The organism is Caballeronia eucalypticola (assembly GCF_047608185.1).
In the GTDB taxonomy this organism is placed as follows: Bacteria; Pseudomonadota; Gammaproteobacteria; order Burkholderiales; family Burkholderiaceae; genus Caballeronia.
Genome location: NZ_JBLKRU010000018.1, coordinates 1 through 115,343 on the forward strand (window position 1 = coordinate 1; position 115,343 = coordinate 115,343).

At 61.0% G+C, this 115,343-nt stretch carries 97 protein-coding genes (1 of these 97 running past the window's edge); 31 read left to right on the plus strand and 66 right to left on the minus strand.

Translation table 11 applies throughout. The features are described 5' to 3' along the window. The 5 genes from ACMX25_RS20845 to ACMX25_RS20865 all read right to left on the minus strand — a co-directional run. The coding region (locus ACMX25_RS20845) for a YceI family protein (RefSeq protein ID WP_414949397.1) at window positions 1-572 on the minus strand (572 nt) is incomplete at its 3' end. Window positions 573-624: 52 nt separating this feature from the next. Beyond that, entirely contained in the window at window positions 625-1,185 is a 561-nt protein-coding gene (locus ACMX25_RS20850) for a YceI family protein (RefSeq protein ID WP_414951974.1), read from the minus strand. Between the two features lie 246 nt (window positions 1,186-1,431). Further along, complete coding sequence (locus ACMX25_RS20855) at window positions 1,432-2,376, minus strand: ABC transporter substrate-binding protein (protein ID WP_414951975.1); 945 nt, start codon at window positions 2,374-2,376, stop codon at window positions 1,432-1,434. 87 nt (window positions 2,377-2,463) lie between these two features. Further along, on the minus strand, window positions 2,464-3,492 hold the full coding sequence (locus ACMX25_RS20860; protein WP_031361871.1) for an ABC transporter permease: 1,029 nt from the start codon (window positions 3,490-3,492) through the stop codon (window positions 2,464-2,466). Then, window positions 3,485-5,041 carry a sugar ABC transporter ATP-binding protein gene (locus ACMX25_RS20865; RefSeq protein ID WP_414951976.1) on the minus strand — a complete coding sequence of 519 codons (1,557 nt, stop codon included), beginning with the start codon at window positions 5,039-5,041 and terminating at the stop codon, window positions 3,485-3,487. The genes ACMX25_RS20860 and ACMX25_RS20865 overlap by 8 nt, the downstream gene beginning before the upstream one ends. Before the next feature lie 276 nt (window positions 5,042-5,317). Between ACMX25_RS20865 and ACMX25_RS20870 the strand changes: the two genes are divergently transcribed. Together ACMX25_RS20870 and ACMX25_RS20875 are read left to right on the plus strand one after the other, a co-directional pair. Further along, window positions 5,318-6,010: a FadR/GntR family transcriptional regulator gene (locus tag ACMX25_RS20870; RefSeq protein ID WP_414951977.1), complete on the plus strand. Its 693-nt coding sequence runs from the start codon at window positions 5,318-5,320 to the stop codon at window positions 6,008-6,010. Window positions 6,011-6,327: 317 nt separating this feature from the next. Continuing rightward, a complete protein-coding gene (locus ACMX25_RS20875) occupies window positions 6,328-8,529 on the plus strand; it encodes a TonB-dependent receptor (protein ID WP_414951978.1) in 2,202 nt (733 codons plus the stop codon). Window positions 8,530-8,693: 164 nt separating this feature from the next. Here ACMX25_RS20875 and ACMX25_RS20880 read toward each other — a convergent pair whose 3' ends face one another. From ACMX25_RS20880 to ACMX25_RS20905, 6 genes are all read right to left on the minus strand, one after another. Then, window positions 8,694-10,277, minus strand: coding sequence for a PepSY-associated TM helix domain-containing protein (locus ACMX25_RS20880; RefSeq protein WP_414951979.1), 1,584 nt, complete (start codon window positions 10,275-10,277; stop codon window positions 8,694-8,696). A 4-nt stretch (window positions 10,278-10,281) separates the two neighbouring features. Further along, a complete protein-coding gene (locus ACMX25_RS20885; RefSeq protein WP_414951980.1) occupies window positions 10,282-10,590 on the minus strand; it encodes a hypothetical protein in 309 nt (102 codons plus the stop codon). Then, window positions 10,587-10,874: a hypothetical protein gene (locus ACMX25_RS20890; RefSeq protein WP_414951981.1), complete on the minus strand. Its 288-nt coding sequence runs from the start codon at window positions 10,872-10,874 to the stop codon at window positions 10,587-10,589. The genes ACMX25_RS20885 and ACMX25_RS20890 overlap by 4 nt, the downstream gene beginning before the upstream one ends. A gap of 611 nt (window positions 10,875-11,485) precedes the next feature. Beyond that, the gene (locus tag ACMX25_RS20895) at window positions 11,486-11,749 is read right to left on the minus strand and encodes a hypothetical protein (RefSeq protein ID WP_414951982.1); all 264 of its coding nucleotides are present in this window, start codon (window positions 11,747-11,749) and stop codon (window positions 11,486-11,488) included. A 97-nt stretch (window positions 11,750-11,846) separates the two neighbouring features. Next, window positions 11,847-12,986, minus strand: a complete 1,140-nt coding sequence (locus ACMX25_RS20900) for a Rieske 2Fe-2S domain-containing protein (RefSeq protein ID WP_414951983.1) — start codon at window positions 12,984-12,986, stop codon at window positions 11,847-11,849. Window positions 12,987-13,323: 337 nt separating this feature from the next. Continuing rightward, window positions 13,324-13,959, minus strand: a complete 636-nt coding sequence (locus tag ACMX25_RS20905; protein ID WP_414951984.1) for a DUF938 domain-containing protein — start codon at window positions 13,957-13,959, stop codon at window positions 13,324-13,326. 569 nt (window positions 13,960-14,528) lie between these two features. Here ACMX25_RS20905 and ACMX25_RS20910 point away from each other — a divergent pair. The 4 genes from ACMX25_RS20910 (at window position 14,529) to ACMX25_RS20925 (ending at window position 18,464) form a co-directional block, all read left to right on the plus strand. After that, complete coding sequence (locus ACMX25_RS20910) at window positions 14,529-15,095, plus strand: ankyrin repeat domain-containing protein (RefSeq protein WP_414951985.1); 567 nt, start codon at window positions 14,529-14,531, stop codon at window positions 15,093-15,095. A 154-nt stretch (window positions 15,096-15,249) separates the two neighbouring features. Continuing rightward, on the plus strand, window positions 15,250-16,374 hold the full coding sequence (locus ACMX25_RS20915) for a hypothetical protein (RefSeq protein ID WP_414951986.1): 1,125 nt from the start codon (window positions 15,250-15,252) through the stop codon (window positions 16,372-16,374). 14 nt (window positions 16,375-16,388) lie between these two features. After that, entirely contained in the window at window positions 16,389-17,681 is a 1,293-nt protein-coding gene (locus ACMX25_RS20920) for an MFS transporter (protein ID WP_414951987.1), read from the plus strand. Between the two features lie 39 nt (window positions 17,682-17,720). Continuing rightward, the gene (locus tag ACMX25_RS20925; RefSeq protein ID WP_414951988.1) at window positions 17,721-18,464 is read left to right on the plus strand and encodes an enoyl-CoA hydratase/isomerase family protein; all 744 of its coding nucleotides are present in this window, start codon (window positions 17,721-17,723) and stop codon (window positions 18,462-18,464) included. 1 nt (window position 18,465) lies between these two features. On the opposite strand, the gene ACMX25_RS20930 is transcribed toward ACMX25_RS20925, so the two are convergent. Beyond that, window positions 18,466-19,863 carry an FAD-containing oxidoreductase gene (locus ACMX25_RS20930; RefSeq protein WP_414951989.1) on the minus strand — a complete coding sequence of 466 codons (1,398 nt, stop codon included), beginning with the start codon at window positions 19,861-19,863 and terminating at the stop codon, window positions 18,466-18,468. Between the two features lie 227 nt (window positions 19,864-20,090). On the opposite strand from ACMX25_RS20930, the gene aldA reads away from it, so the two are divergent. From aldA to ACMX25_RS20950, 4 genes are all read left to right on the plus strand, one after another. Continuing rightward, window positions 20,091-21,515: an aldehyde dehydrogenase gene (gene aldA, locus ACMX25_RS20935; protein ID WP_414952090.1), complete on the plus strand. Its 1,425-nt coding sequence runs from the start codon at window positions 20,091-20,093 to the stop codon at window positions 21,513-21,515. Window positions 21,516-21,601: 86 nt separating this feature from the next. Then, the gene (locus ACMX25_RS20940) at window positions 21,602-22,933 is read left to right on the plus strand and encodes an MFS transporter (RefSeq protein ID WP_414951990.1); all 1,332 of its coding nucleotides are present in this window, start codon (window positions 21,602-21,604) and stop codon (window positions 22,931-22,933) included. Beyond that, complete coding sequence (locus ACMX25_RS20945; protein WP_414951991.1) at window positions 22,930-24,147, plus strand: mandelate racemase/muconate lactonizing enzyme family protein; 1,218 nt, start codon at window positions 22,930-22,932, stop codon at window positions 24,145-24,147. Before ACMX25_RS20940 ends, ACMX25_RS20945 begins: the two co-directional genes overlap by 4 nt. Window positions 24,148-24,162: 15 nt before the next feature. Next, entirely contained in the window at window positions 24,163-25,830 is a 1,668-nt protein-coding gene (locus ACMX25_RS20950) for a GMC family oxidoreductase (RefSeq protein WP_414951992.1), read from the plus strand. On the opposite strand, the gene ACMX25_RS20955 is transcribed toward ACMX25_RS20950, so the two are convergent. Beyond that, window positions 25,797-26,693, minus strand: a complete 897-nt coding sequence (locus tag ACMX25_RS20955; protein WP_414952091.1) for a LysR substrate-binding domain-containing protein — start codon at window positions 26,691-26,693, stop codon at window positions 25,797-25,799. The genes ACMX25_RS20950 and ACMX25_RS20955 overlap by 34 nt on opposite strands. Before the next feature lie 334 nt (window positions 26,694-27,027). On the opposite strand from ACMX25_RS20955, the gene ACMX25_RS20960 reads away from it, so the two are divergent. Then, window positions 27,028-28,329: a cation:proton antiporter gene (locus ACMX25_RS20960; protein ID WP_414951993.1), complete on the plus strand. Its 1,302-nt coding sequence runs from the start codon at window positions 27,028-27,030 to the stop codon at window positions 28,327-28,329. Between the two features lie 61 nt (window positions 28,330-28,390). Here the strand turns inward: ACMX25_RS20960 and ACMX25_RS20965 are convergent, their stop codons facing one another. Beyond that, the gene (locus ACMX25_RS20965) at window positions 28,391-29,500 is read right to left on the minus strand and encodes a saccharopine dehydrogenase family protein (protein ID WP_414951994.1); all 1,110 of its coding nucleotides are present in this window, start codon (window positions 29,498-29,500) and stop codon (window positions 28,391-28,393) included. A gap of 150 nt (window positions 29,501-29,650) precedes the next feature. Beyond that, the gene (locus ACMX25_RS20970) at window positions 29,651-30,112 is read right to left on the minus strand and encodes an Lrp/AsnC family transcriptional regulator (protein ID WP_031356349.1); all 462 of its coding nucleotides are present in this window, start codon (window positions 30,110-30,112) and stop codon (window positions 29,651-29,653) included. 339 nt (window positions 30,113-30,451) lie between these two features. On the opposite strand from ACMX25_RS20970, the gene ACMX25_RS20975 reads away from it, so the two are divergent. Continuing rightward, entirely contained in the window at window positions 30,452-30,970 is a 519-nt protein-coding gene (locus ACMX25_RS20975; RefSeq protein WP_414951995.1) for a Spy/CpxP family protein refolding chaperone, read from the plus strand. Between the two features lie 179 nt (window positions 30,971-31,149). Continuing rightward, on the plus strand, window positions 31,150-31,587 hold the full coding sequence (locus ACMX25_RS20980) for a PGDYG domain-containing protein (RefSeq protein WP_414951996.1): 438 nt from the start codon (window positions 31,150-31,152) through the stop codon (window positions 31,585-31,587). 30 nt (window positions 31,588-31,617) lie between these two features. Here the strand turns inward: ACMX25_RS20980 and ACMX25_RS20985 are convergent, their stop codons facing one another. The 8 genes from ACMX25_RS20985 to ACMX25_RS21020 all read right to left on the minus strand — a co-directional run bounded on the left by ACMX25_RS20985 (window position 31,618) and on the right by ACMX25_RS21020 (window position 39,399). Next, entirely contained in the window at window positions 31,618-31,986 is a 369-nt protein-coding gene (locus ACMX25_RS20985) for a DUF3022 domain-containing protein (RefSeq protein ID WP_414951997.1), read from the minus strand. Window position 31,987: 1 nt separating this feature from the next. Further along, window positions 31,988-32,815, minus strand: a complete 828-nt coding sequence (locus ACMX25_RS20990) for a YhfC family intramembrane metalloprotease (RefSeq protein ID WP_414951998.1) — start codon at window positions 32,813-32,815, stop codon at window positions 31,988-31,990. A 13-nt stretch (window positions 32,816-32,828) separates the two neighbouring features. Next, window positions 32,829-33,908 (minus strand): LacI family DNA-binding transcriptional regulator, encoded by a 1,080-nt coding sequence (locus ACMX25_RS20995; RefSeq protein ID WP_414951999.1) that lies wholly within the window; start codon window positions 33,906-33,908, stop codon window positions 32,829-32,831. A 79-nt stretch (window positions 33,909-33,987) separates the two neighbouring features. Beyond that, on the minus strand, window positions 33,988-34,956 hold the full coding sequence (locus ACMX25_RS21000) for an NAD(P)-dependent oxidoreductase (RefSeq protein ID WP_414952000.1): 969 nt from the start codon (window positions 34,954-34,956) through the stop codon (window positions 33,988-33,990). Between the two features lie 49 nt (window positions 34,957-35,005). Further along, window positions 35,006-36,304, minus strand: coding sequence for an MFS transporter (locus ACMX25_RS21005; protein WP_414952001.1), 1,299 nt, complete (start codon window positions 36,302-36,304; stop codon window positions 35,006-35,008). Between the two features lie 38 nt (window positions 36,305-36,342). Then, window positions 36,343-37,341, minus strand: a complete 999-nt coding sequence (locus ACMX25_RS21010) for a sugar kinase (RefSeq protein ID WP_414952002.1) — start codon at window positions 37,339-37,341, stop codon at window positions 36,343-36,345. Between the two features lie 57 nt (window positions 37,342-37,398). Continuing rightward, window positions 37,399-38,157: a sugar phosphate isomerase/epimerase family protein gene (locus ACMX25_RS21015; protein WP_414952003.1), complete on the minus strand. Its 759-nt coding sequence runs from the start codon at window positions 38,155-38,157 to the stop codon at window positions 37,399-37,401. 351 nt (window positions 38,158-38,508) lie between these two features. Next, window positions 38,509-39,399: a LysR family transcriptional regulator gene (locus tag ACMX25_RS21020; protein WP_414952004.1), complete on the minus strand. Its 891-nt coding sequence runs from the start codon at window positions 39,397-39,399 to the stop codon at window positions 38,509-38,511. 115 nt (window positions 39,400-39,514) lie between these two features. On the opposite strand from ACMX25_RS21020, the gene ACMX25_RS21025 reads away from it, so the two are divergent. From ACMX25_RS21025 to ACMX25_RS21035, 3 genes are all read left to right on the plus strand, one after another. Further along, window positions 39,515-40,600, plus strand: coding sequence for a YeiH family protein (locus ACMX25_RS21025; protein ID WP_414952005.1), 1,086 nt, complete (start codon window positions 39,515-39,517; stop codon window positions 40,598-40,600). Between the two features lie 174 nt (window positions 40,601-40,774). After that, a complete protein-coding gene (locus ACMX25_RS21030) occupies window positions 40,775-41,509 on the plus strand; it encodes a glutathione S-transferase (RefSeq protein WP_414952006.1) in 735 nt (244 codons plus the stop codon). 44 nt (window positions 41,510-41,553) lie between these two features. Further along, on the plus strand, window positions 41,554-42,357 hold the full coding sequence (locus tag ACMX25_RS21035) for an aldo/keto reductase (RefSeq protein WP_414952007.1): 804 nt from the start codon (window positions 41,554-41,556) through the stop codon (window positions 42,355-42,357). 98 nt (window positions 42,358-42,455) lie between these two features. Here the strand turns inward: ACMX25_RS21035 and cadR are convergent, their stop codons facing one another. After that, window positions 42,456-42,887, minus strand: a complete 432-nt coding sequence (gene cadR / locus ACMX25_RS21040; protein ID WP_414952008.1) for a Cd(II)/Pb(II)-responsive transcriptional regulator — start codon at window positions 42,885-42,887, stop codon at window positions 42,456-42,458. Window positions 42,888-42,967: 80 nt separating this feature from the next. On the opposite strand from cadR, the gene ACMX25_RS21045 reads away from it, so the two are divergent. The 4 genes from ACMX25_RS21045 to ACMX25_RS21060 all read left to right on the plus strand — a co-directional run bounded on the left by ACMX25_RS21045 (window position 42,968) and on the right by ACMX25_RS21060 (window position 48,068). Continuing rightward, on the plus strand, window positions 42,968-45,277 hold the full coding sequence (locus ACMX25_RS21045; protein ID WP_414952009.1) for a heavy metal translocating P-type ATPase: 2,310 nt from the start codon (window positions 42,968-42,970) through the stop codon (window positions 45,275-45,277). 97 nt (window positions 45,278-45,374) lie between these two features. Further along, a complete protein-coding gene (locus ACMX25_RS21050; protein WP_414952010.1) occupies window positions 45,375-47,111 on the plus strand; it encodes a ClcB-like voltage-gated chloride channel protein in 1,737 nt (578 codons plus the stop codon). 300 nt (window positions 47,112-47,411) lie between these two features. Beyond that, window positions 47,412-47,687, plus strand: coding sequence for a hypothetical protein (locus ACMX25_RS21055; protein ID WP_414952011.1), 276 nt, complete (start codon window positions 47,412-47,414; stop codon window positions 47,685-47,687). 138 nt (window positions 47,688-47,825) lie between these two features. After that, complete coding sequence (locus ACMX25_RS21060; protein ID WP_414952012.1) at window positions 47,826-48,068, plus strand: DUF2795 domain-containing protein; 243 nt, start codon at window positions 47,826-47,828, stop codon at window positions 48,066-48,068. Window positions 48,069-48,092: 24 nt separating this feature from the next. Here the strand turns inward: ACMX25_RS21060 and ACMX25_RS21065 are convergent, their stop codons facing one another. Continuing rightward, the gene (locus tag ACMX25_RS21065; RefSeq protein WP_414952013.1) at window positions 48,093-48,713 is read right to left on the minus strand and encodes a TetR/AcrR family transcriptional regulator; all 621 of its coding nucleotides are present in this window, start codon (window positions 48,711-48,713) and stop codon (window positions 48,093-48,095) included. Window positions 48,714-49,117: 404 nt separating this feature from the next. On the opposite strand from ACMX25_RS21065, the gene ACMX25_RS21070 reads away from it, so the two are divergent. Genes ACMX25_RS21070 through ACMX25_RS21080 form a run of 3 tightly spaced genes read left to right on the plus strand, consistent with a single transcriptional unit; the run spans window position 49,118 to window position 54,869 of the window. Then, window positions 49,118-50,206, plus strand: a complete 1,089-nt coding sequence (locus ACMX25_RS21070; RefSeq protein ID WP_414952092.1) for an efflux RND transporter periplasmic adaptor subunit — start codon at window positions 49,118-49,120, stop codon at window positions 50,204-50,206. Continuing rightward, window positions 50,203-53,397: an efflux RND transporter permease subunit gene (locus tag ACMX25_RS21075; RefSeq protein WP_414952014.1), complete on the plus strand. Its 3,195-nt coding sequence runs from the start codon at window positions 50,203-50,205 to the stop codon at window positions 53,395-53,397. The genes ACMX25_RS21070 and ACMX25_RS21075 overlap by 4 nt, the downstream gene beginning before the upstream one ends. Further along, complete coding sequence (locus tag ACMX25_RS21080) at window positions 53,394-54,869, plus strand: efflux transporter outer membrane subunit (protein WP_414952015.1); 1,476 nt, start codon at window positions 53,394-53,396, stop codon at window positions 54,867-54,869. The genes ACMX25_RS21075 and ACMX25_RS21080 overlap by 4 nt, the downstream gene beginning before the upstream one ends. 1,136 nt (window positions 54,870-56,005) lie before the next feature. On the opposite strand, the gene ACMX25_RS21085 is transcribed toward ACMX25_RS21080, so the two are convergent. The 11 genes from ACMX25_RS21085 to ACMX25_RS21135 form a co-directional block, all read right to left on the minus strand. Beyond that, the gene (locus ACMX25_RS21085) at window positions 56,006-56,137 is read right to left on the minus strand and encodes a hypothetical protein (protein WP_414952016.1); all 132 of its coding nucleotides are present in this window, start codon (window positions 56,135-56,137) and stop codon (window positions 56,006-56,008) included. 4 nt (window positions 56,138-56,141) lie between these two features. Then, window positions 56,142-57,278: a diguanylate cyclase gene (locus tag ACMX25_RS21090; protein WP_414952017.1), complete on the minus strand. Its 1,137-nt coding sequence runs from the start codon at window positions 57,276-57,278 to the stop codon at window positions 56,142-56,144. 34 nt (window positions 57,279-57,312) lie between these two features. Then, window positions 57,313-58,329, minus strand: a complete 1,017-nt coding sequence (gene cheB, locus ACMX25_RS21095) for a chemotaxis response regulator protein-glutamate methylesterase (RefSeq protein WP_414952018.1) — start codon at window positions 58,327-58,329, stop codon at window positions 57,313-57,315. 25 nt (window positions 58,330-58,354) lie between these two features. After that, window positions 58,355-60,721, minus strand: coding sequence for a hybrid sensor histidine kinase/response regulator (locus tag ACMX25_RS21100; RefSeq protein WP_414952019.1), 2,367 nt, complete (start codon window positions 60,719-60,721; stop codon window positions 58,355-58,357). After that, window positions 60,718-61,482, minus strand: a complete 765-nt coding sequence (locus tag ACMX25_RS21105; RefSeq protein ID WP_414952020.1) for a chemotaxis protein CheW — start codon at window positions 61,480-61,482, stop codon at window positions 60,718-60,720. Before ACMX25_RS21105 ends, ACMX25_RS21100 begins: the two co-directional genes overlap by 4 nt. Continuing rightward, a complete protein-coding gene (locus tag ACMX25_RS21110) occupies window positions 61,475-62,992 on the minus strand; it encodes a CheR family methyltransferase (RefSeq protein ID WP_414952021.1) in 1,518 nt (505 codons plus the stop codon). Before ACMX25_RS21110 ends, ACMX25_RS21105 begins: the two co-directional genes overlap by 8 nt. Continuing rightward, window positions 62,989-63,456, minus strand: coding sequence for a chemotaxis protein CheW (locus ACMX25_RS21115; RefSeq protein ID WP_414952022.1), 468 nt, complete (start codon window positions 63,454-63,456; stop codon window positions 62,989-62,991). Before ACMX25_RS21115 ends, ACMX25_RS21110 begins: the two co-directional genes overlap by 4 nt. Before the next feature lie 42 nt (window positions 63,457-63,498). After that, entirely contained in the window at window positions 63,499-65,124 is a 1,626-nt protein-coding gene (locus ACMX25_RS21120) for a methyl-accepting chemotaxis protein (RefSeq protein ID WP_414952023.1), read from the minus strand. A 598-nt stretch (window positions 65,125-65,722) separates the two neighbouring features. Beyond that, window positions 65,723-67,000 carry a type II toxin-antitoxin system HipA family toxin gene (locus tag ACMX25_RS21125; protein ID WP_414952024.1) on the minus strand — a complete coding sequence of 426 codons (1,278 nt, stop codon included), beginning with the start codon at window positions 66,998-67,000 and terminating at the stop codon, window positions 65,723-65,725. After that, window positions 66,997-67,269 (minus strand): helix-turn-helix domain-containing protein, encoded by a 273-nt coding sequence (locus ACMX25_RS21130; RefSeq protein WP_414952025.1) that lies wholly within the window; start codon window positions 67,267-67,269, stop codon window positions 66,997-66,999. The genes ACMX25_RS21125 and ACMX25_RS21130 overlap by 4 nt, the downstream gene beginning before the upstream one ends. Window positions 67,270-67,483: 214 nt before the next feature. Beyond that, the gene (locus ACMX25_RS21135; protein WP_414952026.1) at window positions 67,484-69,889 is read right to left on the minus strand and encodes an AsmA family protein; all 2,406 of its coding nucleotides are present in this window, start codon (window positions 69,887-69,889) and stop codon (window positions 67,484-67,486) included. Between the two features lie 214 nt (window positions 69,890-70,103). Here ACMX25_RS21135 and ACMX25_RS21140 point away from each other — a divergent pair, with 214 nt between their 5' ends. After that, window positions 70,104-70,784, plus strand: a complete 681-nt coding sequence (locus ACMX25_RS21140; RefSeq protein WP_414952027.1) for an ABC transporter ATP-binding protein — start codon at window positions 70,104-70,106, stop codon at window positions 70,782-70,784. Then, a complete protein-coding gene (locus ACMX25_RS21145; protein WP_414952028.1) occupies window positions 70,781-71,593 on the plus strand; it encodes an ABC transporter permease in 813 nt (270 codons plus the stop codon). Before ACMX25_RS21140 ends, ACMX25_RS21145 begins: the two co-directional genes overlap by 4 nt. 39 nt (window positions 71,594-71,632) lie before the next feature. Here the strand turns inward: ACMX25_RS21145 and ACMX25_RS21150 are convergent, their stop codons facing one another. From ACMX25_RS21150 to ACMX25_RS21190, 9 genes are all read right to left on the minus strand, one after another. Beyond that, window positions 71,633-73,573: a hybrid sensor histidine kinase/response regulator gene (locus ACMX25_RS21150; protein WP_414952029.1), complete on the minus strand. Its 1,941-nt coding sequence runs from the start codon at window positions 73,571-73,573 to the stop codon at window positions 71,633-71,635. A 136-nt stretch (window positions 73,574-73,709) separates the two neighbouring features. Beyond that, window positions 73,710-74,174: a response regulator gene (locus ACMX25_RS21155; protein ID WP_414952030.1), complete on the minus strand. Its 465-nt coding sequence runs from the start codon at window positions 74,172-74,174 to the stop codon at window positions 73,710-73,712. Window positions 74,175-74,249: 75 nt separating this feature from the next. Beyond that, entirely contained in the window at window positions 74,250-76,706 is a 2,457-nt protein-coding gene (locus ACMX25_RS21160) for an ATP-binding protein (RefSeq protein WP_414952031.1), read from the minus strand. Continuing rightward, the gene (locus ACMX25_RS21165) at window positions 76,703-77,302 is read right to left on the minus strand and encodes a biliverdin-producing heme oxygenase (RefSeq protein ID WP_414952032.1); all 600 of its coding nucleotides are present in this window, start codon (window positions 77,300-77,302) and stop codon (window positions 76,703-76,705) included. The genes ACMX25_RS21160 and ACMX25_RS21165 overlap by 4 nt, the downstream gene beginning before the upstream one ends. Window positions 77,303-77,683: 381 nt before the next feature. After that, window positions 77,684-78,010, minus strand: coding sequence for a hypothetical protein (locus ACMX25_RS21170; RefSeq protein ID WP_414952033.1), 327 nt, complete (start codon window positions 78,008-78,010; stop codon window positions 77,684-77,686). A gap of 46 nt (window positions 78,011-78,056) precedes the next feature. Then, window positions 78,057-80,966, minus strand: coding sequence for a DNA ligase D (gene ligD / locus ACMX25_RS21175; RefSeq protein ID WP_414952034.1), 2,910 nt, complete (start codon window positions 80,964-80,966; stop codon window positions 78,057-78,059). A gap of 67 nt (window positions 80,967-81,033) precedes the next feature. Next, window positions 81,034-81,957: a non-homologous end joining protein Ku gene (ku, locus tag ACMX25_RS21180; protein WP_414952035.1), complete on the minus strand. Its 924-nt coding sequence runs from the start codon at window positions 81,955-81,957 to the stop codon at window positions 81,034-81,036. A gap of 232 nt (window positions 81,958-82,189) precedes the next feature. Continuing rightward, window positions 82,190-82,774 carry a DUF6013 family protein gene (locus ACMX25_RS21185; RefSeq protein ID WP_414952036.1) on the minus strand — a complete coding sequence of 195 codons (585 nt, stop codon included), beginning with the start codon at window positions 82,772-82,774 and terminating at the stop codon, window positions 82,190-82,192. A gap of 183 nt (window positions 82,775-82,957) precedes the next feature. Continuing rightward, entirely contained in the window at window positions 82,958-83,974 is a 1,017-nt protein-coding gene (locus tag ACMX25_RS21190) for a zinc-binding alcohol dehydrogenase family protein (RefSeq protein WP_414952037.1), read from the minus strand. A gap of 135 nt (window positions 83,975-84,109) precedes the next feature. On the opposite strand from ACMX25_RS21190, the gene ACMX25_RS21195 reads away from it, so the two are divergent. Continuing rightward, window positions 84,110-85,060: a LysR family transcriptional regulator gene (locus ACMX25_RS21195; protein WP_414952038.1), complete on the plus strand. Its 951-nt coding sequence runs from the start codon at window positions 84,110-84,112 to the stop codon at window positions 85,058-85,060. 478 nt (window positions 85,061-85,538) lie between these two features. Continuing rightward, window positions 85,539-85,832, plus strand: coding sequence for a BrnA antitoxin family protein (locus ACMX25_RS21200; protein WP_414952039.1), 294 nt, complete (start codon window positions 85,539-85,541; stop codon window positions 85,830-85,832). 32 nt (window positions 85,833-85,864) lie between these two features. On the opposite strand, the gene ACMX25_RS21205 is transcribed toward ACMX25_RS21200, so the two are convergent. Then, entirely contained in the window at window positions 85,865-87,103 is a 1,239-nt protein-coding gene (locus tag ACMX25_RS21205; RefSeq protein WP_414952040.1) for a cytochrome P450, read from the minus strand. A 129-nt stretch (window positions 87,104-87,232) separates the two neighbouring features. Here ACMX25_RS21205 and serB point away from each other — a divergent pair, with 129 nt between their 5' ends. Then, window positions 87,233-88,081, plus strand: a complete 849-nt coding sequence (serB, locus tag ACMX25_RS21210) for a phosphoserine phosphatase SerB (RefSeq protein ID WP_414952041.1) — start codon at window positions 87,233-87,235, stop codon at window positions 88,079-88,081. Between the two features lie 21 nt (window positions 88,082-88,102). On the opposite strand, the gene ACMX25_RS21215 is transcribed toward serB, so the two are convergent. The 14 genes from ACMX25_RS21215 to ACMX25_RS21280 form a co-directional block, all read right to left on the minus strand. After that, window positions 88,103-88,594: a GNAT family N-acetyltransferase gene (locus tag ACMX25_RS21215; protein ID WP_414952042.1), complete on the minus strand. Its 492-nt coding sequence runs from the start codon at window positions 88,592-88,594 to the stop codon at window positions 88,103-88,105. Then, on the minus strand, window positions 88,591-88,905 hold the full coding sequence (locus ACMX25_RS21220) for a type II toxin-antitoxin system TacA family antitoxin (protein WP_414952043.1): 315 nt from the start codon (window positions 88,903-88,905) through the stop codon (window positions 88,591-88,593). Before ACMX25_RS21220 ends, ACMX25_RS21215 begins: the two co-directional genes overlap by 4 nt. 113 nt (window positions 88,906-89,018) lie before the next feature. Then, a complete protein-coding gene (locus ACMX25_RS21225) occupies window positions 89,019-90,215 on the minus strand; it encodes a cystathionine beta-lyase (RefSeq protein WP_414952044.1) in 1,197 nt (398 codons plus the stop codon). Window positions 90,216-90,304: 89 nt separating this feature from the next. Further along, complete coding sequence (locus ACMX25_RS21230) at window positions 90,305-90,976, minus strand: hypothetical protein (RefSeq protein WP_414952045.1); 672 nt, start codon at window positions 90,974-90,976, stop codon at window positions 90,305-90,307. 26 nt (window positions 90,977-91,002) lie between these two features. Further along, window positions 91,003-92,190 carry a beta-ketothiolase BktB gene (bktB, locus tag ACMX25_RS21235; RefSeq protein ID WP_414952046.1) on the minus strand — a complete coding sequence of 396 codons (1,188 nt, stop codon included), beginning with the start codon at window positions 92,188-92,190 and terminating at the stop codon, window positions 91,003-91,005. 47 nt (window positions 92,191-92,237) lie between these two features. Continuing rightward, window positions 92,238-93,629: a 30S ribosomal protein S12 methylthiotransferase RimO gene (gene rimO / locus ACMX25_RS21240; RefSeq protein WP_414952047.1), complete on the minus strand. Its 1,392-nt coding sequence runs from the start codon at window positions 93,627-93,629 to the stop codon at window positions 92,238-92,240. Between the two features lie 116 nt (window positions 93,630-93,745). Continuing rightward, window positions 93,746-94,810 (minus strand): tRNA dihydrouridine synthase, encoded by a 1,065-nt coding sequence (locus tag ACMX25_RS21245; RefSeq protein WP_414952048.1) that lies wholly within the window; start codon window positions 94,808-94,810, stop codon window positions 93,746-93,748. A gap of 397 nt (window positions 94,811-95,207) precedes the next feature. Further along, window positions 95,208-95,825: a polyhydroxyalkanoate synthesis repressor PhaR gene (gene phaR / locus ACMX25_RS21250; RefSeq protein ID WP_414952049.1), complete on the minus strand. Its 618-nt coding sequence runs from the start codon at window positions 95,823-95,825 to the stop codon at window positions 95,208-95,210. Window positions 95,826-95,999: 174 nt separating this feature from the next. Beyond that, a complete protein-coding gene (locus ACMX25_RS21255) occupies window positions 96,000-96,740 on the minus strand; it encodes a 3-ketoacyl-ACP reductase (protein WP_414952050.1) in 741 nt (246 codons plus the stop codon). A gap of 88 nt (window positions 96,741-96,828) precedes the next feature. After that, a complete protein-coding gene (locus ACMX25_RS21260) occupies window positions 96,829-98,010 on the minus strand; it encodes an acetyl-CoA C-acetyltransferase (RefSeq protein WP_414952051.1) in 1,182 nt (393 codons plus the stop codon). A gap of 305 nt (window positions 98,011-98,315) precedes the next feature. Further along, entirely contained in the window at window positions 98,316-100,295 is a 1,980-nt protein-coding gene (gene phaC, locus ACMX25_RS21265; protein WP_414952052.1) for a class I poly(R)-hydroxyalkanoic acid synthase, read from the minus strand. Window positions 100,296-100,308: 13 nt separating this feature from the next. Beyond that, complete coding sequence (locus ACMX25_RS21270) at window positions 100,309-100,557, minus strand: hypothetical protein (RefSeq protein ID WP_414952053.1); 249 nt, start codon at window positions 100,555-100,557, stop codon at window positions 100,309-100,311. A 164-nt stretch (window positions 100,558-100,721) separates the two neighbouring features. Beyond that, window positions 100,722-101,615, minus strand: a complete 894-nt coding sequence (pgeF, locus tag ACMX25_RS21275) for a peptidoglycan editing factor PgeF (protein ID WP_414952054.1) — start codon at window positions 101,613-101,615, stop codon at window positions 100,722-100,724. A gap of 5 nt (window positions 101,616-101,620) precedes the next feature. Further along, window positions 101,621-102,871, minus strand: coding sequence for an RluA family pseudouridine synthase (locus ACMX25_RS21280; protein WP_414952055.1), 1,251 nt, complete (start codon window positions 102,869-102,871; stop codon window positions 101,621-101,623). Window positions 102,872-103,015: 144 nt separating this feature from the next. Here ACMX25_RS21280 and ACMX25_RS21285 point away from each other — a divergent pair, with 144 nt between their 5' ends. Both ACMX25_RS21285 and ACMX25_RS21290 read left to right on the plus strand, forming a co-directional pair. After that, on the plus strand, window positions 103,016-103,801 hold the full coding sequence (locus ACMX25_RS21285) for an outer membrane protein assembly factor BamD (protein WP_414952093.1): 786 nt from the start codon (window positions 103,016-103,018) through the stop codon (window positions 103,799-103,801). 320 nt (window positions 103,802-104,121) lie between these two features. After that, complete coding sequence (locus ACMX25_RS21290) at window positions 104,122-104,583, plus strand: hypothetical protein (protein WP_414952056.1); 462 nt, start codon at window positions 104,122-104,124, stop codon at window positions 104,581-104,583. A 140-nt stretch (window positions 104,584-104,723) separates the two neighbouring features. Here ACMX25_RS21290 and ACMX25_RS21295 read toward each other — a convergent pair whose 3' ends face one another. The 3 genes from ACMX25_RS21295 to ACMX25_RS21305 form a co-directional block, all read right to left on the minus strand. Continuing rightward, window positions 104,724-106,946, minus strand: coding sequence for an ATP-dependent DNA helicase (locus tag ACMX25_RS21295; RefSeq protein ID WP_414952094.1), 2,223 nt, complete (start codon window positions 106,944-106,946; stop codon window positions 104,724-104,726). A 212-nt stretch (window positions 106,947-107,158) separates the two neighbouring features. Then, window positions 107,159-107,380 (minus strand): DUF465 domain-containing protein, encoded by a 222-nt coding sequence (locus ACMX25_RS21300; RefSeq protein ID WP_414952057.1) that lies wholly within the window; start codon window positions 107,378-107,380, stop codon window positions 107,159-107,161. A gap of 74 nt (window positions 107,381-107,454) precedes the next feature. Then, complete coding sequence (locus ACMX25_RS21305; RefSeq protein WP_414952058.1) at window positions 107,455-108,456, minus strand: colicin transporter; 1,002 nt, start codon at window positions 108,454-108,456, stop codon at window positions 107,455-107,457. Between the two features lie 216 nt (window positions 108,457-108,672). Here ACMX25_RS21305 and ACMX25_RS21310 point away from each other — a divergent pair, with 216 nt between their 5' ends. Beyond that, entirely contained in the window at window positions 108,673-111,042 is a 2,370-nt protein-coding gene (locus ACMX25_RS21310; protein WP_414952059.1) for a Tex family protein, read from the plus strand. Between the two features lie 127 nt (window positions 111,043-111,169). Here ACMX25_RS21310 and ACMX25_RS21315 read toward each other — a convergent pair whose 3' ends face one another. From ACMX25_RS21315 to ACMX25_RS21325, 3 genes are all read right to left on the minus strand, one after another. Further along, window positions 111,170-113,062 carry a potassium transporter Kup gene (locus ACMX25_RS21315; RefSeq protein WP_414952060.1) on the minus strand — a complete coding sequence of 631 codons (1,893 nt, stop codon included), beginning with the start codon at window positions 113,060-113,062 and terminating at the stop codon, window positions 111,170-111,172. A gap of 271 nt (window positions 113,063-113,333) precedes the next feature. Continuing rightward, the gene (locus ACMX25_RS21320) at window positions 113,334-113,894 is read right to left on the minus strand and encodes a phosphoribosyltransferase (RefSeq protein ID WP_299706698.1); all 561 of its coding nucleotides are present in this window, start codon (window positions 113,892-113,894) and stop codon (window positions 113,334-113,336) included. Between the two features lie 103 nt (window positions 113,895-113,997). Beyond that, on the minus strand, window positions 113,998-115,343 hold the 3' portion of the coding sequence (locus tag ACMX25_RS21325) for an adenylosuccinate synthase (RefSeq protein ID WP_414952061.1). It continues 1 nt past the right edge of the window; the window shows 1,346 of its 1,347 coding nt (coding positions 2-1,347); the start codon is cut by the window's right edge — 2 of its three bases fall inside, at window positions 115,342-115,343; the stop codon is at window positions 113,998-114,000.

Consider the following 115,343-nt stretch of genomic DNA (forward strand, 5'->3'; position numbering starts at 1 on the left):
CCTTCGGCTTGAATATGCAGCGTCGTCTTCATCTTGAAGCCGTATGTCTTGCCATAATCCACGCCGAAGTCGCCGCGATCAAACGTGGCCGTCGATTCCGTGCCGCACACTTCTTTCTTCAGCATCGGGTTCGTGAAGCACTTGAACGATTCGATCTTCAGGTTCAGCGGCTTCGTCACGCCGTGCAGCGTCAGTTCGCCGATCACTTCAACCGGCACATCGCCCTTGTACTTCATCGACGTGCCCTTGTAGGTCGCTGTCGGGAACTTGTCGGCATCGAAGAATTGCGCGCTCTTCAGTTCACCGTTCAGCTTGTCATTGCCGATATCAATCGACGTCATGTCGATAGTCGCGTCCAGCGTGCCCTTCTGTTTTGCGCGATCGAGCGTCACGGTGCCGCTGCTCTTCGTGAACTTGCCGCGCCAGATCGAGATGCCGCCAAAGTGATCGGTTTCAAAGCTCGGGTACGTGTGGTTCGGGTCGAGTTGATACGTGACTTCTTCAGCCATCGCGTTGAACGAAACGGCCGCGAAAAGCGCGCCGGCGGCTGCAATCAGAAGGTTCTTTTTCATGAGTTTTCCAGAATGAATTTGTGAAGACCTAGGATCAAGGTTCGGTGAGCGCTTATTTCTTCGTTGCGACGAGGTGGAACTTGATGACGACTTCGTCGGCGACGACCGAGGTGTCTTTCCATTCGCCCGAGCCGACATCGAACTGCGTGCGTTTGATGGGCAATGATCCGTCGAAGGTTTGCGTCGCGCCCTGGCTCGTCACGGTGACCGGTACGGTGACGTTTTGCGACTTGCCCTTGATCGTGAGCTTGCCGCTGACGTTGAACTTCGTGCCGCCTGCCGGCGCGATGCCCGTCGAAACGAAAGTCGCCGTCGGGAAATGGGCTGTGTCGAACCAGTCCTTGTCAGTGGCCTGCTTGTTGTAGCTCTCGTCGCCGAGATCGTAGCTGCTCGTGTCGATGCTGAGATTCGCACTGCCGGCCGCTGGCTTGGCCGGATCGAAGTCGAGTTGCGCGGTGAACTTCTTGAACTTGCCTTCGACCGGCACGTTCATTTGCTTCGATGTCGCCGTCACCATGCTTTTGGTCGTATCGACCTGGGCTTGAGCGGCGCTTGTGAATAAAGCGGTGGCGGCGGAAGCCGCTAATAACCATCGGTACAAGGGCGTTTGCATGTCAGGTTAGGGTCGTAATCGATACGGCATGGTATGCGAGCCAATGTGCGGCGGATAGCCACACGGCAAGAACAGATTGTTCTACGGGTAAAGGTAATAGCGGAAGGTAATGGATAAGTTGCAACAATAAATCCGGGCATAAAAAAACGCAGTGCAAAAGGATCAATCTGCAATCCCTTCGCACTGCGCGTCACCTGCCCTGCCCTGCCTGCATCCGGAAACCAAAAACCAAAAACCAATCCTCAATCAATACAACACGTTCTTCGCCACTGGCAGATCGATATTCCCCTTATCGACCATGACGACACCTGTATCGACAAACTTCGGCGGCGCTTTCTTCTCGATCACGCCAATCACCGTCTGAATGCCCTTATATCCCATCTGATACGACCCTTGCACAGCGATCGCCTGGATCGTTCCGTCCTTCACGAAGTTCTGCAGATCCGAATTGCCGTCGAAGCCAACCGCAATCACCTTGCCGGCCTTACCCGACTGAGCCAGCGCGCGACCCATACCAACCGCCGTCGGTTCATTCGCCCCGAAAATACCCTTCAGGTCTGGGTTCGCTGCAAGCACGTCGGTCGTCTGATTCAACGCGTTCGCCATCTGCGACTGCGAGTAATACGGGCCCACAACCTGCAACTTCGAATGCGCCGCCAGATACTTGCGGAACCCGCCCACGCGCCCTACTTCGGAGCCCGCACCGGCCACATACGACATCAACGCAATCTTGCCCGTCTGCCCCACCCGCGAGATCAGCGCCTGGGCGCACATCTCGCCGGCCTTTTCGTTATCGGTGGAGAGGAAAGCCTGGTAATACGGCTTGCCCGAATCGGACAGGGCCGAATCAATGATCACCACCGGAATATGCGCTTCCCACGCCTTCTTCACGGCCGGCACCAGCGCGTCCGGGTCCGATGCCGCCAGTACGATTCCCGCGACTTTCCGGTTCACCGCGTTCTCGACCATGTTCACTTCGGCGGCTATATCGGATTCGGCGGCCGGGCCCTGGAAGGTCATCGTGTAACCCTTCTCGGATGCCAACGCAGCAGTTGCGCCCTTGTTCACGTTCTGCCAGTAGTTCGAATCGGCACTCTTCACGATCACGGCAATCTCGCCGCCCGCCGCAAACGCGCTGCTCGCGGCAACGGCCAGCACGGCTGCAAACATCGCTTTAGTAGTCAGTTTCATGTCTCGCTCCTGTTCATTTTGTAAGACCCCGTGGGACCCTTGCTTTCTTTCAACTAACGCGAACGCACGAGGCGCGTTCGATGAAACTCATCTCCGGTTCCGGATCTGGTCAATCCACACCGTCCCCAAGATCACCAGCCCGATGATGATCTGCTGGATGAAACTCGATACTCCGTTCATGTTCAGCCCGTTGCGCAAGATGCCGATCACGAACGCGCCAATCGCCGTGCCGGAAATCGTGCCGACGCCGCCCATCAGCGACGTGCCGCCAATCACCGCGCTCGCGATGGCATCGAGTTCATACATCACGCCTTCGTTCGGCTGCGCCGTCACCAGCCGCGACATCAGCACGCATCCGGTCAGCCCCGCGAGCGCACCGGACAGCACATAGGTGAACAGCTTCACGCGATTCACGTTCACGCCAGACAAGCGCGCCGCTTCCGCATTCGATCCAACCGCGTAGATGTGCCGCCCAAGCGATGTGCGGCTGAGCATGATGGCGACCAGCACCGCCAGCACGACCATGATGATCACGGGATACGGAATACCCGGAAACACGATGTCAGGGAACCCGTCCGACCCCATGCGAACCACTCTGAAGAGTGAGCCATTACCCAGTTCTGCGAACGAATCGCCGAGTCCCGAGACCGGCCGTGCGCCGGTAATCTGCAACGCCACGCCGCGCGCGACCAGCATCATTCCCAATGTTGCGATGAACGGCGGCAGACCCATGCGCGTGACGAACAAGCCGTTGAACGCGCCGCAAATTGCGCCGACGACCACGCCGCCGAGCATGCCTATCGGCACGGGCACGCCTGCCTTCACGAGCATCGCGGCAACCACGCCTGAGAGCGCGAGCACCGATCCGACCGACAAGTCGATGCCCCCCGTAATGATCACGCACGTCGCGCCGAGTCCAAGATAAGCGATGGACGTCACCTGCAACGCCACGGTCATGCCATTGCCCAGCGACATGAACGCGTTGCTCGTCGCCGAGAACACGACGACCAGCATCACCAGGCTTCCCAGCGCCGCGAACTTCTGGATCAGGTCCTTGCGGCGTTCACGGGCGCGGGCACGGTCGGCGTGCGCCGGATCGGTAGTCATCTCAAGCATGGGTAATCCGTCCTGATGCGTAGTGCATGATTTCTTCCTGATTGGTCTTGCGGGTCTCGAGCACGCCCGCTATCTGGCCTTCATGAAACACGGCCACGCGATCCGTCATGCCCATGATTTCGGGCAACTCCGAACTGATCAGCACAACGCCAATGCCCTGCGCCGCAAGCCGGTCCATGAGTTCGTAGATCGCGTATTTCGCACCGACGTCGATGCCGCGCGTGGGTTCATCGAAGAACAGGATCTTCGATTCGCGAAACAGCCATTTGCTGATCACGACTTTTTGCTGATTGCCACCCGAAAGATTGCGCGTGATCTGGTTCACGCCCGGGGTACGAATGCCCAGTGCATCGATATATTTGCGCGCGACCTTCGCCTCCTCGTCGAAACGGATAAACCCGCCCGCGCCCGAGACGGCCTCCACATTGGCGAGCGTGATGTTCTTCGCGACCGTCATCTGCAGCGCGAGACCATTGCCCTTGCGATCTTCAGAGAGATACGCAATGCCGTTGCGGATTGCATCGATAGGTGAATGGATCGAAAGCCGCTTGCCTTGCAACTGGACTTCACCCGCCTCGACGGGATCGGCGCCGAACACCGCGCGCGCCACTTCAGTGCGACCCGAGCCCATCAAGCCCGCGAAGCCGAGGATCTCTCCGCGGCGCAATTCAAAGCTCACTGGCCCGAACGCATCGCGACGCTTCAGGCCGCTGACGCTTAGCAATACTTCATTCGTCGGCTGCGATTTGCGTTCGGGAAAGACATCGTCCAGATCCCGGCCGACCATATGCGAAACAACTTGCTCGATGGTGGTCGCGGCGAAGTCATCAGTGGAAATAGTGCGGCCGTCGCGCAGCACGGTGACGCGATCGGCGATCTCGGCCAACTCGTCCAGCCGATGCGAAATGTAGACAATGCCCACGCCCGTCTGCCGCAACTCCTTGATGATCCGGAACAAATGCACGGTCTCGGATTCGGTCAGCGACGACGTAGGTTCATCCATGATCAGGAGGCGCGCGTTGAGCGACAGCGCTTTGGCGATCTCGATCATTTGCTGCTGCGCGACCGACAGCGATCCAACCAGCGTGCGCGGCAAGAGCTGCAGGCCGATGCGATCGAGCGCTGCCTGGGAATCGGTAGCGAGCCGCGCCCGGTCTATGAAAATCCCGCGCTTCGGCTCGCGCGCCAGGAAGATATTCTCCGCGATGGACAAATGCGGGATCAGGTTCAATTCCTGATGAATGATCGCGATGCCCGCAGCCTGCGCCTCGAGCGTGGAGGCGAAATGATGCTCGCGGCCGTCGATAAATATCTCGCCTTCGTCCGGCCGATATTGGCCGCTGACGATCTTCATGAGCGTCGACTTGCCCGCGCCGTTTTCACCGCAAATGGCGTGCACTTCGCCCGCGCGGACGTCAAAGCTGACGTTCTGCAGCGCGATCACGCCAGGGAACCGCTTGCCGACGCTATTCAGGCGCAGCAAGGGACCAGTTGTCACAGCGGGCGAGCGGGCGCCAGGCGGCGAGCCCTGTTCGGCTGCCACGTTCATTGCTTGGCCTCGTCGACTCGTATGAGCATTTGCACCGGCGTTGTCTCCTCGGCGGGGTCGCGGATTTCGTGGGTGGCGCCGATCATCGTTCTGGCACCAAAGTGGTCAAGCCAATTTTTTCGTCTCGTCATGTGGCCTTACCTGTTGCGAATGATAATGGCGATAGGCCCACTCTGGAATCGCGGTATTTACCCTTATATTCATCGGCATGCCGATCAAGCGATGCTGAAAGGAATTGGTCAAGCCACCTTACACTTCGATTCCCGCCCGACATCCATGACAACACCTGTTAAACCGGTTGAAACGCGGCGGCTGTATCAGACCATCGCCGATCAGATCAACTCGCTGATCCGCCTCGGCAGTTTCCAGGCGGGAACGCGCCTACCGCCGGAGCGCGAGCTCGCGCAGCAGCTGGGCGTGTCGCGGCCGTCGTTGCGGGAGGCGTTGATTGCATTGGAAATTCGCGGTCAGGTCGAAATCCGGATGGGCTCGGGCGTGTATGTCTGCGAAGGCAGCACGGAAGAACCGCCGCTGACCTCCATGGGTGAGAGCCCTACCGAGCTGATGCAGGCGCGTGCGGCTATTGAAGGAAGCGTGATCGTGCTGGCTTGCACGCGGCTCACGCCGGACGGAATGGCACGCCTGCGCAAGAGCGTGGAGTCGATGCGCGAATTGATCGCGGAAGGACGCTCGCCGCTGGAACCGGACCGGCAGTTTCATATCGCCCTGGCTGAAATTGCGGGGAATTCCGTGCTGACCCGGCTGGTCGGCGAGTTATTCGATGGCCGTAACGACCCGATCGCCGCCAAGGTGAGCGGACTGGCGGAAAACATCACGACATGGGGTGTCGCGCTGTCCGAGCACGAACGGATCTTGAGGACGCTGGAAGCGCGGGACCCGATCGCCGCCCAAGCTGCTATCCGGTCGCACTTGAAGGCGTCGGAAGAACGGTGGGTGGGCGGGGTTTAAAGGGCACGCCCTGCCATTCAAGTAAATCCTATCGCTCGCCTTCCCCGGCAAGACTTCCCCGCGGTCCCGCATCGTTAACATTAGTGTAATTACAAATGATAACGATTCGCATTCGTGTATAATTTGTCAGCCGGTCTGTAGCTCCCTGTAATTTTTTACCAACCACAAGACCTGAACGACCCAAACATCGTTCGTGGCGCCATCGCTTGCCTGATGGCGCCACGAACGTGCGATCAAGATCGTCCGCTGCTTATAAGCCGCTACCTGCCTGCTCGCACTCACCCGCAACCGCTTCGCGTGCCAACTATCCAATCGCCATGTCTATTTTTACCGGTTCATCGTCCGTCCGACCGCTGTCCAACGCCGTTCGCCTCGCGTTCCTTTACGCGGCGCTGCCTCTGTCCATCGGCGTAACGTCCACCGCCCGGGCGCAGACCGCTTCACCGGAGGCGACGGAAAACGTCTTGCCCGCCGTGAAGGTCCAGGCGGCCAAAGAACCCCTGCCAGGCGACTTCGCGCCCGCCTACGATGGCGGCCAGATTGCTCGTGGTGCAAAGTTCGGAGTGCTCGGCAATCAGGAAATGATCAATGTGCCATTCAGCATGACGAGCTACACGTCGAAGGCGATCGAAGATCAGCAGGCGCATTCGATCGGCGACTTGCTGTCCCACGATCCCGGCGTTCGTCCGGCTTTCGGCTTCGGCAACTTCTCGGAAGTTTTCGTCATTCGCGGCTTTCAACTGACCGGGGACGACGTCTCGTTGAACGGCTTGTACGGAATTACGCCGCGCCAGCTGGTGGCCACCGAAGTGCTGGAACGGGTGGATGTATTCAAAGGTGCCAACGCGTTCCTGAACGGCGCGTCGCCGACAGGCTCCGCGGTGGGCGGCGGCATCAACCTGGAACTGAAACGCGCGGACGACAAGCCGCTTACGCGCGTCACCGTCGAAGGCAGCGGTTCGGGTCAACTAGGTACGCACGTCGATGTCGGCCGGCGCTTCGGCAGCGACGGGCAGTTCGGCATCCGTGTGAACAGCTCGATCCTCGGCGGCGAAACGAGCATCGACGATGAGTTCCGCCACAACACTTCAACCGCAGTCTCGATTGACTATCGCGGCGATAAAGTGCGTTTGTATGGCGATTTCCTTTATCAGCGCAAGAATATCGATCAAGGGCGCTCGACCGTTTCCGTGACCGGCGATACGGTCCCGACCGTTCCGTCCGCCGCTAACAATTTTGCCCAGCCCTGGACACAAAGCACGCTCGAAGACACGGTTGGTATCGCGCGAGCCGAATACGACTTCGCGCCCGCGTGGACGGCATATGTGAGCGGCGGTATCCATCGATCGCATGAGGACGGCACGTACTCGTCGCCCACCTTCAACGCCGATACCGGCACGACCGCGACGCGCGGCGATATCTTGCGCACCACCGACGCGCTGTCTGCCGAAGCCGGCGTACGCGGGCACTTCACAACGGGACCCGTCAGCCATTTGGTCAGCGCGGGGTTCGCGATCACGACGCTCGAGGATCGTGAAGCGTTCGCGTTCAGCGGCTCGTTCCCGACAAGCCTGTACGGTGGCGGCATCGTGCCCGAACCTGCGGCAAATGGGTTTGTCGCGGGAAGTTTCGCCGATCCGGGTCTGGCCGATCAGATCCTGACGCGCAGCGTAGCCGTGTCCGACACGCTCGGTTTCCTGAACGACCGCGTCCTGTTCACGATCGGCGCGCGTCATCAGCAACTGCACCAGAACAACTTCACCGTCGGCACCGACACCATCTCTTCTTCGTACGACCAGTCGATCACGACCCCGATCTTCGGCCTCGTCGTGAAGCCGACGAACAATATCGCGCTGTTTGCGAACCGCAGCGAGTCGCTGGCCGCCGGACAGAGCGCGCCTTCAACCGCTGCGAACGTCGGCCAGACGCTTGCACCGAACCGCACGAAGCAATACGAAGTGGGCGCGAAATACGATTCGAATCACTTCGGTGCGACGTTGTCGGCATTCCAGATCGAGCAGCCGTCGGCCTACACCGACAGCACGACCAACGTGTTCGGCACTAATGGCACGCAGCGTCACCGCGGTCTGGAGTTGTCGGTGTATGGCGAACCGTTGCACGGCGTGCGTGTGCTCGCGGGCGCGACGATGATCAACGCCAAGCAACTCGATACGAACGAAGGCGCCACCGACGGCTATCGTCCTATCGGCGTGCCGAGCTACCTGTTCAACGTCGGCGCGGAATACGATCTGCCGATGCTGCCGGGCGTCACGGTCAATGCTGCGTGGATCCACACGAGCAACCAGTATCTCGACGCGCAGAACAAGTTGTCGATCCCGGCGTGGGACCGTTTCGATCTCGGCGCGCGCTATACAACGAGCGTGCTGAAACACGTCACCACCTTCCGCGCGACCGTGGAGAACATCACGAACAAGGCGTACTGGGCGTCGACGACCGGTGCGTACCTGACGCAGGGAAGACCGCGTACGCTGCTGCTCTCGATGACCGCGGACTTCTGATAACGGGTTTGACTGCGAACCGGTCTTTGTGGAGGTGAATGGCCGGTCATAGCGCATCTGTTCGTTATACGAAGGACTTGCCGGCTGCGATGTAAGTTGAAGATAAAACGCGGGGCATCGCGACCAAGGTTACGGTGTCCCGCGTTTTTTTATGCGCCAACCCCTCACCGCGCGCGAGCGGAATATCCCCATACGCTGTCCTGCCGCCCGGTCGCAACCCGCTTCGCGGTCGCCCACAACATCCACGCAAAACATCCTGCGCCGATCAGTGCACATACATCCACCCCGGCGGCCGCAGGCTCGAACCACAATCCCGTGGAAGGGAAAATCCATCCGATGGCCGACGCCAGCGGCACCAGCAAAGTCGCCGCCGTTGTCAGCGCCAAAAGCTCCACCGATCCGCGCGCTCCGCCTCGCACAAACGCCCACGCAATGCTCGCCAGGAACACCGAGTAATAAATCCGGGCATGCCACGCCGGCAAATCCGCCACGCTGCCATTCAGCAACTTCCCCGCTGCGAGCGTCGCGGAAATCCCCGCCACGCAACCCAGCGTCACGCCAACAGTCAGCGCCGCCATGAAGTAGGTCGCGGGCCGTTGCTTCAGCGGATCGGTACCTCGTTCGAGCTTCCGTCGGCTCTCGATCCAAAGCAGGTTGCCCGAATAAAACAAGAACGCGCCCGCCAGGCCAAGAAAGAAATATCCCCATTGAATCGGCTCGCCGCCATAACTGCCGAAGTGCAACGCGAAGAACGCGCTGGTGGCTGCGGACCACGCGTTTCCATCGGCGCCGCCGGGCAGGAATTGAGCGTTCAGAAAGCGCCCGGTCACCGGATCCAGCAGCGCAAATCCTCCACTACGCGCCAGATATCGCGGATCGTCGCCACTCACCAATACCGTCGCGCCCGGTTCGCCCGCTCCCCGATAACTCAACTCCGCCGGCTCGAATTCCGGTGCGTGCTGCTTCACGGCGGCCACAATTTGCAGCGGTGAGACAAGCGTCGTTTTGCCATCCGGCACAACGGGCGCCTTCGCGTAATACGGGTTCTGCGCCGTCACGGTGGCGCTGAGCGTACCGCCATAAATCACAAGATCCTGCACGGCGAAAATGGTGTCGCTCAAGCCGAATGCGACAACCGATAACGCCATCACGACATGGAACGGCAAGCTCAGGATGCCCACGACGTTGTGCGCATCGAGCCACATCCGCTTGAGGTTCTTGCCCACGCGCAACGCAAACAGATCCTTGATCAGGCTTGGCAGCAGCACGATCACACCGGATACCAGCGCAAGCCCGTAAAGCAGCGACACCACGGCCATCACGCCCATGCCGACATCGAAACCGCCTGGAATGCCGGCCGTCATATGCAGGACATCGATGAAACTCGCTGCGTTCGACGCGCCGCGCGCATGCGTTTCGAGCTTGCCTCCAGCATCGAGCGTGGCGCTGAAACGTTGCGGCTTGCCGCGCTCGCGCCACGACAGACTAGCCGCGCCGGCAGGTTCGATCCGCAAGGTGAACTGGCGCCGCGCAGCCGGATGCGCAGCCAGCGTCTGCTCGATAACGGCAGGCGCCTGAGCCAGCGGGAAAACCTCGGCATGGACGGCCGGCGGCGTAACCCACTCGTTCAGTGTGTCCTTGAACATCGTCACCGCACCGGCATAGAACGCGATAAAAAGCGCAAGGCCGGCAACAATGCCCGTCCAGGTGTGAACCGTCTTGTAGACGCGGATGACGTCGCTGCGCATGGGGTTATCGGATGAAAAAGTGGCGGGCGAGCGCGAGCATCGCGAAGCCGAGCGCGTTCGCGCCGCCAAGCCAGGTCCAGGCGCGCAGGCCGCTTCGAAACACGAAACTGACGCTCATCACGCCGATCCAAACCGGCGGCACGAGCCACATGGCAACCTGGAATTTGTTCTGTACATCGAGTGGGCCGGGTGTCAGGCAGGCGAGCAGTCCACTCGCCACAATCGCAAGGCCGAAACCGCCGGTCACTCCCGCCAGCGTCTTGGACAACCAGTCCCGCGATAACGTCTCGCGCCGCGCCGTCTTCAACGTCACCTCGAAGCACCGCGAAACCGTGTCCGCTGCACGAGGACGCCGATAAACGGGCACGCAGTCAGGCACGCCATGGCCGCCGTGAACACGATGGCAAGCGAGGTAGCGGGATGCAGTTCATTTGCGCCGATCACCACCGCCAGGATGCTTGATGTTGCCGCGATCGTTCTAAAAAGCCGCGGCGCCAACGGGGCACGCAGCCAACGCTGTCCGGGCGCGGCGAGGTAAAACGCGAGAGCGCCGGCGATCGCGAGCAATACGGATCCCGACGTGAACAAATCTGACATGGAGAGCGTGCGGAAGTATTGCCTCAATCCACAAAACCGATTGAAACAAGTTATTGAGAATCATTATCATACAGAAGATTTACGTTTCGCAGGATAGCGGCGTCCACTGCAAGCGGAGAACACCTTGAACGATGACCACGTAAAAAGGCGCCCAGAGGTCCGGAACGCCCTCAACTCGCGCATGAACCGCCAATGCAAACGGCCCGCTAAAAGCGGGCCGTGAATGACCAAACATGCTGCAGGAAGTCGAGGATCTGGAAGAGAAAACCGAAGCCGGATAAAGATCAAACGAGCGGACGTTTGAACGCGCCCGTTTGCAGCTTTTGCATCGATTGAATCACTCCCAAACCACCCCTTCCGTTACTGCCGCTTGGACGCCTCCTTTTTCACTTTCTTGGCTTCCTTCTTTTCTTTCGGCGATTTGACAGCGACCTTCTTTTCGGTTTTCTTCGCGTCCTGGCTCTTGCTCATGATGTGCTCCGTGGTTGACCTTGCATTATTGCCCGAGCCACTGCAGTTTGGGAACATAGACGACGTAAAAATGCGTCGCCCGGACTCGCTGCAGGACCCGAGGTTGAAACGAAAACAAAGCGAAATCAAAGCTCAAACGCTTAGTCGATCTTCGAACGCAGTTCTTGCGCGCTCACTCGTAACGCCTCATAGCCGGAGCGTGCATGTTCCGGCAAATCCGGGTCGCCGATAAGCGTGCCCAGCGTCTCGATCACGCTGTAGAGAATGCCCTTGGCGGCGCCTGCCGCCATGACACCCGAGGCATAGGATTGATCGACGTGGCTGATCGCGGCATCGAAGTGGTCCTGTTCAGGAGGCGCTTCCGGCGCCGGTTTGACCGGGTTCTCTGTCGAGTTGGGTTCCATGATGGTCGACCTCTTCTGGTTAATACTTCATGACTGCGACGTCTTGATCAAGACGTTGGTGCTACGGCATTTTGTCGAGTGCACGAGTCCTCGGCGATCAATCACTAATCGGCTGGATCATATGCACACGACGTTCCGTCGCGGGTTCCCGAGCCGGCGCGCCGCATTCAGTCAGCAGCGAACGCAGTTCGAGGATGACCGGGAAAACCTCATGGTTATGATCGGCGCCCTGCCGGTCATGCGCTTCCTGCTCGCGCTCCACAATCCACCGGTCTTCCTTGAAGATACGCTCCGTGAACCACACCAGCAATGGCCACGCGGCATCGAGAATGCCCGGGATTTTCGGCCGGCGGATGGACAGCAGGCCAAACGTGCGGTTGGTGCGCTGCTCGGTGTCGAGCGGCACGTACGCGATCCACAGGTCCATCACCATCGTCTGATCCTTGGTGCGGATCCTGAGCGTCTGGTACGGATACTCCGTGCGGATCGTCATGACGTCTTTGTTGTTGTCGTCAGGCTTCGTGCCGCGTTTCTGGCTGAACACCAGCGCCTCGCCGATCGGCTGCTTGCCCTCCTCGCGCGCGAACGTGTAGTTCACTTCCACCCAGTCCTCGCCACGGCTGCGCCCGACTGAACGCGCCTTCATCTGGCCCATTTGCTTGCGATGCAGGAACTGATGGTTCATGTCCATCAGGTTCTCGTGCATGAAGCTGTAGTGGCACTTCACTTCGCGGCCGAAGCGGCGGGTTTTGTAGGCTTTATCGCCGACAGAACCGAGCGCGGGAAACGGCGTGGTCTCGGCGAGCAGCGGGTCGCCGGGGAAAATAAAGATCAGCCCGGCTTCTTCGCGGCACGGATACGAGCGCACGCCGTTCGGCAGGCGCTCGCGCCCGAGATACGGGACGTCGATACAACGGCCGGTGCAGTCGTAGGTCCAGCCGTGATAACAGCATCGAATGGATTCGCCGTCGACCACGCCGGCGTGCAGCGGTACCTGTCGATGCGCGCAGCGGTCTTCCAGCGCGAACACTTTGTCGCTTTCGGTGCGGACGAGCACGACGGGGTCGCCGGCGAAACGGACGCCATGCGCCTTGCCGCGTTTTACTTCCCGCGACCAGGCGACGGGATACCAGTGATCCGGGTGAATATCGACACGACGCAGATCGCGTGGCGCGGGTTGAGACTGTTGGGACGGAAGTTCGCTCGGGGCGACGTCCTGTTGCAGCGCTACATGCATGTACGATGCCTCCGCTTGAGGGAATCGGCAAGAAAACAGACGAAAAAAGTGCTTTGAGGAGACAGTGCAACCAAAGGCCTACCGCAGTCTACACGCCAGACGGCAATTGAGGCGCGACACGGGGTGGCGGGCGACGCCAGAAGCGGGCTGGACGGGCGTGCGCAGGCGGTGCGCCCGCGTTTTTGCGGCACTTCGCCACTAGGCCGGACAATATTCCTACGAGGATTTTGCGCCCTGCTTGCAGTGACCGCTGCGCTTTCCGTCCAGCCGATACGAAACCAAAAGGCCCGGTCTTGAACGAGCGCGCGCTGCGCCGGATCTGCCCGCCTCACTCCCGTCAAATTCCAGTGCGCCGGAATATGAGGCAAAAATTGTTCGCGGGCATGGGCACGGCTTCTTCCATCCACAGGTCTGCCTTGCGCCCGAGCGCCGCCACGTCTTCCATGTTTCGAATTCCCCATGCGGGATTGGTGCCGCGAAGCTGGTTGTCGAAGGCTTCGTTGCTCGGGGCAGTATGCGCCCCGTCGCGCTTGTAAGGTCCGTACAAGAAGAGCACGCCGGCGCTTCCCAGGTGCTCGCCGGCTCCCAGGAACAGCGCTTCGGCGGCCTCCCACGGCGCGATATGAATCATGTTGATGCACACGATAGCCGCAAGGGAATCCTGCAGGGGCCACTGGGTCGAGCGGACGTCCAGGGCGATCGGCGCGTTGAGGTTGGAGAGTGAAACGTGCTGGCGCCATGCGTCGATGGAGGCGCGCGAAGCCGCGTCAGGATCGCTCGGTTGCCACGTGACACCCGGCAGCGCAGCAGCAAAGTGGACGGCATGCTGCCCCGTGCCGCTCGCAATTTCGAGGACGACGCCGGTCTTGGGCAGGACACGGCTCAGGACATCGAGGATGGGTCCGCGATTGCGTTCGGCGGCGGGTGCGATTCGACGCAGCGTGTCGGGGTGATCGGCGTTATTGGGGTTCACGGTGCGTTTCCAGTTGAAGTGCTGGCGAGCGTAAGCGCGCGATAGACACAGGTCAAGCGAAGCGCCTCCGATCGCGTTCTTGACTGATCACGAGGAAAACACCAATGCCGGGAGCCCGGACGAACCGCCGGAGAAGCGGTGGAAAAAGGCCGCAATGAGGAACAAGCAACGCCGCCGTGAACGCCGACAATCCCCTCACTGACCATCAACGTCGCTCAAGAACGCAGGCCAATGAACACGCACCCTTTAGAATGACGCTCCGAACGCATTATCAGGGCGCGTTGAAAGGACGGTAAGGCAAGTCGGCCGGACCAAGGCGCGATTCCTGCTATCCCGGTGCGGCCTGCTGCCAAACCTGTGTATCCTGACGCACTGATAGAAACTGCTGAAACCATGAACGACGCCAGGACCGCTGCCCGACCCGGTTAAACGATACCGCCGGACGTCGAAAGCTGACCGGATGATGGTCGAACGTTAAAGGCAGTATCAACGATCATCGCCCGCCTGCTGCCCCGGTATCGAAAAGCGGCCGCGCCGCATCCGTCCATGCAATCCCAATGGAGCCCCCCATGCAACCCGATTCACCCGCAGGCATTCCCGGTCAAGGCCCGCAACCCTTGAGCGACGAACTCATCGATTTCGCGAGCGAAGTCTTCGACGTAGCCCGCCGCGGCGACGCCGCCATGCTCGACACCTTGTTGCATAAAGGCCTGCCGCCGAACCTGCGCAACGACAAGGGCGACACGCTTGTCATGCTCGCGAGCTACCACGGTCACGCTGATGCAGTGCGCGTGCTGCTCGAACACAAGGCAGACCCGAACCTGCGTAACGACAACGGCCAGACGCCTATCGCGGGCGCGGCGTTCAAGGGCTACAAACCGGTTATTGAGGCATTGCTGGAACACGGCGCGGACGTGGAAGGCTCATCGCCGGATGGACGCACCGCGTTGATGATCGCGGCCATGTTCAATCGGATGGAGATGGTGGAGTACCTGATCGAGAAAGGCGCGAACCCCGACGCGAAGGACGCGAACGGTTTCACCGCGCGCGACGCCGCCGCGAAGATGGGCGCTCCCGACACCGCCGCGCGGCTCGCGCAGGCGACCGAGGCGAAGTCGCGTCCACCGGGCGTTTGAGCGAAGCCGGACCCATGAGACGAAACGGAACGAACCACGCGCAGCCGCTTGGCCGGCCCGTATCGCATCTCACCCTCAATCCACGCGCCGTCGATACCCCACGCGACGGCGCACGAATCTCGTGAAGGCGATCCTGCAAGATGGAGCTCTTGTGATGAGTGGCGGTTTCCCGCTTCGAGCGTACGAATGGCACTGGCGAACAGTGGCCCGGGCGCTTGCGATCCTCCTCGTCGTGGCGGTCATGTCGGGATGCAGCCTGTTCCCGCATCAGGCGCCCGCGCCGATCGTCGACTTGTCGACGCCGCAACCGCCCGCCGAGCCGGAAGTCGTGGAGCCGGAGGAGCCGGCATCGACGCCGGTCGTCACGCAGCCTCCCGTCGAACCGAAAGCGCCGCGCCCCGCGCCCAAACGGCGAGTGGTCGTGCCGAAAAAACCGCCGCCGCCCCCGCCGCCGCCCGTCGAAGAAAAAGCGCCGCCTGTGCCGCCGCCATTGCTCACCACGCGCATCATGCAACACGAGCAGATCCGCGGTTTGCTCGACAGCGAGATCCAGCGCCCGGACGGCAAGGTGATCGGCCGCGCGGTCGACATGTTTGTCGATGCCAGCGGCAAACCGAAGATCATGATCGTGAACCTGGCGGGTTTTCTGGGTATCGGGGACCGCAAGGTGACGTTCCCGTGGACCGCGTTCAGGTTCAATCCGGCCACGAAAAAAGCGCCCATCACATTCGCGGTTCCGATTCCGGCGCCTGGCAGCAATCCAGCGTCGAACGCGGCGAAAGCGAAGGCCCAGGAAGCATCGGCGAGACCCGGTTCGGTTAATGACATTGCGCCGACGCTCGCTCAGCTCATCGACTCCAATGTGTCGCAGAAAAGCGGCGCGCGGATGGGCCGCGTCGTCGACGTGCTGGTCGATTCGCAGGCGCAGCCTCAGGCACTCGTGATCGATCTCTCCGATTCCCTCGCCGCCGACAAACGTCAAGTCGCCGCCAACTGGCCCGACCTGCACGTGGTCTCGCGCAACAAGGTAATGCAATTGCAACTGGATTTCACCGACGCACAGATCAAAGCCGCTCCAACTTACTCGCCCGATCAGCCGATCAAGATCATTTCGCCCGTCGTCCCGCCACAGGAACCCGCCGAATCGCCGGAGCCCGCTTCGGCTTCAGCTTCAACGGCTCCGGCTTCGGCTACGCCTCCGGTTGCGGCTGCTGCCTCTGGCCCGGCGTCAGGCGTGAAAGCCGGTGCGGCGGCCGTTGCGCGCCCCTCGAAACAATGAGGACGATCTGAGCTATGGGAATTGCACGAAGTCTGCGCGCGCTCGATTGGCTGAACTTCTTTGTCGCGAATGTGCAGACTGGCTTTGGGCCGTTTATCGCCTCTTATCTCGCTGCGAACAAATGGACGCAAGGCGAGATCGGGCTGATGCTGAGCGTCGGCACGATCAGCGCGATGGCGAGCCAGTTGCCCGCCGGCGCGCTCGTCGATGCGTTGCGCAACAAGAAAGGCGCGGCCGCCGCGGCCATCATCGCGATCATCGTGAGTGCGTTGCTGCTCGGCGCGAGCCCCACGTTTACGGTCGTGTTCGCGGCCGAAGTGCTGCACGGGTTTGCGAGCTGCATGCTCGTGCCGGCCATGGCCGCGATCTCGCTCGCGCTGGTTTCGCGCGCCGATCTCGGCAACCGGCTTGGGCGCAACGCGCGCTGGGCGTCGATCGGCAGTGCGCTCACGGCGGCAGCGATGGGTTTGTTCGGCGAATATCTCTCCCTGCGATCGGTGTTCTTCTTGACGGCGGCGCTGGCATTGCCGGCGCTGATTGCGTTGAACATGATTCATCACGAGATGGCGCCGGTTGTACCGCGCATCAAAAAGGCCGCGGCGAAAGCGGGCGCGAGTATCGCGGGAGCGGTGAGCGCGGCCGGTGCCGACCGGCCCGAAAGCCTGCGGGATCTGTTGCGCGATCCGCGGCTCCTGACCTTTGCGGCGTGCGTGGTGCTGTTCCACTTGTCGAACGCCGCCATGCTGAATCTCGCTGCCGGCGAAGTCACGGCGCACATGGGCGACAACGTCCAGCTCGTGATCGCGGCGTGCATTATCGTGCCGCAGTTCATCGTGGCGGGGTTGTCGCCGTGGGTCGGGCGGCAGGCGCAAAGCTGGGGGCGCCGGCCGGTGCTGATCATCGGTTTCTCGGCGCTGCCGTTACGAGCGCTGCTGTTCGCGGCTGCGAGCAGCGCGAGCAGCCCTTACCTGCTGGTGCCGGTGCAGATGCTCGACGGTATCAGCGCGGCCGTGTTCGGTGTGATGCTGCCGCTGATTGCAGCCGACGTAGCCGGCGGCAAGGGCCGATACAACTTGTGTATTGGATTCTTCGGGCTGGCGGCGGGCGTGGGTGCAACATTGAGCACGGCGATAGCGGGTTTCGTCGCAGACAAGTTCGGCGTAAACACAAGCTTCTTTGGGCTGGCTGCAGCCGGCGCGCTGGCCGTGGCGCTGGTATGGCTGGCAATGCCGGAAACCAAGGATGCCGCCGCCAACGACGAAGCCGCCAAGGGCAAGGAACGCGAGGAACCTACTCCGGCGGCTTGAGTGGATCGCAGCGGATCTCAGTGGATCGAGCGAAGGAAAATGACGAATACCAGCACGGCCCCAGGTTTTTCCTGCTCGCGACACGAGGGCGTTGTCACTATCCAGCTCACGCGCGTGGAGCAACATAATCGTATTGATCCCGCTGATCTGCCCGGGCTCAGGGAAACGATTGCATCGGCGGCGAACGATGAAACAACCATAGCGTTGGTCGTCACAGGAACCGGCACGGCTACGTTCAGCTCGGGTTATACGTTGTCCGAGCTGGCTGCGGGCAATATCGACGATTCGTTTGAAAGCTTCCTGAACGAGCTCGAAGCCTGCCCGCTGCCCACAATCTGCGCGCTCAACGGCAGCGTCTATGGCGGGGCAACGGATCTTGCGCTCTGCTGCGATGTGCGCATAGGCGTAGAGCGCACGCGCATGTTCATGCCGGCTGCGCGAATCGGCTTGCACTATTACCCCGACGGCATGCGTCGATACGTTCGTGAGTTAGGTGTCGCTCAAGCGAAGCGGCTCTTTCTTACGGGCATGACATTGGATGCTGCTGAGATGCTGCGCATCGGCTTCCTGACCGAGCTTGTGCAACCCGCGCAGTTGAGTTCGCGCACGGCGGAATACATCGATGCGCTTCGCGCTTGCGTACCGAATGCCGTGCGTTCAATGAAGCGTCAACTGAACGCTATTGCCAATAACGATCCCACGCTCAGGGCCGACAGAAGCGCTTACGAGCAATCACTTCAGAGTCCGGTCATCGCTGAACGCATCAGGCAGCGCCGCGGCTGATTTACTTCAACGGCTCAAGCATGCCGAGCAGCGTAGGAATCAGCTCGCTGACGGTCGGATGAATATGCATCGCGCGTTGCAACGTGATGTACGGCGCGTCGGCATTCATGATGTCGATGAACGTATGGATAGCTTCGTCGGCCTCAATCCCCAACATGGCCGCGCCGAGGATCTTCTTCGTTTCGGCATCGACCAGTACTTTCATGAAGCCATCTGTCTCGCCGCGTTCGCGAGCCCGGCCGACGCGTGACATCGGCATGGTGGCGATCAATGCAGGCCGGCCGTCCTTGCGTACTTCCGTTTCGCTCATGCCCACGCGCGCAAACGGCGGATCAACGAAAACGGCGTAGCACATGATGCGCGAATCGACGCTGCGCGCCTCGCCGTCCACCACGTTCGACGCAACGATTTCATAATCGTTGTACGACGTATGGGTGAACGCGCCGCGACCGTTGACGTCACCCAGCGCCCAGACGCCCTTCGTCTGAGTGCGAAGCTGGCCATCCACATCGATCAGACCGTGCTTGTTCAACGCGATGCCAGCCTGCTCCAGCCCGAGGTCATCCGTGTTCGGCGTGCGTCCGGTCGCAAACAGCAAATGCGACGCTTCGATGCTTATCTGATCCTGCGCCAGGTCCTTCAGCGTGATCCGAATCCCCTTGCCTGCCGGCTCGAGTTTCGACGCCTCGGTGTTGAACAAGAATTCCACGCCTTCCCGCAACATGACCTTCTGGATCTGAACCGCGAAGTCCTTGTCCTCACGTGCCAGCACGCGGTCGCCCCTAACGAGCACCGTCACGCGGCTGCCGAATCGACGGAACATCTGCGCGAATTCCAGCGCAATATAACTTCCGCCGACTATTGCCAGATGCTCCGGCAACTCGGTCAATTCGAAGATGGTCGAATTCGTAAGATGTGAAACACTGGCCAGCCCTTCGATCTCCGGCACGGTTGCACGCGTGCCGGTATTGATGAAGATAGCGTCCGCGTCGAGTTCCTGTTGCTCGCCGCCGGGCCCCGTCACGCTGATCGAATGCGCGCCTGTAAAACGGCCGTGGCCATTGAAGACCACCACGTTCGGCGTGCTGCGCAACCACTTCTCCACGCCGTTGCGCGACTCTGCAATCACCCCATCCTTGCGCGCCTTCACTCGCGCCAGGTCGACCCGCACCTCGCCTTCCACGATCACCCCGTAGTCGCCGGCATGACGCACGACATGCGCCGCACGCGCGCTCGCCACGTAGGTCTTGGTCGGCGTGCAGCCCACGTTCACGCACGTGCCGCCGAACAAATGCCGTTCGATCACGGCGGTCCGCCGGCCGCTCTCGGCGAGCTTGACGGCGAGCGGGCCGCCGCCTTGTCCTGTGCCAATCACGATAGCGTCGAAGTGCTGTGCCATGCGAACCTCCCAATGAATAATCTTGCCGGATCAATGGACGAATGCCGCGTCTTCGCATGGTAGCTCGTCATAGTCGATCGCGCTGCATGAAAGCACCCGCCTCTCAGTGCGTTTTCCGCATGGGCGGGTCGAGTTTTAATCGCTTGTGGCCGAGTGTCACGCCCGATAAAACTACCGCCACTCACGTCGCGGATCACTGCGGCGCTTCACCTTTCCTGGCAATCACGATGCGCACCTACCTTAATTTCATTGATGGCCGTTTCGTCGAGTCGCAATCCGATTCTTTCTCCGACGTCAACAATCCCGCTACCTCGGCCAATATCGCACGCGTCACGCTCGCTTCGCACGACGACGCGCTGCGTGCGGTCGAAGCTGCGTCGCGTGCGCAGAAAAAGTGGCGCGCCCTGACAGCGATTGAGCGCGGAGAACATCTGCGCCGTTTCGCCGACGCCCTCGTCGAGCGCGCTCCGCAGATTGGTGCAGCGCTTGCGCTGGAGTCGGGCAAGAGCGTGGCCGATTCGGAGAACGAAGCCCGCTATGCCGCCGACATCACGCGATATCACGCGGAATGGGCGCGCCGGATTGAAGGCGAAGTCATTCCCAGCGATACGCCGAACGAAAACCTTGTTCTGCATCGCGAACCGATCGGCGTAGTGGCCTGCCTGATCCCGTTCAACTACCCGGTGTATACCCTGCTGCGCAAGATCGCGCCCGCGCTGATCACCGGGAACACCGTCGTCGTGCGGCCGAGCAATAACACGCCGGCGTCGGCATTCGAGATCGCCGAAGCGGCGCTTCAAGCCGGCCTGCCTGCGGGCGTCTTCAACGTGCTCGCGATGGACCACGCTACCGCCGGTGTCGTCTGCACGCATCCCTCAGTCGGCATGATTACGCTCACCGGCAGCGTGGGCGCCGGGCGCATCGTGCTCGATTATTGCAAGGCGAATATCGCCAAGCCTTCGCTCGAACTCGGCGGCAAGGCGCCGGCGATCATCGAGCCCGACGCCGATCTTGAAGCGGCAGCGAGCGCTATCGTGGCATCGAAGACCACGCATTGCGGGCAATTGTGTACGGCAATGGAGCGCGTCTATGTGCACGCCAGCGTGCACGACCATTTCGTCGAATTGCTGCGCACGAAGATGCATGCGGTCAGCTTCGGCAACCGCTCACAGGATGCATCGAAGATGGGTCCGCTCGTCAGCCGCTCGGCGCAGCGCAACATTCATGCGATGGTCGAACGTGCTGTCGCCGAAGGCGCGACGATCGCGACGGGCGGCGTGTTGCCCGAAGGTCCCGGCTATTTCTATCCGGCAACGCTGCTGATCAATTGCCGCCACGACATGGAAATTGTCCGCGAAGAAATCTTTGGGCCCGTGCTGCCGGTGATCTCGTACAACACGCTCGACGACGCCCTCGCGATGGCGAACGACCATCAGTACGGCTTGTCGTCGGTTCTGTACACCGAGAACTATCGCACCGCGATGCGCGTCGCCAACGAAATTGAAGCCGGCGAACTGTACGTGAACCGCACGCCCGCTGATCCATACCAGGGCTTTCACGCCGGCTGGAAACGCTCGGGCCTCGGCGGCGATGACGGCAAGCACGGCATGCTCGAATTCACGCAGACGCGTCTTGTCGTCATGAAGTATTGAGCCTCATTGCGCCTTTAATCGATCAACATTTATTCGAGCATTTATAAAAACGGCGTTCAGATTTGAACAGCCGAAGGAGACTTATTGTGGAAAAAACCTTGACCGGCATTACACCGCCAATAGCCGATACAACCCGCGCGCAGCGATACATCCAGCTCATGCTGCTGGTGATTGCCGCGGGCGCGATCTATCCGCTGCTGTATTTGCGTCAGGTCTACCAGACGCCAATGCTCGAGTTTTTTCATATCGACAATAGCCAGCTTGGTTATTTGTATTCGATACTCGGCACCGTCTTCCTGATCAGCTATTTGCCGAGCGGCTGGCTTGCCGACCGCATCGCACCGCGTTTCCTGATCTGCTTTTCGTTGATCGCGACCGGCGGGCTTGGGCTCGTGTATTCGACCGCGGCCAGTTTCCCCGTTTTGCTCGCCGTGTTCTGTTGCTGGGGACTGACGACGGGCCTGACCTTATGGGCTTCCATCCTGAAGCGCGTAAAGACCATCGCCGCGCACGACGAACAAGGCCGCTTCTTCGGCTTGCTCGACGGCGGACGCGGCTTGATCGAAGCGCTGCTTGCAACCATCGCGCTGGTGATCTTCGCGACCGCGACGGAGAAGCACGGCCTGCCGATCAACGTAGGCTTCAAATATGTCGTCTACCTGTATTCGGCCGTCTGTATCGGGCTCGGCTTGTTGATGGCGCTGGTCAAGGACCCGCCCGCCACGGCTCAGGAAAAACAGCAGGCAGCAGACGATCTCAAACACACGCATTCGCTGTGGAACGATCTGCTCACGCTGATGCGCATTCCACAGCTTTGGCTGATGGCGGCCATTGTGTTCTGCGGTTATCAGATCTTCTGGGCTACTTACAGCTTCTCCGCTTACCTGCAAGTCGGCGACCTCAAGATGACCGTGGTCATGGCCGGCACGCTCACCACGCTCAAGCTGTGGATGCGCCCGATTGGCGGCATTGGCGGCGGTTATCTCGGCGATCGTTTCTCCACGCTCGGCGTGTTGACCAGCGCGCTGTTTCTTGCGGCGCTCGGCCTGGTTGCGCTGGTCGTGCTGCCTACGCTCGGTCATATCGATCCGCGTGCCGGCGTTGCGATGATCGCTATCGTGGTGCTGGTGCTCGGCATCCTTACATACGCCATTCGTGGGCTCTACTGGTCGCTGCTTGATCAATGCGGCATTCCGCTTCGTATAACGGGCTTGGCCATTGGCCTCGTTTCGCTGATCGGTTATTCGCCCGACGTGTTCTTGCCGCTCGTGAACGGCTGGACTACTGAGCATTTCCCCGGCCTCCTCGGCTACCAGTTTTACTTCTCCTACATTGCTGCGATCAGCGTGATTGGCGGCATCGCCGCACTCGCGCTCAAGCGTATGCGCACGACCGTTGCAAAGGACGCCCTCCAATGAAAATCGTCTCTCTCGAAACGCATTTCGTCGCCGTACCGCCGCCACACCTGGGCGGCATGTACTGGATCTTCGTGAAGCTGAAAACCGCTTGCGGGATTGAAGGTGTAGGCGAAATTTATTCGGCGACGTTCCATCCGAAAGCGATGGCGCACATTATCGACGACGTGTTCGGGCGGTATCTGCAAGACCACGATCCGCATCACGTAGAGCGCTTTTTCCGCGAAGCGTATTCGAGCGGTTTCACGCAACGCCCCGATCTCACGATGATGGGCGTAGTCAGCGGCCTGGAAATGGCGTGCTGGGACATTATCGGCAAGGCAGCGGACAAGCCGGTGTATGAACTGTTGGGCGGACTCGTCAACGAACGGCTGCGCTCGTACACGTATCTCTACCCGAAGAACGCCGCAGGCGAATACGACTACGACGACGTCGACCTCGCCGCTGAATGTGCCGTACGCAATGCGGACCTCGGCTTCACCGCAGTCAAGTTCGATCCGGCCGGTCCGTACACCGCGTACTCGGGCCATCAGATTTCGCTCGAGGTTCTGGAGCGTTGCGAGACCTTCTGCAAGCGCATCCGCGAAGCTGTTGGCAACCGATGCGACCTGCTGTTCGGCACGCACGGGCAGATGGTTCCCTCGTCTGCTATCCGTCTTGCGCAACGTCTCGAGAAGTACGACCCGCTGTGGTTCGAAGAGCCCGTCCCGCCCGGTCAGGAAGACGCCATGGCGCAGGTCTCCCGGCACACCAGCATCCCTATTGCTGCCGGTGAGCGGCTCACGACCAAGTATGAATTTTTCAAGCTGCTGCAAGCGGGCGCGGCGTCCATTTTGCAATTGAACGTGGCGCGCTGCGGCGGCTTGCTCGAAGGCAAGAAAATCGCGGCCCTCGCCGAAGTTTATTACGCGCAGATCGCCCCGCATTTGTACAACGGTCCCATCGGCGCGGCCGCCAGCATCCAGCTCGCCGCCTGCACGCCCAACTTCCTGATCCAGGAAAGCATCGGCACCTGGGACGGCTTTCATGCCGAGATACTCAAGACGCCGATTCAATGGGAAGACGGTTATATCGTGCCGTCGAAGGCGCCGGGACTCGGCGTGGAATTGAACATGGATGTGGTACGTGCCCATTCTCCCTACACCGGCGATTGTCTGCACCTGCAGATGGCGTCAAAGCCTGCCGATGTCCGGGATTCCTCTCCGGCCAAAGGCTGAGGCCGAGTACACAACATGAATTACGACTACATCATCGTCGGCGCGGGATCGGCCGGCTGCATTCTCGCCGAGCGGCTGTCAGCGTCGGGACAATACTTCGTGCTCGTGCTCGAAGCAGGCGGCAAGGCCGACTCGTTCTGGTTCAAGATTCCGGTCGGGTTTGCCAAGACCTACTACGATCCGGGCTGCAACTGGATGTATTACACCGAGCCGGAAGCAGAGTTGGCGGACCGGAAAATCTATGCGCCGCGCGGCAAGGTGCAAGGCGGCTCCGGCTCCATCAACGCGATGATCTACGTGCGTGGCGCGCCCCGCGATTTCGACGACTGGGCGGCTGCAGGCAATGCGGGCTGGTCGTATAAAGACGTGCTGCCGTATTTCCGCAAGCTTGAAACTCATGAGGCCGGGAACACCGAAGTGCATGGGGCGAGCGGCCGGATCCACGTGACGTCGATGAAACGCGGCATTCACGCGATCACGCGTCACTTCCTCGATGCCTGCGATCAACTGAATATTCCGCGCAACGACGACTTCAACGGCGCGAAGATCGAAGGCGTTGGCGTCTACGATGTGAACACCCACAAGGGACAACGTGCGTCGAGCAATGTGGCGTATCTGGAGCCGGCGCTGAAGCGCTCGAACGTGCATATCGAACATCACGCGCTGACTTCGCGTGTGCTGTTCGATGGACTGCGCGCAACAGGGGTTGAGGTATCGCAGAACGGTGTCAAGAAGACTTTCCACGCTGGACGAGAAGTGATTTTGTGCGCGGGCGCAGTCGATACACCCAAGCTGCTACAACTCTCCGGCATCGGACCGAAGGAACTGCTTGCACGCCACGGGATTCCTCTTGTGCATGCGTTGCCGGCCGTCGGCCAGAACCTGCAGGATCACCTTTGCGCGAGCTATTACTATCGCGCGAACATGCCTACCCTGAACGGCGATTTTGGTTCGTTGTTAGGCAAGCTGAAGCTCGGCCTGCAGTACTTGCTGACGCGCAAGGGACCGCTCGCAATGAGCGTGAATCAGGCCGGCGGCTTTTTCAGCACGGACCCGGCCAGCCCGCTTGCAAACCTCCAGCTTTACTTCAATCCGTTGTCGTACCGGATTCCGAAATCGAACCGCTCGCAGCTCACGCCCGAGCCGTATCCGGGCTTCCTGCTCGCGTTCAATCCGTGCCGGCCGACAAGCCGCGGATCGATCGAGATCGCATCGCCGAACGTCAGCGACGCTGCGTTGATCCACGCGAACTATCTGACGACGCAAAAGGATATCGATGAAGTGATCCAGGGCAGCCGGCTGATCCGCTCGATCATGCAGGCCCCGGCGTTGCGCGCGGTGACGGTGGAAGAAACGCTGCCGGGTGCATCGGTCGTACCCGATGGCGACGAAGCCGCCATGCTGCACTATTTCCGCGAGAACAGCGGCTCGATTTATCACCTGTGCGGATCGTGCGCAATGGGCCCGGACCCGCAGACCTCCGTGGTCGATGACCGCCTACGCGTGCATGGTATCGAGGCGTTGCGCATTGTCGATGCCTCCATTTTCCCGAACGTCACGTCCGGCAACATCAATGCACCCGTGATGATGGTGGCGGAGAAAGGCGCACAAATGATTCTCGACGATGCCACCGCGCCCACCACCTTCGTTCAACGCGAAGCGCTGGCCGCCGCTTCAGTCTGAAGCCACTGCTGGAAAAGCCGATGCGTCCCGCTTGCACGTTGCTCGGGACGCACCACTAGCCAGTACGATTGCCGCCCTTCTATCTCCACATCCAGCACCTGCCGCAATTGCCCGGACGCCAGTTCGGCCGCGATCATGTGACGATCGGCAATGGTGATGCCCATGCCGTCAATGGCCGCTTGTATCGATAAATCGAGCAGGTCGAATTCGTGGCCGTTGTCCGTGTGCACGCCTTCAATACGCGCAGCGCCCAGCCAGTGTTGCCAGGTCAGATACCGCTGATCTTCGCCCGACAAAACATGCAGCAAGGTGAAGCGGTTCAGGTCCACCGGCGTATCCGCGCCCGCGCGATCCAGCAACGCGGGCGACGCCACCGCGATATGCCGCTCGTGCATCAGCAAGGTACTTTCGAGGTTGCTCCATTCGCCATCGCCGAAACGCACCGCGCAATCCAGCCGGTTCGAATCCGCGATGCCATCGTCCACGCGCGTCGTGATGCTCAGGTCGAGTTGCGGAAATGCTTCACGCAGACGCCCGAGGCGCGGCACCAGCCAGCGCGCGGCAAAGGTCGGCGGGACGTTGATGCGCAAGCGGTTGACATCGTTTTTTTGACTGATCGCGCGAACCGTCAGTTCGATCTTGTCGAAGGACTGCTGCAACGCACGCAATAACACGCGACCGCTCGGCGTGAGGACGAGGTGCTGATGACGGCGGGAAAACAGCGTCTCGCCGAGCTGCTCCTCGAGCTGACGGACCTGCCGGCTGACCGCGCTTTGCGTGACGTTCAGCAACTCGGCTGCGCGAGTGAAGCTGCCGGTGGTACCGGCCGCTTCGAAGGCTTTGAGCGCATTCAGCGCGGGCATTTTACGTTTCACGATGCTCTGGACAGTTCGTTTGGCGCGCGGAGTACCGGCGAGCCGGCGTGTGGGCAAGCGGATGCGCGCGACTTATTTACCCATTTACCCAGCCGGCCGTTTGCACCGTGTCGACGATAGCTTTATCCATCAAGCGGGCGCTCCGCAGGCGCATCATTGTGCCCGAGCCCCGGGCTTGCGCGGCGTGCTGGTGCAAAAGCTCCGTGCGTTTCAAGCGGCGAAACGTATTCATCTAGTACGTATTGCATGCGGCACATCGCGACGGCGCAGGTGGCACGCCCGTTGCTCTTATCCGCGTACGCTGCATTCTACTCAGGCTCTCATGACCGAAACGATATGGTTTCTCGTCGTTGGCGGTGTTCTCATTTTCATGGGGCTTGCCAGTTCGACGTTCAAACAACTGCCGATCAGCAGCGCCATGGTGTATCTCGCCATCGGTTTTGGGCTGGGTCCGTTTGGCATCGGATTGCTCAAGATCGACCTTCTGGGCGACGCCACCCTGCTGCGCCGGATTACCGAAGTCGCCATGCTCGTGTCGCTGTTCGCGATCGGCTTGCGCCTGCGCGTGCCGCCCACCGACCGCATCTGGCTCTTGCCCGTGCGCCTCGGCTTGTTCGCGATGGTCGCAACCGTCGCCATCATGACGCTGGCATGCGTCTATCTGCTGCACATGAATTGGGGACCCGCGCTGCTCATTGCCGCGATGCTCGCCCCGACCGACCCCGTGCTCGCCCATGACGTTCAAGTGCAGGTTCCCGGCGATATCGACCTGTTGCGCTTTTCGCTCACCGGCGAAGGAGGTTTGAACGACGGCATCGCTCTGCCGTTTGCGTTGCTGGGCATTGCGGTCTGTAACTATGAGGCGTCTCCCCAGCAAGCGCTCAGTTGGCATTTTGCCGGCGATGCCCTCTGGGGTGTCGCGGGTGCGTTGGCCGTTGGCTGGCTGCTTGGAGACCTCGCGGTGAGGCTGATTGCGTGGCTGCGCAGCCGCCATGGGCTGGCGCTCGGACCTGAGGGGTTTTATGCGCTGGGCTTGATCGCGCTTTCGTACGGCGTCGCCGAATTGATCCACACGTATGCGTTCCTTGCCGTATTCGCGGCGGGCTTGGCGATGCGGCGCGTCGAACAGAAGGCCAGCGGCGACAAGTCGGCGCATGAGGCGCTTGGCATTATCGATGCAGAAGATGTTGGTGCTACCGCCTCCGATCCGGATCGCGCGCATGCGTTTGTCGCGGAACGCGTACTCGGCTTCACGATAGAACTCGAACGGATCGCGGAAGTCGCGGTCATGCTGATGGTGGGCAGCGTGCTCGCCAATGTCTGGGACAAGCTGTTTACATGGCAAGGCGCCGCGGTCGTCGGCCTGCTGTTTTTGGTGGCGCGGCCGGTGTCGGTGCAGGCTTCGTTGCTGGGGTCATCGGCGACGGGCTCGCAGCGCTTGCTCACCAGCTGGTTCGGGATTCGCGGCGTTGGTTCGTTTTATTACTTGCTGTACGCACTGGAGCATGCGCCTCACAGCGTGGCTGAACCGCTCGCTCCGCTGGTGCTGGGCGTGATCGCGGCGTCGGTAATCCTGCATGGCATTACGTCGACGCCGCTGATGAATCGATACGGAAGAAGTTGATCTGCCGGCCTGCGCGCCCCGCTTGAAACCATCCGCGCGGGGCGTCAGTGCGAGCGAAACCTCAGGCAGCCTGCAATTGCCGGACAACGCTGAGCGAACTCGCGCCTTCATACAACTGCCCGAACCGGTTCGCCAGGAACGCTTCGAGGGGCACCTGCTCCTGACGGATAAAGCCGCTTTGCGGCAACACGCCTTCGCGGAACAGATCGAGTTCCGCGCAGATCGCGCCAGCGGTCGTGATCTGAATCGCGCTCATTGGCACATCACACACGTTCTTTGCGAAGATCTTGCGCGTGAATACATCCTGCACGAGACGGCCATCGCGCATCCCGGTCGCTGTGACGAATACCAGCACGACGTCCTGCGCCGTAGCCGGAATGGCGCGCCGGAACATTGCCTTCAATCCATCACGGTCACTCGACATGCGCAGGTCGTCGAGCAGGAACTTCATCAGTTCGCGATGCCCGGGATAACGCACCGACTTGTAATCCAGCGTTTCCACCTTGCCGGCCAGCGTTTCGCATAACGTACCGAGTCCGCCCGATGTATTGAACGCTTCGTACTCGGTGCCATCGAGCGAAAAATGTTCCAGTCCTTCCAGCGGCTGCACCCATTGCGTACTGCCATCGCGGATAGCCTCGCACGGTTGGCAATACTCGTTGATCAGGCCATCGATGCTCCAGGTCAGGTTGTATTTCAACGCGTTGGTCGGAAACTCAGGCAACGCGCCCACCCGCATCTTGACCTCGCGAACTTCGGCAAAACGCTTCGCCAGGTCGTGCGCCACGATACCGATAAACCCCGGCGCCAAACCGCATTGCGGCATGAAGGCGTGGCTGGAATGATTGGCGATCTCGCGGATCGCGTGCGTTGCCCGCACGTCTTCGGTCAGGTCGAAGTAATGGACGCCGGCTGCTTTCGCCGCTGTTGCGACGGTCACGGCGAGGTAATACGGCATTGCGTTAAGGAGTGCGTCGAAGCCAAGCAGCGCGAGACGCAATGCGTTTGCATCGGCGGAATCAACACGGCGGGTAGGGATACCCTGTGCTTCAAGCAAGTCGAGCGCGTGAGCATCGCGGTCGAAAACGACGACCTCGTAGTCGCCGGTTTCACGCATCAATTGAGCGATGCTCTGGCCAATCAGGCCGGCGCCGATGAGGGCTATTTTCATGTTTATCTCCTTGGTGGGCGGTCGAGAGGCAAATCTCCGACCTCCAGTTTAGGAGCGCATGAATATTGATAAAAGACACAAAATGATGCGAATCGACTAGCAATTTCGACGTTTTGACGAACCCATAAGATAAATTGTCGCAAATCGCGCTTAACCCAGGCCGCCGCGATCCACTTTGCGGGCAAGAATGATCGATGTCGTCGTGCGTTCAACACCTTCCAGGCCGCCGATTTCATCGAGAAGATCGTTCAGCCGGTCGGGGGAATCCGCCCGCAGCCACGCAACATAATCGAATTCCCCGCTCACTGCGCAGAGCAGTTGCATCTCGGGCATCCTGGCGAAGCGCTTTTGCACATCGCGGCCATATTTCGGCGCCAGTTTGATGCCTACATAAGCCTGGATGCTGGCGTCGAGCACGTCTTGTCCCAGCCGTACGCCGTATCCCGCTATCACGCCAGTCTTCTCAAGCCGCGCGAGCCGGGCGATCACTGTCGTGCGCGCAATGCCGAGTTGACGCGCAAGTTCGGACACGCTTTCACGGGCGTTCACCTGCAAAGACGCAACGAGGTTCCGGTCGATGTCGTCGAGCTGATCAAGGCGCGGCGGTCGCATAAGGCGTGGTCCTTTAGTTAATTTTATTTACAGCGAGAGTACGGCACGAAGTCATGCAAAACTTCACGCTCGTGACAAAAGCATGAAGCAACGCAGCCATTAAAACACGGGCGCATCAATCTACGGCTGCCCGTGCTCGTTGGTTAAACTCCTACCCTTGGCGAACCCGGCTTGCCCGGTCATTGCGTTTTTTTCGCAGACGTATCGGTTGTAAGCAGTTGTGGCAACGCAAGCAATGCCGCGCGCTAACGTGATATTAATAGCGGCGTCGGCCAAACATCACACGTTACCTTTAGCATGTGTTGCTTGCCCCTTCTCAATGGACCCAAGGTGTCACCCATGAAAAAAACATTCGTTGCACTGGCTGCCTCGCTGGCCCTTTCCACGGCTTTCGCCCAATCGTCCGCTCCGACTGCGCCCGCAGGTGCATCGGCACCGGATACGGCACGCGGCCAAGCGCGTGAAGCACGCGTCGAGCAACGCATTGCAGAACTGCATGCCAAGCTCAAGATCACCGCTGCCCAGGACGAGCAATGGAACAAGTTCGCCGACGTGATGCGCGACAATGGCCACACGATGGGTGATCTGTACCGTCAACGCATGGCGCTGGGCGACAACACGACCGCGCTCGACGACATGAAGCAGTACGAGCAGATCACGCAAGCGCACGCGGACGGCACGAAGCATCTGGTCGACGCCTTCGAGCCGCTGTACGCAAGCATGTCACCTGAGCAGAAGAAACTCGCCGACGCAAGCTTCCACCAGTCGGGCAAGCCGGGTACGCATAAAGGCCGCGCGCCGCATCGCAAGGCGCCGGCGGCGGCTGCGGCAGACGGTGCTTCGACCACCAAGCCCTAAGCTTCGCGCATCGGCCTGATCTGAAGGCTGAACTTCCCGGGGATTCTGCCCGTGAGCCGTGAAAAAAGCGCTCGCATCGTGGTTTCGATGCGAGCGCTTTCGCATTTGGCGTTACATTTGGCGTTACGATTGCGGATTATTATCGTTTCGGCGTTTTCATTATTTCCCATTACATCCGTATGACGGCCATCACACTGACCCAACTCGACCTCACCACCGACCTCGCTGCGCATCGCGTGGTGAAGGACGAAACCGTCGCGGTCCAGTTTGCAGAGGAACCGGGCTCGCTGATGAGCCTGGAAGGTCCGAACCGCTATGCGCCCGGCGACGCGTTGATCACGGGCGCTACCGGCGAACGCTGGGTCGTATCGCGGAATCGCTTCGATGCAAAGTATGTCGCGCACGACGGGCTCACGCATGGCCATGCCGGGGCGTACCGGAACGTGCCGGTTGCGGTTCTCGCGAAGCAGATGCACGAAGCGTTTTCAATCGCGCGGTCTGAAGCCGGCGATGTGCTTCACGGCGAAGCTGGCGACTGGGTCACGCAATACGCGCCGGGCGACTACGGCGTAGTCAAGGCGGCGCGTTTCGCGAAGGTTTATAAGCGCGCTACGTAGAAACTGAAACAGCGCGCAGCAAACTCGTATTCAAGCAAAATCCTCGCCGATATCGATCTCCACCGTGCGCGGCACGGTCTCCCCTGCTGCGTACATCTCCTCGAGCGAACCGAGCGTGGCTTCCACGTAAGCACGCAGCACTGCGTAACTGCGCGCGTGCAGGCGTGGCGGCATCGCCCGGTAACGCGCGAGTGCAGCGGGATCGAAGCGGATATCGATGGCAATGCGGCGTGCCGCTGCACCAAAGCGCATTGCCACGTAATGAATCACGAGCGAAAGCTGGCCATCGTCGCCCGGACGCTCGGCAAATTGCGTCTGCTCAGGGAACAGGTCGCTGACCACACGGGCCAGCAATTCGATATCGGCGCTCGGGCACTCGTATTGATATTCGTCGTCCATCTCAGTCTCCGGCCTTTTCACGTGCCACGCGCGTTGCCCTACTCGCATCTGCCGCCACGCCCAGGAAATAACGCCGCAGCGCACGCATCACGATCAACCCGAACACGAGATACACGGCATCGGCGGCGAGCAGCGGAATCAAGCGCGCCTGATACAGCGCCACCGGCAACGCGATCAGCGCGTGCGCAATGATCATGAACGGCAACGTGAAACGGAAACGCTCGCGCAGCATGTGCCACATTGCCACCGACAATCCCACCTGGAACACAAACGCAGCCGCGCGCTCGACCAGGAACATCGCGGCAGTTTCCGGCGCGAGACTGCCGAGCACCGCGTGCAGCCGCAGCAGCGACTCAGCCGGGACGCTCGTAAAATATTGATCGAGCATGCCGCGGTCAGCGAGCAGCGCGTAAAGGATCCACTGCAGTTGGACCAGCACGCCAACGAGCCACGCCTCCGCGCCGCCGTGGCCAATTCCGTAACCCAGCGCCGTGCCCGGCCGTTGCAATGAAGCGGGATTGCGCTTGATCAGCCATTTCATGCCGGCGTAGCGCCCGACTTCCTCGCAGATACCCGTCGCAAGCGCGCCGTAGATCACGAAAATGGCCGGATTCAGCAGCAGGCCGACCGTGGTCGCGTTGCTCAGCACGAGCCCGTGGAGGCCGCGTTCGATCACCATCGAAAACAGTGCGAAGACTGCGATCCCGACAATCACGTCACGCCGCTCGAAACCAAACCGAGTTTTCGTCTTCCGATACAGCCAGATAGGCAACGCGGCAATCAGCAGCGTCGCGATAGTGATACAGACCAGCGTCAAGGCACTTACCATTAATTAAATTTCCTCAAAACTCTATGCCGCGATGGTTCGTTGATGTTGATTTCAATGCCGATGCCGATGCCGACGTCGATGCCCGCACGATCAGCTCGCCCGGCAGCAGGCATTCCCGCGCCGCCACAACCGCGCCTTCAATGCGTTCATGCAGGAATTCGACGGCGCGCTCGCCTATGGTATAGGTCGGCTGCCGCACGGTCGTCATGCCGGCTAGCTCGGCCCACTCGGAGTCATCGATACTCATCAGCGCCGCCCGCTGCTGCCACTCGGCGCCATGAAGCTCCTTCAGATGCAGCGCGACCCGCAACGCAACCGGCGCGTTCGCCGCGAACAGCGCTATGCGGCGATTCAGCCGTTGCGCAGCGTCGATGCGTGCATCGATTTCAGCAAGGGTTTCGTCATTATCCAGATCGAGCACGATCGTAGCGCCCGACACCCCGAGCGCGCCGATAGTGTCACGAAATGCCGCTTCGCGCACGCGTCGCGAGCTGACCTGCGCGTACGGCTGGACGATAAACAGCAGTTCATCGAAACCCTGGTTCGCCAGATGATGGATCGCCATCCGCACCGCTTCGGTGTTGTCGAGCCCGACCATATCGGTGACGAGGCCCTCGACCGAGCGGTCCACCAGCACCACCGGCACGCCGCCGCGAGTGAGCGTTTCCAGCGTTTCTTCCTTCACGCCGAGCGCATTCACAATCACGCCTTCCACGCGATACGTGCTCAACAATTGCAGGTATCGCCGCTCCAGATCGACCTCGTTCGCGGCGTGGCAGATCAGCGGCATGTAACCATACGCGTGACAGGCTGCTTCCACGCCCTGCAGCACTTCGACGGTGTAAGGATTCGTCAGGTCGGCGACCAACATCCCTACCAGACGGTTGCGACCTCGTTTCAACCCGCGCGCCATCTGGTTCGGACGGTAATCGAGCTTCGCGATCGCCTCTTCTATGCGCTCGCGCAATTCCGTCGACAACACGCCCGTCTCGCCGTTCAAGTACCGCGAGATGCTGGTCTTGCCGGTGCCGGCTTCGCGCGCGACGTCGGTGATGGTCGCGCGCCGGTCATTCGAAAAATTGTCTCTTGCCATGTTCTCGTTCGACATCCGATAAAAACAAAGCGCGCCAGGGCGCGCTTAGTCCTTTGCAGCAAGCTTCTCGTCAAGCCGCTCAGCGCTTCAATGCTTCTGGATTCACCATGTTGTTCGTCAGCGTGCCGTTCAACGCGCCGATCAGGTTCTCGGCAGCATTCTTGTTCATCGCGTGGCGGGTTTCGTGCGTGGCCGAGCCAATATGCGGCAGCGCCACCACGCTCTTCATCTTGAGCAACGGCGAATCCGCGGGCAGCGGTTCTTTCACGAAAACGTCGAGGCCCGCGCCGAGGATCGTGCCGTCCTGCAAGGCTTGAATCAACGCTTCTTCATCGACGGTCGGTCCGCGCGATGCGTTGATCAGGATCGCGCTGCGCTTCATCTTCTTCAACTGCTCGGCACCGATCAGGTTGCGTGTTTCAGCGGTCAGCGGCACTTGCAGCAGCACGAAATCGGAAGTCTTCAGCAACTCGTCGAGATCAACCTTCTTCGCGCCGTAGTCACGTTCAGCTTGCGCGTTAGAACTGCGGTTCGTGTACAGCACGTTCATGCGGAAACCAAGTGACGCGCGTCGTGCCACCGCACCGCCAATGCGCCCCAGCCCGATGATACCGAGCGTTTTGCCCTGCACATCGACACCAAAACAATCTTCGCCGATGCTCTTTGTCCACTTGCCCGCCTTCACCCATTCCGCCAGTTCCACCACGCGGCGCGCGCTTGCGAGGATCAGCGCGAAGACGGTATCCGCTGTCGATTCGGTCAGCACGTCCGGCGTATTCGTGAGCACGATGCCGCGGCGGTTGAGGTCGGCGATATCGAAGGCATCGAAACCTACCGACACCGTTGCCAGCGCCTTCAGCTTCGTTGCGCCTTCGAGCATGGCCGGCGTGATCTGCGTGCTCGCGCCGATAGCACCATCGGCATCTTTCAACGCCGCTACGAACGCGTCGTGCTGCTTCGGGTCGACGGTCGTGACATCCGCGTGTTCCTGCAAATACGCAAGCACGTCCGCGGGCAACGGCTTATAGGCGACGATCTTCTTTTTCATCGAAACAGGTCCTGTGGAGTCTGGAAGGAGGTTGGGTATCTCTGATGTCTCAAGCACGTGTGGCCAGTTTAGCGGCGGGCGCGACCGGCTGCGGTTTCACGACCAGCGTCAATATCACGGCTGCCACCAGCGCAGCGCTCATGAATACATACGACGCTGCAGGAGACCCCGTCGCGCCATTCAAGTAGCCGACCACATAGGATCCGACAAACGATCCAAGCGCACCCATGCTGTTGATCAGCGCCATTGCACCGCCCGCCACATTTTTCGGCAACAACTCGGGCACGATCGCGAAAAATGGGCCATAAGGCGCGTACATGGCCGCTCCGGCGATCACGAGCAACGCATAGGAGCCCCAGAAACTCGTCGATCCAAGCAAGTACGATCCCGCGAAAGCGAACGCGCCGATCAGCAGGAACGGCCATACAAACAACTTACGCCGTTCGAGCTTGTCCGACGCCCAGGATGCCGCGATCATCGCAATGGTTGCCGCGAGATACGGCACGGCCGACAGCCAGCCGGTCTCGACCATGCCAAACGTGGACGCGTTCTTGAGGATCGACGGCAGCCACAACACGAAGCCGTACACGCCGATGCTCCAGCAGAAATATTGCGCGGACAGCTTGATCACCGCAGGCGACTTGAACGCCTCGCCATAGTTCTTGACCGGTTTGATCGCCGCTTGTTCCGCGCGCATCGTGTTGTCCAGATCGCGTTTTTCCTGGTCCGACAGCCATTTGACCTGAGCCGGCTTGTCCTGCACGATGAACCACCAGATCACTGCCCAGATGATCGCCGGCGCACCCTCAACCACGAACATGTGGCGCCAGCCGAACGAGTTGATCAGGTAACCCGATACCACCGACATCCACAGCACCGTCACCGGATTGCCCAAAATCAGGAAGGTGTTGGCGCGCGAACGCTCGGATTTCGTGAACCAGTTGGAGATGAAGATCAGCATCGCGGGCATCACGGCCGCTTCCACGACACCAAGCATGAAACGCAGCACCATCAGCGAAGGGATGTTGGTGACCACGCCGGTCAGCGCCGCGCACCCGCCCCACAGGATCAGGCTCACGAACACGAGCTTCTTTACGCTGCGACGTTCGGCGTAGATCGCGCCGGGAATCTGGAAGAAGAAATAGCCCAGAAAGAACAATGCACCGATCAACGATGCCAGCCCCTTGCTGATGCCCAGATCGTGATTGATACCTGCCGCCGATGCGAAGCCGAAGTTCGCGCGGTCGAGATACGCGAGGCTGTACGTGATGAACATGATCGGCATGATCGTCCACCAGCGGCGTACCGCGAGCTTGGGCTGAATGGTGTTGGCGCTGGCTGGCTGCATGGTTGCCTCCTTGGTTCGTTGGCTCTGTGAGAGCGGCTTTATAAGGCGACGTTGACCGCCTCGCCGTTGGCTTGTGTTCCGTTTCCGCCCGCTTGTTCCAGCGCATCGAGTTCGGCTCGGGTCGGAAGACCTTCGCTGTCGCCGATCACCTGGATCGCCAAGGCGCCGATGCGATTTCCCCGTGTCAGCGCATGACGCACGTCGTGCCCTTCCAGCATGGCGCTCACCACGCCGACCGCGAAACCATCGCCTGCGCCGACTGTGTCGACGACATTTTTCACGGGAATCGCCGGCACCGTGCCTGCGTCGTTATCCGCGGTCCGGAAGTACGCGCCGTGTGCGCCAAGCTTGACCACCACGCCCTTCGCGCCCTGGTCCAGATAGAACTTTGCGATGTCCCCGGGCTCAGTGAAACCCGTCAGGATCTTGCCCTCGCTGACGCCCGGCATCACCCAGTCGGCGTGTGCGGCGAGCGCATTCAGAGCCTCCGCCATGGCTTCACGCGATGGCCAGAGCGTCGGGCGCAAGTTCGGATCGAAGGAGATGGTCTTGCCTGCCTTGCGCATTTCCTTCGCCATGTGAAAGGCAAGCTCACGGGAGGTCGCCGAAATGGCCGGTGCGACGCCCGTCAGATGCAAATGGCGCGCGCCCAGCACGTAGTCCGCCACGTAGTCATCGAGCGATAAATGGCTCGCCGCCGATCCCCGGCGGAAGTATTCGATCGCCGGATCGCTGCCGTCGTCATTCTTCGATTTGAGCTGGAAAGCAGTCGGATAACGTTCGTCGATGGTGACGCAACCCGCGTCGATACCTTCCTGCGCGAGCACGTCGAGCACGAATCGGCCGAACGAATCGTGGCCGACGCGACTCATCCAGCCGACCCGAAAACCGAGCCGCGACAAACCGATCGCGACGTTCAGGTCCGCGCCGGCCACGCGCTTGGTGAACTGGCCGACCTTCGCAAGATCGCCGGTCTCGGCGGCGACGAACATCGTCATGGCTTCGCCGTAGGTCACGACATCGAGAGAGGGTGTCATAAGCGGTCCTTCGTCATTCATTGATGGATGGTGTTCAAGCTGGTTTCAAGCCAATTTTCAAGCCGATGCCAGTTGTTTGACGTAGCGGGCAGCATCGGCGGCAAGACTATCTTGATCGAATGGAAACTCGATACCGCGCGCAACGCCGGCCGGCAGATACGCCAGCAACTCTGCGAAGTGCGCGTCGTCGTTGGCGGGCGCCGTCGCGAAGCGGCGCGCCCCTTCGCCCTGCACGGCCTTGCAATGCACGTAACCCACGTACCGGGTCAGGCGCCTTGCCGCTTCGAGCGGATCTTGCTGCGCCCATTGCCAGTTGCCGGTATCGAAAGTCATGGCGAGCGTGTGCGGGCGGGTGTCCAGCGCCTCGAAAAGCGTGGAGAACGCATCGATTGTGCCGCCGGCTTTCATCTGGCCGTTTTCGACCACAACCTGCGCTTTGGAATTTCGGATGCCCGCAATCAGGCGATCGAGCGTCGCGGAATCCGTCGCTGTACCAACGCTTTCTGAGCCGCCGAGCTGGAATTTGACGATACGCGCATCGAGCGCCGCGGCTTCGTCCAGCGTCTGCTCCATTGCGGATTCATCGAGGGCGCCGGTATCGTCGAAAAGGGTCGCGGGGGTCGAATAGACCGACCAGATACCGGCCGCCCGGATTTGCTGACCGAGTTCGTACAGCGACGCGGGCTGCGATTGGGCCTGATAGGAGAACAATTCGCGGCGGACTTCGAAACCGGCGGCGCCCGCTTTTGCCGCGACTTGCGCCCACGCTGCGTGGCCGTCGCGGCGGATCGCGTCCGGACCGAATGCACTTGCCACGATCACTATCGAGACAGATGCGGGAACAGCCGCGCCAGCCCGGGTATTTTTGATCAGATTTCCAGAATTACGGTGTTCCACAGCAGAATTTGCCTTTAATCGGTTATTGGAACCGGTTCCAATAACAAATTTCAAAAAAGACGCGCGTCGCGTCTGAATGATTCCGCATCATGCTCCTGGGGCTCAAGGGGCGCTATTCTGGAATTCCCTAGTGACCGATAGTTACCCGTGCTAGAGGACGATCGGGACGTCGGATGGCTGCTTTCGAACAAACCCAGTTGCCCGTGATTTCGGATGGTCTGCATTTCACCGAAATTCGCATGCGCAGGCCAAGCTGATCGGCGGCAATCATCACTTATCAGCCCCATCCTCCACGCACAGCGCATAAAACCGCGCCGCCGCCCGCGACGCCGCCGCCCCATGCGGCATCAGAATCGAAAACCTTCTCGTCAACGGCTCCGGCACAATCCGCAAGCGCAGCAGCGCGCCGTCCTCATGGCGCATGGACATCGCGGACACAAAACCAATCCCCATTCCCGCCCGCACCGCTTCTTTCACGCCTTCCACGCCCGCGATTTCCAACGCGACTCGCATCTGCACACCAGACCGCGCGCATGCGCGCTCGACCAGCTGACGCACGCCCGACCCGCCCTCGCGCAAAACCAGCGAATGAGCGCATATCGCTTTCAGCGTTACGCCGGCGGCTGCGCCGGCCAGCGGATGACCACTCGGCGCAATCGCCACGATCTCGTCCTCGCGCCACGCCGTGACTTCGGTTCCCGGCGGCAGATCGGCACCGGCCGGCCCTTCGATCATCGCGATATCCAGCGAACCCAGCGCCGCGATGATCTCCGTTGTATTGCCGCCGATCGTGTGAACCGTCACGTCCGGATGCTGCCGATGAAACTCCGCGATCAAATAGGGCAACAAGTAACTCGCCGGCGTCGTGCTCGCCCCGATCCGCAGCGTGCCGCGCTCGAGCCCCCGCAGCGCATTCCGGTACGCGTGGGCCTGCCCGACTGTCTCCCGGATTCGCGTGGCGTAGACGGCGAGCTGCTCGCCGGCGGCGGTCAAGCGGATGCCACGACCGGCGCGCTGATACAAAGGCTCGCCAAATTCATCCTGCAACTGGCGCAATTGCCCTGAAACAGCCGGCTGCGACAAATGCAGCGCGACGGCGGCACGGCTGATGTTGGCATGTTCGGCGACGGTGGCGAAGGTTATAAGCTGGTCTGGCGTCATTGGTGCGTAACTATCGGCTGGATGGATAGCTTACATCCTAAATGACGATTTTTCATATCGATATATCAAGAATAGGATTAGCGCATCGAACACGTCGACCAAAACGGAAAAGACCGTGAATTCCCTCGCCACTCCTGTCGCATCTCGTCCCGCTCCGTCCGCCCCCACCGGTCAAACGCGCGGTCAACTGAACGGCATCCTGTTCGTCGCACTGTTCGCCGCCGCGGTCACTCAATTAGCCGCGCTGCCATTCATCTCCAATCTGGGACTCAGTCCACTGATCGTCGGCATTGTTGCCGGCGCGATCTACGGCAATGCGCTGCGCGACGGCATGCCGGAAAGCTGGGCGTCGGGCGTGAACTTCTCCGCTCGCAAGCTGCTGCGCATCGCGGTCGGCTTCTTCGGGATGCGTGTAAGCCTGCAAGAAATCGCGCAAGTCGGGCTGCCGGGGTTGACGGTGTCGGTACTGGTGGTGGTGAGCACGCTCGTCATTGGCACATGGGCGGGCATGAAGCTGATGAAACTTGACCGCGATACAGCATTGCTGACCGCGGCCGGTAGCGCGATTTGTGGCGCCGCAGCGGTGCTCGCGTTTGAATCGACGTTGCAGTCCGAGCCGCATAAAAGCGCGATGGCGGTCGGCAGCGTCGTATTGTTCGGCACGCTTTCCATGTTCCTCTACCCGCTTGCGCTGCACCTCGGCTGGCTGCATCTGGACACGCTGGGCGTCGGCCTGTTTTTCGGCGGCACGATCCACGAAGTGGCGCAGGTGGTGGGGGCGGCCAGCAACGTGAGCCCGGAAGCGACGCACATTGCGACTATCGTGAAAATGACCCGCGTGATGCTGCTCGTGCCCGTGCTGCTCGTGATCGGCATGTGGGTGAACCGCTCGCGTAACAACGATCAAACAGATGGCAGCGGCACGAAGCGCAAGCTGGCGATTCCCTGGTTCGCGCTCGGCTTCCTCGCGCTCGTCATCGTGAATTCGTTGCACGTTTTGCCCGATACCGCCACGCACACGCTGAACACGCTCGATACCTTCGCGTTGACCATGGCGATGACCGCACTGGGCATCGAAACGCGGATCTCGCAGATTCGGCAGGCGGGACCCCGCGCGCTGGTAACCGGCGCGATTGTGTATGCCTGGCTGATCGGGGGAGGACTCGCGATAACCCTGGGCGTCGAGCGCCTGCTCGGGTAATGTTCGTAGAGGTGCCGCTTGCAGAGATAAACAAACCCCGCCGCCCGTGCGGGGTTTGTGCTTTTCAGCGGCATGACAAAGACGATGCAAGCAGACGATGCAAGCGCAACGGCACGCGTGTTGCTACCCTCTTGGCTTTGGGTTTCCAGCAATCACACCGCGAGGAGTTTGCCGATGGCCTACGAACTGTATTACTGGGATGGTCTTCAAGGCCGCGGAGAATATGTCCGGCTCGCGCTTGAGGACGCCGGCGCTGACTACGTTGACGTTGCACGCGGCGCGAAGAAGGATGGACAAGGCACCGGCGCCATGATGAAGATCATCAACAGCAAGACCGAGCCGCATATTCCGTTCGCGCCGCCATTCCTGAAGGATGGTGAGCTGATCATTCCCCACGTCGCAAACATTCTGCAATATCTCGGGCCGAAGCTTGGTCTTGCGCCGAAAGACGAAGGCCTGCGTTATGTCGCGCATGGCTTGCAGTTGACGATCGCGGACATGGTGACCGAGGTGCACGATACCCATCATCCGCTCGCAAGCGATCTGTATTACGAAGACCAGAAAGATGCCGCAAAGCAGCGCTCGAAGGATTTCATCGAGAACCGGGTGCCGAAGTTCATCGGCTATTTCGAGCGCGTACTCGCGCAAAATCCTCACGGCGATACGCAAATAATCGGCAACACGACAACGTATGTGGACCTGTCGATATTTCAACTTGTCGACGGCCTGCATTACGCCTTTCCGCGCGCGATGAAAAAATTCGGCAGCTTGTATCCGCGCGTGGCGGCATTGCACGACGCCGTGCTGGAACGACCGAATATCGCGGCTTATGTGGATTCGGAACGCCGGATTCCCTTCAACGAATCCGGCATTTTCCGTCATTACCCGGAACTGGATCAGGATGCCTGACCGGCCGGCCTGTATCGGATAAACGTATTCATTAGGAGTATCAGATGATCGACACAATTCCGTCCTTCGGACTGGGCACCTTTCGCGTGGACGCGGAGAAAACTTCCAGGTCCGTGACAAGCGCGCTGCAAATCGGGTATCGGCATATTGATACTGCGGTTCTATACAAGAACGAAGAAGCCGTCGGCAAAGGCGTGCGCGACTCGCTCGTGCCACGTGAGGATATCTGGGTCACCACCAAGGTCTGGCACGACCGGCTGCGTAGAGACGACGTGGTGAAAAGCCTTGAGGAAAGTCACAAGAAGCTGAATATCGGGACGATCGATCTCGCGCTGGTTCATTGGCCGTCGCCGGATAGCGTGGTGCCGATCGCCGAATCAATCGCGGGCTTTCAGGACGCGCAAAAGCAGCAGTTGATCCGGCATTTCGGCGTGTCGAACTTCACCGCGCCGTTGCTCGAGGAAGCGTTGAACGCGCCCGGCGGCGAGGGCATCGTGACGAACCAGTTTGAAATCAGCCCGTTCCTCGCGAACCGCAAGCTGGTCGAGGCAACGCAGAAGCTAGGCGTGAAGGTGACCGCGTATATGCCGCTCGGTGAAGGCCGCGCGCACAAGGATCCCACCCTGGTTGCCATCGCGAAGAAGCATGGCGTGACGGCTGCGCAAGTGACGTTTGCGTGGCTGCTGTCGCGCGATATCGTGGTGCTGTCTGCATCGACGAATCCGGAACACCAGGAAGTGAACTGGGACTCACAAAAGGTAAGACTGGACGCCGACGATATCGCGAAGATCGACGCGCTCGACGAAGGCCAGCGAAATGCGAAGCCGCCGTTCGCGCCGAAGTGGTGACCAGATAGTTTGACGTAGAACGCAACCCGGCTTCAATGCGACGAAGCCGGGTTTTCAACCGATCCCCGCTGCTTCACTCCGCCCAACTCAGTCCGCACTCAGCCCAAATGAGTCCGCTTCTCGCGTGCAGGCGCAACGTTGCTCGTAGAAAGCGCGTGCACGATGCCGCAGTCCGTCGCTGACTCTTCTGTCGTGCATTGCCCCCTCAACGCAACCAGTTGCGACTTGAGTTGCTTCAACTCCTCTATCCGCCTGTCCACATGAACAATGTGGTCGTCGACGAGCGAATTGATCGAGCCGCAGGGTTCGCCGGGTGCATCGGTTGCGCTGAGCAGACCGCGGATCTCATCATGCGTCATATCCAGCGAGCGGCAATTGCGGATGAACCGCAGCCGTTCCGCGTGCGTTTCCGTGTAATTCCGGTAATTGGAATCCGTACGGCTCGCCTGCGGCATTAAGCCCTCCTTCTCGTAAAAGCGAATAGTTTCAGTCGTGCACTGAGCCATTTTCGCCAATTCACCGATTTTCATTGCTTGCGCTCCTGGTCAATGCTTGACCTTGAAGTGGCTTCAGGACGTCTACTCAACCATATATTGCCTCTGGAGGCCAAATGGTTGATCGATCCACTGTTATTAAAACTACGCCGCAGGACCACGGCGCGGCGTGTTGCGCGCATAACCATGTTGAAGTTGCCGGCAATGCGAAGCGCTCGCCGGCCGAGCCGTCGGGCGACAAATTATTACGCTCTGTTCCCGCCGAGGAGACGCAAAGCGTCTTCTTCGTTGAAGAAATGGATTGCGCCGCAGAAATCGCTTTGATCGAGAACAAGCTTTCCGCGCTGCCCGCCGTTAGCGACATGAACTTCGACGTCATGCAGCGCCGGGTAACAGTCAGGCACGCGACCGGGCAGCAAGAAACCATCATGCAGGCGATTCACTCGGTGGGCATGTCCGCGACGATTATCGACCCTGATAGCATGAGCAAGGATGACGCTTCTCGTAAGCGCCGCCGCGCATGGCCGCTCGCGCTGGCGGGTGCTGCGGCAGTGGGCTCCGAGATCCTCAGCTTCGCCGCACTTGGCGCGCCCCCGTCGAACTGGCTTCCCGCGTGGCTGCCGTCATGGGGCGTGCCGACCTCGCTACCGAACGCGATCGCGGCGGCGCTTGCGCTGGTCGCCGTCATCGTAGGCGGTCTTGGCACCTACAGGAAAGGCTGGATCGCGCTGCGCCACGGCAACCTCAACATCAACGCACTGATGAGCATCGCCGTCACGGGCGCGCTGATGCTCGGCCAGTGGCCGGAAGCGGCGATGGTCATGGTGCTGTTCAGCGTCGCCGAACTGATTGAATCAAAATCGCTCGACCGGGCACGCAATGCTGTCGGCAAGCTGCTGCAACTCTCGCCGGATCGCGTGACCCTGCAGCAGGCCGATGGCACCTGGAGTGACGTCGATGCCCATCACGTCGGTATCGGCGCCGTTGTGCGCGTGAAGCCCGGTGAGCGGATAGGACTTGACGGCGTCGTCACGGCAGGCCGTTCGGCGGTCAATCAGGCGGCGATCAGCGGCGAAAGCCTTCCCGTCGATAAATCCCCCGGCGATGCCGTCTTTGCCGGCACGCTGAACGCGTCGGGATCGCTTGACTATCGGGTCACGGCTCGTGCCGATGGCACCCTGCTCGCGCGGATTATTCACGCGGTATCGGCGGCGCAAGCGTCGAAGGCACCCACGCAGCGTTTCGTCGATCGATTCGCGCGAATTTACACGCCCGTGATCTTTGCGCTCGCCCTGCTCGTGGCCATCGTGCCACCGCTTTTATTCAGCGGCATATGGCAGACCTGGATCTACAAGGCGCTCGTGCTGCTCGTCATCGCGTGTCCGTGCGCGCTGGTCATCTCCACGCCGGTAACGATCGCAAGTGGCCTCGCCGCTGCCGCCCGCAAGGGGATTCTCGTCAAGGGCGGCGTCTATCTCGAGATGGGGCGCGCACTCACCGCCCTCGCCTTCGACAAGACCGGCACCATCACGCGCGGCGTTCCTGTTCAGACCGACGTCCATATCATGGCCGGCGCCGACGCGCAGCTTTGCGGCCTGCTCGCTGCCAGTCTCGCGGGGCGCTCGGATCACCCGGTATCCAGAGCCGTGGCGCAAGCGGCGAACATCGGGGAATTGAACCGATTCAAGGTCGAAGAGTTTGAAGCACTGCCCGGCCGCGGCGTGCAAGGCATGCTGGACGGACGCAGCTATGCGCTTGGCAACCGGCGTCTGGTCACGGAGCGCGGCTTCCTGAGCGCGGACACGTCCAAGCGTCTGGATGCACTGGAAAGCGAGGGCAAGACCGCCGTCGTGCTGATCGATGACAAGGGCGTGCTCGCGCTATTCGCGGTCGCTGATGAAATCCGCGATGGCAGCCGCGATGCAATCGCCGCGCTTCGCAGGCTGAACGTGCGCACCGTGATGCTAAGCGGCGACAACGAGCGCGCCGTTACGGCCATTGCACGCGAAGCCGGTATCGATGAAGCGCACGGAAACCAGTTGCCTGAAGACAAACTCAGCGCGATAGCGACCCTGGCGTCGAACGGCGCGCGGGTCGGCATGGTCGGCGACGGTATCAACGACGCGCCCGCACTCGCGCGCGCGGATATCGGCTTTGCGATGGGTGTCATGGGCTCGGACGCCGCCATTGAAACGGCCGATGTGGCGCTGATGGACGACGACCTGCGCAAGGTAGCCGCGTTCATCGGTTTATCGAAGGCGACGCATTCCATTCTGGTCCAGAACATCGCGCTGGCGCTGGGTATCAAGGCCGCGTTCCTGGTCATGGCGCTGACCGGTTCCTCAACGCTCTGGATGGCCGTGATCGCCGACGTAGGCGCAAGTCTGCTCGTGATCGGCAACGGCCTCAGGCTGCTGCGCAAATAGCGGCAAGGCGCTCTCGAGCGTGTCGGGTGTGCGACGTTTTTCCACCGCATGGATGATATCCTTGCCCGCACATTCCGCCGCCCCGTCCAGAGCTTACGTGCTTTCATTTCTTCTTAAACTTCGCACCCGGGCACAGATCCGGTTTCGCTTCTCCGAGTCCCACTCCATGCTCGTGTGGGCCGTGATTGTCGGCGTGGCGGGCGCGTTCGCGACCTCGGCGTTTCGGCTTGGTATCGACGAAATGCAGCGGCTTTTTGGCGGCGATCACGGTAACTTCGTCGAGATGGCCACGCGGCTGCCGTGGCCCGTGCGGGTCGCGTTGCCAACGGCGGGCGGATTGATCGCGGGCCTGTGCCTGCTGATCGCCCGGCGTCGCTCCACCGGTCAGGCGAATGCCGACTACATGGAAGCCGTGACCATAGGCGATGGCGTCGTGCCGGTCTGGCAAAGCCTGTGGCGCAGCATCTCGTCGCTGTTCACCATCGCGAGCGGCGGGTCCATCGGTCGTGAAGGGTCGATGGTGCAGCTCGCCGCATTGTGCGCGTCGCTGATCGGACGCTGGGTTCACTTCGATCCGCCGCGCCTGCGCTTGCTCGTCGCCTGCGGCGCGGCGGCCGGGATCACCTCGGCGTACAACGCGCCTATCGCCGGCGCGTTCTTCGTGACCGAGCTCGTACTCGGCTCCATGGCCATGGAAAGCTTCGGGCCGATCGTGGTGTCGTCTGTGGTGGCGAACATCACCATGCGCGAGTTCGCCGGCTATCGGCCGCCTTACGAAATGCCCGTGTTTCCAACGGTCACCGGCGTCGAAGTGCTGCTGTTTGTCCTGCTTGGATTGCTATGCGGCGTGCTCGCACCGTATTTCCTGCGCCTCTTGGCGGCATCGAAACAACGCTTCGCCAAGCTGCCCCTGCCCTTGCCGATCCGCCTCGGATTCGGCGGCTTGATTGTCGGCGTGATCTCGATCTGGTACCCGGAGGTCTGGGGCAACGGCTATGAAGTCGTCAACTCGATCCTGCATCATTCGTGGACCTGGGAAGCGCTGGCCGCGGTGCTGTTCTTCAAGATCATCGCGACCGCGGCAACAGCGGGTTCCGGCGCGGTCGGCGGGATTTTCACGCCGACGCTCTTCGTCGGCGCGGTGGTCGGCTGCTTGTTCGGACTGGCGGCGCATACCATCTGGCCGGACTCCACGTCCGCGCCGTTTGCCTACGCGATGGTCGGCATGGGCGCGTTCCTCGCTGCAGCCACGCATGCGCCGTTGATGGCAATTCTGATGATCTTCGAAATGACGTTGAGCTATCAGGTCATGCTGCCGCTGATGCTCTCTTGCGTGGTGGCGTTTTTCATCGCGCGGGCGTCGGCGCAGACGTCGATGTACGAAGTCACGCTGCGTCGAGACCGTGACGAAAAAGAGCGCACGCGGCTTGCTGCCACGCAGATGCGCGAACTCGTGAAACCGGCCGATACCGTTGTCCCGCTCGATGCAGACGTAAAGGCGATGACTCGCGTGTTCCTCGAATATCCGGTGAAGTACCTTTACGTCGTTGATGTGGACGGCCAGTTTCGCGGCGTGGTGGCGCTGAAGGACATTACGTCCGATCTGCTAGATGAACGCGATACCGCCATCAAAACTGCTGAAGATTATCTGCAGCCTCATTTCGATGTCCTTACACCGAATATGTCGCTGGGTGAAGCATTGCAGCATTTTCTCGCGTTCCAGGGCGAACGGTTGCCGGTCATCGATTGCGCGACTCGACCGGTGTTACTCGGCGTTGTCTATAAAACATCGCTTCTCGATGCTTACTTCCGATTAAACCCCGCATCGCGCTGAGTGCCCGATATTGCTCTGATTGTGCAAAATTGCGGCAGTGCCGGAGCATCAATAACGCTTCCGGTTACGACCTTATTCTAGAATTTGCTCGAAGAACGGCCGCAGACGCCGCTAGAAACGAGGCTCGGCCGGCACGCACCATTCGTCAGCTAAAGCCCTGTCATACCGCGCTTATTGATTGGCATAGCGTTTGCTCGATTCCTCGCTACTATTCTCCGTATAGCCTCGTGTTTGTGCTGCCTGTACGTCGCTTGTGCAAGCTCGCATGAGTTTGTGTACTAGTGTCTGGAGGGTTGAGCGATGAAAACCTCAACGGCTTTATTAATGGTTCTGGTGTCCGTGTCGTGTTACGCCGCGCCAATTCACACCGACGACGCAGCCATCTATGCTGCGCGCCAGGCTGAAACCATGCGCGCAGCGCTTGCCATTCGCGCCAATGCGCCGCCGGTCTCGCCGCCGGCGCCGGAGGTGCCTGCGCAGGAACTCAATCACGCGCACTGGTTCCATGTGGAATTGCCGAAGTCGCGCTCGCCCAGTCACGGCATGTCGAGCCAGGTAATAGATGTTCAGACTTAGATGTTCAGACTTAGATGTTCAGACTTAGATGTTCAGACTTAGATGTTCAGACGTAGAACCGCACGCATGAAGCTGCGCCGTCTGCATGGCGCTTCGGATTGACCACGAAACTACCACGCAAAACAACCAAGGGCAGCAATGACCGATACGCACGTGAATGCCAGCTTGAATGACGAACCGATCGATGATGAAATCGCAGAGGTCCTGCGTGACTTGAAGTTTCCGACCAACAAGGATGGCATTGTCGATGCGGCGCGCGCTGCAGGCGTGAGCAACGACGTCATTGCCGTATTCGATGGATTGCCTGAGCAGGATTACGCGAGCGCAGACGCCGTAGAGCAGTTGCTAGGCAGTAACGGCGGATCGGGCCTTTCCATCTGAGCGATGTTTGGCCCCACGCTTTAATCAAACCACGTCGGATCCAAACACCACTCGGCTGAAGAACTTCGCCAGGACGGCTTCGGACATTTCGCTGCCGCAAGCCTGCGGGTCCGACGTATAAAAAAACTGCATCCCGTCGATCAACGCCGTCAGCCCAAGCGCAAGCTGCTCTGCCGGCATGGGCAGCGGCGTTCCCGCCCGCTCTGAAAACGCGACAATATATGCGGTCGTGTGTTGCAGCAATTCCCGGATGAATGCGTTGAATTGCGCGCGAAATTTCGCATCGCGGCTTGATTGCAATTTCGCTTCAACCCACAGCAGAAAACACTTGTTGTCGCGATAACACTCGCTGTAATACTGCAGCAAGCGGGCTTCCATATCGGCGCGGCTGGCTTCGCCATCGAAGATCGAATGCAGGCGGCCCATGATCCCGTCGTGATCGCGCTTGAGCAATTCCAGGAACAAAGCCGACTTGCTGCCGAAGTTTGAATAGAACGCACCGCGCGTATAACCGGCGGCCGCAGCAATGTCCTCGACGCTGGCGGCAACAAACCCCTTCTTCATGAAAACACCTTGCGCAGCGTCCAGCAAACGCTCACGCGTCTGATCACGGCTTTGCTCCCGGGTGAGGCGAATTCGTTTCATCGGCTGAGTTTAGCATCTCAAAATTGGATTATGATACGATTTTGATTCCAGATACACAGTTGTATTAGAATTCATCGCGTATCTGGCGATTGGGACTGGAAAGCTTTATAGCCGTGGCCTGCCGCCTGTCCAGCTCTCCGTGCCCGAGTAACGCCACATCTTGAAATGCGCAGCGACTGGCCTTGTCGACGCTGCGCACCGACCGTGCATGCAAGCCCGTCTTGCACGCACGGGAAGCTTTTGCGCCGAGGTCATTCGTGATTCTGCAAGTCTGCCGCCGCACGTTGCGCACGTTGTCACTGCTCCGATCGCGGTCGATTCCGTTCAAGTTCCTGCCGTTCAAGTTCCCCGCATGGGGATCTCTTTTCGTTCGACACACCGCTGCGTGGTCAGTCGGCGCGGCGATGGTCGTCGCACTCAGCGCATGCGGCAAGAAGGAAGCGCCGCCGGTTGCGCTGCGTCCGGTGGTCGCCATGGCTGCCGTCGCCGACACGCACACGGTGCAGTCGTCGCTGCCGGCAACTATCGAATCTCGCTACTCGACGCCGCTCTCGTTTCGCGTGGGCGGGAAGATCATCGAGCGCCGTGTGCGTTTGGGCGATAGCGTGAAAGCCGGTGAGATCGTGGCAAAACTCGATCCCGCCGATAACGCCAAGAACGCCGCGAGCACAGCCGCGCAACTCTCCGCCGCCGAGCACCAGCTCACTTACGCCGAGCAGCAACTCACGCGCGACCGCGCGCAGGCGCAGGAAAACCTGATCGCACGCGCGCAACTCGAACAAACCGAAAATGCCTATGCCGCCGCGCTGGCGCAGCGCAATCAGGCACAGGCACAAGCCGCGTTATCGGCCGATCAGTTGAAATACACCACGCTGATTGCCGACCGCGCCGGCGTCATCACGGCGGAACAGGCTGACACAGGGCAAAACGTATCGGCGGGACAAGCCGTCTATAACCTCGCGTGGAGCGGCGAGATCGACGTGGTGTCGGACGTGCCGGAAACCGCGCTTGGTTCTCTCGTGGTCGGCCAGAAAGCCACCGTGACGCTCCCCGCGCTGGGAGGCAAACAGTTCGCGGCCCGCGTACGCGAAGTGTCGCCGGCCGCCGATCCTCAAAGCCGTACGTATCGCGTCAGGATGACGCTTGAAGCACCCACGCCGGAAGTCCGGCTTGGCATGACCGCAGACGTGGCGTTCGCGCAAGTGGCTGGGTCGAATGCATCGGGCGCATCAGGTGCACCCGGCCAGGCGTTCACCCTGCCCTCCACCGCGCTGTTCCACGCCGGTAAACTACCTGCGGTCTGGATCGTGAAGGCGGATGACTCGCTCGAATTGCGGCGCGTGGACGTGACCCGATACGGCGAGCGCACCGTGACGGTTTCCAACGGCATCGCACCCGGTGACCGGGTGGTATGGCAAGGTGTCCATACCGTTTCTGCCGGCCAGAAAGTTCGCGTGGTTGCGCCCTTGCATCCGGAAGATTTCGCATCATGAGCGACCTCGACCGGGAATCGGAGAAAGCAGCGGCCAATGCCGCCGCGGCAGCGTCGGGCGATTATCGTCACGAAGAAGGCAGCTTTAATCTCTCGGCCTGGGCCCTGCGCCATCAGGCACTGGTTGTCTTCCTGATCGCGATGGCAACCATCTTCGGGGTCCTCGCGTACACCCGACTCGCGCAATCGGAAGACCCGCCGTTCACGTTCCGCGTGATGGTCATCCAGACCTTCTGGCCAGGCGCCACCGCGCAGCAGATGCAGGAACAGGTCACCGACAAGATCGCGAAAAAGCTTCAGGAAACACCCGCTACCGACTTCCTTCGCAGCTATTCGCGCCCCGGCGAATCACTGCTGTTTTTCTCGATGAAAGACGGCGCGCCCGCGAAAGACGTGCCTGAAGAGTGGTATCAGGTGCGCAAGAAAGTCGGGGACATTGCGTACACGCTGCCAAGAGGTGTGCAAGGTCCGTACTTCAACGACGAGTTCGGCGATGTCTTCACGAATATCTACACGCTCGAAGGCGATGGTTTTTCGCCAGTGCAACTTCATGATTACGCCGACTCGCTGCGCACGGTCTTGCTGCGCGTGCCCGGCGTGGCGAAGGTTAATTATTTCGGCGACCAGGACGAGCGCGTCTACGTGGAGATCGCGAACACGCAACTCACGCGGCTAGGCATCTCGCCGCAGCAGATTGCGCAGGCTATCGACGGTCAGAATGCAGTTGCACCCTCCGGTACGCTGAATACGCCGAACGATCGCGTGTTCGTGCGGCCGACCGGCCAGATCACCGACATGGCTGCGCTCGCCAACACGCTGATCCGCGTGAACGGGCGCTCGTTTCGCCTGGGCGACATAGCGACCGTCAAGCGCGGATATCTCGACCCTCCGGCCACGCAAATGCGCGCGGGCGAGAAGCCGGTGCTGGGCATTGGCATTACGATGCAACCCGGTCAGGACGTGGTGCAATTGGGCAAGGCGCTCGACGCGAAGGCCGCCGAGTTGCGCGGTCAACTGCCCGCCGGCCTCGTGCTCAACGAAGTGTCGAGCATGCCGCACGCGGTATCGAAGTCAGTCGATGACTTTCTCGAAGCGGTCGCCGAAGCCGTCATCATCGTGCTGATCGTGAGCCTGGTGTCGCTGGGTGTGCGCACGGGCATGGTGGTCGTGATCTCGATTCCAGTCGTGCTCGCGGTCACGGCCCTCTTCATGTATCTCTTCGATATCGGCCTGCACAAGGTCTCGCTCGGAACGCTGATTCTCGCGCTGGGACTGCTGGTCGACGACGCGATCATCGCCGTCGAAATGATGGCCGTGAAGCTCGAACAGGGCTGGAATCGCTCGCGCGCCGCGGCCTACGCCTATACCAGCACTGCGTTCCCCATGCTCACGGGCACGCTCGTGACGGTAGCCGGTTTCTTGCCGATCGCGCTGGCCAAATCCAGTACCGGCGAATACACGCGCTCGATCTTCGAGGTGTCGGCCATAGCGTTGATCGCGTCGTGGTTCGCGGCCGTCGTGCTGATTCCGCTGCTTGGCTACAAGCTGTTGCCCGAGCGCAAGCGCGAGGCACATCACGCGCACGATCATGAACACGATATCTACAACACCAGGTTCTACACGCGTCTGCGCGGCTGGCTGACGTGGTGTATTGAGCGGCGCTTCGTGGTGCTTGGCGTCACGCTCGTGCTGTTCGTGATCGCGCTCGCTGGCTTTACGCTTATTCCTCAACAATTCTTTCCGAGTTCGGACCGCTCGGAACTGCTCGTCGATGTACGCCTGCAAGAAGGCGCCTCGTTCGAAGCCACGCTACGCGAGACGAAGCGGCTCGAGAAGGTCCTGGAGGGACGGCCCGAGATTGACCACATAGTGAATTTCGTCGGGTCGGGCGCGCCGCGCTTCTATCTGCCGCTCGATCAGCAATTGCAAGTAGCGAACTTCGCGCAGTTCGTGATCACGGCGAAGTCCGTCGAAGATCGCGAGAAGCTCGCGCGCTGGTTGGAACCCGTGTTGCGGGAGAAGTTTTCGTCCATTCGCACGCGCTTGTCGCGGCTCGAAAACGGTCCACCGGTTGGATATCCGGTGCAGTTCCGCGTAAGCGGCGACGATCTGCCGACAGTGCGCGGTATCGCCGAAAAGGTCTTCGCCGAAATGAGCGCCAACAGCGGTACGACTAATGTCCAGTACGACTGGGATGAACCGTCGGAGCGTTCGGTGCGTTTCGATATCGACCAGAAGAAGGCGCGGGAACTCGGTATCAGTTCGCAGGACGTATCGGATTTCCTCGCGATGCAACTGACGGGTTATACCGTCACGCAGTATCGTGAACATGACAAGCTGATCAGCGTCGACTTGCGTGCGCCGAAAAGCGAACGGGTCGATCCGGCGAAACTCGCCACGCTCGCCATGCCCACGCCGAACGGTCCCGTGCCGCTGGGTACGATCGGGCATGTGGTGAACGATCTGGAATACGGCGTGATCTGGGAACGCGACCGCCAGCCGACCATCACCGTGCAGTCGGACGTGAAGGCCGGCGCGCAGGGCATTGACGTGACGCATGCGATCGAGAAGAAACTCGCTACGTTGCGCGCGGGCTTGCCGGTGGGGTATCGGATCGAAGTGGGCGGACCGGTCGAGGAAAGCGAGAAAGGCCAGTCCTCCATCAACGCGCAAATGCCGATCATGGCGATTGTCGTCCTGACGCTGCTGATGATCCAGTTGCAGAGCTTCGCGCGCGTGATGATGGTGGTGCTCACCGCACCGCTCGGCTTGATTGGTGTCGTGATCGCGTTGCTGCTGTTCAACAAGCCGTTCGGGTTTGTCGCCATGCTGGGCGTGATCGCCATGTTCGGGATCATCATGCGCAACTCGGTGATTCTCGTCGACCAGATCGAGCAGGACATTGCCGCGGGGCATGCACGCTTTGACGCTATCGTTGGCGCGACCGTACGGCGTTTCCGCCCGATCACGCTGACGGCGGCCGCTGCGGTGCTCGCATTGATCCCACTGTTGCGCAGCAACTTCTTCGGCCCGATGGCAACTGCGCTGATGGGCGGCATCACGAGCGCGACCGTGCTTACGCTGTTTTACTTGCCGGCGTTGTATGCGGCTTCGTTCAAGGTGCGGCGTAACGAGCGCGCGGGGTTTGAAGACCCGGACACGCCCGATGCCCGCAATGGAGGCCGGTCATGAACCGCCCTGTCCTCACCGCTCTCAGCTTTGCAGCAGCCCTTTCGGCGTGCTCGTTTGGCCCGGATGGAAAACCGCCCGTCATGCCGACGGTGGCCCACTACGGCGCCGACGCGCAGCCAGTGCGCACCGTTACCGCCGAAGGGGTATCGCAGAATTTCGATGCCGGCGCCAAACCGGTTCCCGAGTGGTGGAAGCTATACCGCTCCGAGCCGTTGAATGCGCTAGTCGATGAAGGCTTGCGCAACAGCCCAAGCCTCGCCGCGACGGACAAGACCCTCGCTGCGGCACGCGAGCAACTGCGGGCACAAGTCGGCGAGTCGATGCTGCCAAGTATCGATCTCGGCGGGCAGACGGACCGGGAGCGTGCGATCGGGGTGCCGAACTTCGGTCCGCCCACTGTGCTCTACAACCTCTTTGTCGGCCAGATTCGGGCGCAATACACGTTCGACTTGTTCGGCGCGGCGCGACTCGCTGACCGGGCGCTCGCCGCGCAAGTGGACAGCCAGTCCTGGCAATTCGATGCTGCCCGCCGCGCGCTCGCCGCAAACATTGTCACGGGCGCGATTGGTGCGGCGTCGTTGCGCGCGCAAATCGATACGACCGAACGACTGATCGTCCTCGCCAATGAAGACGCGCGAGAAACGCAGCGCCGCAACGAACTCGGTTCGGCGTCGCACGCGGACGCGCTCAATGCGCAATCGAACGCCGCGTCCCTTGCCGCTTCGCTGCCGGGGCTGCGCGCCCAGTGGCTTGCAAACCGCCATGCGCTCGCCGTGATGCTTGGCCGGACACCGGATCAGACGCCGCCGGATCTCGATCTTGCGTCGCTCACCGTGCCGGGTAATGTGCCGGTGGTCGTGCCATCGGAATTGCTTGCCAGCCGCCCCGATATCCAGGCAGCCGATGCGCTGCTCAAAGCGGCCGCGGCGCAAGTCGGCGTCGCGACGGCGCAGATGTTTCCGAGCCTGACGCTGTCGGCATCGATGGGGAAAGCGGGTTTCAGCTGGCCGGCGGCCTTGTCGGGCGCGGGCGCGATCTGGGGCATAGGCGCGTCGCTGTCGCAACCGCTGTTTCATGGCGGCGCATTGCTCGCCCAGAAGCGCGCCGCGCAAGCGAGTTATGAGGCGGCCGTGGCGCAATACAAGCAGACCGTGCTGACCGCGTTCCGTAACGTGGCAGATTCGCTCGCGGCGCTCGAGCAGGATAACCAGGCACTCAGTTTCGCCGATACCGCCAGCCGCGCTTCAATGAGCGCGTTCACGGATTCGGCGGCGCGCGAGCGGCTGGGGGCAATTCCGCCTTCAGCGTCACGGGCGAGCGAGCGCCAGTATCGCAATGCACGGCTGGATGCTATCCGCTATGAAAGCGCGCGGCTCAGCGATACCGCATTGCTATTCCAGGCAATGGGTTCGCCAACCGGCAGCGCGACGGACCCTGCGCCTGCGGGCAAAGTGACCGAGGCAGCGAAATAGCCCTCGCTCGTGACCGGTGCGTTCTCTCTCTTCCAACGCGTAAAAACTGAAGCGAGCGCTGTATGCAAAGAGCCGTTCCGACGTAAATCGGAACGGCTCTTTGCACTTGATCAGCACAACAGGACAGTAAGCGCGTCATCGGAAGAAGCCTGAGATCAAGGACATCGAAAGTCACGGTTTCAGCGTCGCCGAAAACATCGTAGTGCCATCAAAATTCGCACCTAACCTTCCTTCAACTTAACTTCTTCAATTTCTTCGCCGAAAACTTTCACTATTCAGATAAATCGCGTTATTTCGGATCGGACTTTCCCATAGGCTGCGAGCTTTCGTGTATTTAAGGGAAATGCCATGTCTCGTTCACCGCTTCGCGACCTGTTTCGGCTCGTTCATTCAGGACTGGAAAAAGTCGCACTGGCATGCGCCGCCTTTGGTTTGATGCACGCGACAGCTCGCGCGGGCGAATCCGCTGTTGAAAGCGTGGCCGCGGGTGAGCGATGGAGCAGTCACGCCGCGCCCAATCTCGTAGTGGACGACGCCTGGAGCAACCCCGCCGTACCGAATGTCGCGATCGACGATGCCTGGAGCGCACCGGCTGCCGATCGGTTGAAATCGTCCAGACAAATCCACGCTGCGGTGTCGACATCACAAGTGTTACCAGCGTCTTCATCAGCACAACAGCCACTGGCGGCCGCAGCGATGCGTGCGCCGCTACCAACGGCCATCGAGGAAGCTCCCTCTGTTCTCGTGATGGATCACTCCGACTGGAACGAAACGCCGCGTGGACGTGCTCCCGGTCTGATTGCATCCCATGACGCGTGGCTCAAGCGCATTACGCCCGTAGCCAAACCAACCGAACCAGCTGAACCAGCGAAAGCGCCAGTACACAGCGCGCCCCCAACGTCGGCCGATCCGTGGAGCGCTCCCCCGGCCGGCGGCGTTACATCGGATGATGTTTTGGCACCTGCGCCGGTGGCTTCTTCCGCTGCCGTCGACGCCGGCTCGCACTCGAATTTCGTGGTTACGCCCCACGTCAGGCTTCCACTCATCAGCGAAGCTCGGGACGCTTCATCTTCTGACGCATCGCCAACAGTTTCGGCAACCGGTCGGCCGATGAATCGACGGACCCGTCCGATTGTTCACCACTCCTCGAACGCATCGCGGTCATCGGCGACGCGGCGCGCAAAGGCAACCAAAGCGCCGGTGCGCGCGTGGTGCTGTTCGGGATCGGCGAGCGCGCGGTATCGGTAACTCGCTGCCAGGCTAAACAAGAAATCAACTCGCGATTTCCACCCGATTACGTCCGTCACGCTTGGCCCGATACAAAGCCAAATCGGCGGCTTCAATCAACTGCTTCATGTCTTCACCGGGCTGCGGCACCTGCATGACGCCGCCCACGCTTATCGTGAGCCGATCGCTTGCCGAACCCGTGTGCGGCACGGCAAGCGCCTCCACCGCCATGCGGATCTTTTCGCCGAGCAGGCGCAAGCCGCCAGTCGATGTTGACGGCAACACCACCGCGAATTCCTCGCCGCCGAAACGGGCGGCGAGATCGGCGGGACGGTTCAGGCTCGACTCAATCGCACGCGCGACGAGCTTCAGCACGTCATCGCCTGCTACGTGGCCGTAGGTGTCGTTGTACGACTTGAAGTTATCCACATCGATCATCAGCAAGCCGAGCTGCGACCGTTCGCGCGCTGCGCGTTTCCACTCGGCGGTCACGTAGTCGTCCAGGCAGCGCCGGTTCGATAAACCCGTCAGCCCGTCCGAATTGGTCAGGCGCTGCAGTTCCAGATTGGTCTCAAGCAGCTTTTGCTGCGACATCCGCAATGCGCGATACGCCTCGTCTCGCTGCAGCAAATTCAGATACGAGCGCGAGTGGTATCGAATCCGCGCAATCAGTTCGATCGTGTCCGGCAGCTTCACCAGATAATCGTTGGCGCCCGCGGCAAACGCGGCGCTCTTGATGCGCGGTTCTTCCTTCGTCGACAACACGATGATCGGGATATCACGGGTCGCCTCGTTCTCGCGATATTGACGCACCAGCGTCAGCCCATCGACGCCCGGCATGACCAGATCCTGCAGGATCACGGTCGGCCGCGTGGCCTGTGCAACGCGCAACGCGTCCTCGGGATTGGCGCAGTAATGAAAATCGAGCCGCGGCTGATCCTTCAGCGCCCGGCGCACCGCTTCCGCAACAATGGTCTGGTCGTCGACCAGCAGCACCATGACCGCGCTGTCGGCGGCGCTGGGCGCATCCATTGCATCGGCAAGCAGATCGTGGGCCGAGCGCTCGTCGGTTGCAGTATCGAGGGGAGCCGCCGGGCTTTCCGGACGGGATTCCTGGATGGCCTGCTCGCGCCTTGCGCGCTCCGCCAACGGATCTGCATTTCGATGTTCCCGATGTTCCATAACTGAATCCTGTTCTGAGTCGAGTTCGAGCACGTCATTTGCGCGACGATGTGAACGCCTTTTGCACGGCATTCGCGATGTTCGGGAGGGGCAGGATAGCGACCGCCGCGTTCAGGGCTGCCGCTGCTTTCGGCATGCCGTACACGGCGGATGTCGCTTCGTCCTGCGCGATCGTGTGATAACCCTTGGCACGCATGGCGACGAGGCCCGCCGCGCCATCGCGTCCCATGCCGGTCAGCAGCACGCCGACCGCATTGCCGCTCCAGCGCGCAACGACGCTTTGAAAAAACACATCGATAGATGGGCGGTACGGCGTCGCCAGCGGCTCTTTCGTGTATCCGAGCCTGTTGCCGCCGCCGCAGAAATGCAGGTGGTCGTTGGTCGCCGCGAGCAGCACGCAACCCGGCTCCGGCCGGTCGCCCTCGCGCGCCACGCGCACGGGCAGCGTCGATTGTTCGTTGAGCCAGTCGGCCATGCCGATCGCAAAGGCCTGGTCCACGTGCTGGACAATCACCGTAGCCGGCGCAAAGTCGGCCGGCAGCGCGGCCAGCAGCGTCGCCAGCGCGCTTGGGCCGCCGGCCGACGCGCCGATCGCGAGCAAATCGGTGTCGGAGGTAATACGCGGTGCGGCGGCGATTGGATTCGCGGCGGCTTTCGTGGCCTGCCGGGCGGCAATCTGGTCGATCTTGGCGGTCAGCGCCGCGATCCCGCGCTTTGCATCCGGGCCGGCGAGCACCGGGGTATCGACGGCATCCAGCGCGCCTGCGCCCATCGCCTCGTAGACCCGCCACGCGTTCGCGCCTACATCCACGGTCACGATCAGGATCGCGCACGGCGTTTCGCGCATGATGCGCCGCGTGGCTTCCGTGCCGTCCATATGCGGCATGACGAGATCCATCAGTACGACGTCGGGTTTCTGCGCCAAGCAGTAATCGACTGCCTGCGCGCCGTCACGGGCGACCCAGATCACCTCGAAGTCACGCCGCGTCGCCAGTGCCTGGCGCATGGCGTCCACCGCCAGCGGCATGTCGTTCACGATCCCGATCTTCATCGCTCGCCTCTCTTTTTTAGTGTTCTCACGACTGCGCTTCGCCGATCAGATCCCGCACTGCATCGAGCAAGGTCTGGTCGTGGAAACTGCCTTTCGCCAGATAATAGTCCGCTCCTGCATCCAGCCCCCGCTGGCGGTCTTCCGCGCGATCCTTGTACGACACGATCATCACCGGGGTCTCGCGCAGTTGCGGATCGCGCCGGATCAGCGTCACCAGTTCGATGCCGTCAAGACGCGGCATGTCGATGTCGGTGATCACCAGGTTGAAGCGCTCGCTGCGCACCGCGTTCCAGCCGTCCATGCCGTCGACGGCAACCGTCACGTCGTAACCGCACCCGGCCAGCAGCTTGCGTTCGAGTTCACGCACAGTGAGCGAGTCGTCTACCACCAGCACGCGTTTTCTCGACGCGGCGACCACGCTCGTCATGCCCGAAGAAACACGCCCAAGCTCGCCGTCGACAACCAGCTTTTCGACCGCGCGCAGCCAGTCGTCGAGATCGGCGATCAGCAGCGGATCACCGTTTTCCATCAACGCACCCGCCGCGATATTCGGTATCTTCCCCAGGCGTTTGTCGAGCGGTTGCACGACCAGCATGCGTTCGCCGAGAAAGCGGTCGACGACCACGCCGTAGCACGTCGCGCCCTGACCGATCACGACGACATTGAGCGTGTCGCGGGCGGTTTCGAACGAGCCTGAGCGCAGGATCTGGTGAGCGGTGACAATGCCGAGCCGCCGCCCTTCGAACGCGAAATGCTGATGCCCTTCGAGCTGGTCGATCGATGCCCGCGGCAGCACGAGCGTGCGTGTCACGTGCGCGAGCGGCAGACCGTACGGCTCGCCATCCACTTCGACGATCAGACTGCGAATCACCGACAGCGTTAGCGGCAACTGCATCACAAAACGCGTGCCGCCCAGTGCTTCCTGCGTAACGCGCAAGTTGCCGCGCACCTGGCGCACGACGTCCTGCACGGCATCAAGGCCGACGCCGCGGCCGGAGACATCGGTGACGGTATCGCGCATCGAGAAGCCGGGCAGGAACAGGAACTCCAATAGTTCGGCATCCGCAAGACGTGCAGCCGTGGTCTCGTTGGCAAGGCGTTCCCGGACGATGGCCCGGCGCAGCGCGTCGAGGTCCACGCCGCCGCCGTCGTCGCTGACGCTGATAAAAAGCGACCCGGCGCTATGGCGGGCTTCCAGCGTGATCGTGCCTTCCGGCGGTTTGCCTAGAGCGCGCCGCAACGATGGCGCTTCAATGCCGTGATCGACGGCGTTACGCAACAAATGACCCAGCGGCGCGTCGAGCAGGTCGAGGATGTCGCGATCCACTTCCGTCGCTTCGCCCGCAATCACGAAGCGCACTTGTTTATCGAGCGAGCGCGCGACGTCGCGGACCATGCGCGCAAAACCGCCGGTGGCATCGACGAAAGGCCGCATCCGGCATTCAAGCGCTTCGTCGTAGAGTTGCTGCGAGAGATGCGTCGAACGCCGGTCGTAGTTTTCAAGTTCGGCCAGACGCTCACCGAGCTGGCGATGCGCTTCCGCGTTCAGGCGGCGCACCTCGTCCAGCGCATCGAGGGTGCGTGCGTCGAGCGCTGCCGTTGCAGTCGGGGCCAAGAAGCCAGCCGATGAACCCGTTGCCGAGGCAGCCGCCTCGGTCAGCGATTCGTGCAGCGATTCGTGCAGGAAATCAAGCGCCCGGCTGGCGTCCCGCTGGATCCGCTTCACGCGCAACATGGATTGCGCGAACGGCTTGAGCCAACGCGACTCAACCAGCGATTCACCTGAATGACTCAACAAGCGGTCGAGGGTATCGGCGCGAACGCGCAGCATGCGGGCCGGTTCGCGCACTTCAGTGGAACGGGCCTGATCGGGCGCGGCTTGCTCGACCACCGGCGCGGAGAGTGTCAGTTCATTCGATAGATTAAGGTGAGCGCCAGACTGAGGCACGTCTAAAACCAATGCGGACGTCGCGACCGTAGCGCCGTTCATCCGTGCATTCAAGGCATCGACGAATGCGTCCACGTCGGTTTGCGACAAACTTTCGTCACCGGACCCCTGCCCGATCTTCAAGATCAGGTCGACGCCGCTCAGCAGCACATCGATCATGCCGGCGTCCACGCTGACGCGGCCCTGTTGTGCGCCGACGAAGCAGTCTTCCATCACATGCGCGAGGCTCACGCCGTCCGGCACGCCGACGATCCGCGCCGCGCCCTTCAGCGAGTGCGCCGCCCGCATGCAGGCTTCGAGCGTCACCGGATCGCGCGGGGCGCGTTCCAGCGCGAGCAGGCCATCGCTCAGGATCTGAGCCTGCGCCCGTGCTTCCTCGCGAAACAAGTCGATGAGCGACGGCTGGCGGCGGCTTGACCCCTGTCCCGTTTCAGCGCCGCTCATGTGAAGCTCCGGTTCAAGGTCTCGAAGAGTTTGGCCGCGTCGAGCAGACCGACCGTCACGCCATTCCACGCCGTCACGGCGACCGCGTGGGATGCCGACATGCTGGCGATGGTCGCCGGCACCGCCTGGAAATCTGCGCGCGCAAAACGATGCACGCCGTCGACTGCATCGACGGGAAACACAATCGGATTGCCAAGATCGCCGTGCTCGCCAGCATCTGTGCCCGGCTCGATGACCAGCAAACGCGCAAGATCCCGGGCGTCGGTACCTTGCTGCTCCGGCCTGCGTCCATCCTGACCCACCACAGACGCGATCCCGAACAAGCGCGCCAGCGACGCACATACGAGCAACGTGCCGCGCACATTCACCACGCCGAGCACCGCGCGATGACGCCGGTGCGGCAACGAGTGAATCGGGCGCAACTGAGCGACCTGCTGGAAGATCACGGTGGGCAAAGCCAGCCATTCATCGCCGATGCGAAATACGAGCCACGACGTGGCATCGGCCTCGCGAGCCGCATATTCGGTCAGCGACTGCGCCGTCTGGCGATGCAGGGGAGTGTGTTCGATCGCGGTATCGGCGGAATGCTCGCGGTCCAGCACGCGTGCCGCGGCGGCATTGTGGACAGGACAATTGCGGCAATGAATGTACTCGGCCAGGCGCGGACACGAACCATCGCCGCGAACGCCGATGCGGTTCCAGCAGTCGTCGATCGGAGCATCCATATCTGCGGCGAAACTCAGGTCGCGAGGATCACTCAAGGCGGCCTCCTGATGCACGTTCGGCACGTTCAGCGCGGGCCAGCAACAGCTGCGAGCCCGCGCTATCGCCCTCCAGCCTGAGCACGGCGGCAAGATGCGTCAGCGCCTCGCCATGTCCGGGGTCAAGATAAAGCGCGCGTTTGTAAAACCCCCTCGCCTCGCTTTGCTCACCTTGTGCATCGGCGATCACGCCAAGCAAGTAGTACGCGTCAGCGCTGGCCGGATGCGCCTTGAGATAGGACCGCGCGATATCGGCGGCTTCGAGCAAGGCGCCAGCATCGGCAAGTGCCTGGGCTTGTTTGAGCGTGCCCGGCTTGGCGGCAAAGTGTGCGTGGACCGACATGTCTGGCGCTGCGCGCGGCGCGCCGAATGAAAATGAGCGTGGCGATGCATCGCTCAGGTTCGTAGCCGGCACGCCTCGATGGCTAAACGCAAGCTCCACCGGCGCTTTTGGCGTCGCCGCGCGCGCGGCAAATTCCATTGCCCGCTCTGCAGCGGCAATGGCAGCGAACAATGCGCGTGGCTGAACACCCAAACTTTGTTCGCCCGGACTGCGCGCATTGGTCAGCGTCGGCCGAGCACTCCCGTCTCCCTCTTCCGGCCGTCTGAACGCGAACGCCAGAACCAGTTTCGCCGACGCCATGCCTTCACGCATCATCAGCCCCGTTTCCGCCGGTCCGACAAACAGTGTTCCGCCCAGCGCGAGCAGGCCGTCCAGCACCCGCATGGCCGTGTGCTGCGTCTGCCGGCCAAAGTAGATCAGCACGTTGCGGCAGAAGACAAAATCGAAGGGTTCGAACGTCTGCGGATCGAGCGTCAGCAGATTTGCCTGGCGAAACTGTACTCGCTCCGTCACCTCCGGCAACAGCCGCCATTGGGCACCCGCCTGCGCGAAAAAACGCTCGCGAAATCCGAGCGCACGGCTGCGGAACGCATTGCCGCCATAGTGCGCGTGGCGGGCGATATCGAGCGCGTGGCCGCTGATATCGATGGCATCGATGGAAAAACGCTCGGGCGCAATCCCCGCGTCGAGCATGACCATGGCGGCGGAGTAAGCCTCCTCGCCCGTCGAGCACGGCAGGCTCAGGATTCGCACCGGCTTGAACGGCTGATCGAGCAGCCGCGTCCGCGCCAGCTTGACCAATGCGTTGAACGCCTCGGTATCGCGGAAAAACCACGTCTCCGGAACAACCACTGCTTCTATCAAGGCCTGCAATTGGGCCGGCACGCCGTTCACCACCAGCCAGAACGCTTCGAGATTGGCCCGCAATTCGTCCAGGCCATCGGCACCTGCCGCGCGCCACGCCGCAAACCGGTCCGATACGGCCCGTTCGATCGCATTCTCGCCGATAGACACCGGGTCCAGACCCATGGTCCGTTGTAAAAGCCCGGCGAACTGCACGACTTGCGCGTGCGGGAGCGGCTCGCGACGGCTTTCATGCAGCGCGTGGATCTTGTCCAGCGCGTGCGCCGCGCGACGGGCCTGATCGGAACGCGTGCCGTGCTTCATGCTTCGCTCTGCGTAAAGAGTTGCGCTTGCACGTGCTCCGGCAACAGGTGTTCAATGCGGACCCATTGAACGAGACCTTGAGCGTCGCGTGCGAGCGGCCCGAGATAGCGCGCGTCAGTCGCTTCGATACCAGCAGGGCTGAACGCGGCAACGTCGAGTGTCAGCGTTCGTGTGGCGCGTTCGAGCAAGATGCCGAGGCGCTTATGTTCGACACCTGTCGGGCCTTCATGCGGATAGAACACCAGGGCGAGGCGCGTGGACAAACGTTCGTGCGAACGCCGGCCCAACGCGAGCGCAGCCAGGTCGATGACCGGTACGGGCAACGCTTCATATTCCAGCACACCCGCGACCCAATCCGGCACGCTGGGCATGGTCTTCAGCGGCACAAGCGACAGCATGCGCTCGACTTGCGAACTGTCGATCACATAGCGGTCGTTATCGAGCGTGAACTGGATGAAGAGCATGGTCTCAGTGGCCGATCGAATGGTCGGAAAGTGCGCGGGACATTACGTCGCCACCTTGAAGCGAGATACGCCGGTGCGCAGGCCATTCGCGGTGTGCGTGAGGTCATCGATAGCTTGCGTCGACTGGCGCAGCGACTCGGCCGTCTGCTGCGCGGCTTCGGACAATTGCGCGAGCGCCTGCGTGATCTGGTCGGCGCCCGTCGCCTGGGTCTGCATGCCTTCACTGACCATGACGAACCGCGGCGCGAGCGTCTGCACCTGCTGGATGATCTGCGATAGTTGGCCGCCGACCTGCTGCACGTCCGTCATGCCGCGCCGGACTTCTTCGGAGAATTTGTCCATGCCCATCACGCCCGCCGCGACCGCTGACTGGATCTCCTTCACCATCTGTTCGATATCGAAAGTGGCGACCGCCGTCTGGTCTGCGAGACGGCGGATCTCGGTTGCCACCACCGCAAAACCGCGCCCATATTCACCGGCCTTTTCCGCCTCTATTGCCGCATTCAGCGACAGCAGGTTGGTCTGGTCTGCGACCTTCGTAATGGTGGCCACCACCTGGTTGATGTTGCTCGCGCGTTCGTTGAGGATCGCGAGCTTGCCGTTCACCGATCCCGCGGCTTCCATCACGAGCCGCATGGTGTCTTCCATCCGCGTCAGGCCCACTTGGCCCGTTCCGGCGAGCAGCGCCGACTGCTCGGCCACGCCGGACACTTCGTTCATCGTGCGCACGAGATCGCGCGACGTGGCAAAGATCTCTCGCGACGTGGCGCCGATCTCGGTCGTCGTCGCGGCGGTTTCGCTTGCCGTGGCCTGCTGTTCGCGGGCCGTCGCGGCAATTTCCGCCACCGATGTCGTGACTTGCACCGCCGACTTCTGCGCCTGACCGACCAAGCCGGTCAGTTCGTCGGTCATGCGGTTGAAGCCCGCTCCCAGCGCGCCGAATTCATCCCCGCGTTCCAGTTGCAGGCGCTGCGACAGATCGCCGGTACGCATTGCATCGACGACCTCCACCAGCCGCTGCATCGGCACCGCGATCGCCCTGAGCAACAGGAAGCCGGCCCATGCCGCCACCAGGAAGGTCGCCAGCACGACTACGAGCAACGTGATCTCAGCCTTGCTGACAGAATCGCGAATGCTCTTCGACGAGCGCGTCTGCTGCTCGTTGTTGCGTTCGACAAGCGCCCGCACCACGGTCCGCCCCGTTTCCCAGACCGGCGTGAGCTGGGTGTTGAAGGCGCTGACGGCAGCCGCCTTCGACGCCGGCATATCGGCCAGGATCTGCTCCTGGATCGGCGCATAAAGAGAGCGCTGCTGCTTGAAATCGTTGAAGAGCCGGCGATCGGTTTCATCGAAAACCGTCGACGCGTACTGGTCGATCAGCTTGTCGAGCGAATCGCGGGTTTCGGCAATGCGCTGGGTGTCGCGATGGACCTGGTCAGGCTCGGTATCGATAAATATCAGCCGCTGGGTCACCGTGTAGTTTTCAAACCACGCCGCCCGGATGGTCGTCGCGAGATAGACGCCCGGCGACGAATCTTCTTCCTGGCTGCGCGCATCCCGGTCGATTGCACCGAGAAGGATGTACGAACAGACGGCCATCACCAGCATCAGCGCGAGGATCACGCCGAAGCTCACAAGAATCCGATTTCGAATGGTTAACTGCTTCACGCATGAACCTTTTTCAGTAGGGTTGTGCTTGAGCGCCGGTAAGCGAGCGCACGGCACCCCGGTCGACAAAGGGGTGCGGCGCAATTTTAAGACGGAAAACGAAACGCCTTGCGGATAAATACAGGCTTTTGTCCGACTGTTGCTAGTCGCAGCATTCATGCGGATGGCGACAGTGGCCGAAGTTGTGCACAGAAATTGGGGACGACCCTGTTGACAACCTTCTGACAAACCCCGGAACGCGTTGAACGGAAACGCTTTTCAGGCGCCGCTTCAAAGCTCGCCGGGCATGCGGATTCGAGTGTTTTAGCCACCGAAGTTGTGCACACAAACTGTTGAAGAACCTGTGGACAAGCGTGAGGTTATCTTCTCAAGTCGTTGATAAATAAGCACAGATTTGAATCGATTCGTTTTGAACCATGCGTTGCGTGTCGGTTTGGTGTGTTGCCTGGCCCGGCACCAACCGGCGAGTTATCCCCAGTAATTGTGGGCAGGCTTGTTGATAAGCTCGGGGCTCAACGCTTAAGTCGCTGACGCAGCACGGTTTAATCGACGTGACTCAAAAGCGGTGACTCGTCAGCGCTTTGCGGGTGCTGACGTCTCAGGGAGCACGAAAGGCCGGACGCTTCACATGAGCGACAGGAATTGGGCCAGTGCGACGGATCACCTCTCGAATCCGCTCGAGCAGGTCGTCGGCCTTGTATCGATCGTCGTGGCTGAGGCGCTCGGACACGGTATCGAATGCCTGGTCGATACGCAGCAGGATCGCTTCGGCTTCAGTGCGTTTTAGGCCCAGCCGCTCGCCATATGCAATCAGCTGCCCGGGCACGGGGAAAACCTTCGACTTGTTCAGGTTCAGCGCCATCCGGCCGTCCAGCAACGGATACACGCCCGTGCAGACGACATCGTAGATAGGCGAGAGCCGGCGCGGGCCGGTTGGATCGCTATAGATAATGCCGATGTTCTTCATATGCGCGTCGCCATCGCGTAGAAAACACGAGAGTGCGACGCGCTCGAACAGACGCAGCGATTGCGCACGGAAATCGGCGCCGGTGTAGACCTCCACCGCCCGCCCGATCATCTCGTAGCTGCCGCGATATTTGTCGTTGCCGGTCAGCACGCTCATGTCCTCGAAGCCGAGCGGCGTGCCGTCCGGCGCACGGTCAAAGCGCGCCATGACGAACAGCAGGCCGTCGTTGGAGAGCCAGAAATCCGGCACGTCGAAACCCGCCTCGCGCGCCACCGACATGCACAGGAATTCGTTGCGGGCGATCCCCTCATAGTCGTCGCCCTCGGCCTTCACGATCACCGTGGTCAGCGGCAAGGCCGCGTGTGCGTCGATCGTTGCCACGCTTGCGGGACGCTCCGGAGCGAGCGGCACGACGGTCTTCGGCTGCACGCCCGAAATGCCCGAACCGAGCGCATATTTGCTCACCAGCCGCTCGAACAATTGTCCTGATGGCGACGACAGCAGTTCGTCAAGCCGCTCGCCTTCGCCTTCGGGCACGGTCTGGCCGTGCAGCGCGTAGGTGAGTCTGCCAATCTGGTTTCGTCCGGCGAGGAACAGCAGGAACATGTCGCTGGGCGTGCCGAAACGGGCCAGCCGTTCTTCGATGATGTATCGCAAATAACCTTCCGGGCGATTCATCGCGAACACGTTCATCAGCGCGCCGCTGCTGTAGCTCTTGCGCCGTACAGGCATGGTCAGCGAAACAGCCGCGTCCGGCTCGACTTCGCCATAGTTGAAGACGAACGTGCTCTCCTTCGCCAGCAAACCGGCCATGCCCTGCGGCGTGTGAACGTCGAGACGGCGGATTTTGCCGAAAAGCTGTTCCAGGTCGAACGGCGGCGCGGGCTTAAGCGGCGAGGGCGTGCTCATTCATCCTCCCTGAAGAAGAAGTCGAGGTCTTCGTAGACCACCGTGTCTTTCGGGCGCAGTGTGAAGTCGTAGCCGAGCGCGTTGGCGATCCGGCAAAGCTCATGAAGGCCGACGTTCTGCGCGCCCTCCGCATTGGTGATTGTGCGCCGGGCCACGCCCGCGCGATCAGCCAGCGTCTGCTGACTCATGCGTTGCTCACGACGGAGCGAGCGAAGTTCCGCTGCCACTCGCTCGAAATTGCTGATGGGGTCTGTGTATTTGCGCGTCATGATGCGCAATTGTAGGCTTTTTTTGATTTTTGCGCAGTATGATGCGCATTTTTTCTAACCGATTTTTGTCGATTGATCATGACAAAATGCGCATCATACTGCGCATTTTGTACATATAAGTTAAAAATGCGCGTCAAGACGCGCATTTTTTAGGTGTTGAATAGTTGGACGCCATTGATTCATCGTACGAAACGGGTTACCTCCGTGCCGCCTATCAGCTGCCGCGATAAAGCGCCGCACTGGCCGGCGTCGACACTGCCGGACGGGCCGAGCTTCCCTTTCCACTTTTCGTCGCCTCGTTCGACTTGTCGGACGACGAGGACCCGGCCGCCGGATTTGTCACCCCCGGCTCCATATACCCGGGCGTACCCTTCGCCTTTTGCTTCTGTCCCGGCGGCGGCGCTGACGGCGCAGTACGCATATCGGCAAGCATTTGCGTGCACGGCAGCGGTTTGTTGTTACTCGGTGCGATCAACGGAATCAGCGCGGCAAAGGGGTTCAGCAAACCAAGCCCGACCGCCGCCACGCCGCGTGCCGCCAGCGCGCCGGCACTCACGCCCACATGCGGGTCCTTGAACGTCCCCTTCACGTATAGCGGCGAGCGCAACGAAAACACCCGGAAACCCTTCGTGTGCGGATGAATGTTCAGGTCCATCTCCTCGGTCTTCAGATTGACGGTGCCGTCCATGTTGATCACGGCATCGTCGGTATCGAGGGCAAAGACGCGCGAATCCAGCACGCCATTCGTCGCGACAAAATCCGCCGCCGCACAGTTGATCTTCACGTCGTGCTTGCCGAAGAGCTTTTCATAGACCGCGTTCGCCACGTTCAGCCCTGCCGCTTCCATGTACAGCCGGCTGACCGTGCCGTCGGTGATCAGCGTCTTGATCTCGCCGTTCATGGTCCCGGCGAGTGCGGCCGGCGAGTTACCCGTCGCCGATAACGCCGCGTCTCCGTTCACTTCACCCAGCGCTGATTGCATCGTCTTGACGGTCGGCAGCAACTGCTTGAGCTTCAGATGTCGCGCCGACGTCGAGAAACGGCCCTGGAGCGGCTCCTTGCTGCCATCGAGGTGAATGTTGGACGACAACGTCCCGCCCGCCACGCCGAACGACAGCGGTTCGAACGACAGCACGCCGTCCGTCATCAGCACGTGCGTATAGAGGTTGGTGATCGGCAGCGCCGGGTCCTTGATGATCTTGCGGCCGGTGAACTTCACGTCGGCGTCTATCGCCTTCCATCGATCAGTCTTGAACTCCTCGGTCGGCAGCGCCTTCGACGACGGTTGCTTCTCGGTGTCGCCACGCTTCGCTTTGCTCGCGTTGGAATCGGCGCCGATGATCGGTGCGAGATCGGAGAATTGAAGCAGGTTCGATACAAGCTCGCCCGAGAGCAAGGGCCGCGGCTTGCGTCCCACGAACGTCAGCGAGCCGTTCAGGTCGCTACCGCCCACGCGGCCCGTGAAGTTCTCGTACCTGAAGACATTGCCGTCGGCCTTGAACTGGCCGACGAGCCGCCCTTCGGTCGCATACGGTGGCGTTGCCGGCAGCGTCACGCCGACGATCGGATACAGATGCTCGAGGCTCACGCCCTGCAGCCAAAGCCGCAAGTCGAGTGCGGCGAGGTGAGCCGGGTCCGTCACCGTCCCGACAAATGCAATATGCGTGTCGCCGATACGAATATCGGCCTGCACGGGGAACGGGCGCATGGCGTCCTGCAACGCCAGCACGCCGCCGACCTTGCCGTCGCCTGAAACCGCCACGCTGTTGTATTTGCCCTTCACCGTCCAGCCGATGCCATAAGGCGGCACGGGCGGCTTCGGCCCTTCCTTCGTGGTAATGCTGGTGTTCGCCGAGACGCTCGCCGGATTCGGCGCGCTCGCATTTTCAGCGGCTGCGGCCGATGCCGCGGAGGCAGCCGCTGCTTCAGATGCCGCCGCTTTATCGACTTGCTGGTTCAGCTTGGTCGCGCCGCTCTTGCCAACCACTTGCGCCGACGATTTCTGCGATGCCGCTTCCTGCTGCTTCATCACGTCGCCGATAGGAATCATCTGGCCCAGCGTATTCACAACGACTTGCATGTCCGCTTTCGTGATTTCATCGGCATAGGCAATATTGCCCTGGTTCAGCGCGATGTCATGCAATTGAAGGTTCCAAGTCGACGGTTCAGTCGATTGCTTGAACTTCAGCGTCCAGTTATTGCGGTTGTCTTTCAGGCGTTCCAGATCGACTGAGGGATTCACCAGATTGATCGATGGAATCACAATGTTATGCGCGAGCAGCGACAGGATTTCGACCTGGAAATCGATCTCGTCGAGCGTCGCGAAGAACTTTTGTTTAGTCCAGTCGGGGTTCGCAATCGTGATTTTTTCCGCCGAGAAACGCGGCCACGGAACCCAGCGGCGCCAGCCGGTTTCACCGGGCGGCCGCTGCCAGCCGACCTTCAGGTCGCCTGTAATCTGGAACTGCCGGCCGATGGCCTGCGAGACTTTATCGTCGACCCAGGGACGGGCCCGGTTCCAGTCAAAGGTTAAGAAAACGATCACCATCACAGCGATCAGAACGATCAGAATGCCAATGATCCAGGCGACTGTTTTTCCGATTTTCCGGCCAAGCGCCATAGTGGCTCCCTCTATTTTTCTTGAAACATCGGGCAGCACGTCCCGTGCCCGGCGATGATATCGACTGGTTTTACATACCGGTCAGCCCCCGCACGTACGCCGTCCCCGATGCGCATACAGCCATATCCGGACTCAAGTGCAACCCACCCGGGATCGCTTGGGCATCGCTGATTTATGATTGCGCTCCGAGACCATTCCCGAGCCTGTCTTCGCCATGTCCACGCCAGCCGACACGCCCCTGATCCGCGCCACAGCGCTCACCCGCCGCGATCCCGTGCGCGGCATAGTCTTGCTGCATCCCACGTCGTTTGCCTTGTCAGGCGGTCAGCGTGCAGTTGTCACCGGCCCGTCGGGGTCGGGCAAGAGCGTGTTCCTGCGTGCGCTTGCCTTGCTCGATCGTGCCGATGACGGCGTGATCCAGTGGCGCGACAAAACCATCACGCGCGCCCGTATTCCCGCGTACCGGCGGCGAATTGCTTATATCGCGCAACGCCCGGCCATGCTCGATGGCAGCGTGGAAGACAACCTGCGTTACCCGTTTTCGCTGAAGGTGTACCAGGACGTACGCTTCGATCGCGAGCGCGTGCTCAGCCTGGCCCGGCGCGCCGGCCGCGAAGCCGATTTCCTCGATAAACGCGCAAGCGAGCTATCGGGCGGCGAAGCGCAGATTGCCGCGTTGATCCGCGTACTGCAAGTGGAGCCCGACGTGCTGCTCCTCGATGAACCGACGGCATCGCTCGACCCCGCTTCCGCGCTCGAAATAGAAGCGCTCGTCGGCGCCTGGTTCGACGAACACCCGGGCGAACGCGCCAGCATTTGGGTGTCGCACGATCCGGCGCAGGCGCAGCGTGTTGGCGAGCGCCAGCTCGTGATGACCGCGGGAACCTTGTCATGAGCGGCTATCAGAACCTGAGTCTGCTCGATATCGGGATCGCGGCGGCGCTAATCCTGGTCAACGGGTTGCTATCGATCGCGCTGAAGCTCGACCTGGAGCGCAAGCTGATGTGGGCGGCGGTCCGCACGGTCGTGCAACTGCTTGCCATTGGGTACGTGCTCGGCTGGGTCTTCCAGTTTTCACGCTGGTACGTCGTCTTGCCGCTCATGGCGCTGATGACGCTGATCGCGGGGCTGTCGGCATCGAATCGCGGAAGGCGCACGTACGTCGGGCAGCGCGTCGATAGCGTCGTGTCGATCTGGGTCAGTTCGTGGCTGGTGGCCGCGGTGGGATTGTTCGTCGTGATCCGGATTCATCCGTGGTACGAGCCGCAATACGCCATACCGATCCTAGGCATGATCCTCGGCAACACGCTGACGGGGGTATCGCTTGGTATCGAACGGATGACGGAGGAACTGACGGCGGGACGCGGCACGGTGGAGATGTCGCTCGCGCTCGGCGCCACGCGATGGGAAGCGGCTCAGGGACCCGCGCGACAAGCCGTGCGGGCGGGCATGATCCCGACGCTGAACCAGATGACCGTAGTCGGCCTCGTGAGCCTGCCGGGCATGATGACGGGCCAGGTACTGGCGGGGCAATCGCCGCTGCAGGCGGTCCGCTATCAGATCGTCATCATGTTTTTTATCGCGGCTTCATCGGCTCTGGGAACGGTGGGCGCGGTGTTGCTGACCTACCGGCGGCTGTTCTCGCCGGAACACCGCTTCATGGCGTCGAAGCTCGTGGAACGGGACAAGCCGAAGCGCGGATAAATGAAGCGTGCAAAGCGACGGCTTGGAAAACCCCATGCACTAAGCACCGCTCGGCCGCTGCGCCAACGCATGAATCAGCGACTCCAGCCGCGCGAAGTCGACCGGCTTGGTCAGGTGATCCAAAAACCCGGCATCGCGGCATCGACGGATATCTTCGTCCATGCCGTATCCCGTGATGGCAACCGACGGTTTGCCGGGTTGCAAGTCAGTCCACGCGCGCGCGACTTCGAGCCCGCTACCATCGGGCAGTCCGATATCGCTGACCAGCAGATCGAACGTTTCACCCCGCGCCAAAGCCAGCGCTTCCGCGACCGTGGTGGCAACGCCGACCTGATGTCCGAGCAACTCCAGCACCTGCGCCATGGCGGACGAGGTGTATTCGTTGTCCTCGACGAGCAGCACCTTCAGCGACCGCACGATTTCATCGGGGTCCCGCATCGCGCGAGGCGACGTTTCATCTTCCGTCCCCGCCTTGACGAGCGGCAGCGTCAGCGTGAACCGCGCGCCCCTGTCACGCCCATCGCTCTGCGCCGTGAGCGTTCCGCCATGCTTCAACGCAAGCGTACTGGCGATAGCCAGGCCCAGCCCCAATCCGCCGAACGCCCGCGTGATGGAATCGTCGGCTTGTTCGAAGGCCGAGAAGATCCGCGGCAACGCTTCGGCGCTAATCCCGATGCCGCTATCGGTGACTGAAATCGCGACAGTCGATACATTGGGATTCCACATCCGCACCGCAATACGGCCGCCCGCCGGCGTGAACTTTACCGCGTTTTTCATCAGGTTCCACACGATCTGCTGCAAGCGCGCGGCATCGCCGAAAACCAAGGTAGAAGTAGCGCCCAAGATCGTTTCCAGCGTCAGGCCCTTGCCGCGCAGATCCGACTCCGACATATCGAGCGCGCTCGACATCAGCGTCTCCAGCACCACGTTCGCAAAGTTCAGCGACAGCTTGCCGCGCGCGATGCTGGTCAGGTCGAGCAGATCGTCGATCAGGCGCGCTTCGAGCTCCACATTGCGGCGGATCAGTTCGAGCGTAGCCCGGGCATCGGCGGGCAACGCGTGGCGTATCTCCAGCAAACGCACGGCAGCAACGATTGGCGTCAATGGCGTGCGCAGTTCATGCGACAACACCGCCAGGAAGTGATCCTTCGCCCGATTCGCGGTCTCTGCCTGTTCCTTCGCGACGCGCAACGCATCGGCGGCCATGTGCTCTTCGGTGACGTCGCGGATGATCTTCGAGTAGCCGATCAGCTCGCCGTTATCGGCACGAATCGCTGTTGTCACACCCGACGCAAAAAACGAGCGCCCGTCCCGGCGCCAGAGCCAGCGGTCGTCGCTCGCGCTGCCATCGACTTGCGCCGTTTCCAGTTCCTGCGCAAACACATGGGTGTCACGATCTTCCTGACCGTAGAACACTTCGGCCGACCGTCCGACCACATCCTGCGCCGCGAACCCGAGAATTCTCTCCGATGCCGCGTTCCAGGTCCGGATCCGCCCTTCCTGGTCGAGCGTGATGACGGCGTAATCCTTCAGCGCATCCACCAGCAAGCGAAAGTGCGTTTCGGTCTCCCGCAGCGCGCGCTCAACCGCAATCCGCTGCTGGCGCTCGGTGCTTTCCGTCAAGGCGCGCCGCACGACGGCAGGCAGCCGTTGCAGGCGCTGCTTCAGCACATAGTCGGTGGCGCCGCGCTTGAGCATGTCGACGGCATGCTCTTCGCCGAGCACACCCGAGACGAAGATAAACGGCGTATGCGGCACGCGTTCGCGGGCGATCGCCAACGCTTCGACGCCGGAGAACACCGGCATCACGAAGTCCGCGAGGATGACATCGAAGTCGGACGCCTCGAGCGCCGCTATGAAACCCTGCTCCGTATAGACGATTTGCACGTCGACCTTATAGTCGGCTCGTTCAAGCTGCGTCAGGGTCAGTTCCGCGTCGAGCGCGTTGTCTTCTACGAGAAGCAGATGCAAAGGCTGCATGGTCAGGGCACTCAGGCGAGCCGGCACACGCGATACTGCCGGGCAGGTCGCATCGGGCAAAACAACGAAGGGACCAGCGGGACCCGGCGGCTACGCCAGGTCCCGTGCAGGGGGAAGACACCAGTGTGCACCAGATTCACTCCGGCGCGAACTGGCGGCGAAGTCGCGTTGATCCGGGCGGCGGCTCGTTGAGCACGGCCCAGAACACGCCGAGATCGGCAATCGCCTGCACAAATTCGTTGAACTCGACCGGCTTCACCACATACGCGTTCACACCGAGCGCGTAGCTGCGCACCAGATCCTGCTCCTCCCGCGACGACGTCAGCATGACCACCGGAATCGCCTTCAGCGCCTCGGTGGAACGGATGGTTTCCAACACTTCCAGGCCGTCTATTTTCGGCAGCTTCAAGTCAAGCAGGATGACCGCGGGATTGCCTGGATTGCGCTCGTTCCATTCGCCTTCGCAACGCAGGTAATCGATTGCTTCCTGGCCGTCGCGCGCCACGATCACTTCGTTGGCAAGCTGGCTTTTGCCGAGCGCCACGAGGGTTAGTTCGAGATCGCTGGGATTGTCTTCGACAAGCAAAATGGGTTTCAGCATGGTCCGGTATGACGGGTTGAAATAAACGATGGTGAGATCACGGTGGTGAGATCGGTTCGGCGCTCAGTTCCGGGTTTAAGGCAGTCCCGGCTTACGCACCCTGCCGGCGGCGGTTTCGTCAGGTTCCGCCCTGAACACCTTAGGCAATGAAAAGTGGAACGCGGCGCCCTCGCCTTCGCGGCCTTCGGCCCAGGTCCTGCCGTCGTGCCGCTCTATGACGCGGCGCACGTTCGCCAAGCCAATGCCGGTGCCGTCGAACTCTTCCGCGCGATGCAGCCGCTGGAACACGCCAAACAGCTTGTTCACGTACTTCATGTTGAACCCGACGCCATTGTCCCGCACGCTGACAATGTACTCATCGGCTGTCGAATTCACCAACAGCTCAATTTTCGCCGATTCTCGCGTACGCGTATATTTCACCGCGTTCGAGAACAGATTGCGCAGCGCGATCTGCAGGAACGCCGGGTCACCGGTTACCGTCGGCATCTCCGGGATAATCCATTCCACCTTCCGGTTCGCTGTCTCGGCGGCAAATTCTTGCGCGACTGATCTCACCAACTGGTTCAGGTCGACGCTCACCGGGCGCAATGCGGCACGGCCCATTTGTGAAAACGTCAGCAAGTCGTCGACAAGCACGCCGGCGAAACGCGCCGACTCGAGCATGTTGTTCAGGAAGCGCTTGCTGCGCTCGGACAGCGTCTCGCCTTCGCTTTCCCGCAGCAAGTCGCCATACCCGGCAATATGTCGCAGCGGTGCGCGCAAATCGTGCGAGACGGAATATGAAAACGCCTCGAGCTCCTTGTTCGCACGACGCAATTCATTCGCGAGTTCCGCCAGTTCTTCGGCGCGGCGCAACACGATATTGAGCATGCCCAGGCGGAATTCGCCGGCAATTTCGAGCTCCACCGGATGCCAGCGCAGCGACCGGTTGCGCACGGTTTCGAGCCAGGGCGCAAAGTCCTTTCGCGGCGCCACGCTGCCGTACTGACTCGACACCCCTTTGACCGGTTCGCCCGCCCACGTGATCGTGCGCGTTGTTTCAGGACGGAACCAGATGATGTAATTGCGAAAAATCTGTGAGATAGGCACGGCCAGGATGCCGCTCGCGGTGTCCGTGTAATGAGACGCCCGCGGCCACTCTTTCGATAAGGAATCGGTTGCGTAGACACCCGTCGTGCTCGACGCGAGCCATTGCGCCAACGCGAGCACGGTCTGTGCATCGGGAGTGGAGCCCACCAGCGTGGCCTGGCCTTCCACCACGATCGCGGCGCCAGTCGATCCGGCGAAACACAGCAAATCGCCGGGCTTCGATTTAAGAACCGATACGTAGTCGTCTTGCTCAGCCAGCACGGCCATGAGCTGCGACATCGTGCGCCGCAGGCCCAGCAGATAAGCCGTCTCCGCGCGCTCTTCCTTCGCCTCGAGCTGCAGCGACAGGAGCTGCCCAAGATGCTCGATCGCGACCCTCACTTCGAACGGCACGAGGCGCGCGTCGTGGTCGTGACAGGAAATCAGACCCCAGAGCTTGTCGCGCACGACCAGCGACACCGACATCGACGCATGCGTACGCATGTTGCGCATGTACTCGAGATGGATCGGCGAGAAGCTGCGCAGCGCGGCATACGTGAGGTCGGTCGGGCGGCCGGTTGCAGGGTTCACGGGCGGAACGAGCCGCGCGGTTTTTGCGTTCACGTTCGCGACGAGCCGTACGCGCTGTTTCACATATAACGCGCGGGCCTGACGCGGGATATCGGAGGCGGGAAACAACTGATCCAGGAACGACGTGTACCCGTCCTCGATATGCTCCGCCAGCACGTGGCTATGGCCCTCGTCATCGAATTTGTAGATCAGCACGCGGCCGAAACCTGACATTTCGCGCACCTCGCGCACGGCCAGGTTCACGAGTTCGGTCAAGGTCACCACGTCCTGCAGGCTGCGCGTGAAGGTACGCACGAGCGGATACATCGATGCAAATACGTCCGCGGTCGGATGCCGCGCCACTTCGAGTTCGACGATCAGGTTGCCGTCGTGCCGATGCATGGTGATGTCGAGTTCAGGACCGTCCGTTGCCGCGGACAAGTGCTCCTGTGCGGATTCACGCGGGACGAAAAGCGGATTGCTGATCACGCCGAGATATAGAGGCGCTTCGTCGAGCATCGCCGTGGCAGCAGCATGAGCCACGCGTGCAGCAGCAGCCGCGCCGACCACCGTATCCAGCGGTTCGCCCAGCAATTGCTCCAATGGCCTGCCCACGAGCGTGGCGACATTCTCGCTGGCCTGGACGATGGTCAGCGTGCCGGAAAGGCAAAGCAGATAACCATGCGGCTGGATGCCGCCGGGAATGTGGATAGGTTCGGCGTCGCACTGCGCGTTCGTCGCGCCCGCACCGCGCTCCGTGAGGGTCGCGGATGCAGCGAGCGCCGCCTGATCCGCCACCGGGCCCGAGTTCGCACCCGAACTCGACCCGTCGAGATCACTCAACCCGCGCATGGACGCCGTTTGCTGCGACATCGGCTCTGACGCGCTGCTCATGCCGTTGCCCCCCATCCTGTGCGAACCGGGTCGAGCCAGCCGTGCAACCCGTCGAACGTGGCGATCGCAGCTTGCACCGCTTCGTCGTACTGCTGCGGCGGCACGTTCGCGCTCGCGGTCTCGCGAAACGCGTTCCACATGCTGCCCGTCCGCAATCCATAAGCTTCGAAATAAGCGTTGCCGGCACCGCTTGGGAGGCCGAGCACTGTCGCGACGTGCGGCGCGATGAAACGCCCCCCGAGCGTGGAGCCTTCCATCACGTACATGGAGCCGAAGACGTGGCCGATGCTGTCCATCGCAGGCAACTGTTCAACTTTTGTGACCCCGTTCGCGCGATTGATATCGCCCGTCAGGTGCGCCAGATCCGACTCAAGCATCGGCGCTTTGCGGCGCCCGTCAAAAAAATCGTGCAGATGGGCGGGCATGGAGGCTGCGGCCGCGTCCTCCCACGGTGCGACGTATCCGTAAAAGCCTTCGAGCAAGGCCACATAGTCCTCGCGCAACCACTCACGGCGCATCAGGTCCAGTGCGTTTTCCAGCCGTTCATGACACTCGGCAGTTTCGTTTTTCAGGCGGGACAGAAGATCGTATTGCATGTCCGTTTATCAGGTTTTGCCGCTGGGTTGTCGGACCCGAAGTCAGATACCGGATCAGGGAAGCCATGGCGGACTTGGCGTGCGGTTTTGCGGCAATTCAGGTGGCTGCGACTTGGGCTGCCACGTGAGACTACGGCCAGCGGGATATCAAAACTATCGAACACGCTCGGGTCGCCGCTTCGAACTTCGCGCCGAATCGGCATGGATTACCGATACACAACTCAGCTCGCACGCAAAAATGGTAGAAACAACTGCAGCAGATGGCGCGAACGCCTTTCCCAGCTTGGCTCGCACCGGTTCGTGCGCGCATTCCAATACCGCGCGCCCATTCTACGCAAGAGGCGCTTTGTTGACCACGGGCAGCAAAGCGGCAGCGCCGCATCACCGCTCGCGCTTACGGCCTTGATCCGTCGGTGAACCCGTTTGCGTGCGTTCCTGCGTGCGCTCCTGATACTCCGCGCCGCCGCGGCGATCCGTGTCTTGCAAACCACGCTCCAGGTCTTCGTGAGCCTGCTCTCCGACCTCACGCGGTTCGTCTTCCTGTTGCGACTCAGGGCTCTGATCGGCTTCATGCGGCAGCGGCACGTCTGCGCCGTCATCGTGTTTTTGCTGCGCCGGATGCTTGCTTTCGAGTTCACGTCCGTCCTGCGCCGGACCCTGACGCGTGGCGCTGGCAGCGTCGTGCGATGTCTTGCCTTGCTTCGTCATTGCAACCTCGTTGTGTTGATCGTGATGCGGTGATCTTCCCCTTCGTTCACTCGAGATCAAGCCGCTTCTTCATGGCAGCAGTGATGCGTTGCCGTGTTTTCGCGTATTGGCTCCACGGATCGGTTTTGAGCGCGTCCAGGCGCTCATGCAGGTTGCCGATGTTCCACTGATCGCCGCTCGTAGTGGCATCGAGTTCATCCCATCCGATAGGAACCGACGCCCCCATGCCCGGCCGCGCGCGAAGCGAAAATGCGGCGACCGTGCTCGAGCCCCGGTTGTTGCGCAAGTAATCGACGAAGATCTTGTCCCGCCGATTCTGCTTGCCCATCTTCGCGGAAAAATACTTGGGCAGCGTGCTGGCCATGTGCTGCGCGACCGCCTGCGAGAATCCCTTCACCTCGTCCCAGCCGGCTTGCGGTGTAAGCGGCACGACCACATGCAAGCCCTTGCCGCCGCTCGTCTTGCAAAACGATTCAAGCCCGAGTTCCATCAGCAATTCATGCGTCAGGCGCGCGGCCTCCTGCATCCGGCCCCAGCCGAGCCCTTCGCCTGGATCAAGATCGAAGACCATGCGGTCGGGCTTCTCAAGTTTGGCCGCGAGCGCATTCCAGGTGTGCATCTCGATCGTGCCCATTTGCGCCGCGCCCACGAGTGCGCCGACGTTTTCTATCGTGATGAGCGCGGGATGGCCAGGGTCGATACCCGGATGTTGCTTCACATTCGGAATGGTCAGCTTTTCGCTGTGCTTCTGAAAGAACAACTCGCCGCCGATATCCTCCGGCGCACGCACCAGCGACACCGGCCGGTCTTTGAGATGCGGCAACATCCATGGCGCGACGGCCTCGTAGTAAAGCGCGAGATCGAGCTTGCGAGTGCCTGCCGATGGATCGATCACACGATCGGGATGACTGATCTTTACGCCCGCTACAAGCTCGGTACCAGCTGGACTGCGCGCCGTCTTTTTAGCGGCGGCATTCCTTGCGGTTTTTGCTGAAGGCGTCGCTGATTGACTGGCAGGTTTCGACGTATCGGTTGTCTTCGACAACGTTTTTTTCGTCGCCGCTTTCACCGCGCGCGTCGCTTTGGCGGCACTCTTGGCCGCTGTCTTCTTCGCTGGTTTCTTGTCCTGATCGTTGTCATCGTCCAATGCAACCTCCTTCGTCGATTTCGGCACTTCCTTGACGATTTCCCGCGCCGGCTTGTCGTCCCTCAGGCTCACGAACGATGCTTGCCGCACGATCCGCTCCGACGTCCACTCAGCGAAATTGCATTCAGCGACCAGTTCCGGCTTGACCCAATGCACCGGCGTGCGGCTGCGTTCTTTGGGCGCGCTGGCGAAGGGCATGGTCTTGACTTCGCGTGCATCGAGTTGCTTTTTGACCGCGCGCAGAGTCGATGCATCGAAGCCGCTGCCCACGCGACCCGCGTATTGCAGCTTGCCGTTCGCGTCGTACACGCCGAGCAATAACGCGCCAAACTGCCCGCGACTGCCCGTCGGCTCCGAATACCCGCCGACCACGAACTCCTGCCGGCGCCGGCATTTAAGCTTGATCCATGCGCTGCTTCGCCCCGGCGTATAAGTGCTGTCGCGCCGTTTGCCGATGATCCCCTCCAGCGCCATGTCGCAAGCGCTCTTCAAAAGATCATCGACGCTGAATTCGAAGTCGGCGGAGAAGCGCAGCGCGTCGTCATCGACCGGTTCCAGCAGCGCTTTCAAAATCGCTCTCCGCTGCACCAGCGGCACGCCACGCAGGTCGTAACCGTTGAGGTAAGGGATATCGAAGAAATAGACAGCGATGTCCTGTGGGCGATTGGCATCGAAGGCGTTCTGCAGTTTCTGGAAGCTAGGCAGGTCGTTGTCGTCGAGCACGACCGCCTCGCCGTCGAGCCACGCGCTATCCACATCGAGCAGGTTCAACGCCTTGAGCTGGCGGCTGAACTTGTCGGTCCAGTCATGGCCGTTGCGCGTGAAGACCTGCGTGGATTTTGCCTTCGATGCAGCCTGCCGATCGATGCGCACGAGAACCCGATAACCATCGAACTTGATTTCATACGACCAGTCATCGCTCGATGGCGCCGTGTCCACGAGCGTCGCAAGTTGAGGTTTCATGGCAGCAGGAAGCTTCGCACGCACCGCGTCCTGGATCGCAGGGTTCTCGGCGAGTGTACGAAGCGATTCGTCGCTCCGGTTCGCCACGATATCCGGACGCGGACGCTCAGGGCTCTTGCCTTGATCCTTCACAGCGGGTCGCTTCGGCGGTGGTGCGGCTTTCGTTGCTTTGCTGGTCGTTGCGCTCGCCTTGGCAGCGGTCTTTCGCTCGGTCCTTTCGCGTACTTCACCGCTCTTCGTGCGCGCGCCGAGCGAGTCGCTCATCACGCTGCCCGGTTGCTTCAGCAGTACGTCGTAATCGGCCTCGTTGCGCGCTTCGTCGTCGCGTTCCTTGATCAGCAGCCACTGCTCTATGTCGCTATTGCCACGCATGTTGCTGCGTACGAGCGTCCAGCCGCCGTGCAGTTTTTCGCCGTGCAGGATGAACTTGAGCTTGCCCTTTGCGTACGTTTCACGAGCTTCATCAATCGTGCCGGCCTGCGGCTCCCACGTCCCTCGATCCCACACGATCACACTGCCCGCGCCGTAATTTCCCTCGGGGATACTGCCTTCGAACGAGCCGTAATCGACCGGATGATCTTCCACATGCACAGCCAGCCGTTTCACCGACGGATCGAGACTCGGCCCCTTCGGTACAGCCCAGGATTTCAGCGTGCCGTCGAGTTCCAGACGAAAATCGTAATGAAGACGCCGTGCATCGTGTTCCTGGATAACGAACGAAAGCGCGCTCGCCTGAGCCTTCTTCGACGCACGCCGGACCTTGGCCTTGTCAGCCGCCTGGCCGGAAGGCTCGGGCGTCTGGTTGAAGCGCCTCATGCGCTGATAGGTGTCGAGTTTATCGGCCATTAGCGGATCGCTTTTCGTAATGCGTTCAGATGAGGTCTAACGCGTGATTCAGCGCACGACGACCGCCTTATGCGCGTTTGCGCCGCGTCGTTGTCTTGCGTGCCGGTTTGGACGCGGGTTCGGGCGCATCAGCCTCGGCGTCGGCCGTGTCATCCTCGGCGCTGCTGGCAGTTTTAGCGCCGCGTTTCGTCGGCTTACCCTTCTTCAAGCTGCGCTTCAAGAGTTCGGACAAGTCGAGGATCTCTGCCGACGCCTTGCGCGGCGTGCCTTCTTCCACCTCCGACACTTCCTCCGTATTGCCTTCCTTCACCTTCTTGTTGACGAGCGCCATGATGTCTTCACGGAACGTGTCGTGATAGTCGTGCGGGTTCCATGTATCGCTCATGTCATCGATCAATCGCTGCGCCATCTCCAGCTCTTTCGGCGATACTCCCGCCTTCTTCGAGTTTTCGTCCGGGAACTTGAAGTCATCGAACTCGCGCACTTCATCGGCCCAGCGCAGCGTATTGAGCGCGAGCGCCGGACCCACCGGAATCAACGCGGCGAGATGCTGTTTGTTGTGCAGCACCACGTTAGCTATCCCGACCTTTCCCGACGCCTTCAACGCATCGCGCAACAACGCATACACTTTCTCGCCCTTGCGATCGGGCGCGAGGTAATACGGGGTATCGAGGGAAAGAAACGAGATTTCGGGCGCTTCGACGAACGCGAGGATGTCCACGGTTTGCGTCGATTCCGGATTAGCCGAACGGATCTCGGCATCGCTCATCACGACGTATTTGCCTTTCTCGTACTCGAAGCCACGAACGATGTTGTCGCGCGTGACGTCTTTACCCGTGTTCTTGTTGAATTGCTTATAGCCGATGGGGTCCATCGAGCGCTTGTCGAGCAGGTTAAAGCCGACCTTCTCCGACTGCGTGGCCGGATACAGCTGCACGGGGACGTGAACCAGCCCAAAGCTGATCGCGCCTTTCCAGATCATGTGTGGCATCGCGAATGACCTTTTCGAAAGCCGCTCTGACGGCGTGACAGGACGAACGGCAACAACGATTAGCACGCGCCGATAGACGCATGATCGTTATCGGGTTGCAGAAAACGTGCCAGATGGGACAAGCGCGCCGGCTAGAGCGGGCCCTTATGTGAGCAAGCGGATGCGAGCAAACCGCACGACCTTGTACGCAAGGTGCAAGTCGCCGGCCTTGCTAACCTCGCCGGGCGAGACCTTATTTCCGGCTCGCGCTGATCGTGAGTTTTGTGCCGTCGCTGAGCGTGATGTCTTTGCCGGCGCCGCCGGTGGGCATCGTGAAATGGACCATCTGGCTAAAGAAGTTATCGGTAGGACATTGAAGCTTTTTTCCGCCCACGATAACCGCCGAGGCCGGGCGCGGCGCGTGGCCCTGGAAACTCAACTGGACATCGGCGTCCCCGCTGCTCGCGACCACCGCCGCGAAACGGATCTTCACCTGACGCACCGTCGTGCCGCTTGCGTTGCGGATTGCATCCACGTCCGGACACGCATCCGGAACATTCAGCGAACCACCGGCAGGCTTGCTTTGCCAGGTGAAGTCATCGGTCTGGCCCGAGCGGATCGTGCGCGTTTCCTGCGCGCTGCCCCAGTTCTTCGACGCCATCTTCACCGTGTATTTGATCGGCCCGTCGTAGGCGACTTCCGACAGCACCTTGATGCTGGGAGTCGCATGAGCGGCTGGTTCAACCACGCAAGCCAGCAGCGCAATCGCGGCGCTTGCGGCAATCACACGAGTTTGCGAAGACCAGCCAACCTGAATAAAACCCGAACGATCGATCATGCGAAAACCCCTCCGTTTGCATCCGTCACGCCAGGAAACCAGCAACAGCGCCGGGGTGGCCGCGCCGTGCGTGTGGCGCGATCAGTCTAGCGCGACGCGCACCACGGGTTTCTCATGGGAAACCCGTGGCGCGCATGCGGCCTGCAACGAATTCGCCGATCGTAACGCTCAACGAATGGCCAATCAGAAACCGGTCAGCACCAGTTTTCCAATCGCACGCCCTTCTTCCAAAAGGCGGTGCGCTTCGCGCAGGTTCGTCGCATTGATCTTGCCGAGGTCACGGCCGAGTGTTGTCTTGATCGTGCCTGCGTCGATCAGTCGCGCCACTTCGGTCAACAGCTTATGTTGTTCGATCATGTCGGGCGTGCCGAACATCGAGCGCGTGAACATGAACTCCCAATGGAACGCGGCGCTTTTCGCTTTCAGCAATTCAACGGCAATCGGCTTGGCGTTTTCGACGATCGTACAGATGCCCCCTTGCGGTGCAATGACAGCGGCAGCGGCCGGAAAATGTTTGTCCGTGTCGTTGAAAATCAGCACGTAGTCGACTTGCTCGAAGCCCGCGTCCTTCAGTTGCTTCGGCATGTCGCCGAAGTGATCGACGATATGGTCCGCGCCCAGCTCGGTCGCCCACTTCGCCGACTCCGGCCGCGATGCCGTCGCGATCACCTTCAGCTTCGCGACTTTTTTCGCGAGCTGGATACCGATCGAACCCACGCCGCCGGCGCCGCCCACGATCAGCACGGACTTGCCCGCGTCGTGCCCTTCCGCCGATACCCCCAGCCGGTCGAACAGGGCTTCCCATGCGGTAATCGTCGTGAGCGGCAAGGCCGCTGCGTGCGAGAAGTCGAGCGAGCCAGGCTTCACGCCAACGATACGTTCATCGACCAGATGGAACTCGCTGTTCGTACCCGGCCGCGTGATGCTGCCGGCATAAAAGACGGGATCGCCCACTTTGAACAGCGTCACGTCCGGGCCGACCGCTTCGACCACGCCCGATGCGTCCCAGCCCAGCACGCGCGGCGTTTCCTCGACCTTGTCCTTTGGCGCACGCACTTTTGTATCGACGGGGTTCACGCCGATCGCTTCAATCTTTACCAGCAAGTCGCGGCCGGCCGGTGTGGGTTTGTCCATTTCCACATCCATCAACGATTCCGGGTTTGAGATGGGCAGGTAACGGGTCAGGGCAATGGCTTTCATGGAATAGCTCCTTAGGGTGGTTCAAGCGTCGGATGTGCAACGCAATGCATGAACCCGATGTTAAGGGCTTTCAGCTTCGCGTGAAACCGTCATAATCGTTGAAACATTTTATTGAAAATCACGAAGATGACGAAAATGGACAGGGTGAACGAATTACCTCATAAGGCGCAGCTCGACTTGCTGGATGTCGCACTGTTCGTGCGGTCCGCGGCTTTATCGAACCTGTCCGCGGCGGGGCGGGAATTCGGCTTGTCCGCTGCAGTCGCGAGCGCCCGGCTTGCGCAACTCGAACGGCAGCTTGGCGCGCGGCTTTTACATCGGACGACGCGGCGCATCAGCGTCACGCAGGAAGGCGAGATTTTCGCGAGGCACGCCCGCGCACTGCTCGACGCCGCCGATGCCGCCCGCGCTTCGGTTGGACGCGCGTTCGAGCAACCACAAGGACGTTTGCGCGTGACCATGCCGTCTTCGCTCGGGCGGCAGCATGTCTCGCCGGTCATTCCCGAGTTCTTGCGGCGCTATCCGGGCGTGAGTCTGGACTTGCGCCTGACTGACCAGATAGTCGATCTCGTCGATAAAGGCATCGATCTGGCGGTGCGTCTTGGCGCGCTAAAGGATTCGACGCTCGTCGCGAAAAAACTCGCTAGCAATCGACGCGTGTTGTGTGCGTCGCCCGCGTATCTCGCTGCGCACGGCACGCCGCGCCACCCCGCCGATCTCGCGCTGCACGAGTGCGCGATTTTGTCGGGTCAACGGGATTGGGCGTTTGTCACGCCGACCGGGACTATCGATGTGCGCGTGTCCGGCCGGCTCGAAACGGACAACGGCGAAGTCATCCGGGATGCGTTGGTTGACGGGTTTGGGATCGGGTTGAAATCGACGTGGAGCGTGGCGCCGTTTCTGCACAGCGGCGAACTGGTAACCGTGCTCGATAGCTATCCGCTCGCAGAAACGGTGGCGATCTGGGCGATCTACCCAAGCCGCGCATTCGTGCCGCCGAAAACAACGGCGTTTATCGATTTCCTGATTGAGCATTTCGGCGATCCGCCTTACTGGGACGTCGACCCGCAACGAGTGATGCGGTAGCCATCGTCCCGTAAATGCAAATAGGAATTTGCGTATTCTTAAAATCTTGGGCGAGCGGGATTATTGCAATGCAATGACGAATTGGAGCCGGCGCGCCAGTCGCGTGCATCCCTCGGAAATTCATCTTGCTGTCCTCGTGTTCGCGGTTTTTTCAGCCAAAACACATATAAATTTTGGGTGTACAAATAATCCTTGTACTCACCGTTATTTGGGGGGTACATCATTCATGGGCATTTCGTATAACGTCCAAAAGAGCGAAGCAAATATTCAGGAACGTGGCCTATCGTTCGAGGCAGTCCACGAATTTGTCATGTCGAGTGCCTTGATTGTTGAAGATTGCCGCAACGCGTATACCGAGCGCAGGTATCAGGCTCTCGGCGTGATACCGACCGGCTACACATGCTGGTTTTCACACCGCGCGGCAACAAAATTCACGTTATTAGTTTACGGAAGGCGAACTCTCGCGAGGTAAAGCAGTATGAGCAAACAGAACAAACCAGAAGCGCTGGACGAGAACCCCGAATGGGGTGAAGCCGAGTTCGGCCGTGCGCGGTCTGCATCGGACGTTTTACCGGAGCTGTTCGGGCGCGAGCGAGCAGCAGAAATCCTGCGTCCACGCGGACGGCCGAAGCTGGAGAATCCGAAGCTACCCATCAAACTGCGCATTGATCCGGACGTGGTCGACGCGTATAAAGCGCAAGGTGATGGCTGGCAAACACGAATGAATGCCGCGTTGCGCGACTACGCGAAATCCCACGGATTGATGCGTTGAAATAGGAGTAAGCGAGGAAAAAGGCGCGCCATTCAGGGCGCCTTTACCCCTTCCTCAATCACCTTCACCGGTGCCTTCACAAATCCCCGAAATCGCGCCCGCGACGCCCGCACCGGCTTCCCTGCAAGTTCGTAATCCGGCAACCGCGCAACAAACCGCCCGATCGCAATTCGCGCCTCCAGCCGCGCCAGCGACAACCCCGCGCACTGATGAATCCCGAACCCAAACGCAAGATGCCGGTTCGGCTCGCGAGCGATATCGAAGTGATCCGCCGCCTCAAACTGCTCCGGATCGCGATTCGCCGCCCCAATGCACAGTGTCACCGGCGTTCCGCGCGCCACCGGCATCCCGGCAATATGCGTATCCACGGTCGTGATCCGATTGCCCAGCTGATTCGAACTTTCATAGCGCAAACATTCCTCGATGGCACTATCGATCGACGCCGGATTCGCCAATAACCGCGCCCGCTGCTCTGGCCATTGCGCGAGTAACACGATGCCGTTGCCGATCAGATTGGTCGTCGTCTCGTGTCCCGCGTTCAGGATAAAAATGCAGTTGTGCAGCAACTCGGCTTCGTCCAGGCGCTCCCCGTCGGCTTCGCTTTGAATCAGCCGCGTCAGCACGTCATGTTGCGGATCGCCGGGATGCGCGCGACGGCGTGCAACCAGCGTCACCAGATAATCGATGAAATCCGTTACTGCCCGATTCCCCCGCGCTTCCTGCTCCGGGGTGAGCGCAGGCTCCAGTGCGCCGAGAATCGCGAGCGACCAGTCGCGCAATGGCGCGCGTTCATCATGCGGCACGTCGAGCAGGTTGCCGATCACTTCAACTGGAATCGCTGATGCGAAATCATCGATTAAATCGATCTCGCCGCGTGCGGCAGCCTGATCGAGAAGACCATCGATCAAGCTCACGAGACCCGGTTCCATTGCCGCAATCGCACGCGCGGTCAGCGCGCCCGCGATCAGTTTGCGCACACGCGTGTGACGCGGTGGATCGTTGAAAACGAGACTTGTCGTGTGATGCGCGAACAGCGGAGTCTGGACGCCATACTTCGGGCCGAATTCCACGGTCTTGTCCGAACTGAAGGTTTTCGGATCGCGATACACGGCCTGAACGTCGCGGTAGCGCGTCAGAAACAACGAGCCATCGGGCATCGTCTTGATCGGCTCGTTGACGCGCAACGCGTCGTAGACCGGATACGGATCGGCGTAAAACGCGGCGTCGAGCTTGCGCAGATCGAAGTCGAGCGCGCGTTCGGTCGGGGTCATGCGAGTCTCCGTCGTTTTATCGGCAACCATCATAGCGGCGCGGCGCGCAGGTCCGCCATCAGTCGGGACCATTACAATGACGGGTCTTGCGCACCTTTCCCACGCTATTTTTCTCACTCGCCGCCCGTCATGAACCTTGTCATCCAAAGCCTCGATCCGATCGCCGATACGCACCTGAAGCCGCTCACCGCCCTCGCCCGCACGCACGGCAAGCAGAGCGAGCGCGCGGATGCCGGCCGGGTGTTGCGCCTGAGCGGTGCGGATCCGCTGCAGCGTCCGGATATCGATGCTTATTGCGGCACGCATCGGCTGGATTACGCGTTCATCGACCCGGCATTGCGCCTGAGCGATTTCGGCCTCGTCGCCATGGACATGGATTCGACGCTGATCACGATCGAGTGTATTGACGAGATCGCCGATTTTTGCGGCCTGAAAGCAGAGGTTGCGGCGATCACGGAAGCGTCAATGCGCGGCGAGATCAAGGACTTCAACGAGAGCCTGACGCGGCGGGTCGCGCTGCTGAAGGGCCTCGATGCGAGCGCGTTGGAACGGGTTTATGAAGAACGGCTGCGTTTGTCGCCGGGCGCCGAAATCATGCTCGCGGGCGCGAAGGCGGCGGGATTGAAAACCCTGCTGGTATCCGGCGGTTTCACGTTCTTTACGGAGAAACTGAAGGCGCGCCTAGGGCTAGATTTCACGCGCGCGAATACGCTCGAAATAGTCGATGGCAAGCTGACCGGAAAGGTCAGCGGCGAGATCGTCAATGCCGATGTCAAGGCGCGGACGCTGCGTGAAACGTGCACGCAACTGGGTATTGATCCACAGCGCTCGATCGCCATGGGCGACGGGTCGAACGACCTGAAGATGATGGCGGAAGCGGGCTTGTCGGTGGCGTTCCGGGCGAAGCCGGTGGTGCGCGAAGCGGCAGGACTGGCGTTGAACTTCGTAGGACTGGACGGGCTGCTGCGGCTGTTTTGAACGGGCCCCGCCGGCAGTTCGCTAACTGCCTTGCCCAAGATCGGCGAGAACGATCTGAAGCATCATCGGATCAAGAGGCGAGGGTTCAAAACCCATCTGCTCGTAAAAAGCTTTTGCCTCTGCCGAAAGCGCATGGACGATAAGCCCACGCACACCAATCAAATCGGCTGCGCGGACAGCACGTAATGCGACATCGCGAATCAATGCACGCCCCCATCCTTTGCCATGTCTGGAATGATCTACGGCGAGCCGCGCCAGGACGATGACCGGAATTGGATCGTGCATATTGCGGCGAAATTTACCTGTCACTCCGTCGGCAACGACAGCTCCCGACGCCAGCGCGTAGTACGCCAGGACTCGACGGTCCTCGCAGACAACAAAGGTACGCGACGCGCCGGTAATTTGATTTTTCAGGGCTCGTCGTTTAAGCCACTGGTTGAGACTATCGACGCCGCAGTCGAAAGATTCCGTGCTGTGGTGCTCGGTCAGTGGCGCAGGTGCTGAAAAAGTCACGCGTCGTCCCAGGGCGGCGGGGTATTCATCGTCTTAAGCAGACGTTCATTGCCACGGGTTGGCGCGTCGAGCCGGGCGAGAAACGCCGCATAAGCTTCGGGGCTTGCCACAATCAAGACTTGGTCAAGCAACGCCTCTTCCGCTGCGGAGCGGGCCGCCTCAAGGATGAAATCCGTTCGGTTCTTGCCGCGCGCCTTCGCCGCGCGGTCTATCAGGCTGCGTTCCTCGGGCTTTATTCTGATGTTGAGCGTATCACGCGTGGCGGAGCTGGTACGTGGCGTTGGCATATTGTTTCTCCAAAGAGGCATCATTATAGCTCCGCAATGACATTGTCATTACGAAAAAATTGCCCCCGAAACTCGGCCAATTCACGCCGGTGCTGACAATCCAGCGCCGGCGCACGTCAACGAATAAAGGACCCCTTTTACCCTTCCAACCCCGCGAGCGCCTGCTCCAGATCCGCACGCAGATCGGCCTCATCTTCCAGCCCGATATAAAACCGCACCAGCACGCCGTCATGCGGCCAACTTCCCGCGGTGCGCATCGACTTGATGTCGTACGGCATTGCCAGACTATTCGCGCCGCCCCAGCTCCAGCCGATAGCGAAGTTTTCCAGCGCTTCGACAAAGGTATCGATCCGCGCCGGGCTGTAGCGTTTATCGAAGACCACGGAGAACAGTCCACCCGCCCCCGTGAAATCGCGTTTGAAGAATTCGTGACCCGGGCAATCCGTCAACGCTGGATGCAGCACCGCTGAAATCTCCGGGCGCGCCTTGAGCCACTGAGCCAGCGCGAGCGCCGTCCGGTCATGAGCGTCGAAGCGGATTTGCATGCTCGGCAAACTGCGCAGCACGAGCGAACAATCATCCGAGGACACGCCAATCCCCATGCGCATCCGCGCACTCTTCAATCGCAAGTGGATAGCTTTGTCGGCGGTGATGGTCGCGCCCATCAGGATGTCGCTTGCACCGGACTGGTATTTCGTCAGCGCCTGCACCGAGATATCGACGCCATGCTCGAACGGCTTGAATGCGAGACCGGCCGAATACGTGTTGTCGATAGCGGTCAAGATATTGCGCGCCCGCGCGACCTTCGTGATCGCGGGTACGTCCTGCACTTCCATGGTCACCGAACCCGGCGCTTCGAGCCAGATCAGCCTGGTGTTCGACCGGATCAACGCGTCGATGCCCGCGCCGATCATCGGATCGTAATACGTGACTTCGAGCCCGAAATCCGCCACGAGCCAGTCCGCGTGATCGCGATTCGGCGAGTACGCGTTGTCGGGGATCATCACGTGATCGCCCACCTTCACCAAGCCGAAATACACGTTCGATATAGCCGATAACCCCGAAGGCTGCAGCAGCGCATGCTTGCCGCCCTCGATCACCGCCAGCCGCTGCGCCAGCGCGAGCGATGTGGGCGTGGCATGGAGGCCGTATCGCCATTGACTATCGTCGCTCCAGACGAGCGCGCGCATGGTGGCGAGATCCGGAAACACCACGGTCGACGCCCGTGTAACCGGCATCGAGAACGAATCAAAACCGGGGGTCAACTGATCCTCCGGATGAACGATGCGGGTCTGCAGGCTGCGCGCATTGGACGAATTGCTGGAATCGGTCATGAGTGTCCTGCTTGTTCGAGGCTATAAGAAAAAAGCGTCATCGCGTGAAGCCGATGACGCCGTGTTACATCGAACGGCGAGTTCGTATTTCACTCGCCGATGATTACATTGCTGGTCCCGCCCAGCGCGTGGCCCGCTGCCGGAGGAGCGGGCGGAGGCGCGGGCTCCAGCGATGGCGCAGCCGATTGCGGCGCCTTCGGTGCAACCGCCCCTGTGGCCGGAGCAGGGGCAGGCGTAAGACCCGACCCGAGCGGCTTGAGGTCGAAGGGCAGCGGATTGGAATCGTCGGCGTTCATGCGTTCGCCCGACACGCTGCCATCGGCTGCAAACTTGCCGACCCAGTTGCCCGTAATGTGCGTGCCGTCATTCGACTCTTCGATCTCGAGCGTATCGCCATCGCGATCCCCCGCAACCACAATGACCGTCGATGCCCCCGCGAACCGGTATTCGCCGTGCACGCCAGTACGCTCATCGGTTTTATCGCCGAGCTTCATCTCGATCTGCTTGTCGCCAAGCGTGCCGACATAGGTCGGGAAACGCGCGTAAGCCGGATTGGGCGTCAGCGGCTTAGCGGGCGGAAGCGCCAGCGTTTCAATTGCTTCGGCCGTACCCGGTGACTGCAGGCCCAAATTGCCTGGCGTAGCCGCTGCGCGTGCCGCCGACACGGCCCGGTTGCCGTCCGGCGGCATCGCCGAATTACAGCCGGCGAGCAATAGCGCTGCCGCCATCGCCGCGACTGCCCCCACTTTCATTTGCGTCATCGAATAGTTTCCTGTCCTTACCATGCTCATACGCGTTCGAAAATTGCCGCGATGCCCTGCCCGCCGCCAATGCACATTGTCACCAGCGCATAACGTCCGCCCACGCGCTGCAGTTCGTACAACGCCTTCACGGTGATCAACGCGCCGGTTGCGCCAATCGGATGACCGAGCGAGATGCCCGAGCCGTTCGGATTGACCTTCGCGGGGTCCATCTCCAGTTCCTTCGATACCGCGCACGCCTGCGCCGCAAACGCTTCATTAGCTTCGATCACATCGAGGTCGCCAACGTTCAAGCCTGCGCGCTCCAACGCCTTGCGCGTAGCCGGAATCGGACCAATGCCCATGTATTTCGGATCGACGCCCGCGTGCGCATACGAGACCAGCCGCGCGAGCGGCTTCAGGCCGCGTGATTCAGCCGCACCGCGTTCCATCAACACGACGGCCGCAGCCGCGTCGTTGATACCCGACGCATTACCCGCCGTCACCGTGCCGTTTTCCTTGGCAAATACAGGCTTGAGCTTCGTGAAATCCTGGAGCGTGGCGTTCAGACGAACGTGCTCGTCGGTATCGAAGACGACGTCGCCTTTCTTCGACGCCTGCGTGACCGCAAGAATCTGTTCCTTGAAATAACCCGCTTCGATAGCCCGCGCCGCGCGCCGATGCGATTCGAGCGCAAGCTCGTCCTGCATCTCGCGCGAAATGCCGTACTTCGCGGCGACGTTTTCAGCCGTCACGCCCATGTGGATTGCATCGAAGGGATCGTGCAGCGCGCCGAGCATCATGTCGATGAGACGCGCGTCGCCCATGCGCTGGCCGAAGCGCGCCGACGGCGCGAGATACGGCGCTCGGCTCATGCTTTCCGCGCCTCCGCCGATGGCGACATCAGTGTCGCCAAGCAGAATGGATTGAGCAGCGGAGACGATCGCCTGCAGGCCCGAACCGCACAGGCGGTTGACGGTCAGCGCGGGCGCATGTTGCGCCACGCCACCGTTCAACGCGGCGACGCGCGCCAGGTACATGTCCTTGGGTTCGGTCTGGATCACGTTACCGAACACCACATGACCCACATCCTCGCCCGATACATTCGCGCGGGCCAAGACCTCACGCACCACGCGAGCGCCGAGATCCGTCGGGCTGAAGTCCTTCAGCGCACCGCCGAAATCGCCAATTGCGGTCCGCACGCCGCTGACCACCATCACTTCACGTTGCGCCATGACAGCTCCTTCGTCTCAGTAGTTTTGTGCTTTGCTAAATCCGCCGCTCAGACTTCGCCCCACAGGTCGTGGCCATCGGCGCCGGTGATTTTCACCGACACGAAATCGCCCGCCTTGTAGCGCTTCGACGCCTTCTTTGCCGGCTCGATATACACCACGCCGTCGATCTCCGGCGCGTCCGCCGCCGTCCGGCCGACACCGCCTTCGTTGCTGAGTTCATCGACGAGCACTTTCAGCGTCTTGCCGATCTTGCGTTTCATGCGTTCCGCCGACAACTCCTCGGCCAGTTCCATGAATCGTGCACGACGCTCCTCGCGCACTTCGTCAGGCAACGCGCCATCGAGTTCGTTCGCCGTTGCGCCTTCGACCGGCGAATAGGCGAAACATCCAACCCGATCCAGATCGGCGATACGAAGGAAGTCCAGCAGCGTCTGAAACTGCTCTTCCGTTTCACCCGGGAAGCCGGCGATAAACGTGCTCCGAATGGTCAGGTCCGGGCACATCGCGCGCCACTTCTGCACACGCTCGAGCACCTTCTCGGCGTTCGCCGGACGCTTCATGCGCTTGAGCACTTCGGGGTGCGCGTGCTGGAACGGCACGTCCAGATATGGCAGCACGTGGCCCTTCAACGGACCTTCGGCCATCATCGGGATGACTTCGTCCACGCTCGGATACGGGTACACGTAATGCAAGCGGACCCACGCGCCGTATTGCACCGCGAGTTCGCCCAACGCACCGACGAGGTCCGTCATGCGCGTCTTGATCGGCTTGCCGTTCCAGAACCCGGTGCGATATTTGACATCGACGCCATAGGCGCTCGTATCCTGCGAAATCACGAGCAGTTCCTTGACGCCGGATTTGAACAGGTTCTCGGCTTCGAGCATCACGTCGGCCACCGGGCGCGAGACCAGATCGCCGCGCATGGACGGGATGATGCAGAACGTGCACCGGTGGTTACATCCTTCCGATATCTTCAGATACGCGTAATGCCGCGGCGTCAGCTTGATGCCGGCGGGTGGCACGAGATCGATGAATGGATCATGCGGCTTGGGCAAATGCAGGTGCACGTGGCTCATGACTTCGGCCGTTGCGTGCGGCCCGGTGACGGCCAGCACTTTCGGATGCACTTCCTGGATCAGGCCTGTGCCGCTCGCGCTTTTTTTTGCACCGAGACAACCGGTCACGATCACCTTGCCATTCTCGTGGAGCGCCTCGCCGATGGCGTCGAGACTTTCCTGCACCGCTTCATCGATAAAACCGCAGGTGTTGACCACGACGAGATCAGCGCCGTCGTAGGAGGGAGAGATCTCGTAACCTTCCGCGCGCAGTTGGGTGATGATCTGCTCGGAATCCACCAAGGCTTTTGGACATCCGAGTGAAACGAACCCGACTTTAGGGGCCGAAACGGTCGGCACGGCGGGGGAAATGGTCTGCGACATAGGTGAGTCCGGCGTATAGCGGTGACGATGGCGACAAATGGGGACGGTGCGGCAAGGCCAAGAGGTCCGATGTCCGTAAGGACCACGCCCGGACAATGTCCCGCGCACGCAACCGTTTATTGTACCGCGCCAGCGAAGCCGGGGCCGGCCGGGCGGTAGGGCATTGATGGATCGAGCGGAGCGAGCGCCATGCGTGGATATGCCGGAATCAAGTCTGGCACCAAGTCACGAACCGACATCGCGCGCTCGATCACTTCAAGAATTTCGCGCGGATCATGCAAGCGCCGGATGGCGGCGTGAAGCTCGGCAGCCTCCGCCCAGGTGCGCTTCAGATAGCTGAGCCACATCTTGACGCGTCCATGTTCATGACGGGACGCGACACGGACTTGCAATTTACGCAGGTAATCGGCGAGTTGACCCAGCACGGCCGGCCATTCCTCGCTGGAGGGCGTCCTGTCCATCAATCCGCGGATACGCAACGCCAGGAAGGGATCAGAGACGGCGCCGCGCCCGATCATCACGTCCACGCAGCCGCTGGCCGCCCGGCATCGCTCCCAGTCGGCGACGGTCCAGACTTCTCCGTTAGCCACGACCGGCACGTCCACGGCGGCATCGATACGGGCGATCCACTCCCAGTGGGCCGGCGGCCGGTAGGCGTCGTCACGCGTTCTGGCGTGCACGACAAGCGACGCAGCGCCGCCTTCTGCCAGCGCCGTGGCGCAGTCGATTGCGAGCGAAGTATCTGACACGCCAAGCCGCATTTTTGCCGTCACGGCGATGCCGGCGGGCACCGCTGCGCGCACGGACGACACGATCCGGTTCAGTTGTTCAGGGTGCGCCAGGAGCATCGCGCCGCCGCCGTGCCGATTGACGATTTTGGCGGGGCAGCCGAAATTCAAATCGATTCCATGCGGCGACAAACTGGCCGCGGTGCCCGCGTTAAGCGCCATCCAATCAGGATCGCTGCCGAGCAATTGGATCACCATTGGCGCGCCGCCGGGCGTACGGCCTCCGTGCAGGACTTCGGGGGTATCTCTCTCGTAGACACTTCGGGGGAGCACTGAACCGGTCACCCTGACGAATTCGGACACGCAGGCGTCGAATCCGCCTGTGCTGGTCAGCACGTCACGCAGCACGTAGTCCGCAAGCCCTTCCATGGGCGCAAGAAATAGCCGGCTCATGCGGGAACTGCGCATAAGCTGTGTTTGCGAAACTTGCGGTTATGCGAGCGAGACAAAGCCGGCTTTCGGAGTGACGGGCGTGGCGATACAGGACATGTTGTGCTCTCTGAGGATGTGAATGCCGGTCGGTGTTTGCGCAGAGGACACGCACGAAGCTGACAAGCACGACGGCGGCACGTGCTGCCGTTAGCATCGCCGATTGCAAGCACGACAGCAGACTCTTGAAAAGGCCGGAACCGGCGCGGTAAACGCCCCACCAGAACGAAGTATACGGCTCGGGCGCTGTGAACCTGTATTGTACCGTCAGTGACGCGCGCTCGAATCCTGCGCGCCTATCCCCGACCCGCGAGGCTTTCCAAGCCGTCGCAAGTCTCCCTTCAAACCACCCCACACCAGCTTACTTCTTCTCCGGCGTGCTATCCGGCGGAGTCGTAGCAGTTGTCGGCGTCCCGGCCGCACCCGTCGTCCCCGGCGTCGGAAACGGGAACGTGTTGAACATCGACTTCGCCTGGGTCTGCATCTGCTCCTGCATCTGCACGAACATGTTCTTCGATTGCTCGATATAGCTCGTCATCATCCCCTGCATCATGGGCGCCTGCATGTTCATGAACTGCGACCAGACCTCAGGGTTGAGCGGCACCGCATTACCGTCGATCAACCCCTTCGACTGGTCGGTGAGCTTGTGCTGGATGTCGATGAACGCCTGGATATTCTTTTCCAGATATGTCCCCATCATGCCCTGCATCGCGTTGCCATAGAAGCGGATGATCTGCGAGAGCATGACCGATGAAAACATCGGCAAGCCACCGCTTTCTTCTTCCAGAATGATCTGCAACAGGATGCTGCGCGTCAGATCCTCGGCGGACTTGGCGTCCATGACCTTGAACTCTTCCTGGTCGAGCACGAGCTGTTTGACGTCGGAAAGCGTGATGTAGGTACTGGTTTCGGTATCGTAGAGCCGGCGATTCGGATATTTTTTTATGAGTCGTTCGGCGGATTTCTTTGTAGTGGTCATGTAACGCCTTTAAACGCAAAACTCAAACTGTGCCGACGGACTCCGCGTGATTGAAAGCGACGCAAGCCGCCGGTTCGTAGTCGGTGCCGGTGACCCGGCATCCAGTTGCAACGCCCCGCTCCGACGCGAGACGGGCAGCGCGCACAACCTGATGGCGCGCCGCCTGAAACACCCTTACCCCATGTGCAAGCCGCCATTCAGCGAGAAATCGGCGCCCGTTGAAAAGCCCGATTCCTCCGAAGCCAGCCACGCCACGATCGAACCAATTTCTTCCGGCCGTCCAAGCCGGCGAACCGGAATGGTCGCGACGATTTTCTCCAGCACATCAGGGCGGATCGACTTCACCATGTCCGTCCCGATGTACCCCGGCGAAATGGTATTGACCGTCACGCCCTTGGTCGCCACTTCCTGCGCCAACGCCATCGTAAAGCCGTGAATACCGGCCTTCGCGGTGGAATAGTTGGTCTGGCCGAACTGTCCTTTCTGACCATTCACCGACGAAATATTGATCACGCGTCCAAAACCACGCTCGACCATGCCATCGATAACCTGCTTGGTCACGTTGAAGAGACTCGTCAGGTTGGTATCGATAACCGCAGTCCAGTCTTCGTGCGTCATCTTCCGGAACACGACGTCGCGCGTGATGCCCGCGTTGTTCACCAGAATGTCGACTTCGCCGACTTCAGCCTTGACCTTGTCGAAAGCGTTCTTGGTCGACTCCCAGTCACCCACATTGCCTTCGGAGGCGATGAACTCGTAACCCAGCACCTTTTGCTCGTCGAGCCATTTGACCCGGCGCGGCGAATTCGGACCGCAACCCGCGACGACCGTGTAGCCGTCCTTATGCAGCCGTTGGCAGATACTCGTACCAATGCCGCCCATGCCACCCGTCACATACGCTACTCGTTTCGTCATTGCTCGCTCCGTTTATCGTTATGCGCGCCTGCAGTCGGGCTTGCCTGCCACCCGAACCGCGGCGCGCGGTGCATAACGCACTGTCTCCCTACGGCCGCTCTACTGCGAGCGCCACGCCCATACCGCCGCCGATACACAGCGACGCCAGTCCTTTCTTCGCATCGCGCTTCTGCATTTCGTGCAGCAGCGTAACGAGAATCCGGCAGCCGGATGCACCAATCGGATGACCGATCGCGATCGCCCCGCCGTTCACGTTGACCTTCGACGTGTCCCAGCCCATTTGCTGATGCACGGCCAGCGCCTGCGCTGCAAATGCTTCGTTGATTTCCATCAGGTCGAGGTCCGAAGCCGACCAGCCCGCGCGTTCCAGGCAACGCTTCGATGCCGGCACCGGGCCCATGCCCATCACTTTCGGATCGACACCCGCGTTTGCGTACGCCTTGATGCGCGCGATCGGCGTGAGACCAAGCGCCTCGGCTTTTTTCGCCGACATCACGATCACGCCAGCCGCGCCATCGTTAAGACCCGAGGCGTTTGCCGCGGTCACGGTGCCTTCCTTCGAGAACGCAGGCTTCAAGCCCGCCAGCGACTCAGCCGTCACGCCATGACGCACGAATTCGTCGGTGGCAAAACGCAGCGGCTCGCCTTTGCGTTGAGGAATTTCAACGGGCACGATTTCATCGTTGAAACGGCCCGACTTCTGCGCCGCTTCCGCCTTGTTCTGCGACAGCGCCGCAAACGCATCCTGCGCTCCACGCGTAATGCCGTATTCCTTCGCGACGTTTTCCGCCGTGACGCCCATATGGATCGAGTTGAACGCGTCCCACAGGCCGTCCACGATCATCGAATCGATCAGCTTCGCGTCGCCCATGCGAAAACCGTCGCGCGAGCCCGGCAGCACGTGCGGCGCGGCGCTCATGTTTTCCTGACCGCCGGCAATCACGATGTCAGCATCGCCCGCAATAATTGCGTTCGCCGCCAGCATCACGGCCTTCAGGCCCGATCCGCACACCTTGTTGATGGTCATGCCCGGCACCGAAGTGGGCAAGCCGGCCTTGATCAGCGACTGGCGTGCCGGATTCTGGCCGGAGCCCGCCGTCAGAACCTGGCCGAGAATCACTTCACTGATCTGCTCCGGCTTGAGGTTCGATCGCTCGAGCAACGCGCGAATCACGAGTGCGCCCAGATCGGGTGCGGCGATTTTAGCCAGCGACCCGCCAAATTTGCCGACGGCCGTCCGTGCGGCCGATACGATCACTACGTCTGTCATTTCAGTTTCCTTTGAGAATCGAAAGTGGTAGCCCGGGTTTAGCCGGCTGACTGCGTGGCCGGCTGGATGCGTGTTCGCGCTTGCCCCTTGTTTGCCTGCGCCGTATTCAACCCGTGCAGGCGACGCTCTCAACAGCGCTGGCGTTACTGTTTCTTCAGGTTACTTCGGGTTTCAGCAACTGCAATAAAACGGCACGTCGGATACTGTTGCGCTGTCGCGCCTGAAATGCAATCGGGTCCGATCCGCATGACCTGCGCCGGCCGCTAATTGAAAACGTGTTCAGCCGGTCAGATCACCCAAAAATCTTATTGATCCCGTTGCAGGACATAACGTCCCGGCGCCGGCTCGATCACCGGAAAATCCTCGGACCCCAAGCTTGCCTTCGGCTTTACTTTCTTGCCGCCGTAGCCATCGAGCCATTGCGTCCACGTCGGCCACCAGCTACCCGGATGTTCAGTCGCGCCTTCGAACCATGTATCGGGGTCTTCGGGCAGGGTTTTATCGGCGTTATCGAGAAGCCAGAAACTGCGCTTGTTCTTCGAGGGCGGATTGATCACGCCCGCAATGTGTCCCGATGCCCCGAGCACGAACGTCTGCGGCCCGGTCAGCAAAGGTGCGGACGCGTAAGCCGCCGTCCACGGCACGATGTGATCCTCGCGCGAACCGTACAGGAACGTCGGCACATCGATCTTCGACAAATCCACCTGCTCACCGCATGCAGTCAGTTCGCCCGGATTGCGCAGGCGATTCTCCAGATACGTGTTACGCAGATACCAGACGAACATCGGGCCCGGCAGATTAGTTGAATCGCTGTTCCAGTAAAGCAGGTCGAACGCCTGTGGCGTGCGCCCCTTCAGGTAGTTGTCCACCACGTAATTCCACACCAGGTCGTTCGGGCGCAGATACGAGAACGTGTTGGCGAACTCGACACCGCGCATCAGCGCTGGCGGCTTGCCACCGTTGCCGCCAATGGTCTGCTCGCGCATCTGCACATGCTGCTCATCGATGAACACATCGAGCACGCCCGTGTCGGAAAAATCGAGCATGGCGGTCAGCAGCGTCATGGATGCAACGGGATGTTCGCCACGCGCGGCCAGCACGGCCAGGGCAGTTGCGAGCATCGTGCCGCCGACGCAGAAGCCGAGCGTGTTGATCTGCTCGCGGCCACTGATCTGCTTGACGACATTGATAGGCGTAAGCACGCCTTCATCGATGTAATCGTCCCAGGTCTTGTGCGCGATCGATGCATCGGCATTACGCCACGAGATCATGAAAACCTGATGGCCGGCATCAAGCGCATGGCCAACAAGCGAGCCTTCCGGCTGCAGGTCGAGGATGTAGAACTTGTTGATGCACGGCGGCACGATCAACAGCGGCCGCTCTTTCACGGTCGCCGTGCGCGGTGTGTACTGGATCAGTTGCAGCAAGTCGTTCTCAAACACGACTGAGCCTTGCGTAGTCGCAATGTTCTTGCCGACCACAAACCCCGATTCATCGCTTTGCTGGATCTTGCCGCGCTGCATGTCGGCGAGCAGATTCATCATGCCCTTTTGCAGACTTTCGCCGCGGCTTTCGATCAGCGCTTTCTGCGCATCCGGATTCAACGCGATGTAATTGCTTGGCGATGCCGCGGCTGCCCACTGCTGCACGGCGAACCTGATTCGTTCGCGAGTCTTGTGATCGGCTTCGACCGATTCCGCGAGCTCCTGCAAATAACGAGCGTTCAGCACATACCACGCGGCAGCGAATGCGAAACCGGGCGCGGATTGCCACGCGGGCGCGCTGAAGCGCCGGTCTTTCAGCGTCGTCAGGTCGATGCTTCGCTCAGTGGCCTGCTTGATGAGTTCCGCGGCATCGCGCGAGAAACTGGACTGGAGTTCCTGCAGGCGCTGCGGCGCGATAGCGGCGGTCGGAATATTCGGCATCGCTGGCATTGCAAACGGCAACTGGGCGCTGCTACTACCGCCGTTACCGCCGCTCATGCCCGGAAAACCAGCAAACCCGGGAAAGCTCGGAAAACCACCCAGCGCCGCAAACGGATTAGCCGATACCGGTCCCGGCGATTCCACCTGGCCCGGATTCGCCTGGGCAGCAATCTTTTGCCACTGGGCCGGGTCCGCTACCGCGCGCCATGTGTTGAGCCATTGCTCGAACATCTTTTGCACGGCCGCTGGATCTGCGGCAGGCATTCCAAAAGGCGCAGCCGGTGCGCCAGGTGTTGACTTGGCATCGGATGGACGTGATGAACCCGGTGACGATGAAGATGATGATCTGGAGGCAGCCATATCCGCGTTTGACCTAAGCGTCCCGAGAGACTGAGTTGCTGATGCAGGCGTGACGTGGAGCCGCGTCGTCGTGATCGTTGTGATCGTTGTGCCGGGCCGCTAAACGCCCGACCGCGATGATGTGACGTTGCCCCGCCGTGCGCTTTTGTGAAACATTCTTGCTCCACGGTGCAAGGCGTGTCAATGCGTCGCCTTGATTTTGACGCAGTGCGATATTTTTTTCATCATCGTTTTCCCGATGTAACGCGCTGATGAATGTCAAGAATTGTTGCGCAACATAAGGGTGACATAGGGACGGGATAAGGCGCTTCTGTCACGGCCAGCCACGTTTTAGCCGCGCAGCAAAAAACGTGCGCCTACAGCGTAGGCGCACATCAGGTCATATAGGTGTTTTGAGCCGGAAAGTACCCGGGACTGGTCAGGGGTTTACTCTGCCAGCCAGATCATCGCGGCCATGCGCCCCGTTGTCCGATCCCGTCGATACGAATAGAACCGGTCCACGTCAGTCATCGTGCAAAACGTGCCGCCGTGGATATGCTCGGGCAGCACGCCTGCCCGTTGCAGGCGCAAACGGGCGAGTGCATAGAGATCGGCGAGATATTTGTGTTTCTCTTCGCGCCGGGCAAACGCCGCAACGGTCGCATCACGATATGCACGGTCCGCCGCAGCAACGAACGCGTCGAGCACGTCCTCACCCACCTCGAACGCTGTCGGACCAATTGCCGGACCCAGCCATGCGTGCACGGTGCTGGCCTGCACGCCGGCGAGATGCGCGACCCGCTCCGCCGTCTTTTCCACTATTCCGGCCGCCAGTCCACGCCAGCCTGCATGCGCTGCGCCGACGGCACGGCCGGTTGCATCGCAGAAAAGTACCGGCAGGCAGTCCGCGATCATCACGGCGCACACGACTCCCGCGCGATCCGTCACCGCGGCGTCTGCCTTGACCACCGATTCGGGAGAACCGGCGCAGCGGTCGATCACCGATCCGGCATCTTTGATCCGTGCGCCATGCACTTGCTCGAGCCATGCAACCGGAGCGCCGGTAAGTTCCACGACACGCCTGCGATTTTCAATCACGGCGTCGGGCTCGTCACCCGTACGCAGGCCCAGGTTGAGGCCGCCGCTGCCGTTCACGCCGCCATACGGCGCGGCGCTGACGCCGCCGTTGCGCGTGGTCGCAAGCGCCCTCACTCGCGGCGACACCGCAGCATGAGCGCTGGACCAGTCGGGCCAGAGGCAATCGTCATTGCGAAGCGGCGGGTAATCAGCAAACTTAGCCGTGAAGCTGGACGCTAAATCAGCCCCGAATGACGTCACCATTTGCTTTATTCCTCGTCGTCATCATCGTCGTATTCGATGGGCTGCGACTCGTCCCAGCCACCGCGCGCCTGCACGCCGCCATCGTCTTCATCGATGAAATCTGCGTCTTCCGGATCGAGATCCGTCGCTTCGTCTCGACCCAGACCGAGTTCCGCCGCGAGCGCTTCAATATCGTCCGGCACGTCAGCGCGCCAGCTGATGTCGCGGCCCGTGGTGGGATGAATCAGCCCGAGCCGCCACGCATGCAACGCCTGCCGATTGAACCCGTCCGGCAACGGCTGGACCGACCGCTTGCCACGTGCGTGGCCGTAGATCGGATCGCCCAGCAACGGATGACGGATATGCGCGCAATGCACGCGGATCTGGTGAGTACGGCCGGTATCGAGATCGCAGTGAACCGCGGACACGGGCTGGTTGTTCCACATCGCGCGGTCGATGGTGCGATAGTGCGTGCGGGCGTATTTCCCCGATGCGCTCTCCACCACCGCCATACGCGTGCGGTCACGCGGATCGCGGCCAATCGGGGCATCGATGGTGCCTTCGTCCGGCATCGTCCCCCACACCAGCGCGACGTAACGGCGCTTCACCGTGCGGGCCTGCAGCTGCCGCGTCAGAATGGTTTGGGCTTCGAGCGTGCGTGCCACCACCATCAGCCCTGACGTCTCCTTATCCAGCCGATGCACAATGCCCGCGCGTGGCAAGCCGGCGGCCGCATCGCCGTATCGATACAACAAGCCGTTAAGCAGCGTGCCGCTCCAGTTTCCCGCGGCCGGATGCACGACCATGCCCGCGGGCTTGTTGATGACCACGAGCGCGTCATCTTCATAGACGATCTCAAGCGGCACCGGCTCCGGTGTGAACGCAAGCTGTTCGGGCAGCAAATCGGGGATCAGCGTAATGGTCGCGCCCAATGGCACCGGCTGCCGGATCTTCGCGGGCGCGCCGTCGACCACCACGCGTTGCGCATCAATCCAGGTCTGCAGGCGGCTGCGCGAAAACTCGGGGAATAAACGCGCCATGACTTTGTCGAGGCGCTCGCCGGCGTACTCGTCGGGGACGATGATCGTGCGCGGCGTTTCAGCGTCGGCGCGGCGCTCGTGCAGGTTGGTGGGCACGGGTTTGCCGTGAGTTTCGCTTGGCGCGTCCGGCTCAGCGGCCGGTTCGGTCAAATCGTCCGGACGTGCGTCGTCGGCCGATGCGCTTGGGCTATAATCTTTGCTGCGATCTTTGGTACGACTTGTACTTGAGCGGGTCATTAGACTGAAAAGCTGGGAATTAGCCAGAAAGGCATGAGCTAGAAAATGCAAGCACTGATGCGAGCCGTGAATCAAGCTTTGAGAACCGTTTTGAACCCTGTCCGTCAACTGGTCCGGCTTTCGTCGAACTCGTCTGTCAAGGTCATGGCGCTGGCTGCGAGTGCCGCCATTGTCGCGGGCTGTCATGGTTTGCCCGAGAAAACCGACGAGACGGCAACGTGGAATAACGGCAAATTATACTCGGAGGCGCAAGATTCGCTGACCGGCGGCGACTTCGGCAAATGCGCGAAGTATTTCGAGAACCTTGAAGGTCGCGACCCGTTCGGTCATTTTGCGCAACAAGCGCAGATCAATGTGGCTTACTGCGACTGGAAAGACGGCGAGACCGCCTCCGCGGATTCAGCCATCGACCGCTTCATCAAGTTGCATCCGGATCACCCGGACATTGCCTACGCGTATTACCTGAAAGGCATGATCCACTTCAACGACGACCTCGGTCTGTTCGGCCGCTTTTCCGGTCAGGACATGAGTGAGCGGGACCCCGTGTCGCTGCGCGAATCGTACGACGCATTCAAGGTCGTGGTCGACAAATATCCGCAAAGCAAGTATGCGCCCGATGCCGCTCAACGCATGCGCTACATTGTGAACGCGCTGGCTTCGCATGAAGTTCACGCTGCGGATTATTACTATCGGCGTGGCGCTTATGTGGCGGCAATCAACCGCGCGCAGCTCGCGATCCGTGAATACCGGAATGCGCCTGCAACGGAAGACGCGTTGCATATCATGATGCTGTCTTACGGCAAGCTCGACCAGCCGCAACTGGAAGGCGACACGAAGCGCGTGCTGGCTGCTACGTTCCCGGACAGCCCGTATGTCACCGGCAAGTCGCGCCCGGGTAAGGAAAACAAATCGTGGTGGCAAATCTGGTAAGCGGTTTGTCACGCTGAACGCTGCAAGAAACACGTTGCAAAAGCCGTATTGCAGTTCAGTCAAGTCTTGTAAGAAAGCCGCGCTCATTTCAGAGCGCGGCTTTTTTTTGCACGACCTTTTCACAGGCTTAACCGGATGCCCGGCTCCGTTATCCGATGCCAATGGCGTACGTGTCATTTCCGGTTACACAAAGACGGAAAAATCGCCGCGAAATTCATACACTTATGAATAGCAGGTTTGGTTCGAAACGGTCTGCGCTGTGCAAGGTCCGGTTGGGGAATCAAAATCCTGAAACGACGCGAATAATCGAGGTGATCATCATGAACGGGCGTAGAGCGTGCCAGCTATTGCTGGTGCTGGCGACTCTGGGTGCAAGCGGCGCCGCCACGGCTGGGGGCTACTATCACGGCGGCGGCGGGGGCTATTACCATGGCGGCGGGTACTATCACGGCGGCGGTTATTACCACGGCGGTTGTTGCAGCGGGTCAGTTGGCCTCTATTTTGGCCCGGGTTTTATCGGTGGCTACCCGTATCCATACCCGTATTACTCGGGGTACTACCCTGGCTATTACCCTTATGCGCCTTATGCGGCCGTGCCAGTCGGCGACGCCGCTCTGCCAGCGGAGTACGTTGAACAGGGGCAGCAAGTGAATATGGCTGGCGGCAATGCGCCGCAAACGGGCTACTGGTATTACTGCGCCAGGCCCGAGGGCTATTACCCGTACGTGAAGGCTTGCCCTGCGGGTTGGCAGAAGGTGTCGCCCCAACCACCCGGCGGTTGACTTGCATAGCGCGCTGCCGTTCGATCAACGCAGTTTGATTCGGCGTCACGTCCGCGAGGCAGTGCATTAGGCCAACAACGCGCCGAGGACTGGGCGCTCAGACAGGCGGCCGGTTCAAGGGGTTCAAGGTCCCGCCGCGCTCAGTCGTCTTCTTGATCCGCGACCGTTTCCGGATCGGAGAAGAAAGCGCGCACCACTTCCAGTTCGCGCGTGCGCTTGAACGGCGGCAGGCTTTGCCAGATGCGCCGGCCGTAGGGTTTATCGACGAGACGGGTATCGCAGATCATCAGCACGCCACGATCCGTTTCCGCGCGAATCAACCGCCCAGCGCCCTGCTTCAACGTAATCACCGCTTGCGGCAGCTGATGCACGGCGAACGGGCTCAAGCCCTTCTTGGTCAGCGCATCCAGCCTTGCCGACAACACCGGGTCATCGGGCGGCGCAAACGGCAGTTTGTCGATAACCACCAGCGACAGCGCGTCGCCACGCACGTCCACCCCTTCCCAGAAGCTCTGGCTGCCCACCAGGATCGCGTTGCCGTAAGAGCGGAAGCGGTCGAGCAACTCGGTACGGCTGGCATCGCCCTGAACCAGCAGCGGGTAGTCCCAGCCGCGCTGCTCGATCGTGTCACGCAATCGCATCGCAATCCGGTCGACCGCGCGCAACGTCGTGCACAGGAAAAACACGCCGCCCTTCGACGCCTCGATCACCGGCAACGCGCCATCGAACACGGCGTCGGTGAAATTCGGCGACGACGGTTGTGGCAGGTTACGCGGCACATACAACAAGCCTTGCGTCGGGTAATCGAAGGGACTGGGCAGCGTCATTGAGCGACGCGCGTTCAGGCCCATTTGCGCGGCGTAATGCGTGAAATCCCCTCGCACCGACAACGTTGCCGATGTAAAGATCCACGCCCGCGGCACACCCGCCCGCTGCTTCGAGAAAATCGGCGCGACGGACAGCGGCGTCTCATGCAACTGCACCGTATGCGAGAACACTTCGATCCATCGCACCATTTCGTTTGGATCGGCTTTTGCCGCCGCTTCGGCTTCTTCGGCCACAGCCTTTTCGACCGAAGTTGGCGGCGCGGTCCAGCCGCCCAGCAAGCCCTGCAATTCGCGCGCACGGCGTAGCAACGCACCCAGCGACTCGGCCCGCTCAGCGTGCTCGCCCAACGCCTTGGTGAGTGCGTCGAGATGCTCTTCGAGCGTATCGAGCGCGTCGAATAGCGGATGGTCGTCGGAAAGCTGACCGAGCGACATGCGCACTGAATCTTCTTTGAACGCCAACCTTACGTCGCGAGCTGCACGTTCCAGCGCTGCGCCGAGTTTCGTCCAGTCGGAGAAATCGCGGGCGTGACTCAAACCTTCCGCTACCGCATCGCGGGCCAGTTCGAGAAACTGCGTGGTGGAGACCGTCTCGCCGAAAAACAGCGTCGCGGTTTCGGGCAACTGATGCGCTTCGTCGAAGATGATGGTGTTGGCCGTGGGCAGCAACTCGGCCATGCCGGTGTCGCGCAGCATGACATCGGCGAAAAACAGGTGGTGATTCACCACCACGATATCCGCCTGCTGCGCCTCGCGCCGCGCCTGCATCACGAAACACTCTTTGTACTGCGGACATTCCTGGCCGAGACAGTTGTCGCGCGTGGACGTGACCATGGGCCAGACCGGCGAGTTCTCGGGCACGCTCGCGAGTTCGGCTTTGTCGCCAGTGCGCGTGATCTTGGCGAAACGGATGATTTCCTGCAGATGCGACGTGTCCTGGCGCGTAGGCAAACGGCCGTTGTCGGCCGTGCGCTGCAGGTAGTAGTGACACAGGTAATTCGCGCGCCCTTTGAGCATGGCGACCGAAACCGGCACGGCAAGCGCGTCCCGCACGGTAGGAATGTCGCGCTGGAACAGCTGGTCCTGCAAGTGCTTCGTGCCGGTCGAGACGATCACCTTGCCGCCCCACAGCATGGCCGGCACGAGATACGCGAACGTCTTGCCGGTACCCGTACCCGCTTCAACGATCAGCGTATTCTCTCCGCCGTCGATTCCCGTCGATGCCATCGCCACACCCAACTCGTCCGCGCCTTCTTCATGAACGACGGGCGCATCCGATGGCCCGAGCTTGCGCGCGGGCCGGCGTTGCGCGTCGAACATCGCGGGTTCGGGCATGGCGCGCCCGGACGCCTCCATGGCTGCGGCGACTGCGCGGGCCATGTCGACCTGTGAAGCACGCGAGCGATAACCATCGATTTGACGCGCCAACAGACCCTCGGCGGCGAAAATCGCGTCGAGTTCGGTGCGGCGCTTCGGTGCCAGCGTGAGCGAAAGCGTGGTGTCGACGACACCCGCCTTCGCGGCCGGCTTCAGCACGGATTCCGCGTTCTCTGTGAGGGCATTGTCGGGCGAATTCAAAGGAATGTTCCTGCTTGTGTTCCGGCTTACGACGCGTGTCGGCAAGCCAGTTTCGCTACCCTTGCCGACGAGGCGCCAAAGGCGGCTGGCGTAAAAATTCTTCCGGCCCGCGCATGCGTCACGCGCATGTCATTTGCGCTTTATTTGCACTTCCCTTGCGCATCAAGGATTCAAGCGCGCGTGTCCGGTTCCAACTGCAACTGCAGCAGGATGATGGTGTCCTTGACCTTGAGTTTGCGCTTCTTCAGGCGCCTGATCTCGAAGTCGTTGATGCCGGGAACCTCAGCCATCTTGCCGATAAGACTATCCAGGCCGTGATGCTCCGCTTCCAGCTCCGCGATCCGTTCACGGATCGTCCCCGTGTCGACTGCTGCTGCAGGATACGCATGCATATTCGCCTCCCTGGTGGCGGCGCGCCGCATAAGGTCACTGACGGCATCGCCCGAGGTTACTGTCCGGCTCCGGCTTACTTCGGTTGTTGCTGTTGCTGTTGTTGCTGCTTGAGTTGTGCCTGGTGCGCCTGGTCTGCCGCGTCCTGCTGTGCACGCTGTTGCTGCTTGGCGGCCGCTTCCTTCTGCCGGGCTGCGACTTCCGTCTGATGCTCGGCAGCGTCGCGTTGCTTGGCTGCAAAGCGTTCCGCCTTGTCCTCGCGCTCTTTCGCGTCCTGCACGCCGCGCGCGGCGGCATCGGCCAGTTTCTTCTGGTAATCCGCCTGCTTGCGGTCGTAATCAGCCTGGTTCGCTGCGCGCTGAGGCGCTTCCGCATTTCGCTGCGCCGCCGACAACGCGTTCTGGCGCTGCTTCTCTTCGAACGATTCCTGGCTTGCTTTCTCGCTCGCCGCGCGTTGCGGCGCCTCGGACGCATACTGCGCGCGCTTGAGCGCCGTTTGCTGGTCACGCTGCTGCGCGTGCTGCAAGCGTTGTTCGTCGTCAAGCGCCAACTGTTCCGTGCGAATTTGCTTGGCTACTTCACGCTTGGCGTCGCGGGCTTTGTCCAGGCAGTGATTGACGAAGAAATCGCTGTAGCAATTGTGCTGCTTGACCCCGTAGGTATAGTTGTTCTCCGCGCTGCGAACGTCCAATGCCTTCTGACGCGCGCCGAAGCCGTTGGTGTCCGCAGTGGCTAGCGCTGCGCCGCCATCGCCGGCTTCGATCTGACCCGCCGGCACGCCCGATGCCGTTTGCGCAGCGCTGTCTTGCGCGCCGCTTTCAACGAGCGGCGTTTGCGTGACCGACGTACCCGGGTTGATGGGCTTCGGTGACTGCGCCATGGCGGCCGTCCCGGCACCCGCGCAGGCTAGCGCGATCAATGTTGCCGCGACACAACGGGCGAACGGCAAGACCTGCCCCACAATGGCAACACCGCCCGGTGCGGCCGGACCGGTCGAGGCGAACGAATCGACTGGAGCAGTCGGCAAAGCGGGCGAAAGGCGGGAAGTCGGCAACGTGATAGCCAGCGTGATAGACAAGGAGACGGTCAAGGAGACGAAGGTAGCAAGAAAGCGAAATAGCAGCTTCTACGATGCCGAAATTCTATCACCGAGCGCCGGAGCCCTCCGGCATTTATGGCAAAATGCCCCGCTTCACCAACCCGGCAAAAGTGTCCGCGCGGCTTACAGTGAAATGCGAGTGAAATGCGCGGTACGAAAAGCCCTTGATGAGCCAGCAGGCTGACGCAGACCCCCATGACGGAAACCGTAGCACTCAAGATTGTCCAGCGCATCGCCGCCGAGTTGAATGTGCAGCCGCGGCAGGTCGCCGCGACCGTGCAGCTTCTCGATGAAGGCTCCACCGTTCCGTTCATCGCCCGATATAGAAAGGAAGTCACGGGCAATCTCGACGACACGCAATTGCGCAATCTCGAGGAACGGCTCATCTATCTCCGCGAGCTCGAAGACCGGCGCGCGACGATTGTCCAGAGCATCGAAGAGCAGGGCAAACTCACGCCCGAGCTGCGCGCAGCCATTGAAGGCGCCGACAGCAAGCAGGTGCTCGAAGACCTGTATCTCCCTTACAAACCGAAGCGCCGCACGCGTGCGCAGATCGCCCGTGAAGCCGGCCTGCAGCCGCTCGCGGACGCCCTCCTCGCCGACCCGACGCTCGATCCGCAAACAGAAGCCGCGCGTTATGTGGATGCCGAAAAAGGGGTCGCCGATATCAAGGCTGCGCTCGATGGCGCCCGCGACATCCTCTCGGAGCAGTTTGGCGAAACGGCGGAAATTCTCGGCAAGGTTCGCGATTACCTGTTCAAGCAAGGCAGCGTGATCTCGACCGTCGTGGAAGGGAAAGAAACCGAGGAAGGCGAGAAATTCCGCGACTACTACGACTATTCGGAAACCATCCGTACGGTCCCGTCGCACCGGGCGCTCGCGCTTTTTCGCGGACGCAATGCCGGCGTATTGATGGTCAAGCTGGGCCTGGGCGAAGAGCTCGACGCACAAGTGCCGCATCCCGGCGAAGCGATGATCGCGCGTCACGTGGGCATCGCGAATCAGGGGCGGCCAGCCGATAAATGGCTCTCGGACGTGTGCCGCTGGTGCTGGCGTGTGAAAGTGCAGCCGAATATCGAAAATGATTTGCTGACGAATTTGCGCGAAGAGGCTGAAGCCGAAGCTATCCGCGTGTTTGCCCGCAACCTGAAGGACCTTTTGCTTGCTGCGCCGGCAGGTCCGAAAGCCGTGATCGGCCTCGATCCGGGCATGCGTACCGGCGTTAAAGTGGCCGTGGTCGATCGCACCGGCAAGCTGCTCGCCACCGACGTTATTTATCCGCACGAACCCCGTCGCGACTGGGACGGCTCGCTCGCCAAGCTCGCGCGGATCGCCGCGCAGACGCAGGCCGAGCTGATCAGTATCGGCAACGGTACGGCGTCTCGTGAAACCGACAAGCTCGCGAGCGAATTGATCGCGAAGCATCCGGAATTGAAGCTGCAGAAGATCGTGGTGTCGGAGGCAGGAGCATCGATTTATTCGGCGTCCGAACTGGCATCGAAGGAGTTTCCTGATCTCGATGTCACCCTGCGCGGTGCTGTATCCATTGCACGGCGACTGCAGGATCCGCTCGCGGAACTCGTCAAGATCGATCCGAAAGCAATTGGCGTCGGCCAGTATCAGCATGACGTCAATCAACGCGACCTCGCCCGCTCGCTCGATGCAGTGGTCGAAGACTGCGTGAACGCGGTCGGCGTGGACGCCAATACGGCATCGGTTGCGCTGCTTGCACGCGTGTCGGGATTGAACGCCACGCTTGCGCGCAATATCGTCGATTTCCGCGATGCCAACGGCCCCTTTGCATCGCGTGATCAGTTGAAGAAAGTGCCCCGTCTCGGCGATAAAACCTTCGAACAAGCCGCTGGATTCCTGCGCATCAACAACGGCTCGAATCCGCTGGACCGCTCGTCGGTGCACCCGGAAGCGTATCCGGTGGTTGAACGCATCCTAGCCAAGATCAAGAAGCACGCCGCCGATGTCATGGGCAAGCGCGAAGCGTTGTCGGGTTTGTCGCCGGCGGAATTCGTCGACGAGCGTTTCGGTTTGCCGACCGTGCGCGACATCCTCGCGGAACTTGAAAAGCCGGGTCGCGATCCGCGTCCGGAGTTCAAGACGGCCACGTTCCGCGATGGCGTTGAAAAGCTCTCCGATCTCACGCCGGGCATGATCCTGGAAGGCGTGGTCACGAACGTCGCGGCGTTTGGCGCGTTCGTCGATATCGGCGTGCATCAGGATGGCTTGGTGCACGTATCGGCGATGTCGACGAAGTTCATCAAGGACCCGCACGAAGTGGTGAAAGCCGGGCAAGTCGTGAAGGTGAAAGTGGTGGAGACCGACGTGAAGCGCCAGCGGATCGCGCTGACCATGCGTCTCGACGATGACTTCGCCGCCGAGGGCTCTCCGGCTCAACAACCGCAACGTGGCGCGCAAGACCGCCGTGGCGGCTCGGGTGGCGGAGGCAGCGCTCGCGATGTCCGGAGCAACAACAGCGGCAACGGTGGCGGCAGGCGCGAACCGGAAGCGGCAAGCGCGATGGCAGCGGCGTTTGCCAAGCTGAAAAAATAGATCGAGCCACACGGTTCGATAGAAATAAAAACGGCCCGTTCGCAATGAACGGGCCGTTTTTTTAGCTACCTCGACGGGTCAAACCGGGCAGCGCATACGCCACCACGGTCCAACGCGGATACCACCATCAAATCTCGATCTTCGTCCCCAACTCGACCACCCGGTTCGCGGGAATACTGAAGAAGTCCGTCGGCTTCGCGGCGTTTTGGTGCATCCACGCGAACACCCGTTCGCGCCACACCGACATGCCCGGCAACTGCGTCGGCACCACGGTTTCGCGCGCCATGAAGAACGACGTATCCATGAGCTCGAACGTCATGTCGTGGGTACGGCCGATCTCATCGAGCACTGCCTTGACATCGGGCGTTTCGTTAAAGCCGTACTGTGCTTTCACGAGGAAGAGACCGCCGCTTGCGTCCTTGACTTCCACACGCTTGTCGTCATCGACGTACGGCACGTCGCGCGTAACGAAATTCAGGAAGATGGTCCGTTCATGCAGGACCTTGTTGTGCTTCAGGTTGTGCAGCAGGCTGACAGGCACGAGCGAGTCGTTACCAGTCAGGTAGATTGCCGTCCCCGACACCCGATGCGGCGGATGCGCAAGCAATCCCTGCAGGAACGGCATCAACGGAATACCGTCGGCGGCAGTCCGGTCCTTGACGATCATGCGGCCCTTGAACCACGTCATCAGCAGGAAGAACAGCACGCCGCCAATACCCAGCGGCAACCATCCGCCCTGTTCGATCTTGAGCAGGCTGGCGCCGAAGAACCCGACATCGACGATAAAAAACACGCCGATGATTGCGCCCACCAGAAACTTGTTCCAGCCCCACAGCTTGGTCATCACGACAGACGCGAGAATGGTCGTGACCAGCATGGTTGCCGTGACGGCAAGCCCGTACGCGGCGGCGAGATTCTCCGAGCTTTTGAAGCCGATCACAATGCACAGGATGACGAACAACAGCATCCAGTTCACGACCGGGATATAGATCTGCCCGATCGCCAGATCCGATGTATGCAGGATCTTCATACGCGGCACGTAACCAAGCTGGATAGCTTGGCTCGTCAGCGAATACGCGCCTGAAATAACGGCCTGCGATGCGATCACCGTTGCTACCGTCGACAGGATCACCAGAGGCAACAAAGCCCATGCCGGCGCCAGGAGAAAGAACGGACTTTCGGCGGCTTCCGGCGAGTGCATCAGCAACGCACCCTGGCCGAAATAATTGAGCACGAGCGACGGCATGACGAGGCCATACCACGCGTAACGAATGGGCTTGGCGCCGAAGTGCCCCATATCGGCATACAGCGCTTCTGCGCCGGTCAGTACCAGCACGACCGACCCGAGCACGATATACGCCTGCAACACGTGGGCGGCCATGAACGAAAACGCGTAGTACGGATTCAACGCGATCAATATGCGTGGCACTTGCACGATGTGATAAACGCCAAGCACGGCCAGCGTTAAGAACCACAGTCCCATGATCGGACCGAAGAGCTTGCCGACCACCGACGTGCCGCGGCGCTGGATCCAGAAGAGCATCACAAGAATGACAATGGTGATGGGGATCACCCATTCAGAAAGCGCCGGTGAGACGATTTCCAGCCCTTCCACCGCCGAGATCACCGACATCGCCGGTGTTATCACAGCATCGCCGTAAAACATGCATGCGCCGAAAATGCCGAGCATCATCAGCACGCCGGTTGCACGTCCTGACCCTTTCAACGTGCGCAATGCGAGCGTCATCAGAGCGAGGACTCCGCCTTCGCCGTTGTTGTCGGCGCGCATCACGAAGAGCACGTACTTGATGGAGACCACGATCATGATCGCCCAGAACAGCAGCGAGATGACACCAAGGATGGAGGCTTCGCTCAGTTGAATACCGTGCGATTTGCTGAAGGCTTCTTTCAACGCGTACAGCGGGCTGGTGCCGATATCGCCGAACACCACGCCGATTGCGGCAAGTGCGAGGGCAGGTAGCGGCTGTTTGCGCTCGTGCGCGTGAGTCATTTTGTTCATAAACGCGGGAAGCCGTCCGAAGCGGAAAAAACGAACGCCATTCTAACGTTGCGTGCGGCGCCCGACCGGCCTGTTGTGATACCGCTACGACCGGAGCGAGACGGCAGTTTAGCATTGCGGCAAAGCCACGAAGGTGCATGCGCGGCGCTTTCCGCCTTTAGCCCGTTTTAACTGGCTGCGACTGGCTATAAGCAAAAAAACGCCGCTCGATCACACCAGATTGGCGAATCGAACGGCGTTTCGTTTCGGTTTCATTCTTTCAGGAATTGAATCAGCCCCGCTCGTCCTGCACGCCGCGCTTGATCCACGCACCGAGGTTATGAGGCCGGACAGTGTCCCATTCTTCAAACGGTTGATGAATCCACGGATTTGTTTCAAGAAACTGCACGAAGTAATCGGGCTTCACCTTGGAGCAGCCTTTGTACCAAAGCACGGCGGAACGCACGGCCGTGACCGCCGGATAGCGGTCCTTCAGGTGCTGTTGCACGCGCGAAAGCGTGACGCCGGAGTCAACGAGGTCATCTACAAGCAGCACGTTGCCGGACAGCTCGCCGCGCGTCATAGTGATGTATTGCCCGATATCGAGTGCGCCCTGCTCCGTGCCGGCCGCCTCGCGATACGAACTCGTCGCCAGGATGGCAAGCGGCAGGTCATAGATGCGCGAAAGCTGGTCGCCGACCCGCAGGCCGCCACGTGCAAGACACAGGATATTGTCGAACTTCCAGCCGGAGTCATGCACGGCGAGCGCGAGCAATTCGATCAGCCGGTGATATTCGTCCCAGCCGACCCACAGGTTCCGGTCGTCGTTGCGCGGATCTTTCATCGCGATCATGGTAAAACTCTTTTCGATATGTACAGCACTGTACGCCTGTTGAATATGCAAAAGTGGCCGCTCATTCGCGGCCACTTTCGTCGATGCTACACGTCCGGGCTACTTAAACCTTGAACGGATGACGCAGCAGAATGGTTTCATCGCGATCCGGACCGGTCGACACCATGTCGATAGGCACGCCCGCCACTTCCTGGATACGCGAGAGATAGTCACGCGCGTTGGCCGGCAAGCTGTCCCATTGCGTGATGCCAATGGTGCTTTCCTTCCAGCCGCCGAACGTCTCGTACACCGGCTCGCAACGCGCCACTTCCGAAGCACCGCGCGGCAGGATGTCCACGTCTTTGCCATCGAGCTTGTAGCCCACGCACAGCTTCACTTCTTCCAGGCCGTCGAGCACGTCGAGCTTCGTCATGCACAAACCCGAGATACCGTTGATCTGAATCGAGCGGCGCAGCGCGGCAGCGTCAAGCCAGCCGGTTCGGCGCGGACGGCCAGTGACCGAGCCGAATTCCTTGCCAACGGTCGCGAGCGTCAGGCCAACCTGCTCCTGGCGACTGGCGTTGTCGGCGTCATACAACTCGCTCGGGAACGGACCTGCGCCCACGCGCGTGCAATACGCTTTCGTGATGCCGAGAATGTAGTTGAGCTTTTGCGGACCCACGCCCGCACCCGCAGTCGCCGCGCCCGCCACGCAATTGCTCGATGTGACATACGGGTATGTGCCGTGATCGACGTCGAGCAACGTGCCTTGCGCACCTTCGAACAGCAGGTTGCGGCCAGCGTGGTTTTCGTCATAGAGACGGCGCGATACGTCGGTCACCATGGGCGCAAGGCGCTCGGCGTAGCCGAACATGGTGTCCAGCGTTTCCTGGTAATCCACCGCAGGAGCGCCCAGATACCCGGTCAGCACGAAATTGTGGAAATCGAGGGTTTCGCGCAGGCGCTCAGCGAAAACTTCGCGGTCGTACAGATCTTGCACGCGCAAGCCGCGACGGCCAACCTTGTCTTCATACGCCGGGCCAATGCCGCGCCCGGTCGTGCCGATCTTCGCTGCACCGCGCCGCGCTTCGCGAGCCTGGTCGATAGCGATGTGATACGGAAGGATCAGGTTGGCGGCTTCGGAGATGAACAGCCGCTTCTGGACGTCGACGCCTGCCGACTCCAGCTCGCCGATTTCCTTGAAGAGCGCTTCCGGCGACAACACAACACCATTGCCGATATAGCAGGCAGTGCCGGCGCGCATGATGCCCGAGGGAATCAGTCGAAGGATGGTTTTCTTGCCGCCGATAATCAGCGTGTGGCCGGCGTTATGACCGCCCTGGAAGCGCACGACGCCTTGGGCGTGGTCCGTCAACCAGTCGACGATCTTGCCCTTGCCTTCATCACCCCACTGGGTGCCGACCACGACGACGTTGCGCCCCGGGTTCACATTCACTGCGCTGGCAGACA

Coding starts and splice junctions, on each gene's coding strand:
- ACMX25_RS20850 (WP_414951974.1), bottom strand. CDS start 1,185: ATGCAAACGCCCTTGTACCGATGGTTATTAGCGGCTTCCGCCGCCACC.
- ACMX25_RS20855 (WP_414951975.1), bottom strand. CDS start 2,376: ATGAAACTGACTACTAAAGCGATGTTTGCAGCCGTGCTGGCCGTTGCC.
- ACMX25_RS20860 (WP_031361871.1), bottom strand. CDS start 3,492: ATGCTTGAGATGACTACCGATCCGGCGCACGCCGACCGTGCCCGCGCC.
- ACMX25_RS20865 (WP_414951976.1), bottom strand. CDS start 5,041: ATGAACGTGGCAGCCGAACAGGGCTCGCCGCCTGGCGCCCGCTCGCCC.
- ACMX25_RS20870 (WP_414951977.1), top strand. CDS start 5,318: ATGACAACACCTGTTAAACCGGTTGAAACGCGGCGGCTGTATCAGACC.
- ACMX25_RS20875 (WP_414951978.1), top strand. CDS start 6,328: ATGTCTATTTTTACCGGTTCATCGTCCGTCCGACCGCTGTCCAACGCC.
- ACMX25_RS20880 (WP_414951979.1), bottom strand. CDS start 10,277: ATGCGCAGCGACGTCATCCGCGTCTACAAGACGGTTCACACCTGGACG.
- ACMX25_RS20890 (WP_414951981.1), bottom strand. CDS start 10,874: ATGTCAGATTTGTTCACGTCGGGATCCGTATTGCTCGCGATCGCCGGC.
- ACMX25_RS20895 (WP_414951982.1), bottom strand. CDS start 11,749: ATGGAACCCAACTCGACAGAGAACCCGGTCAAACCGGCGCCGGAAGCG.
- ACMX25_RS20900 (WP_414951983.1), bottom strand. CDS start 12,986: ATGCATGTAGCGCTGCAACAGGACGTCGCCCCGAGCGAACTTCCGTCC.
- ACMX25_RS20910 (WP_414951985.1), top strand. CDS start 14,529: ATGCAACCCGATTCACCCGCAGGCATTCCCGGTCAAGGCCCGCAACCC.
- ACMX25_RS20915 (WP_414951986.1), top strand. CDS start 15,250: ATGAGTGGCGGTTTCCCGCTTCGAGCGTACGAATGGCACTGGCGAACA.
- ACMX25_RS20920 (WP_414951987.1), top strand. CDS start 16,389: ATGGGAATTGCACGAAGTCTGCGCGCGCTCGATTGGCTGAACTTCTTT.
- ACMX25_RS20925 (WP_414951988.1), top strand. CDS start 17,721: ATGACGAATACCAGCACGGCCCCAGGTTTTTCCTGCTCGCGACACGAG.
- ACMX25_RS20930 (WP_414951989.1), bottom strand. CDS start 19,863: ATGGCACAGCACTTCGACGCTATCGTGATTGGCACAGGACAAGGCGGC.
- aldA (WP_414952090.1), top strand. CDS start 20,091: ATGCGCACCTACCTTAATTTCATTGATGGCCGTTTCGTCGAGTCGCAA.
- ACMX25_RS20945 (WP_414951991.1), top strand. CDS start 22,930: ATGAAAATCGTCTCTCTCGAAACGCATTTCGTCGCCGTACCGCCGCCA.
- ACMX25_RS20950 (WP_414951992.1), top strand. CDS start 24,163: ATGAATTACGACTACATCATCGTCGGCGCGGGATCGGCCGGCTGCATT.
- ACMX25_RS20955 (WP_414952091.1), bottom strand. CDS start 26,693: ATGCCCGCGCTGAATGCGCTCAAAGCCTTCGAAGCGGCCGGTACCACC.
- ACMX25_RS20960 (WP_414951993.1), top strand. CDS start 27,028: ATGACCGAAACGATATGGTTTCTCGTCGTTGGCGGTGTTCTCATTTTC.
- ACMX25_RS20965 (WP_414951994.1), bottom strand. CDS start 29,500: ATGAAAATAGCCCTCATCGGCGCCGGCCTGATTGGCCAGAGCATCGCT.
- ACMX25_RS20970 (WP_031356349.1), bottom strand. CDS start 30,112: ATGCGACCGCCGCGCCTTGATCAGCTCGACGACATCGACCGGAACCTC.
- ACMX25_RS20975 (WP_414951995.1), top strand. CDS start 30,452: ATGAAAAAAACATTCGTTGCACTGGCTGCCTCGCTGGCCCTTTCCACG.
- ACMX25_RS20980 (WP_414951996.1), top strand. CDS start 31,150: ATGACGGCCATCACACTGACCCAACTCGACCTCACCACCGACCTCGCT.
- ACMX25_RS20985 (WP_414951997.1), bottom strand. CDS start 31,986: ATGGACGACGAATATCAATACGAGTGCCCGAGCGCCGATATCGAATTG.
- ACMX25_RS20990 (WP_414951998.1), bottom strand. CDS start 32,815: ATGGTAAGTGCCTTGACGCTGGTCTGTATCACTATCGCGACGCTGCTG.
- ACMX25_RS20995 (WP_414951999.1), bottom strand. CDS start 33,908: ATGGCAAGAGACAATTTTTCGAATGACCGGCGCGCGACCATCACCGAC.
- ACMX25_RS21000 (WP_414952000.1), bottom strand. CDS start 34,956: ATGAAAAAGAAGATCGTCGCCTATAAGCCGTTGCCCGCGGACGTGCTT.
- ACMX25_RS21005 (WP_414952001.1), bottom strand. CDS start 36,304: ATGCAGCCAGCCAGCGCCAACACCATTCAGCCCAAGCTCGCGGTACGC.
- ACMX25_RS21010 (WP_414952002.1), bottom strand. CDS start 37,341: ATGACACCCTCTCTCGATGTCGTGACCTACGGCGAAGCCATGACGATG.
- ACMX25_RS21020 (WP_414952004.1), bottom strand. CDS start 39,399: ATGACGCCAGACCAGCTTATAACCTTCGCCACCGTCGCCGAACATGCC.
- ACMX25_RS21030 (WP_414952006.1), top strand. CDS start 40,775: ATGGCCTACGAACTGTATTACTGGGATGGTCTTCAAGGCCGCGGAGAA.
- ACMX25_RS21035 (WP_414952007.1), top strand. CDS start 41,554: ATGATCGACACAATTCCGTCCTTCGGACTGGGCACCTTTCGCGTGGAC.
- cadR (WP_414952008.1), bottom strand. CDS start 42,887: ATGAAAATCGGTGAATTGGCGAAAATGGCTCAGTGCACGACTGAAACT.
- ACMX25_RS21045 (WP_414952009.1), top strand. CDS start 42,968: ATGGTTGATCGATCCACTGTTATTAAAACTACGCCGCAGGACCACGGC.
- ACMX25_RS21055 (WP_414952011.1), top strand. CDS start 47,412: ATGAAAACCTCAACGGCTTTATTAATGGTTCTGGTGTCCGTGTCGTGT.
- ACMX25_RS21060 (WP_414952012.1), top strand. CDS start 47,826: ATGACCGATACGCACGTGAATGCCAGCTTGAATGACGAACCGATCGAT.
- ACMX25_RS21065 (WP_414952013.1), bottom strand. CDS start 48,713: ATGAAACGAATTCGCCTCACCCGGGAGCAAAGCCGTGATCAGACGCGT.
- ACMX25_RS21070 (WP_414952092.1), top strand. CDS start 49,118: ATGGTCGTCGCACTCAGCGCATGCGGCAAGAAGGAAGCGCCGCCGGTT.
- ACMX25_RS21075 (WP_414952014.1), top strand. CDS start 50,203: ATGAGCGACCTCGACCGGGAATCGGAGAAAGCAGCGGCCAATGCCGCC.
- ACMX25_RS21080 (WP_414952015.1), top strand. CDS start 53,394: ATGAACCGCCCTGTCCTCACCGCTCTCAGCTTTGCAGCAGCCCTTTCG.
- ACMX25_RS21090 (WP_414952017.1), bottom strand. CDS start 57,278: ATGGAACATCGGGAACATCGAAATGCAGATCCGTTGGCGGAGCGCGCA.
- cheB (WP_414952018.1), bottom strand. CDS start 58,329: ATGAAGATCGGGATCGTGAACGACATGCCGCTGGCGGTGGACGCCATG.
- ACMX25_RS21100 (WP_414952019.1), bottom strand. CDS start 60,721: ATGAGCGGCGCTGAAACGGGACAGGGGTCAAGCCGCCGCCAGCCGTCG.
- ACMX25_RS21110 (WP_414952021.1), bottom strand. CDS start 62,992: ATGAAGCACGGCACGCGTTCCGATCAGGCCCGTCGCGCGGCGCACGCG.
- ACMX25_RS21115 (WP_414952022.1), bottom strand. CDS start 63,456: ATGCTCTTCATCCAGTTCACGCTCGATAACGACCGCTATGTGATCGAC.
- ACMX25_RS21125 (WP_414952024.1), bottom strand. CDS start 67,000: ATGAGCACGCCCTCGCCGCTTAAGCCCGCGCCGCCGTTCGACCTGGAA.
- ACMX25_RS21130 (WP_414952025.1), bottom strand. CDS start 67,269: ATGACGCGCAAATACACAGACCCCATCAGCAATTTCGAGCGAGTGGCA.
- ACMX25_RS21135 (WP_414952026.1), bottom strand. CDS start 69,889: ATGGCGCTTGGCCGGAAAATCGGAAAAACAGTCGCCTGGATCATTGGC.
- ACMX25_RS21140 (WP_414952027.1), top strand. CDS start 70,104: ATGTCCACGCCAGCCGACACGCCCCTGATCCGCGCCACAGCGCTCACC.
- ACMX25_RS21145 (WP_414952028.1), top strand. CDS start 70,781: ATGAGCGGCTATCAGAACCTGAGTCTGCTCGATATCGGGATCGCGGCG.
- ACMX25_RS21150 (WP_414952029.1), bottom strand. CDS start 73,573: ATGCAGCCTTTGCATCTGCTTCTCGTAGAAGACAACGCGCTCGACGCG.
- ACMX25_RS21155 (WP_414952030.1), bottom strand. CDS start 74,174: ATGCTGAAACCCATTTTGCTTGTCGAAGACAATCCCAGCGATCTCGAA.
- ACMX25_RS21160 (WP_414952031.1), bottom strand. CDS start 76,706: ATGAGCAGCGCGTCAGAGCCGATGTCGCAGCAAACGGCGTCCATGCGC.
- ACMX25_RS21165 (WP_414952032.1), bottom strand. CDS start 77,302: ATGCAATACGATCTTCTGTCCCGCCTGAAAAACGAAACTGCCGAGTGT.
- ACMX25_RS21170 (WP_414952033.1), bottom strand. CDS start 78,010: ATGACGAAGCAAGGCAAGACATCGCACGACGCTGCCAGCGCCACGCGT.
- ligD (WP_414952034.1), bottom strand. CDS start 80,966: ATGGCCGATAAACTCGACACCTATCAGCGCATGAGGCGCTTCAACCAG.
- ku (WP_414952035.1), bottom strand. CDS start 81,957: ATGCCACACATGATCTGGAAAGGCGCGATCAGCTTTGGGCTGGTTCAC.
- ACMX25_RS21185 (WP_414952036.1), bottom strand. CDS start 82,774: ATGATCGATCGTTCGGGTTTTATTCAGGTTGGCTGGTCTTCGCAAACT.
- ACMX25_RS21190 (WP_414952037.1), bottom strand. CDS start 83,974: ATGAAAGCCATTGCCCTGACCCGTTACCTGCCCATCTCAAACCCGGAA.
- ACMX25_RS21195 (WP_414952038.1), top strand. CDS start 84,110: ATGGACAGGGTGAACGAATTACCTCATAAGGCGCAGCTCGACTTGCTG.
- ACMX25_RS21200 (WP_414952039.1), top strand. CDS start 85,539: ATGAGCAAACAGAACAAACCAGAAGCGCTGGACGAGAACCCCGAATGG.
- ACMX25_RS21205 (WP_414952040.1), bottom strand. CDS start 87,103: ATGACCCCGACCGAACGCGCGCTCGACTTCGATCTGCGCAAGCTCGAC.
- serB (WP_414952041.1), top strand. CDS start 87,233: ATGAACCTTGTCATCCAAAGCCTCGATCCGATCGCCGATACGCACCTG.
- ACMX25_RS21220 (WP_414952043.1), bottom strand. CDS start 88,905: ATGATGCCTCTTTGGAGAAACAATATGCCAACGCCACGTACCAGCTCC.
- ACMX25_RS21225 (WP_414952044.1), bottom strand. CDS start 90,215: ATGACCGATTCCAGCAATTCGTCCAATGCGCGCAGCCTGCAGACCCGC.
- ACMX25_RS21230 (WP_414952045.1), bottom strand. CDS start 90,976: ATGACGCAAATGAAAGTGGGGGCAGTCGCGGCGATGGCGGCAGCGCTA.
- bktB (WP_414952046.1), bottom strand. CDS start 92,190: ATGGCGCAACGTGAAGTGATGGTGGTCAGCGGCGTGCGGACCGCAATT.
- rimO (WP_414952047.1), bottom strand. CDS start 93,629: ATGTCGCAGACCATTTCCCCCGCCGTGCCGACCGTTTCGGCCCCTAAA.
- ACMX25_RS21245 (WP_414952048.1), bottom strand. CDS start 94,810: ATGAGCCGGCTATTTCTTGCGCCCATGGAAGGGCTTGCGGACTACGTG.
- phaR (WP_414952049.1), bottom strand. CDS start 95,825: ATGACCACTACAAAGAAATCCGCCGAACGACTCATAAAAAAATATCCG.
- ACMX25_RS21255 (WP_414952050.1), bottom strand. CDS start 96,740: ATGACGAAACGAGTAGCGTATGTGACGGGTGGCATGGGCGGCATTGGT.
- ACMX25_RS21260 (WP_414952051.1), bottom strand. CDS start 98,010: ATGACAGACGTAGTGATCGTATCGGCCGCACGGACGGCCGTCGGCAAA.
- phaC (WP_414952052.1), bottom strand. CDS start 100,295: ATGGCTGCCTCCAGATCATCATCTTCATCGTCACCGGGTTCATCACGT.
- pgeF (WP_414952054.1), bottom strand. CDS start 101,615: ATGGTGACGTCATTCGGGGCTGATTTAGCGTCCAGCTTCACGGCTAAG.
- ACMX25_RS21280 (WP_414952055.1), bottom strand. CDS start 102,871: ATGACCCGCTCAAGTACAAGTCGTACCAAAGATCGCAGCAAAGATTAT.
- ACMX25_RS21285 (WP_414952093.1), top strand. CDS start 103,016: ATGGCGCTGGCTGCGAGTGCCGCCATTGTCGCGGGCTGTCATGGTTTG.
- ACMX25_RS21290 (WP_414952056.1), top strand. CDS start 104,122: ATGAACGGGCGTAGAGCGTGCCAGCTATTGCTGGTGCTGGCGACTCTG.
- ACMX25_RS21300 (WP_414952057.1), bottom strand. CDS start 107,380: ATGCATGCGTATCCTGCAGCAGCAGTCGACACGGGGACGATCCGTGAA.
- ACMX25_RS21310 (WP_414952059.1), top strand. CDS start 108,673: ATGACGGAAACCGTAGCACTCAAGATTGTCCAGCGCATCGCCGCCGAG.
- ACMX25_RS21315 (WP_414952060.1), bottom strand. CDS start 113,062: ATGAACAAAATGACTCACGCGCACGAGCGCAAACAGCCGCTACCTGCC.
- ACMX25_RS21320 (WP_299706698.1), bottom strand. CDS start 113,894: ATGATCGCGATGAAAGATCCGCGCAACGACGACCGGAACCTGTGGGTC.